Here is a 111818-nt window from a genome sequence, read left to right on the forward strand (position 1 = left end):
TACGACGAGTTCGGGGAACGAGCCGACGGGTTCTCGGCGGCGATGGCTGCCCGTGGCATCGAGAAGGGGGACCGGGTGGCCGTCTTGGACCCGAACACGCACTACCAGCTCGAAGCGGCCTACGGAACCATGCAGCTGGGCGCGGTCCACACGCCGCTGAACTACCGGCTCGTGCCGGACGATTTCGAATATATCCTCTCGGACGCCGAAGTCGACGCCGTTTACGCGGACTACGAGTACGCGGATAAAATCGAGCCGATTCGCGACGAGGTGCCCACTGATATCTTCGTCACCAACGACACGGATGCCGTCGACGGCGACTGGGAGTCCTTCGACGAAATCATCGAGGAGGCGGGAACCGACTACGAGCGGCCAGAGATGGACGAGGACGACCTCATCACCATCAACTACACCTCGGGAACCACCGGCGACCCGAAGGGTGTCTGTCGGACCCACCGGACCGAGACACTCCACGCCTACATCGTTGCGCTCCATCAGGAAATCTCGGACGACGATGTCTACCTCTGGACGCTCCCGATGTTCCACGTCAACGGCTGGGGGCACATCTTCTCGGTCACCGGGATGGGCGCGAAACACGTCTGCACCCGCGGTGTTGATGCCGAAGGCATCTTCGACGCCGTCAGGACTGAGGACGTGTCCTATCTCTGTGGCGCGCCGACGGTGCTGAACATCCTTGCGGACCGCTACGAGGACCACGACGGGGAGATCGAGACGACCGGTGCCAACGACGTGCGCATCGCGACGGCCGGCAGCGCGCCGCCGGAGGCCGTCATCCGAACCGTCGAGGACGACTTCGGCTGGTACCTGAAACACGTCTACGGCGCGACCGAAACCGGCCCGCTCGTCACGACCTCGGACGCTCGCCGCTTCTTCGAGGACGGCAGCGACGCCCGCTTCAGCGTCAAGAAGCGCCAGGGCATCGGCTACCTCGGGACCGATGTCCGGGTCGTCGACGAGGACGGCAACGACGTGCCACACGACGACGAGACGCTGGGGGAAGTCGTCGTCCGCGGCAATCAGGTGATGGACCGCTACTGGAACAAGCCCGAACAGACGGAGGAGGCCTTCTCCGACCGCGTCGAAGGGTACTACCACATGGGCGACCTGGCGACAGTCGACGAGGACGGCATGATCGCCATCCGCGACCGCAAGAAGGACATCATCATCTCCGGCGGCGAGAACATCTCCAGCATCGAACTGGAAGACACGCTTTACGAACACGACGCCGTCAGCGACGTCGCGGTCATCCCCGCGCCGAGCGACGAGTGGGGCGAGACGCCGAAGGCCTTCGTCGTCCCGAACTCCGGTGACCCCGACAACCCGGGCGTGACGGCCGAGGATCTCCGGAACTTCACCCGAGAGGAACTGGCAACCTACAAAGTCGTCCGCCGCGTCGAGTTCGTCGAGGAACTACCCACGACAGCGACCGGGAAAGTCCAGAAGTACGAACTCCGCGAACAGGAGTGGGAAGACGAGGACGAGATGGTCGGCCAGGGATAGAAACAGCCAACAGACGGAAAAACATCAGAAAGGTGTAATATTCTTCGGGACGAGATATAGTCCAGACTGACCATTAACGGCGTCGATATGTCACCTTCTGAGTACAGAGACGGTCTTTTAATTCGGCGTCCTGTAATGTGTGACTACTGGGCAAAGTTATGACTGATATCGCTGGGACGATGCGTATTCTCCACGTCGACGACGAGCCGGGATTCGCCGACATGACGGCGACGTTTCTCGAACGCGAGGACGACCGGCTGGACGTGCAGGCCGCGACGAGCGTCGCGGCGGGACTGGAAATCCTGACCGACACCGACATCGACTGCGTCGTCTCCGACTACGACATGCCTGACCGGAACGGGATCCAGTTCCTCGAAACCGTCCGCGAGGAGTACGGTTCGCTCCCCTTCATTCTCTACACCGGCAAAGGCTCCGAAGAGATCGCCAGCGATGCGATTTCGGCCGGTGTCACCGACTATCTACAGAAACAAAGCGGCACCGACCAGTACGCGGTGCTCGCGAACAGAATCACGAACGCTGTGGAGTCTCAGCGCGTCAAACGCGAGCGCAACCGCCAACTCGACGCCATCGAGACCGCACAGGAAGGAATCAGCATTCTCGACGAAGACGGGACGTTCATTTTCGTCAACGAAGCCTACGCCGACCTCTACGGCTACGAACCGGACGAGATGGTCGGTGAGCACTGGGAGCTACTGTATCAGGCGGAGGACATCCCGCGAATCTACGACGAGATCGTCCCGACTGTCGATGAAACTGGGTACTGGAGTGGGACGACGACCGGGCTCCGTGCCGACGGGAGCACGTTCACGGAAGACCACGTACTCGCGCGGACCGACCGCGGTGAACTGGTCTGTACTGTCCGGGATATCTCCGACCAGCGAGACGGCGAAGAGGAACTTTCCCGGATCAAACGTGCCATGGACGAGGCACCGGTCGGGATCACGATTACCAGCCCCGAACAAGATGATAACCCGATCACCTACGCCAACAGGCAGTTTCTGGAACTGACCGGCTACACGGAGTCGGAGGTGTACGGCCATAACTGCCGGTTCCTGCAGGGCGAGGAGACCGAATCCGAGCCGGTCGACGCGATGCGAGCGGCCATCGACGCAGACGAACCCGTGTCGGTCGAACTCCGGAACTACCGGAAGGACGGAACGATGTTCTGGAATCAGGTGACTATCGCCCCGGTCCGCGACGACGACGGAACAGTCGTCAACTACGTCGGATTCCAGCAGGACATTACTGAACGGAAGGAACACGAACACCGCCTCAGAGCTCTCAGTGAGTCTGTACAGAACCTCCTTCAGGCAGACACACGCGAGGAAGTCGCCGAGATCGGCGTCGACACGGCGTGCACTGTGCTCGGGCTCGAAGCGAACACGATCCACCTCTACGACGAGGGCGACCGGACCCTCGAACCGGTCGCCGCGTCCGACGCGATATACGACCTGCTAGACGATTTGCCGACCTTCACGCCCGGAGGCAGCATCGCGTGGCGTGTCTACGAGTCCGGCGACGCGCTCGCCGTCGATGGCGTCCATGCCGACCCCGACATCTACAACCCGGACACGCCGATCAAGAGCGAGCTATATCTCCCGCTCGGCGAGCACGGAATCCTGCTGGCCGGTTCGGAGACGGCCGCGGCGTTCGACCAGCGGGACGTCGTCCTCGGTGAGATCCTGGCCGGACACGTCACCAGCGCGCTCAAGCAGGTCGAAGGGACCGAACAGTTGCGCGACCACCAGCAGGAACTCGAACAGCACAACGACCGGCTCGAAGCGTTTACCAGCGTCGTCTCCCACGACCTGCGGAATCCGCTGACCGTCGCCGAGGGACGACTGGAACTAGCACGCGAGGAGTGCGAGAGCGAGCATCTGGCCGCTGTCGAGCGGGCACACGAGCGGATGGACACGCTGATAACGGACCTGCTCACGCTGGCACAGGACGGGGAGACGGTGACCGACCGCGAACCGGTCGCGCTCGCATCGCTCGTGGAAGATTGCTGGACGAACGTCGAGACAGCCGATGCCACGCTCGTCACCGACATCGACCGGACCGTCCTGGCAAACGAGAGCCGTCTGAAGCAGCTATTCGAGAACCTCGTTCGGAACGCGGTCGAGCACGCCGGGGCGGACGTAACCGTGACGGTCGGGGCGGTAGACGACGGGTTCTACGTCGCGGATGACGGCCCCGGCATCCCCGAAGCCGACCGCGACACCGTGTTCGAAGTCGGCTACTCGACGAGCACGGAGGGGACCGGGTTCGGGCTCAGTATCGCCCGGAAGGTCGCGGAGGCCCACGGCTGGGAAATCAACGTTCGCGATAGCGCGGACGGTGGTGCACGCTTCGAGGTTACCGGCGTCTCGTTTGACGAGGTGTAGCGACTGTCGAGGAGTCGTTTGCGGTTTTGCTGGCACTCACTGGGAGCCGGTCGTCGCCTCGCCACTGTTCGATGGTGAGCAGACGCGATCTATCTGGAGGAGATGTCTCTGCCCCGTTCGTCCGCAAAAACGTCGGCAAGTCGTGTTCCGTTAGTCTTCGAGCGCGTCGGCGATGCGGTCGAGCGAGCGTCGCATGTCGTGGACTTCGTCCCGGAGCTTTCGCATCTCACGGGCGAGTTCCTCGTTGTCGTTGCCGCCCGATTCCTCGTGCTGCCCTGGCGGGCCGCCGCCCATGCCGCCGGGGCCGCCCGGACCGGGCCGCCGGGGCCGCCGCCCATCATGCCGCCCATCATCTGCGCGAAGGGGTTGCCCCCGCCCATGCCGCCGGGGCCGCCGCCACCGCCCATCATCTCTTCCATGCGCTCCTCGCGGCTCATCTCTTCGCCGTCACCCTCGCCTTCTTCGCGCTCCTCGGCGCGCTGCTGTCGGATCTCCTCGACCCGCTCGCGGAAGGACTTCTCCTCGCCGCCGTCCTCGGTCGCGTCCGCCGATTCGTCAGCGTTTTCGGGTTCATCGTCTGCCATACGCCCGGTTTTGGTTGGCCCGCTGAAAAGGGTTGCCGTCCAGAGATAGCCCGAGTAGACAGCTGGTCAGCGGGGGCGCTGGTCCGGAGAATCGCGCTGTCTTCGGGGGGTTCGTCGCCCCGGTACAGTTAGCCGAACTCATATCAGCGATGGCGCTGCAACTCGCCTGAGACCTCGGAACAGTGAAACGGCGACTGCGGGCGCTTGACATGGATGGTGCCGGGCTCAGGCGAGCCGTCGGACCAGCACCGAGAGGCCGAGCCCACAGGCGAGCACCACGGCGAGGTTGAACGCCGCGTTGAACAGTGGCCGATACCTGTCAGTCACGAACGTGTCAATCGCCGACGACGCGGAGAAGTAGAACTGCAGTGTCGCGATGAGCGCCACGAGCGTGAGAATAGCGAACACCGCCCACTGCGCGTAGATAGCTATCGCCGGACCAGAGTCGCCGTCTGGCTCGTCGACAGTGTCGCCGGTCTCCGCGTCGATATCCTGTGCCACTGTGTCGGTGTTGGAGGTATCACTCATTGGTCTGTCTCCGTGCGATGAGGAGCGCGCTTGCGAGGACCGCAATCAGGCCGGCCAGCGCCGTGAAGCCGGGACCTTCTTCAGCCATCGTCTGCCGTGGTTCGTCCATCTCTCGTTCTTCGGGGCGGTCCCGTTCGAAGTCGCTGGACTGGAAGCCGACTTCCTGTCGTGTTTCGTTCTCCTGGAGGCGCTCCGTCGGATGCAGGTTCGCCGGGGAACTTTCGGTCCCGACGATGACGCCGTCGGAGAGCAGCATGCCGTCGAGCCAGTAGTTGTAGCCGTCAGGCACCGTCAGCTGGGTTCTGACGATCTCTGTTCGGCCGGGGCGAATCTGGCCGACCCGTACGGTCGACTCGTCGGCGATGACGTTCGAGTCGGCCTGCCGCGCCCGGAGCCGGAGCGAAAGGTCATCAGACGGGTCGTTGCCGGCGTTCGTGACGTACACTGAGACGTTCAGTGTCGTCCGGTTGTCCGAGACGCCGTCGATTCGGTAGGTGATGGAATCGAGCGGGACGCCGGCGTTCTCGAACCGCTGGAAGGTCACGCTACTCCGGGCGTACGCCGGCGTGAGCGCGTCGACGTTCTGGACCGATTGCTGACCGGTCTCGACGCGGTCACCGTCCTCGTAGACGATTGTGTCGATACGATAGCCGCCTGCCCGCTCGACCGTGATGTTCGACCGCACCGATACCTCTCGTTCCCCTTCTATGTCTCCGACTGACTGCCGCGTCGTCGTCGCGACGAGGCCGGTGTCCGCGTCGATGGCCCGCGTCTCGACGGTGACGTTCTCGGCGGGACCGCCGCGGTGCGAGAGCCGGGCGTCGATAGAGAGCGTCACTGTCTGGCCGTCGACCGACGCCGGTTCGATGGTCGTCTCGCGGAGGTCGAGATAGCTCTCGCGAACGTCGTCCTGTGGTTCGGAGAGCGCGCCGGGGACCGCTGTTGCACCGATGAGCATGGTCAGGACGACCACGACCACGCCACCGGTCAGGAGGGTTTCACGTCGCACACGAGGATGGGCAACAGCCGCCACTAAATGTCTTCTGCACGGACAAGTACGGATTACAGCGACGCCAGTCTCGCGTGTTACCTGAACGCACCGAGACTCGACTGGAGGTCGCGGTCCGTTCCGCCGTCTGTGAGTTCGTAGCCGACGAGCTGTCGGAGGTCGACGGCGTAGACGCTGCTGTTGTTCTCAAGCACAGCGACTCGCCCCTTCGTCCCCCGGACAGTCCCCGTCGCCAGGGTTTCGGCCATCGGACGGTCCGAAAGGGACAGGTCGTACTCGAAGTCGTAGGTCGCCAGCGGGTCGTAGCGCTCACAGAGCGACGCCCACCAGTCCGTGTCGACGGACTGGTCGAATCCCGATATCTTCGTGGGAACTCTGACCCGGTCTCCCAACTCGACGGCGATGTCGGCCTCGACCTGCCGGGCGATTCGGCCGTCGGCGACGGTCCGGAGGTGGGCGGCCCTGTCGGCCCCCTGCTCGCGGAGCCGCGTCTCCAGTCGCCAGGATCGGGTGACGCCGACCTTGACGACGTCCGGCGCAAACGCCGCCAGATACACCGCGTGTTCCTCGTCACACGTTTCGAGCGGCTTGTTGCAGTCCCCGGTACAGCGGGCACACGGCCAGATGTCCGTGTGTTCTGGACAGTACGGCGCGGGGTCGTTGTCGCATCGAAAATGCTGCTCCCCGTCCACCGCGCCGGCGCAGTGGCGCTCCCCGAGCGTATAGGAGAGTTCGGTTCCCGGGTCAAGTCGCTCAGTAGTGACGCTCCCGCCCTCGGCTAACAGGAGCGCGGCGTGTTCGTCGACCCGTGCGCGGTAGCCCACGACCTGCACGTCCGGCGGTTCGGTGCGGAGCCGCAAATGGCTGCCGGGACGACGTTTTTGTGTTTGTCTGTCATATCTCCCGACATGGCAGACCTACAGCTCCGTAGTCCGGCCTTCGACGACGGCGAGCGCATCCCCGAGGAACACGGCTACTCGGCGGCGAACACGAACCCCCCGCTGGAGGTCGAGAACGTCCCGTCGAACGCGTCGTCGCTCCTCCTCATCGTCGACGACCCGGACGCCGAGGAGCCGGCCGGGAAGGTGTGGGACCACTGGCTCATCTGGAACATCCCGCCGGATATCGACCGGATTCCAGAGGGATGGGCACCCGACGAGGCCACAGAGGGACAGAACGACTTCGGCGAGGTCGGCTGGGGCGGTCCGAGCCCGCCGGACCGGGAGCACACGTACCGGTTCCTGCTGTACGCGCTAGACACGACGCTCGACCTCTCCCCGGCAGCGGACAAGGACGACGTGTACGACGCGGCCAGCGGCCACGTCGTCGAAAAAGCGCAGCTGAACGGTACGTACCCGGCCTGACGCCGCGCTCAGAGTTCTTCGAGTAGTTCGCGGGTCGACTGCCGCACCGCGTCGTCGCTCGACTGTTCGGGCTCCCAGCCCAGTGCCGAGAGCTTGTCGACGGAGAGGCGCATTCGGGGCACGTCACCCGTCCAGCCGCGGTCACCGCCGGTGTACTCGTACTCGGGGTCGATGCCCATCTCGTCGGCGACGATGCTGGCGATGCGGTCGACTGACGTGGTGGTCCGCGTCCCGAGATTGAACACGTTGTGGTCCTTGTCGGCGTGTTCGACGGCGAACAGCATCGCGTCGATGCACTCGGAGATGTGCATGTAGGACTTCTCCTGGCGGCCGTCGCCGAGAATCGTCAGCGTCGACGAGTCTTCGGTGAGCTTCTCGATGAAATCGGGAATGACCGCGCCGCGCAGGCGCGGGCCGACGATGTTCGCAAACCGGAACACCCACGACTGGATGTCGTGGCTGTGGGCGTACGTCGAGACGAGCGACTCCTCGGCGAGTTTCGTCGCGCCGTAGACGCTGATCGGTTCGAGCGGCGCGTAATCCTCCGGGGTCGGCCGCGGCGCTTCGCCGTATACAGTGGACGACGACGTAAACACGAGGTTCTCGACACCGGTCTCCTGCATCCGTTCGAGGATGTTGTACGTGATGTCGCTGTTGTCCTCGAACTGTCGGCGGGGCGTGTCCGTGTCGACCAGTTTCGACGCCGCTAGATGGACGACGAGGTCAACATCGCTGGTGATAGCCTCGGCGACGGCGTCGGGGTCGGTGAGGTCACCATCGAGGTAGGTCGCGCCCTCGTGGACCCACTCGGACTGCCCGTTCGCTTCGTTATCGACGACGACTACGTCGTTGTCCGGAACGAGGCGCTCGACCAGATGCGACCCGATAAAGCCCGCCCCGCCGGTGACGACTATTCGCTTCTCTGATACGTCCATAGGTGCGATGCTTCCCATGCGAGAAAAAACGTTGTGGTCGCGGCCGATTCCAGGGGAATCCGTACCCCAGTAACGGATGACAACGTCGTTTTATAGCTTCCCCTGTGAGAGTCGGCTATGACTCGATTCACTCGCCGCGGGCTGCTGGCGGCCACCGTCGGCACTGTCGGCGCGATGGCCGGCTGTGCCGGCGGTAGCTCGGAGTCGGAATCAGCCGGGACAACGGAGACGCCGACGCCCCTCCCGGGCCAACCGCTCTCAACGCCGGTTGCGGGCGACCCCGGGGCCGACGTGACCGTTGCGGTGTACGAGGACTACGCCTGTCCACATTGTGCGACCTACTCGGAATCCGTTTTCCCGCAACTCCGCGACGACTACCTCGCTGACGGAACCGTCCGCTACGAGCACCACGACTTCCCGATTCCGGTCGACGAGGAAGTCTCGTGGCAGGCCGCAAGCGCCGCGCGCGCCGTGCAGGACAACGTCGGCGCGGCGGCCTTCTTCACGTATTCCAAGCGCCTGTTCGCGAACCAGAACCAGCTGGGCCCGGACACCTACGCCGAACTGACGGAGGGACTGGACGTCGACGGCGAAACGGTTCGAGCGGCCGCGACGGGGAAACTGTACCGCCCGACAGTCTCCGGCGACCGCGATGCCGGTATCGACCGTGGCGTCCAGGGGACGCCGACCGTGTTCGTCAACGACGAGCGGGTCGAGTGGAGCGAAATCGCCTACGAGCCGGTCCGATCAGCCATCGAAGCGGCACGGAGCGACGGATGAAAGAGTCGCCGCAGGTGACGGTGCTTCGACTGGGCCACCGGCCCGGCCGGGACGAGCGGATGACGACCCACGTCGGTCTCACCGCACGCGCGCTCGGGGCTGACAAAGTCGTGCTGGCCAACGCCGCTCGCAATCAGGCCGACACGGTGATAGACATCACCGACCGCTTTGGCGGCCCCTTCGACGTGGCCTCGACAGAGAAACCGAAGCGGCTCATCCGTGATTTCGAGGGCCGCGTGGTCCACCTGACGATGTACGGCGAACCGGTGCAAGATATCGAGGGTGATGTCCGCGAGGCCCACGCCGAGGAACCGCTGCTGGTCGTCGTTGGCGCAGAGAAGGTCCCGTTCGAAGTGTACGAACACGCCGACTGGAACGTCGGCGTCACCAACCAGCCACACTCCGAGGTCGCTTCCCTGGCCGTCTTCCTCGACCGCCTCTTCGAGGGCCGGGAACTGGACCGCGAGTGGGAGAACCCCGAGAGAGTCGTCGTCCCGCAGGAAACCGGCAAACGAGTCGTCGACCCCGACGAGTAGCGATACCCACGCAGTTGTGCCGCGGGCCTTTTATCGCTCGACGCTAACTGTGGTGCAGATGTCGCGTCATAACGTGTTGCTCGTCGTCGCTGACAGTCTCCGCGCCCGGAACACCTCAGTCCTGGGCTATCGCCGGGAGACGACGCCTTTCCTCGACGCCTTCGCCGAGGAGGCGACGGTGTACACACAGGCTCGCAGCCCGAGCAACTGGACCGTTCCCAGCCACGTCAGTATGTTCACTGGCCACGAGGTCCACGAACACGGCGTCGACCACACCGCTAGACTCGACGCCGGCCACACGATCTTCGAGGAGCTTGCGGGAGCGGGCTATGACACGGGGTTGTTCTCCGACAATCCGTTCCTGACCGACCACGAATCGGGGCTCGACGAGGTGTTTCAAACGGCCATCGGCTCACCCGAGCAGTACGACTCGGCCTACGAGACGAACGGCTCGCTGGGCGACTGGCCCAACGGCTTCTGGTACGCCGACCGGACGCTTGAGTGGATCGACAGCCGGGAGAGCGAGTGGGCCGCCTGCATCAACCTGATGGACACCCACCGGCCGTACGAACCACTCGCCGAATACGACGAGTGGAGCGACGAGCGCTCCCGCGCACTCCAGGAGTCGATGGGTTTCAAGTGGCACTGGGAGTTCCTCTCGGGGAACCTGTCGCTCGGCTTTGCCAGCATTCTCGAACAGATATACGACGGCGCGGTCCGGCAGGCCGACGCCATCTTCGAGACACTGATCCGCGGACTGGACGAACAGGGCGTCCTCGACGACACGCTGGTCGTCTTCGCCGGTGACCACGGCGAGGGCTTCGGCGAGCCAACGGCAATCCTCGAGGAACCGCCGGCCGTCAGCCACCGCATCGGGACTCACGACAGTATGTATCACGTCCCACTCGTCGTCCGTGCCCCCGGCCAGCGGGAGGGACACCGCGTTACCGATCTGGCGACGCTCAGCCGGTTCCCCGACGCCGTCCGCGCGATGGCACTCGGCGACGGCAACGCGGACGGCCCGGCGTTCGCCTCGCCGAACGGGACCGTCGTCGCGTCCCAGGCCCCCATCGGCCCGGCGATGCGCGAGGAGGCCGAACGGATCTGTGGCGACGCCGCACCCTTTGCGAAGCACGCCCGACTGGTCTACCACGACCGGCCCGGCGACGAGGTCCGAAAGCGGGCGGCGTGGGGCGACAGTGCCCACGAATCCGTCATCAAGGGCTGTGGCGGCACGGTCGAGGACCGCGATATCGACGCCACTGTCGTCCGGAACCACTTCGACAGCGACCGGTACGCCGACGTGGATATCGCGACGCTACTCGATGGCTACACCGAGTTCGAGGACGCGTCCGACACACAGTTTGCCGGGGCGCTCGACGACCGGCTGGAGGCACTTGGTTACAAATGACAGCACCCCACACCGAACTAGTCCTCGTAGTCGCAGCCGACGAGAACAACGTCATCGGCCTGGACGGCGGCGTCCCCTGGCACTATCCCGAGGACGTGCGCCAGTACAAGGACCGCATCGCGGGTCACCCGGTCATCCTCGGCCGCCGGACGTTCGATTCGATGGACCCGCTAACTGACTGCTACACTGTCGTTCTGACGACCGATGATAGCCGGAGCGCCGACTCCGAGACGGTCGAGTACGCCACGACGCCGCAGATAGCCGTCGATGCCGCCGCCCGCGCTGGCGCAACCGAAGCGTTCGCTGGCGACGACTCAGCCGAACCGAGCGACTCGCCACCCGTCACCTACGTCATCGGTGGCGAGGCGGTGTACGACCTGTTTCTCCCGTTTGCCGGCCGGATTTTTCTCAGCCGCATCCACGAGCGAAACGAGGGGGACCGCTACTTCCCGGACCTGGGAGCGGAATGGACGGAATTGTCCCGGGAGTTCCACGACGGGTTCGACGTTATCGAATACGAACAGGCGTCGCCGCGACCGCTCGACGACCTCTGACTGTTCATCAGGGGAAAACCGACTAGAGTTGTCACTGTCTGGGAAATCACAGCTATTAAAGTAATACAAGTGACTAGTATATTGTAACAACTCGCGATGCTAGACAAAATCAAAAAATCCGTATCGGACGTACTCTCGGGTGGGAAACGGCAGTCGGACAGCGGACCACAGGCCGGAGCAGTGACGGAGAAACGAGTCAAGGCCAGTTCTGCCGGGGATAGCGGTACGGACGCGGCCGACGGACCTGAATCGAATCTCTACGAGTGCCCCTCCTGTGACTCCGTCTTCGTCGCTATCGACAAAGAGACCTGTTCCTCCTGCCGGACCTCGGTCGAGAAAATCGAATAGCGGGGTTGTCGAGGTCGTCGCAACGGGTTCCAGTGCTGGTGGTATTACAAAGGGACTGCTGTCCGTCGTTGTGGCCCGTTTGCGGGCACATCGGGAACTCCCCGACAGCATCATGGCCCCGGCCTCTGCGTCAGCGTTCGAGAGAGGACGACCCGATGGTTTTAACCACATGACTCCCGGATGTGCGGGTAATGGCTTTTGAGGAACTCTTGGAGGACCCCGTCATACAGAAGTACCTCCACGAGCTGGTCGGACCGAAAGGGATGCCGGTCGCCGCCGCGCCGCCGGACGGCGAAGTGACCGACGAGGAACTGGCCGAGGAGCTCGGGCTCGAACTGAACGACGTGCGCAGAGCGCTGTTTATCCTCTACGAGAACGACCTCGCGACCTATCGTCGGCTCCGCGACGAGGACTCCGGGTGGCTCACGTACCTCTGGACGTTCCAGTACGAGAAGATCCCCGAACAACTGCAAGAGGAGATGCACCGCCTGCTCGACGGCCTCGAAGAGCGCCGCGAGTACGAGCGGGAAAACGAGTTCTACCTCTGTGAACACTGCGGCATCCGCTTCGAGTTCGGCGAGGCGATGGAGTTCGGCTTCGAGTGCCCCGAATGTGGCAACCAGGTCGAGACGATGGAGAACACCCGTCTCGTCACCGCGATGGAGAACCGCATCGAGGAGCTCAGAGACGAACTGAACGCTGACGTGGACGTGGAAGCCTGATGGTCGTCCTCGGTACAAAAGTGTACGTCGCCGGCGACGCCCGGGACCGTACGCTCGACGGCCTGCGCTCGATGGTCGGCAACGAACTCGGTGACCTCGACGTGGCGTACGACATCGGCCTCCGGGACGACGAGTTCCCGTCAGTGACCGTCGACGGCCCCGACGAGACGGTCGCGAAGAACCTGCTGCGCGAGGAGTTCGGCGAGATGGTCGCCGACCACGAGGACGGCGAGACGTACGTCGGAACGCTCGATAGCTGGGACGAGGACGGCTTCGTCCTCGATGTCGGCTTCGGGCAGACGGTCCGAATTCCGGCCGATCAGCTCGGTCTCGGGCAGGGGACGCCCAGCCAGATCCGGAAGCGGTTCGGACTGGTCCAGCACCTTCCGCTCCGGTTCGTCGCCGGCGACCCAGCACGCCTCGCGGAGGTCGAACAGGACCGACTCTACGAGTGGACCCGTGGCGACAACGGTCGTATCAACGCGAACAGCGTCACGCGCTCCGAGGCGCGTGCAACAGTTAACCGTGCCGGCCACGCACAGGACATCGTCACTGTCGAACGCATCGGCCTGTTAGAACAGAGCATCATCTGCAACCCGGACACCGACCCGCCGGGGCTGCTCGCCGACATCGGGCAGTACATGCCGTCGGAGCTGCTGGCAATCGTGCCCTGACTTTCGAGCTATGAAACGCCGCCATCTCCTGTTGGTCGCCGTTCTCGCACTGGTCGCCCTTTCGGGGTGTAGCGGCTTCTTCGGCTCCGAAGAGGTCGACCCGGAGCGGCTGAACGAGAACGCGAGCTACGACTGGAATACCTCGGCAGACGGAACAATCGTCATCGAGGAATCGAGATACACCGCCGTCTACGCCGTGGAGAACGAGACCTCATTTGACGTGTACACCGTCGACGGCCTCGGGCGCGAGCGAAGCGTTCCCATCAGTGCGCTTCGGTTCCGGTACGCGAACGGGACGGTCGTTAGCGCCGCAAACTCCTCGCTGAGCGCTTCGGAGAGTCGCCAGCGAACGACAGTCAATCTCTCCGGGAACGTCTCCGGAAAGGTGGGCTACTCGGTCGCTCGGACCGGCAAGCGCTTCGCTTCCCCCACGCTCGTCGAGGACGGCTCGTACACGGTCGTGCTCCCGCCCAACACTGGGGCCGGGATTCCGTTCCTCTCGCGAATCAGCCCGGGAGGCTACGAGTCGGAGACCGTCGACGGCCAGCAGGTCATCCGCTGGGACGAGGTGACCTCTGACCAGATCGTCGTCCGATACTACCTCGACCGCGACCTGTGGCTGTTCGGCGGCCTGTCGGCCATCGCCATCGTCATCGGCGTCGTGGGGACGCTGTACTACTATCGGCAGTTGCAGGAAGTGATTCGCCGACGCAAGGAGGCCGGTATCGACCTCGAAGAAGAGGACGGTGACGACGACCCGCGGGACCGTGGTCCGCCGCCAGGGATGCGTTGAGGCCGGATCGAAAGCGAGATCCGACGCGTTTCGCAGGCGCTAACCGGGTCACTTTTTCGCGTCGGGCGTACACACACGGCTATGAGCAACGGGTGGTTCGCCGGGCTGGACCCGGACGACGACGCGGCCGCTGTCGAACAGATAGAGGCCGGGCGAGCCGACACGCCGGAGGACTGGCCACAGCAGGCCGTCGAGGCAGGGTTCGCAGACGACGAAGCGGCCTACTACGACCGCCTGCACGAGGTGACGATGGCGGCCACCAGTGCGGCGGTCGCCGAACGAGAGGGCGCTGACGACCAGCAGCTCGTCCACGCGGTCCGGGCGATGGCCGACTGCGAGCGCACGGCAAACGAACTCGCCGAACGGGTCGCCGAGTGGGGCGGGAGCCGGCACGGTGATAGCGGGAGCGGCGTCGAGTACGCTCGCTCGCTGGCCGACCGAGACGACGAGGACGAGGGAGACACTGCCCTCCGGGCGCTCGCCGAGCAGACGGCCGAGCTGGCCGACGAGGCGGACTCGCTCCGAGCGTACATCGAGCGGACCGCGCCCGCTGTCGCGCCGAACCTCTCGATGCTGGCCGGGCCGGTGCTTGCGGCCCGCCTGATTTCACTGGCCGGCGGCCTCGAAGCGCTGGCGAAGAAACCGAGCGGGACGGTACAGGTCCTCGGCGCGGAAGACGCGCTGTTCGCACACCTCAAAGGGAACGCGCCGTCCCCGAAACACGGCGTCATCTTCACCCACGAGTACGTGCGCGGGACCCGTCGTGCGGACCGCGGGTCTGCCGCGCGGGCGCTGGCCGGGAAGCTCTCAATCGCCGCTCGCGTCGACCACTACAGCGGCGACCGTCGGCCGGACCTGCAGGCGGAACTCGACGGGCGTATCGAGCGGATTCAGGCCCGGGCCGAGGAGGGCGACGAATGACGCTCCCGACTGGCGTCGAGCGCCACGACTTCGACGGCGAGACGAGCCTCGCCACGCAGGGTCAGCCGGTGTACGGCGAGCGGACCGACGGCGACTGGCGGCGGTGGGACCCGCACCGCTCGAAGCTCGGCGCGATGCTCGAACAGGGGATGGACACCGGTCTGGAGGGCGGTGAGACCGTCCTGTACCTCGGTGCGGCGGCCGGGACGACCGTGAGTCACGTTGCCGATTTCGGCGGCCCGACCTACGCCGTCGAGTTCGCGCCCCGGCCCGTGCGGGAACTGCTGGACGCCGCGGAGAGCCGGCGGAATCTCTTCCCGCTGCTCAAGGACGCACGCAAGCCTGAGAGCTACGCCCACGTCGTCGAACCGGTCGACGTCGTCGTGCAGGACGTGGCGACCAGGGGGCAGGCTCGGGTGGCGACGCTCAACAAACAGTTCTTGACTGACGACGGGCGGCTCCTCGCGGCTATCAAGGCCAGAAGCGAAGACGTGACCGCCGACCCCGACGCCGTGTTCGACAGTGTGCGTACGGAACTCAGCGCTGAGTACGAACTGCTTGAGACGGCGCGTCTGGACCCGTTCCACGAGGACCACCTCGGTATCGTTGCCCGGCCGCGAGAGGACTAGTTGGGATTGGTACTGCCCGCGATAATCGTCCGAGACGGAATCCAGTTGTGCGGGCTGAGCGGGCGGGGACGGAAGGCTTTACCGGGTCGATTCCGATGTTCTGAGTAATGGACGCGACGGGATCTGCCGAGCATTTTACCCGGATGGGGACGCTCGGCATCGAGGAAGAGTTCTACGTCGTCGACGAGTTCGGTCGCCCGACGTCTGGCACGGACGAACTCGTCTACGAGACGGAGCCGCCTGCGGTTCTCGACGGCCGGCTCGACCACGAACTGTTCAAGTGCGTTATCGAGACGCAGACGCCGCGTATCGACGACCCGGCCGACGCTGGTGAGCATCTTCGGTCAGTCCGGGATGCGCTGGTCGACCACGCCGAAGCGAACGGGTTCGGTATCGCCGCTGCTGGACTGCACCCGCTGGCGAAGTGGCGCGAACTCGAACACGCCGAGAAGCCCCGGTACAAGTCCCAGCTAGACCGAATCCAGTACCCACAGCACCGCAACACGACCGCAGGCCTGCACGTCCACGTCGGCGTCGACGACGCCGACAAGGCCGTCTGGGTGGCGAACGAACTCCGCTGGCATCTCCCGCTGATGCTTGCACTGTCGGCGAACTCGCCGTACTGGAACGGCTTCGACACCGGGCTGCAGTCCGCCCGCGGGAAGATATTCGAGGGCCTGCCCAACACCGGGATGCCGACAGCGTTCGACGACTACGACGCCTTCGAGACCTACGAACGGCGGATGCTCGAAACTGGTAGTATCGACGACCGCGGCGAACTCTGGTTCGACGTGCGACCGCATTCGGGCCACGGCACCGTCGAGGTACGTGCTCCGGACGGGCAAGCCGACCCGGACCGGGTGCTGGCCTTCGTCGAGTACGTCCGCGAACTCGTCGTCGATCTCGCCGAGCGCTACGAAGACGGGGAGTCCGGCCGGCGACTCCGCCGGGAGTTCCTCGACGAGAACAAGTGGCGTGCAATCCGCCACGGCCAGTCCGCAGAACTGATATCGCGTGACATCTCGACGACACGCTCGGTCGAGGAACTGGTCGAGATGGAGAGCGACCGGCTGGGTATCGACGGACTGTGGGAGCTGTACGACCGCGAAAGCGGGGCCGAGCGACAGCGCCGGCTTCGTGCGGAGGAGGGGGTCATGGCGCTCGCTGACTCGCTTCGCCTGTCCTGATCTGGGCTGTCGTCCGCGGCCGGACTTGCCTGCTCGATACTGCGGAGCGACAGGAGAGTCTGAGCCAAGGGTTTTTATCCAGCTGTAGCTTTTGTCCTCACAGAGACAACGCATGTCTGCAGACGACAACGATCACGACGACCTCGAGGACACAGGCGATGTCCGTGAACGAATCGAACAGGAGGCGGACCGCGCGGTCGAGCAGTTCGACGAAGGGATCGTCGACCTGCTGGCGTGGGTGCTCGACACGGAGACGCGGGCGCGGATCTACGTCCACCTAAGACAGCATCCCGAGAGCACCAGCGAGGAGATAGCCGAGGGGACCGGTCTGTATCCGAGCACGGTCCGCGAGGCTCTGGCGGCGCTCACCGAGGAGGAAGTCGTGACCCGCCAGAAGCGTGAGAGCGACGGCGCGGGCAACAACCCCTACGAGTACAGCGCTATTCCGCCGAGCGACCTCGTCAACACCATCGTCGGTGACATCCAGTCGGAACTGAACACGGTGTTCAACCTCGACGATCATATCGGCGGCGAGACGACGCTGGAACCCGACGACGAGCCGGTAACGATTTCGGTCGAGGATGCGAACGACGGCACGAACGACGCCGACGCCAGCGAGGACACTGTCGACGAAGGAAACGGGTCCGAGGGCGGCGACGACGACGCCGACGTGTAGTCAAAACGGGTTCCTGCAAGCCGTTTCGCGAGTCGATATTACTAAACCTACCCGCGCCGTTGCCCGGGATATGAATGTCGCGCTGGGGGGAACGTTCGACCCGATTCACGACGGACACCGCGCGCTGTTCGAACGCGCATTCGAACTCGGGGACGTGACAGTTGGCCTCACCAGCGACGACCTCGCGCCGAAGACGCGCCACGACCAGCGCCACGTTCGGCCGTTCAGCGAACGGAAATCTGCACTCGCCGACGAACTCGCGACGCTCGCCGCCGACCAGGGCCGCGAATGGGCGGTCCGGGAACTCACCGAGCCGACCGGTATCGCCACGGAGCCGCAGTTCGACACGCTCGTCGTCTCGCCCGAGACGGAGACCGGCGGCCGCCGCATCAACGAGATCCGCGAGGAGCGGGGCCACGACCCGCTCGAAATCGAAGTCGTCCCGCACGTCCGCGCCGAGGACGGCGACATCATCTCTTCGACCCGGATCGTCGAGGGCGAAATCGACGAACACGGGAACCTCACGCCGAACCGCACCGGCCGTCAGAACATTTCGTAGCTACCAGCCCGGCGCTTCCAGCCCGGCCGTCTCCAGCAAGTCCTTCCAGCGCTGTTGAATCGTCAACCGGGAGACGTCCGTCGCCTCTGCGACGGCTGACTGAGACCGCTCCTCACCAGCGACCAGCGCGGCGACGTACACGCTGGCAGCCATTGTCGCCTGTTTCGACCGGTCTTCGTCCGGAACTGTCGAGAGAAACAGGTCGACCGCGTGGGACCGCGCCTCAGTCCCGAGGTCGAGCCTATCCGACGCGGCTTCGATGTCGGAGAGCCACTCGTCGTGCTCGATTCGGTCGCTGGCGCGGTACATACGAGTTCGTTGTTCCCCATCCTACCTAAACCTTCGTCGCCCGCAAGCGAAGGGTTCTTGATGCCAACGCGGATACCGACTGGTGCGCGCGGGTTGCCGAGCCAGGCCAAAGGCGTAGCGCTTAGGACGCTATCCCGTAGGGGTCCGCCGGTTCGAATCCGGTCCCGCGCATTCTTGCTGCGAGCAAACCGCGAGCAGCAGAATCGCCAGCGGATTCGAACCACGGAACGAGCGAACGAAGAGAGCGACGTTCAGGCGGTTCGAATCCGGTCCCGCGCAGTCATACTACAAACTCAAGCGATAGCATCCACCGCCTCTACCGACTGATTCTCACACCGCAGGAATCACAACTGCCGCTTATGAGGAGTGTCCGCGTCGTTCCAAACGAGGGACTGACGATGTCGGTGTATGACCCACTCCGTGACCCGTCTGCTCGCCCCGCGGGATCGACTCGGTTTGAGTATGCGGTCGACGATGCGGACAATCCGACCGAGCTCACCGTCTTCAGCGATCAGGACGATGAGCTCCCCACCCACTGGATTTCGGTCGACATCGAGCACGCCGTCGCGCTTGACGAGATGCGGTGAGCGAGGAGTGGGCTCGCTCAGGGTCGTGTCTGTTTGTTTTTGACGACAGAAGGGACAGCGAACGCTCTGGAAGCGTTGTGTCCGAAGTAAGTTTGCGTGGGTGCAGTCCCAAGGGAATGCACCTGCACTCTGAGAGTGCGTGGGACCGGATTCGAACCGGAGCAAGAAATGCTCGCTCACAGCAGTTCGCTGTGCGTTCCTTGCAGGGTTCGAATCCGCTCTGTTCGATTAGCAGAGCGCTCACGATTTGTTCGCGCTCAAAGAAATGCGTGGGACCGGATTCGAACCGGCGGACCCCTACGGGACAGCGCCCTCAACGCTGCGCCGTTGGCCTGGCTTGGCTACCCACGCGCGCTCTTGCTGAGTGCATTCAATCGTTCCCGGTGGGATAATAAAAGCGCTTTCGTTTGGACCCGCCCCGGGAGGGTGTGTCACTCGCGCGAACCGGACGTTTGAAATATCACGAAACCGCTACGGGGGGCATGGCCAAATACTCGACCGGCAGTAGTGGCGATAGCGCCGGCGGGAGCTGTGAGCTCTGCGGTAGCGACGGCGGCGACCTCCAGACCGCGAACGTCGCTGGTGCGACCCTCCAGGTGTGTGACAGCTGTGCGCGTGACCACGGGGAAAACGAGCGAACGACGGGCAGTGACAGCTCGCGCGACGAGCAGAACCGGAAACGCAAAGCCGCGCAGAACGCGGCGAAGATGCAAGACGCACAGCAGGCCGATGCCTCCCACTGGGAGGACGGCGCTGATTACGACGACGACCAGCTCCCGTATCTGGTCAGCAAGTACGGCGAGCGCGTGACGGAGGCGCGTCAGGGCGAGGGCCTCCAGACAGGTGAGTTGGCCGAGGAGCTCGATCTTGACGAAGCGGACATCCTCGCTGTCGAGCAGGGGCGCGCGACGCAGGCGAACGTCGGTGGGTCGACGATCAAGGCGCTCGAACAGTACCTCGACATCGACCTCGTCGAGTCCAACTGACCCCGAATATTTTCGTGACTCCGCTGTAACGGTCGGTATGGATCTCTCCGCTGCACAGCGAGCCATCCGTGACACCGTTCGAGAGTTCGCGGTCGAGGACATCCGTCCGAAAGCCGCCGATGCCGACCGCGAGCAGTCCTTTCCCGAAGAGTGCTGGGACGGGCTCGCGGATATCGACATCACTGGGCTGACGACACCGGCCGAATACGGCGGCTTCGACGCCGACAAGCCGACGTACGCGCTGGTCAACGAGGAACTCGCGTACGGGTCGCTCGCGGTCGCGACGGCGCTGTCGGTCCACTGTCTCGCGACCTCGTGTATCGCACAGTTCGGCTCCAAAGCAGTGCAGGACGACTGGCTCCCCGACATGGCCGACGGCCGCCCGGTCGGCGCGTTCGCGCTCTCGGAGCCACAGGCCGGGTCGAATCCGCGGGAGATGTCGACCACCGCCCGGCGCGACGGCGACGAGTACGTCATCGACGGCGAGAAGCAGTGGATTACCAACGGCAAGCGGTCGGGCGTCGTCATCGTCTTCGCGAAGACCGACCCCGACGACCCGGACTCGATAACGCAGTTTCTGGTGCCGAAAGACACCGACGGGCTCACCGTCGGCGAGAAAGAGGACAAACTCGGCCTCCGCGCGAGCGACACGACTCCGCTCCAGTTCGACGGCGTCCGCGTGCCCGAGCGCTACCAACTGACCGAGGAGGGCAAGGGACTGGCCGCGGCGCTGTCGATTCTGACGACCGGTCGGGTCGCCATCGCCGCGCAGGCCGTCGGACTCGCACAGTCCGCGCTCGACGAGGCCCTCGACTACGCGCAGGAGCGCGAGCAGTTCGACCAGCCGATCAGCGAGTTCCAGACGATTCAGCACAAGCTCGCGGACATGGCGACGAACGTGCAGGCGGCGCGGCTGTTGACGTGGGACGCCGCAAAGCAACTGGAACGCGGCGAGCGAGCGAGAGCGGCGGCGAGCATGGCGAAGTACTTCGCGAGCGAGACGGCGGTGGACGTAGCCAACGAGGCGATTCAGATCCACGGCGGCTACGGCTACACGACGGACTACCCCGTCGAGCGCTTCTACCGCGATGCGAAGGTGACGACCATCTATGAGGGGACCAGCGAAATCCAGCAGAACATTATCGCACAGGACTTGCTGGAGTAGGCTCGACGGGGCGAAGCGGTTTTGCGGGCGTCGGCCCTATCGCTTGGTGTGACACACGACGCCGTCATCTACGACCTCGACGGGACGCTCGTCAGGCTGGCCGTCGACTGGGCTACGGTGACCAGCGACGTCGCGACGGTCCTGCGGGAACGAAACGTCGACCCCGAGAACCGCGACCTCTGGGAGATGCTGACGCTGTCATCCGAGACCGGCCACCGTGACGCCGTCGAGGCGGCGATCACCGACCACGAGCGGACCGGGGCGCACGAGTCGGAGCGACTGACCCTCGCCGACGGCCTCCCACACAGCGTCCCCGTCGGCGTGTGCTCGCTCAACGCCGAGGAGGCGTGTCGGGCCGCGCTGGATGTCCATGGCCTCGACAGTCACGTTGGGCCGGTCGTCGGCCGTGACACCGTCGAGTCACCGAAACCTGACCCGGAGGGTCTGCTGGCGATTGCCGAAGAAATCGGGGTCGACCCCGGCGCGGCCGTGTTCGTCGGCGATTCAGAGAGCGACGCGACGGCCGCCCGGCGGGCCGGGATGGCATTCGAGTGGGCGAGCGAGTTCGATCAAGCCCGGTATCGCGCGTAGAGGTAGACGCAGACGGCCGTCAGGAACCAGATGAGCGCGCCGACGCGGACCGCGAACATCGCCCGCGCGGTCCAGGTCTGGAGCGTGACCGCGGTCGACGCGAGCACAACGAGTGGCGAGCCGACCAATATCGTCGTCACGAACGTGACCTGCATCACCCACCCGAAGTCCACGCCGTCCGGGTCCGTCTTCTCGACTGTTGGCACGACCTGTGGTACAGCTAGGTGCGGCAAGCACCTTGCGGTTTCCTGTGCGAACTGCGCAACCCGAACAGGTAAGGCGCAGGCGCGCCCCCGCTCGGATATGCCAACTGTCCGGGATCTGCAGGCGATGGCTGGTGAGGAGCCGATCACGATGCTGACAGCGTACGACGCCGTGACCGCGAGCATCGTTGACGACACCGGCGTGGACGTCATTCTCGTCGGCGACAGCATGGGGAACGCCGTCCTCGGCCACGACGACACGCTCCCGGTCACGCTCGACGAGATGGCCTCACGGGTCGGCGCGGTCGCACGCGGTGCGGACGACGCGCTGGTCGTCGCCGATATGCCGTTTCTCTCCTTCGGCGCGGACGAGAGTGAGAGCATCCAGAACTGCGGGCGGATGCTGAAAGAAGAGGGCGCAAACGCGGTCAAGCTCGAATCAGGGCCACATACGGTCGAACTGACCGAGCGGCTGACGGAGCTGGGCATCCCGACGATGGCCCACCTCGGACTCACGCCCCAGAGCGTGAACCAGACCGGCTACACCAGACAGGCGACCGGCCGCGAGGAGGCAGAGGAGATCCTCGACCTCGCGCGGGAACACGAGGCCGCCGGCGCGTTCGCGCTGGTGCTCGAACACATCCCGGCCAACCTCGCCGCCCAGGTCACCGAGGCCGTCGACATCCCGACTATCGGCATCGGAGCCGGCGGCGACTGTGACGGGCAAGTGCTCGTGTTCACCGATGTGGTCGGCCTCTCCGAGTCCAGCCCGCCTTTCGCCGAGCAGTTCGGCGACGTTCGCGGCGAAGTCGCCGACGCTGTCGACGAGTACATCGACGCCGTCGAATCCGGCGAGTTCCCGGCTGAGTCCCACAGCCACACCGAGGGCGAACTCGACGACCTATACTGACGCTTTTCACGCCTACTCAGCAGTCCGCTAGTCGGCCGAAGCCGTCTGATTCTCCATCCAGGCGTCGTAGGCGGACTGATTCTTGACGACGACGGTGGCGTTCATCTTGCTGTGGCCGGACCCGCACATCTCAGCGCAGTACAGCCGGTACTCGCCGGGTTCGGTCGCGTGCGTTCGGGCCGTTATCGTCCGGCTGGGGAAGACGTCCTGTTTGACGCCTAGTTGCGGGATGTAGATGGCGTGGATCACGTCCGTCGTCCGCAGCCTGAACGTGACGTTCCTGTCCGCTGGAAGGACCAGCCGTTCCTCCGTCGTGACGTTCGCTTCGGCGTAGGAGAACTCCCATCCCCACTGGTAGGCAAGCACGTCTATCTCCGTATCCTCCGCGAAGGCGTCGCCTCCGCCGGCGGATGCCTCGGCCGCTGCAGGCGTGATGTAGGGGTTAGCCATCACCACGAACGCCGAGATCCCGACAAAGACAAGTATTGCGCCCGTCGCGGCCGTCCAGGTCACCTCTAGCGCCGGGTCGTCGACCGTCGGTTGCGGGTCGTCGTTGTTCCGGAACCGGTAGATCACGTACACGAGCGTGAGTTCGACGAACAACGTCAACGGCAGAGCGACGTACAGGAGCTGTTCGTTGAGGTCGTCGATAGCCGCCCTGTTGACCGACTGCGCTGTGGCCGGGGCAGCAAGTAGCGAGAGCCCGACCACGACAAGGCCCGCCTGAATCACGCGTCGTCGGAGACGCATTGTCACACTGTACCAATCGCCGTGTCAAATAACTTGCCCAAGGTGATGACAGCTGACCGGTGACCCGTACTGGTGTCGGGTTCCCAGCGTAGTTTTATGAATGTGGGCGTGTCAATTATTGGTAACGTGTAGCATGACGAGACGAGCAATCGTTCCGGGACGGCACGTTACACACAGATGCTAAACAGGGCTATCGTTGAGGGAACTGCCCTGGCCGTGCTGGCGCTGTCGGTGCTTCTTCTGTGGCTCCGGGAGCGGCAGAAAGCACGACCGGAGAGCGACGGCGGCTACACGACCCGAGAGGAGATCGAATTCGAAATCGGTCGACTCCAGTCTGAAGTGTCCCGCTGGCTGACGACGACGGACCACCGGGACATCGGTCTGCTCTACATCGCTTTCGGCACCGCCGCCGGTCTGTGGGGTGGCGTCGACGCGATGATGCTCCGGACGGAACTGCTGACGCCGCCGGCGGACATCTGGACGCCGGAGACGTACAACGCGCTGTTTACAACGCACGGGCTGACGATGCTGATATTCTTCGTCCTGCCCGTGTTCTTCGGCATCGGGAACTACGTCCTGCCGCTCCTCATCGGAGCCGACGACATGGCGTTCCCGCGGGTCAACGCTATCGGGTTCTGGCTCCTGCCGCCGGCACTCATTATGGTCCGGATGGGACTCATGATCCAGGTCCTCGGCCAGGTTCTGAATCTGGTGCTCCCGGCGAACGCTATCCGGTTTTTCCTCACGATGCGCGAAGTGAGCATCGGCTGGACACTGTACGCACCACTGTCCGTGCAACAGCCCAATCCGCAGATAGACCTGCTGTTGCTCGGGTTGCACCTGAGCGGCATCGCCACGACGGTCGGTGCTATCAACTTCATCACCACAATCGTCTACGAACGTGGCGAGGGCGTCACCTGGGCGAACCTCGACATCTTCTCGTGGAACATGCTCGTCACGAGCGGGATTGCACTGTTCGCGTTCCCGCTGCTGGGGAGCGCGCTCGTGATGCTCCTGCTAGACCGGAACCTCGCGACGACGTTCTTTGCGACGGAAGGCGGTGGTGCTATCCTCTGGCAACACCTGTTCTGGTTCTGGGGCCACCCGGAGGTGTACATCCTCTTCCTCCCGGCGACGGGGCTGATGAGCCTTATCTTGCCGAAGTTCGTCGGCCGGAAACTCTTCGGCTACCAGTTCATCGTCTACTCGACGCTGGGGCTGGGCGTCCTCTCCTTCGGCGTCTGGGCGCATCATATGTTCACGACGAGCGCGGACCCGCGGGTCAAGCTGTCGTTCATGGCGGTTTCCATCGCTATCGCCGTTCCGAGCGCGATCAAGGTGTTCAACTGGATCACGACGATGTGGGAAGGGAACATCCGCCTGACTGCGCCGTTTATCCTCTGTGCTGGCGGGATAGGGACGTTCATCATCGGTGGCGTCACCGGCGTGTTCCTCGCAGTTATCCCGATCGACATCCTCTATCACGGCACCTACTACGTCGTCGGCCACTTCCATCTCATCGTCGTCGGCATCATCCCGTTCCTGATGATCGCCGCGAGCTACTACTGGTACCCGCTCATCACTGGTCGGTGGTACGACACGCGGATGGCGAGATTCCAGGCGCTGCTGATCGTCTTCGGCTCGTTCGTGACGTTCATGACGTTGCTGGTCATCGGCGGGCTTGGGCTGCCGCGACGACAGGCCATCTACCCACCGGAGTACCAGTTCGCCCAGCAAATCGCGACCGTGGGCGGCTACATCATCGGCCTGAGCGCCCTGCTGTGGCTGTACAACATGCTCGTCTCTTACTGGCGGGGGACGCCCGTGTCGACGACGGACCCGTGGGGCCTGAAGGCGACGAGCCAGTTCACCCGCGAGTGGCAGTGGTTCGAACAGCACATGATGAACAAGTACGATATGGAGCCGACCGAGCCCGAGACGACACGGCGCTCCTACGCCCCTGAAGCCGAGCCGACCGGACTGGCCGGCGGCGTCGGTACCGTCGCCGAGACCGTCTCACGAAACGCCTGGATGGCCGCGGCTGGCGGGTTTGTCGGCACAGTCCTGATGAGCGGTGGGCTCATCACAGCGATACTCATCGGCGTCCTCGACCCGGTTTCCTTCAGTGAAATCGCCGAACTGGTCGGGCTGCCCGCGAGCCCGGCTATCGGGGCCGTGCTCTTCCTCGTCGGTGGGACCGTCACCTGGCCGCTCCTGTTCCTTGCGTTCTCCGACTACCTCCCCGGTCGCTTGCTGTTCGAGACCGGGCTGGTGTTCGCAACGCTGATATCCAGCGGGTTTGCTATCGCGTTCTACACCGGGCAGAGCGGGCTCGCGTTTGTCGGGTACCTCACCTTCGTACTCGTCTCTCACTGGGCCTACGGCATCGGGCTAACCGTGACCTTCCAGTACCTCAAGTCGGACGAGACGCTTCGGACCCGGACCGACGGGGGCGGCTGACAGATGAGCGACGGCGCTGATTCGTTCGTCTTTCAGTATCTCGCGCCCTTCGTCGGCGTCTTGCTCATCGCGGTCGGTATCGCCGGAGCCGTGCCCGGCGGCTACGCGATTATCGAGCCGGACCTGGAGAACTGCGGGAACCCGACAATCGGCGTGGAAGGGCCGGAGGAGACGGCCGAGCGGTTCGGCGGCGACGAGCTGGGGCCGCGGCTCCCGCAGTTGGCCTTCGAGGACCTCTCCGCGGACGAACAGACGGCGTTCCTGACCGCCGTAGACGACCCGGTCGGTGAGGAGCAGGTCGTGGGTGACGTGCCCAACGCCGACGCCTTCCGCCGCGGGGCTCTCGTCACCTACGAGGGCGAGCAGTACTACGTGACCCTCGTCGCCGAGAACACCTGCTTTGCGGCCGCGCCGCTACAGTTCCCGCTGGGGGTGTTCGCCATCGCGCTCGGGTTCCTCGGCGTCCTGGCCCCGCCGCTGTACCGGCGGCTGGTGCGGTTGGAACAGCGGGCCGGCCGGTCAGAGTAGCGGTCCCTCGCTCGGTGTTCGCTCAGAGCGCAGCGCCGACGTACAGCACGACGACGAGGAACACCCACACGAGGTCGACGAAGTGCCAGTACAGCGACGTGGTCCGGATGGCGGTGTCGCGTTCGGGTGCGTAATGGCCCCGGAGCGCACGAGCGAAGGCGATAGCGAGCAGGAGCACGCCGAGCGCGACGTGGAGGCCGTGGAGGCCGGTCAGGCCGTAGAACGCGCTTCCGAACGCGCCGGAGCCGATGCTGAATCCATCGACGGCGACGAACTCGTAGTACTCGTACACCTGTCCGGCGAGGAAGACGACGCCGAGCGCGAGCGTCACCCCGAGCAGGCCCAGGAACCGCCGCCGGTTCCCGCCTTCGAGCGCCTCGTGCCCGTAGTGGAGCGTCACGCTGCTGGCGAGCAGTAGCACCGTATTGATGACCACCAGCGAGCCAAGCAACGGTGGGAGGTGGGCTGGCGGCCACGACCCGGTCCGGATGAAGGCGTAGTAGACGAAGCCCGCCGAGAACGTCGCCACGTCTGAGACGAGAAACAGAATCATCGTCGTGGCGTACAGGTCGGAATCGCTGTCCCTGCGGTTCCGGACGTAATCGGCGATGAACGCCTCGTTGGCCCATCCGGCGAGTCCGGCCAGCAAGCCAACCGCACCAGCGCCGCCGAGTACAACTGGGACCACGGACGGGACCAGGTCGAGCCCGACAAACACCAATCCGACGCCCAGGTACAGCGACGCAGCACCGATTGCAGCTATTAGGGGCCACCGACTCCGGTGTTCGTGGCCATCGTCGGTGGCGTGTTCAGTTGCTGTCTCCGTCGAGCCAGCCATGTGAACGCGTAGCAGTGGGTCCGGTAAAACGGTACCCCCGCGATCTGTGTGTCGGTTGCGGGACCCACCCGAATCTTTATCAGACCGTCAACCGACAGCGAGAATGTGGTTTACGAGACGGGCAACCAAACGGTAGACGACGCTGTCGCACGCGTGCTGGACGGCGAACGCCTCGACCGACGGGACGGACTGGCTCTCATCGCACAGTCGGTCGACGACCTGGCGGCCGGGGCCGACTACGTGCGCACGCAACTGGGTGACGACACCGTCGACGCGTGTTCGATCGTAAACGCCAAAGCCGGGAACTGCGCGGAGGACTGTGGCTTCTGTGCCCAGTCAATCCACTTCGACACCGGCATCGACAACTACGGCTTTCTCGGCCCCGAGAAGATACTGGAGGCCGCAAAGCGCGCCGAACGCGACGGCGCACAGCGGTTCGGTATCGTCGTCGCCGAGAAGGGCGTCTCGAAGGAGAACCGCCCCGAGGAGTGGGAGGAAGTCCTCGAAGCCATCCGCCTCGTCCGCGACGAGACGGACGTGGAGGTCGACGCGAGCCTCGGCATTCTGACCGAGGAGGAGGCCGCGATTCTGGCTGATGAAGGACTCAACCACTACAATCACAATATCGAGACCTCTCCCCGGTATTTCCCGGAGGTCGTCCAGACCCACACGTTCGAGAAGCGGGTCGAGACGCTCCGGGTCGCCAAGGACGCCGGGATGGACCTCTGTGCCGGTGTCATCCTGGGGATGGGCGAATCCCCGACCGATAGAGTCGACGCGGCGATGGCCCTGCAGGACATCGGCATCTCCTCGCTCCCGGTCAACATCCTGAATCCGGTCGCTGGGACCCCCATGGCCGAACAGGGGCTGCCCGATATCACGACCGAGGAGGTCGTCAAGACCATCGCGGTGTACCGCCTGCTCCACCCCGAGTCCCGGGTGCGCCTCACCGGCGGACGCGAGGTCAATCTCGACACAGATGGACAGGTGGCCGCGCTGGAGGCCGGTGCTGACGGCATCCTCACTGGTGATTATCTCACTACCGAGGGACAGACGGCGGCCGACGACCTCGAAATCATGGAAGAGGCCGGACTGGAACCCAACACGGAGGCCAACGAGTTCGACCCTGAGGCGGTCAAAGAACGCGCGGCTGACGAGACAGAAACCGAGACGGCGGCAGGGACAGCACAGACGAAATCAGAACTCAAATCCGACGACTGACAATGGACGACATACGCTTTGCAGTGCTCGGAACCGGTGGTATCGGACGGCGGACGCTCGAAGTCTCACAGCACAAGGACGGCCTCACCGCGGTCGCGGCCTGTGACCGCAACGGCGTGGCTCTCGACCACGATGGCCTCGACGTAGACGAACTGCTGGCGGCGACGGAAGGCAATATCGCGAGTGGGCCGGCGGAACACGCATCCGACTCGACCCCCGCGGCACCCACGGACGACTACGCCTCGGACGGCGGGGCGGCCGCAGTCGAGGGTGGCGGCGTCAAACAACATGGCGATCAGTCCGGTATCGTCGCCAGCGAACAGGGCGAACCCACGGAGACACCTATCGACGACATCATCGCCGAGAGCGACGCTATCGACGCCGTGCTGTTGGCGCTCCCGAACCTCGAACACGACTTCATCCCGCGCGTGGCTGAGCGCTTCGCCGAGGCCGACTACGAGGGCGTCATGATCGACGTGCTCAAACGCTCCCGAGTCATCGGCATGCTCGACGACCGCGAGGACCTGCTGAAAGAGTCCGGCATCACGTTCGTCTGCGGGGCCGGCGCGACCCCCGGCTTCCTCACCGGCGCGGCGGCACTCGCCGCCCAGTCCTTCGTCGAAGTCGAGGAGGTCGAGATCTGGTGGGGCGTCGGCCTCAAGTCCGGCTACGAGGACAACCGGGGGACGGTCCGGGAAGACATCGCCCATCTCGACGGCTACGACATCGAGACGGCCAGGGAGATGAGCGAAGCCGAAATCGAGGCACTCATCGACGAGCACGACGGCGTGCTGGAGTTCCACGACATGGAACACGCCGACGACGTGCTGCTGGAGCGGGCCGGCATCTGTGACGCCGAGGACGTCCACGTCGGCGGCGTCCTCGACGTTCGCTCCGACGAGAAACCGACCACCACGACGGTCAGCGTGACTGGCACGACATTCGACGGGGAGACGGGGACGAACACCTTCGAACTGGACGACGTGACCAGCATGGAGGCCAACGTTAACGGCCCGGCGCTTGGCTACCTGAAAGCCGGCGTCCGGAACAACCGCGCCGGGCACTACGGCGTGTTCGGCCCCGCCGATCTGATGCCCGGCTTCTGAGACCGCCTGATTCTGCTTTTCATGACTCACGGCTTCGACTTGAACGACCGACTCGAACAGCGTGACGCACAGAACCTCCGCCGGCATCTGGAAGTCGCCGAGTCCGTCTCGGCTCGGACCCGCTTTGCCGACGACCCGAAAGGCGAACCACCGGAGTTCGGCGACGAAGCCGTCGTCTTCGCCTCGAACAACTACCTCGGACTGGCCGACGACAGCCGGGTCCAGCGAGCGGCGGAACTGGGCGCACGGACCGTCGGCACCGGCGCGGGGGCTTCGCGGCTGGTCACCGGCGACACGCAGGTCCACCGGGCGCTGGAACGCGACCTCGCAGCCTCGAAAGGAACCGAGCGAGCGCTGGTGTTCTCGTCTGGCTACGCGGCCAATATTGGAACAATCGACGCGCTGTCACCAGACATTGTCTTTTCAGACGAGCTGAACCACGCCTCGATTATCGACGGCTGTCGCGTCGGAGCCAGCGAAACAGTGGTGTACGACCACTGCGACCCCGACGATTTGCGGGCGAAAATGGGCGCGCGAGCGGCCGATGTCGGCGGAGACGAACAGTGGCTCGTCGTCACAGACTCCGTGTTCTCGATGGACGGAGACATCGCGCCGCTATCGGCCATCTGTGACGCCGTCGACGAGTACGGCGCGTGGCTGATGGTCGACGAGGCGCACGCGACCGGGCTGTTCGGCGACACCGGCGGCGGTGTCGTCCAGCGCGAGGGGCTGAGCGACCGCGTCGATGTGCAGTTGGGTACGCTCTCGAAGGCATTGGCGAGCCAGGGCGGCTATATCGCTGGCGACGAGGTGCTTATCGAGTATCTGCTGAACGCCGCGCGGTCGTTCGTCTTCTCGACGGGGCTATCCCCACCGAACGCCGCGGCGGCCCGCGAAGCGCTGCGAATCGCTCGCGAGACCGACCGCGCGGCGGAACTCTGGGACACTGTGGCCACGCTCCGGGACGGACTGGAGACGATGGGCTACGAGGTGCTCGGCGAGACGCATATCCTCCCGGTCGTCGTCGGTGACCGCGGGGACGCGCTGGAACTGGCCGATAGACTGCGCGACCACGGTATCGTCGCCCCTGCGATCCGACCGCCGACGGTACCCGAAGGGACCGCTCGTATCCGGGTCGCGCCGATGGCGACACACACCGCCGACGACATCGCGCAGTGTCTCGACGCCTTCCGAACCGCGGGCAAAGAGGTGGGCGTGCTATGAGCGATACGAGCGAGGATTCGGGCCCTGACCGCGGGACCGGCCACATCGCCGAGGACGGTGTGTTCGTCGTCGGCACCGACACCGGCGTCGGCAAGACGGTCGTGACCGCCGGGCTGACGGGCTGGCTGCGGGAGCAGGGGACCGAAGCAGTCGCCGTCAAACCCTGCCAGACCGGGCATCCGCCCGATGACGACGCGGCGTTCGTCCAGTCCGTCTGCGGTACGACCGAGGCCGCGGTCTGTCTGAAGCGGTTGTCGCCACCGCTGGCACCGGACGTAGCTGCGAAGGAATCAAACGACGACGTCACGCTTTCCTACGAGTCGATTCGGGACGGGGTCGCCGATGTCGTGGCAGGAAGCGAGACGGCTGTCGTCGAGGGTATCGGCGGCCTGCGCGTCCCACTCGCGGACGGACGGGAGGTCATCGACCTCGTTTCGGATGTCGGGCTTCCCGCGCTGGTCGTCGCCCGTTCGGGGCTCGGAACGCTCAATCACACGGCGCTGACGGTTCAGGCGCTCCGTCAGAGAGGCGTGCCGGTCGTCGGTGTCGTTCTCAACGAGTACGAAGGCGCGACGACCGCAGAGCGGACGAATCCGTCGGTCATCGAACGGATGACCGGGTGCTCCGTCTGGCCCGTTCCGCCGCTGGACGTCGAGTCGTCAGACAGCGTGATTTCGGGGATCAGCACAGATCTCCCGCGGTCGGTGGTACGGCCAGCTATCGACCAGTAGCTGTCCATACGTGGCCGAGCAAAGGGGATAGAACGGGGGCAAAACCCCGTCGTGTGACACTACGGAGCCGGTAAGGCTCCATCTGATACTTGACTACCAACCACTAAAATAGTAAGGCACGTTTCATGTGGAGGTTTCGCCCTAGCGCGGGGCCATGTTCCGTTAGGAACGGACTAACGCCCAGCCGAAACGACGGTACTACAGATCGATTGACAGCAGCGCCTCGATATCGACACCGTCGTCCAGTAGCGACTGCATACGGTCGACTGTTGCCTCGTTGCGTGTCTGGCCGGTCCGGAGCACCTCCTCGACCCTGTCTATCGTCGTCCGCGTGTCCGATTGGACTGACAGCACTGGGACGTTTTTCTCGGCCGCCTGTCCGATGACCGCACTGGGGGGCTGGAACCCACCCGTGAGGAGTAGCGCCTTGATACCGGACGCTTCGAGAGCAGCGGTCTGGACCTCCGAGCGGTCGCCGCCGGTGACGACGACGGCATCGCGCGTCCGCCGGAAGCGTTCGAGTGCGCTGCTCCCGCTCATCGCGCCGACGCTGAACCGCTCGACGTGGACGTCGGTGTTGGCATCGCCAGTGAGGATGTCCGCGCCGAGGTTCCGGGCGAGGTCGGCAACGGTGACGCCGGCGAGCGAGCGGTCACGCGGCAGAATGCCGTGGACTGGAATCCCCTCGCCTTCGAGGAACGGAACCACGTCGTCGGCGAGTTCGTCCACCGTCGCGTCGGTGACGCCGTTGAACAGGACGCCGTCGAGTCGATCACCGATCGCCCGGGCCGCGGACAAAATCTCGTCCGTATCACTGGGCGTGTCGTAGCCGGTGACTAACAGCACGCGGGCGTCGAGCAGTTCCGCGATATCGATGTCCGTGAGGTCGACGATACTGCCGGTCGTCAGGTCGCTACTCCCCTCGACGAGGAGCAGGTCGGTCCCGTCAGAACACGTCTCGATGCCCTCTTGCAGTCGCTTGCGGAGGTCATCCGGGTCCTCACGCCCGCGGATGGCTTCCTGGATGAACGTCGGCGAGTAGACGATGGGTTCCATGTCGTGGAGGTCGGTCTCCAGATCGAGCAGTTCGCGGGCGAGCATCGGGTCCTCGTCCCGCGTCTTGCCGACCGCGCTCCGCAGGCGCGTCCCCTTGGGCTTCATGTAGCCGACGTCGTAGCCCGCGTCGTGGGCACGCGTCGCTAGCGCGAGCGTGATAGCCGTCTTGCCGATACCTTCCTCCAGTGACGTGACGAGTAGCGTGTTCGTGTCGGTCATAGTTTCTCCTGGTCGAGGGTGAGTCGCAGGTCGACCGCCTGCACCCCGTCGGGCGTCGCGACGAGGGGGTTGATGTCCAGTTCGACGATAGCGGGGAAGTCAGTGACGAGCTGCGAGAGCCGCTGGATGGTTTCGACCAGCGTCGCTTCGTCGACGGGGTCGCGGCCTCTCGCACCGCGCAACAGCGGTGCGGAGTCGATGTCGTCGAGCATCCCTTTCGCCTCGGTCTCGCTGACGGGGGCGACACTGACAGTGTTGTCTTCGAGCACCTCGACGAAAATCCCGCCGAGGCCGAACAACAGCAGCGGCCCGAACTGCGGGTCGCGGTTCATCCCGAGGATCGTCTCGACGCCGTTGTCGAGGTCGACCATCTCCTGTACCTGAACGCCGAGAATTGTCGCATCCTCCTGATAGTTGCGCGCTCTGACGACGAGGTCCTCGTAGGTGTCCCGGACGTCTTCGACGGGGACACCGACCTCGACACCGCCGATGTCTGACTTGTGCAGGATGTCCGGGCTGACGATTTTCATCACCACGTCGTCGCCGATTTCCTCGGCGATAGCCTCCGCTTCGACGGGCGAGGAGACGACATCGCCCTGCGGTGTCGGAATCCCGTACGCGTCGAGCAGTTCCATCGCTTCCACGCCGAGCCGGTTCGACCCGCGCCGGGCACCGGATTCGAGTATCTCGCGGGCCCGCTCGCGGTCCACGTCGAACGTCGTCGGCTCCTCGTACTCGGTCGTCCTGATCTCCCGATAGCGTCTGAGAGCGTCCAGACTCCCGACGGCGCGGGCCGGATCGAAGTAGTTCGGCACGCCGGCTTCGCTCAGGACGTTCGCACCGGCGTCGACGGACTTCCCACCCATCAGCGTCGCCGCGACGGGTTTTTCGAACCGCTCTTGCTGTTCGACGACGCGTTCCGAGAGTTCCTCGAAGGAAAGCACTGCGGTCGGACAGGCGACGACGACGGCCATCGAAACGTTGTCGTCCGCAAGGACTGTTTCGAGGGCTGTCTCGAAGCGCTCGGCGGGAGCATCGCCGATAATGTCGACCGGGTTGTAGATGTTGGCCTCATCAGGCATCTCTTCGCGGAGTCGGGAGAACGTCTCGTCGCCGAACTGCGCGAGTTGCAGGTCCGAGTCGCCGACGGCGTCGGTCGTCATCACGCCGGGACCGCCGGCGTTCGTGACGATAGCGATTTCGTCCCCATCTGGAAGCGGCTGTCCGGCGAGAATCTGCGCGTAGTCGAACAGTTCCTGCACGGATTCGACGCGGAGCGTCCCGGCCTTGTCGAGGCCCGCTTCGTAGGCCCGCTCCGACCCGGCCATCGCACCGGTGTGGGAGGCCGCCGCGCTCGCACCCGCGTCCGTGCGGCCTGACTTGACGAGGACAATCGGCGTGTCCTGTGTCACTTCACGGGCTGTCTGTACGAACGACGACCCGTCGTTGATGTCCTCCAGATAGCCCAGAATGACGTCGGTATCGGGGTCGTCGCCCCACTCGGCGACGAAATCGCTCTCGTCTAGCACCGCTTTGTTCCCGAGTGAGACGATGTCTTTGAAGCCGACATCGCGCTCGGCGGCCCAGTCCAGCACGGCGGTGATGAACGCGCCCGACTGGCTCATAAAGGAGATGTCGCCATCGCTGGCCATCTCATTGCCGAAGGTGGCATTGAGCCCAACAGGGGTCGACATTACGCCGAGGCTGTTCGGGCCGACCAGATTCAGGTCGTATTTGCGGGCCGCCTCGCGGAGCCGCTGCTCGCGTTCGGCCCCATCACTGCCGGTCTCACCGAAGCCAGCGGTGATGACGACCACGTTTTCGATACCCGCTTCCCCGGCGTTCTCGATAACGTCGACCGCCACCGTCGGCGGCACGACGACGACAGCCACGTCGACCGACCCGGGGTCTTCCAGGCCGGCGAGGTTGTCGTAACACGGCAATCCAAGCACTGTCTCTTTGTTCGGGTTTACGGCCACGACCTCCCCTGCAAACGAATCGAGCAGGTTCGTGGTGACCGCGTGACCGACGGACCCCTCCGAATCGGTCGCCCCGACCACTGCGACACGTTCCGGCGCAAACAACGTCGATAATCGTCCCATGCCTCTACCTGGTGGTTACAGGGGGGCCCGAATATAGGTGTGGGGAACTCCCAGCGAGCGGGAATCTAGACGATTCATTACCGCGATTTCGGTGTGACGGTGTTTTTGTTCGTCACCCCCGTAGCGGCGTCCGATGACTGACGCAGCGCTCTTAGCACCGTTCGACGACGAAGTGGTCCGTGGAGTCGCAAGAGCAAACAGCGTCGACGAGGAACAGTTGCGAACCGCGCTCGCTGACCACCAGCAAACGATGCGTGACAATCCCGGTGTCGAGGACCTCGTTTACGAGTGGCGAAAGCGGTTCGACGACGCAGTGCTACGCCGCACGCCCGAGACGTTCTTTATGTCGGTCAGAGAAACTGTCTGGGAAGAGTACGGCGCACATCTCGGTCTGGACGACTACCTCCTCGCCGCAGTCGTCGCGGTCCATCAGGAGCAAGTCCTCCGTGAAACAGCGGTCGACAGCAGCGGTATCGACGAGGACGCCGTTGCACTCGTCGTTTCCCGGCCGTTGTCGGAGTAGTCCTATCCCTTTTGTTTCAAGCGCAGAGTGCTGACTCGAGCGAGGGTTGGTATCAGCGGATAATATTTCTGTTCAGGTAACCAGCCATTCTATCTTAGAACATATTTTTTGGGTTCCCGAAAACATATTTTCACAAAACAATCTTTAAGTGGCTTCCCCCTGTACAATAAGATGACTATGGCAACACAAGAGCATGTCCGACGCGAGTTCGGGGAAGTCGAAGAGAACGAACTCCGCCTCGACAAGGAGAAGTCCGAGCAGGTAATCAACGCGCTGAATCAGGACTTGGCGGACACGTACACGCTGTACCATCAGGTCAAGAAGCACCACTGGAACGTCGAGGGTGCAGAGTTCCGCGACCTCCACCTGTTCCTCGGCGACGCCGCCGGCAACGCCGAAGAGGCAGCCGACGAACTCGCGGAGCGGGCTCAGGCCCTCGGTGGCACGCCCGTCGCTGGCGGCAAGGCACAGGAAGAGCACGCGTCGGTAGAACCGGAAGGGCAGGACGTGTACGACATCCGGACGTCGCTCGAAAACGACCTCGAGATGTACGGCGACATCATCGAGTCGCTCCGTGATCACATCGACCTCGCGGAGAACCTCGGTGACCACGCGACGGCGCAGATCCTCCGGGAAATCATCGTGCAGACCGAGGAAGACGCACACCACATCGAGCACTACCTCGAAGACGACACGCTCGTCTTGGACTAACGTCGGCCCACCGCCTTCTGCCGAATTTTCTGTTACTGGTAGCGTCGCTACCCAGTTCAGATCGTGGAGAGACCCGCCTGTGAAGAAAGTAACTCAGGAGTCAGAGGAAAGAGAAACGCGGCGCGGACGAACGGACTACCGTCGAAGGTCGACGGTGACGTCGGTCGAAATCCAACCGTCTCGGTTCCCGTCTTCGGTAAACACGGTTCTGTCAGCACCGCTGTCCAGTGCTGCAACGTCCGGGCGGTCCTCGGAGGTCTCGACATCGTCCGTCTGTGATGGCATTACCTGAGTTAGGCACCCCTAAAGCTAAAAGGATTTTGGTTGGCCTAATCATCTGTGGCTGCCAGCCCCCACACCGGGGGCAGAGACGACACGAAACCGGCCGGCCACACGGCGCGGCCTTTAGTACCCGAGGCGACAAGAGAGAGGTATGACCTCGGACGACGACCTTTCCGCCCTGATTACGGACCTCGTTACGACGCTGCAGGAGCTAGAGACGGAGGTCGAGCCTACGACCGACAGCGGCCTGCCGCGGCCGCCGACACCGAGCGAACTCCTCCGGTTCACCAGCGACGTGACCATTCCTGCGGTCATTCTGGTGTTGAAGACCAACATCGAGGCGCTGAAGATACTCCGTCGAGCCCTCCGGATGGCCGAAGGGCGGCCGACATCGACCGGGTCCGCCTCGGATGAGGTGCGACAGCGTGCGAGTGATCTGAGTCGGGCCACGCTCTCTCGCCTCGACGGTGCGTTGACCGACCTCCAGCAGGCTGTCGAAGGGACACCGGAAGATGAAGAGGCCCGCGAGCTTATTCAGGAAGCCCAACAATTGCGTGGCCAGATCCAGGATAGATTAGCCAATGAACCAGGGGTGAGCGAGGAGGTCGACTCCGACCAGGTTACTGACGTCCCAGTGGACGTAGACGCCGAACTACGGTCGATAAAGGACGATATCGAAGGTCCAGACAGGGACGACACCGGTCCCGAAGACGGAGAGGGGAGCGACGAGGAGTAAAGAACTTCAGCGTAGTGTGAGATTTTCACCCCTGAAAACATAATGATTTATTATGTCACAGAGCTAGGTGCGAATACCGATGTCCAGCTCTACTGCTCCGGGCGGTCGTCGGGCGACCCTGTTCGTCCGGTCTGACCTCCCAGCGCTGTCACAGAAACGCTGTACCGCTATCGAACGTGAGCTACAGGAGCTGGTGTGCCGTGGCGTACTCGACGACGTCGACACAGTCGAGTGGGAGAAGCGCGTGCCGCTGCAGGGCTCCGGTAACGGACCTGAGCGGGACCTGTACAACGAGTTTGCGGAGTGGGCCCGCGAGGCTGGTGTCTGCCTCGCGCCGTTTTTCGACACCCGGCTCTGTTACAGTTCGACGGCGGGCGAGAAGCGCCGCGAACTCATCATGCCGGCCGTCTGCCTCGCAGTCTACGAGAGCGGTGACCTCGTACAGGTTGCCCCCTTCGCCGACAGAGGCCGAACTGAGTCCGTCGAAGAATGTATCGCCGAGCTGGCTGAGACGGGGGCCCTTCCCGACACCTATTCGACAACGATTTCGACCGTATAGCGCACTCACGTTCTGTTCGCGGCTTCTACGTCGTCTTCGGCGGCGCCGACGGGTACAGCATGCTCAGCGACGCAACTGTCCTCGTCTCGTCGAACGAGGGGGCACTCCTCTCTGACCACGTCAGCAACACTATCGAGGAACAGGGGACGATTTCGCCGACGACAGACGGTCGTATTATCCGACAGGGTGAGGAGAGCTGATCAGACCGGGTCCCAGCGGTAGCCGTCCCAGTCCTGACTCTCGGGCACTTTGATGCCCGCGTCGGGGTCGCGGAGTTCCTCGACGTAGACGGGTTCGACCGTGTCACCTGTTTCGACCTCGTCCGTGGTCACCTGCCCGAGCGCGCGGACGAACTCGTCGCTCGCATCGGAGACGTCCGTTATGTCGAACTCAACGATAGCCAGCGTGTTTGGCTCGCGGACGCCCGGCGGCGTCGCCGTCGAGTGGGTCCAAGTGACCACTTCGCCGGTCCGGTCCGCGAGGTCGAACGTCGCGTCCTGTGGTTCGCCACACTCCGGACACAGCGGATGGGTGGGGAACGAGACGTGACCGTTTGCGCACATGCCTGCTTCCAGCGTCATTCTGCGGCCTCCATGATGGTGGTGATGACACAGTTGCCAAAGCCGCCGACGTTACACGCCAGTGCGGTGTCGGCGTCGACCTGTCGCGGCCCGGCCTCGCCGACGAGCTGTTCGTAGATTTCGACGCCCTGCGCGACACCGCTTGCCCCCAGCGGATGGCCCTTGGACTTGAGCCCCCCGGAGGTGTTGATCGGCAGGTCGCCGTCCTTTGCAGTGGCACCGTCCATCGCCAGCTCCCAGGCCGTCCCTTGCTCGGCGACGCCGATACCCTCTAGCTGGAGGAACTCCAGAATGGTGAACATGTCGTGTAGTTCCGCCACATCGAGGTCCTCGGGACCGAGGCCGGCCATCTCGTAGGCCTCCTTGCTCGACTCGACGACCCCGCCCATGACCGTCGGGTCGTCGCGCTCGTGGACGACGTGGGTGTCGGTCGCCCCACCGATGCCGGAGACGAGGGCGTACTCGTCGGTTATCTCTTTGGCGCGCTCCTCTGTGGTGAACATGAGCGCGGCGCTGCCGTCCGTGATCGGACAGAAGTCATACAGACGCAGCGGGTCCGCGATGATGGGTGACTCGAGCGCTTTCTCCATCGTGATCTCCGTCTGGAACTGCGCCTTGGGGTTGTCCACGCCGTTTCGATGGTTCTTGACCGCGACCCGGGCGAGCGACTCCCGAGGGGCGTCGAACCGCTCCAGATAGTGCCGGGCGGTCATCCCGGCAAAGGACGGGAGCGTCACGCCGTGCTTGTACTCGTCGGGGTGGGTAATCGAGGCGATGATGTCGGTCGCCTGGCCCGTCGTCTTGTGAGTCATTTTCTCCCCGCCGACTAACAGCGTCATATCGCTGGCCCCGCTGGCGACGGACTGCCAGGCCTCGTAGATGCCTGCTCCGCCCGATGAAGAGGTCTGGTCGACCCGTTCGCTGTAGGCCGGAAGCACTCCCAGGTCGTGGGCCAGCAGATTCATGATTCCCGTCTGCCCTTCGAACTCGCCACTGGCCATGTTCGAGACGTACAGGTGCTCTACGTCGTCGGGCGCAACGCCGGCGTCCGTGAGGCATTCCTCGCCCGCCTGCGAGAGCAACTCGCGGATCCAGGCGTCGCGTTGCCCGAATTTCGTCATTGACGCGCCGATTACTGCGACTCCCATACCTGTGCCGTCACAGGGGTCTCGTGTATGTATTACGGTCCGACCTATAGATCGAGTGGAATGTTCAGGCAGTCGTCGTGACGACCGACAGCCCTTCGGCGGGTTGGTCACCGGCCAGTGAGACGAGCAGGCGCCAGCCGTCCGGGGTTCGCTCGGCTTCGGCCATCTGTGGCGTGATACTCGTCCGGCGCAGCAGTTCGACGGCAATCGGCAACACTGGGCAGCGGAGGTCCGACAGCGTCGGGCGATAGTTCTGTAATGTAATATATCTGGAACAGCGGCCGGGACCGACCGCGGCGGGTTCGATTGCTGTCTCGTCGACCAGCCCCGCTGTTTCGAGGTCGGCGACGGCGTCCCGGACCGGCTCAGGCCCGCTTGGCTTCCTCGGTAACTGGCCGGCGGCTTCGCGGAGGGTGTCCGCCTGTACTTCCGGGTCGAGATTGTCGGCGATCGCCGTGGCCATACTTTCGAGCATCGCCAGACAGAGGCGCTCGCGGTTCTCTGTCTCCTCGGCCGCTTCGAGGTAGCTGTCGATGACTGCCTGCTCGACGGAGCGATGACGGCCCGACAGCACCTCGAACAGCGACCCGGCGACCGTGTGACAGTACTCCGGGAGCGACGACGGGCCAGTCCTGACGGCGTCAGTCCCCCACGGCGCTTCACAGACGATGAGGCCGTGGACGGTGACACGGGGGTCGTAGCGGCGGAGGGCACTCCGGTAGGCGGTCGCGACGCTGGCCGCTTCGGCAGCCGTCTCGCGGTCCGGGAACTGCATTCCCGACACCGGGAACGGCGGCGTTCCTGTCCGGGCGCTGACGACGCGATACGGCCCGACAGCCACGCTGAGTTCCGAGAGCCTGTCACGGATGTCCGCGAGTGTTCGTCCGACCATGGTGCCCTACAGCTCTCCGGCGACGATATCGGCGACACGCTGACGGTCGAACAGGTTCCGGTCCACGTCGTACACCTGCGACGCGGCCCGTTCCGTGAGGACCAGGCTCGTTATCGGCCCCTGGTACAGCGGGCCACCGCGATACACGTTCCCGTTCTGTACCGCCGTCAGTTCGCTTCCGCTCTGGTCCGATTTGAGGAAGCTGACGACCGTGTCCTCGAACTCCGAGCGCGTTTTGTTCTCCTGTCCGCGCAGGAGCAGGTACTCCGGATCGATGTCGAGCAGGGTCTCGAAGTCGACCTTGCTGCGGTCTGCGTGGAAGTCCCTGACATCGGTCTTCGCGAAGGCATCGCGTACCCCGAGGTCTCGCCACTGTTTGAAGCTGGTCCCGGCCTCGATGAGGTACGGTGAGAAGCTGGTGGGCTCGTCGCTGCCGGCCCATACGATAGCTACCTCGGGCCGTTCGGACTCCGAGTCCGGCACGAGGTCTTCCAGGCTCGTCTGGAATTCTTCGTGGAGAGTCCGGAACGCCTCGAACCGGTCGGTCCGCTGGAACGCCTGGGACAGTTTCTCGAAAGCTTCGTACAGCGTGTAGTAGGTGTAGTCGTGCCACTCGTAGCCGGTCGAGAAGATGCTGTTCCCGAAGAAGGGACCGACCTGGGTTTCGATTTCGTCGATATCCGACTGTTCCCAGGACCCGCGGCTCTGCAAGAAGTTCGGGTCCATGACGTGGATGTCGGCGTCTATCTCGTAGAACTGCTCTTTCCCGACACCGCTGTCCCCCCACAGCTTCTGGATCGAACTCCCGTCGACGCTGACGCCCGGGATCTCGTCGTAGTACTGAGTGTGGTATCGGGAGGGGAGCCAGACGCCCTCTGGTGCGTCGAGGCCGAGCGCGATCCCCATGTCGGCCCAGCTCCCGTTGTTCGCGACCCAGCCCTCCGGAACTGCCTCGAACGTGACCTCGCCCACCGGTTCCATCGCGACGGAGTAGCCCGACTCCGTCGGTTCCGTGGTCGCTGTCGCGGTCGTCGTACCGGAATCCGTCGCGTCATCAGTCGCGCCGTCACCACCGCTCCCGGCCTCGGACTGACCCGAGCAGCCGGCGACGGCACCTGCCAGGCCGACACCGGTCGCAACGATGTACTCTCGTCGGTTCATATCTTTTTAGGCTTGCCTAAATGGTTTAAATCTTCCCATATTTAGGTAGCCCAAAAACGCCATGAATCGACAAACAGCACCATAGCCCCCGACAGTGAGAATCCACACAAAGTATATCCGTGTGTGCTAACCACACACGAAATATGCAGGAGGCCTGGCTCCAACTACAATGTCCGGCGTGTTCAGTTGCCTGGGAAGAGCAAGTGTCCGACCTCCCGGCTCCGGAGACACAGTTCGTCTGTGACGACTGCGGGGCCGAACGGGCGCTGTCGGAGTTCATGCGGACCACCCGCGACCTCGAAGTGCTGCAGGAGTTTACGGACTCTTAGTATCGCGCTCGCGCCGCCGCCTTCCACTCCTCGCCCCGCTTGACGTCGTTCGGGGGGCGGCGCTTGCCCACGCTCGCCAGCCGTCCGGCCAGCGTCCACTCGTCCACGTACTCGACGGTCGAGCGCTGCGATGACGCTTTAGCAGCGCGCCGGCGGTCGGTCAGGTGAGCGCTGATCACAGCGGCGATAGCCGCTGCTTCTGCCTGTGACGCGTCCGCCGGTATCGACAGCGACAGGTCCTCGGGGCCCTCGATATCGGTAAGCGGCGGCGTCTCCGCGTCCGACTGCGGTGTGTTGCGAGTCGCCATATTACAGCGGGATATTGCCGTGGTCTTTCGGCGGCGTGTCCTCGCGCTTGCGCTGCAGGAGGTCGAGGTCCTGAATGAGGCGCTTGCGCGTCTCTTTCGGTTCGATGACGTCGTCAAGATAGCCCCGTTTCGCCGGCCCGTACGGATTGGCAAACTCGTCGCGGAACTCGTCCATCAGTTCCTGACGCTTGGCATCCGGGTCGCCGGCGTCCGCGATCTCGTTCCGGTAGAGGATGTTGACCGCGCCCCGTGGACCGAGGACCGCCATCTCCGACCCCGGCCAGGCGTAGTTCACGTCGCTGCCGAGGAACTTCGAGGACATGACGATGTACGCACCGCCGTAGGCCTTCCGCACGACGACCGACAGCAGGGGCACCGTCGCCTCTGCGTAGGCGTAGATTAGCTTCGCGCCCCGCCGGATGATGCCGTTGTGCTCCTGGTCGGTGCCGGGCATGAACCCGGGCACGTCGACGAGCGTGAGGATGGGGATATTAAACGAGTCACAGAAGCGGACGAAACGGGCCGCTTTCTCCGCCGCGTCGATGTCGAGTGTCCCCGCGCTCACGCGTGGCTGATTGGCGACGACGCCGACCGACTGGCCGTCCATCCGCGAGAAGCCCACGACGACGTTGCGCGCCCAGTTGCCGTGAACCTCGAAGAAGGAGTCCTCGTCGACGATGGCGTCGATGACTTTCGTCATGTCGTAGGGCTTGCGCGGGGCCGACGGGACGATATCAGTCACGCCGGGAATTTCCCGGTCGGGGTCGTCCCACGGCTTGACCCGCGGCGGGTCCTCCATGTTGTTCGCCGGCAGGTACGACAGGAGGCGGCGGATGTTTTCGAGCGCTTCCTCCTCTGACGGGTACGAGAAGTGAGCGACGCCGGACTTGGTAGAGTGAGAGCCCGCACCGCCGAGTTCCTCCTTCGACACCTGTTCGCCGGTCACCGTCTCGATGACGTCCGGCCCGGTGATGAACATGTGGCTGGTGTCCTGCACCATGAAGGTAAAGTCAGTCAGTGCCGGACTGTAGGTGGCTCCACCGGCACACGGCCCCATGATGGCTGAAATCTGCGGGATGAGCCCACTAGCCTTGGTGTTACGCTCGAAAATCTTGGCGAAACCCACCAGCGAGTCGACACCTTCCTGAATGCGCGCGCCGCCGGAGTCGTTGAGGCCGATGACCGGGACGCCGTTTTCGATGGCCCGGTCCATCACCTTACAGATCTTGTCGGCGACGACCTCGCCGACCGAGCCGCCGAGGACGGTGAAGTCGTGGGCGAACAGGAACACCTTCCGACCGTCGACCTCGCCGTAGCCGGTGACGACCGCGTCGCCGGCGAAGCGCTTCTCCTCCATGCCGAAGTTCGTCGACCGGTGCTCGACGAACGGATCGACTTCGTTGAACGTGCCGTCGTCGACGAGAAAGTCGATACGCTCGCGGGCGGTCATCTTGCCCTTCTCGTGCTGGGATTCGATACGGGCCTCGCCACCGCCGAGCTCGGCCTCGGCTCGTTTCTGTCGCAACTCCTCGACCGCGTCGTCGGGCGCGGTCTCGTCTTCTGGTTCTTCCTGCTGACTCATGCTACCACTCCATCCCGCCGTTGACGCCAAGTACCTGTCCAGTCATATAACTCGATTCTTCGCTCGCGACGAACCTGACGATGCCGGCGATGTCTTCGACGCGTGCGAACCGGTCGAGCGGAATCTCCCGCAAAATCTTCTCTTGAACGCGTTCGGGCACCTCCTCTAACATATCGGTCTTGACAAAGCCCGGCGCGACGCAGTTCGCGGTCGAGCCCGTGTGTGCTAGTTCGAGCGCTAGGGTCCGCGTAAAGCCGAACAGTCCGGACTTCGTCGTCGCGTAGTTGGCCTGTCCGATGTTTCCCTGCTGGCCGACGACGCTAGAGATATTTATCAGTCGGCCGTGCTCGGCGTCGCGGATGTCGTCGTAGAACGCCTTCGTCCCGTTGAACACGCCGCCCAGGTTGACGTCGATAACCGTCTCCCAGTCTTCACGGGTCATGTTCTCGAATTTCTTGTCGATGGTGATACCAGCGTTGTTGACGAGCACGTCCGTGGGACCGAACTCGTCGGCCACCCTCTCACGCATCGCCCGGACTTCATCGAGTTTCGCCACGTCGGCCTGCGCCGCGATAGCATTGCCACCGCTTTCGCGGATATCCTCGACGACGGCACGGGCTTCCGCTTCCGAGGACCGGTAATTTACGACGACGTTGGCCCCGTGAGCACCGAGGTCTTTGGCGATTCCGCGGCCGATACCGCGCGAGGACCCGGTGACGACACAGGTCTGATTATCCAGGTTCATTTGTGGTTGATCGGAGCCCTGTTGCTTCGTACGCTCATCACCTAATCTGGCAAAGCACAGCCAGATAATAGTTCTCCTAATACAACATTAAACGTCAGATTTAGAATATAATGATGTTCCGATTTCGGGATACATGATGTCTGGAAAACAGATCTACGAGGGCAGCAAAGTGAGAACGCCAAATCTTTTAGGATGGCCTAAAGAGGTAGGGCCAGTACATGACAGCCGACATCTGCGTGATGGTGCCGACGATTCGAAACCACGAATGCATGCGTTCGTACTTCCAGAACGCCCGGAACCACGGGTTCGACCTGGACCGACTGTTCGTCGTGCTCATCACCGAGGACTTCTGTGACACCGACGCGATGGAACAGATGCTCGACGAAGAAGGCGTCGACGGGGCCGTCTACGACGGGACTGCTCGCGAAACCTGGTTTGAGAACCACGGCGCGAGCGAGTATTCGCACCTTATCCCCGAAGCGAGCCACGCGCAGACGTCGTTTGGCCTCCTCTACATGTGGGCCAACGACTACGAGTACGGTGTGTTTATCGACGATGACACGCTGCCACACGAGGACGCAGACTTCTTCGGGACCCACATGTCGAACCTGTCCTTCGAGGGCGAGATAGAGACGGTCAGCTCCGACGAGCAGTGGGTCAACGTGCTCTACCAGAACGAGGACGAGCACGGTCTCTACCCGCGCGGCTACCCCTACGCCGCGATGGACGAGGAAGTTTCGACGGAAGCGACGCAGGTCGACGATGTGGTCGCCTCTCAAGGCCTCTGGACGAACGTACCGGACCTCGACGCCGTTCGTATCCTGATGGACGGCGACCTCCAGGGACAGGCCCAGACCCGGACGAGCGAGGCGGACTTCGGCGAGGACTTCGTCGCCGCCAAGGGCCAGTACCTCACCGTCTGCTCGATGAACCTCGCGTTCCGCCGGGAAGTGATTCCGGCGTTCTACCAGCTCCCGATGGACGACAACGAGTGGGACGTGGGCCGCTTCGACGACATCTGGTCGGGCGTGTTCCTCAAGCGGGCCTGTGACGTGCTCGGCAAGCAGATCTACAACGGCGACCCCCTCTGTGAGCACAACAAAGCGCCCCGCTCGACGTTCTCGGACCTGACCAACGAGGTCCACGGGCTCGAACTCAACGAGCACGTCTGGGAGATCGTTGACGAGGCCGGCGCGGACGCCGACTCCTACGCCGAAGTGTTCGACGCAATCGGGACAGCGATGGCCGACGGCGATTTCAGCGACTGGGAAAACGGTGCCTTCCTTAACTACTGCGGGGAGTTCATGCTCGACTGGCTGGAATGTCTCGACGAACTGGACGCCGCCGCGACGGAACAGGTCCCCGCGACCGCCGACGACTAGAAAGGCCTAAGTTGTTTAGGCAACCCTAAATCAAACAATGAGTGATTCTAACGATCTGACTGGACGTAACGCGACGCAGTCTCGACGGCGCTTCCTCGCTCTCGGCGGCGCGACTGCCGCAACAGCGCTTGCCGGCTGTTCCGGCATTCTCGGTGGTGGCGATGGCGGTGAGGGTGGAAGCAACGGTGGAACTGATACCGGCGTCGGGCAGATTTCCCTTTCGGACTTCCGTGGGTCCGGCCCACTGGTGGAACAGCGGGACGCTCCCGGCGGCACCTCCATCGAGGAGTTGCCGGACCTCAGCGGCGAACTGACGCTGTATCTCGGCGGTGGCGAGGGTGGACTGTATCTCGACCTCATCAACCTGCTCGAACAGCTGTATCCGGACTTCACGGCGAACCACCGGCTCGAAGCCTCCAGCGACCTCGCGAACACGATTATCGAGGAAAACGAGGCCGGCGCGAGTCCCGCCGACGTGTTCATGTCCATCGACGCCGGTTCGCTCGGTGCCGTGGCCAACGCCGGTGCGACCGCGAGTCTCCCCGAAGAGGCCCTTTCGACGGTCCCCGAAGCCTACCAGGACAGCGAGGGCCGCTGGGTTGGCATCGCCGGTCGCGCCCGGGCGATCCCGTACAACACGAACCAGATCTCCGAATCCGACATCCCATCGACAGTTCAGGAGTTCCCCGAGACGGCTGCGCTGGAAAACAGCATGGGCTGGGCACCGAGCTACGGCGCGTTCCAGTCCTTTGTCACCGCGATGCGGCTCATCCGCGGCGACGACGAGACGATGTCGTGGCTCCAGGCGATGCAGGACCACGGTATCACTACCTACGACGACGAGTTCCGCGTTTCCAACGCCTGCGCCGACGGTGAACTCACCGCCGGCTTCGCCAACCACTACTACACGCTTCGGGTCCAGTCCGCCCGCGACGACTCGCCCATCGGCCTCGCGTTCACCGAGGGCGACGCCGGCGCGCTCGTCAACGTCTCGGGGCTGGAAATCATCGACGGAACCGACAACGCGGACCTGGCGTCGAACTTCGTCCGGCACGTTCTCTCGGCGGAGGCCCAGGAGTTCTTCGCCACCCGGACGTTCGCGTATCCGATGATTCCGGGCGTCGCACCGGTCGGCGACCTGCCGCGCATCGACGACCTGAACCCACCGGACATCAACCTGACCGAACTGGCCGACGTGGCCGGAACCGTGGACTTACTTCGGGACGCTGGCGTCCTCTAATATGGGCACAAAAGACCGGTACGAGCGGCTTCGGGAGCAGGCGACGACGTCGGAACGAGACTCGTCGCCGCACACGCTGCTCGCAGTGGTCTCGCTGGCGATCTCGCTGCTGTTACTGGCACCGCTGGTTTGGATCTTTCTCAGGGCAGGTGAAATCGAGTTCGCGCGTGCGGTCGAATTGCTGACAAGCGACACGACCGTCTCGGTGACGCTGAACACGCTGGCGCTGGTGACTGGTGTCACTGTCGCATCGATTCTCATCGGCGTCCCGCTGGCGATTCTCACCGCCCAGACCGATCTGCCGTTCAAACGGTTCTGGACGATCACGTCCGCGTTGCCACTGGTCGTTCCGAGCTACATCGGGGCCTTCGCGTTCGTCTCTGCCTTTGGCCCCCGTGGCGTCCTCGCGGACCTGCTCTCGCCGCTCGGTATCGAGCAAATCCCGACGATATACGGCCTGCACGGCGCGATACTCGTCCTGACACTGTTTACCTACCCGTACGTATTCCTGACTACGCGCGCGTCGCTGCTGTCGTTCGACGGGACCGTCGTCGAGGCCGCCCGAACGCTGAATCACACTCGCTGGGAGGCGTTCCGCCGCGTCACGCTACCACAGATCGCACCGGGCATCGCCGCCGGCGCGCTGCTGGTGGCACTGTACGCGCTTTCTGACTTCGGAACGCCGGCGATTATGCAGTACGACGTGTTCACGCGGATGATCTACAACGAGTTCGGCGCGCGCCGACTGGACTACGCCTCCGTGCTCTCGATGCTGTTGCTCGTGATGGCGCTCGGCATCCTCGCCGTCGAATCCCGGCTCAGCGCGGGCCGGGACGGTGCCTACGTCAGCAGCGGTTCGCGCCGGCCCGGTCTCATCAGGCTCGGGTACTGGAAGGCCCCGGCACTGCTGTTTTGCGGTGCCATCGCGTCCCTGTGTCTGGTGCTTCCCATCGGTATCCTGCTCCAGTGGCTCCTCCGTTCCGGCACGGGCTACAGCGGCGGTGGCTTCGCGTTCGAGGCGTCCTATGCCTGGAACTCGGTCGGTCTGGCCGCCGCCGCGGCCGCTATCTGCGTCGTGGCGGCGCTCCCGATTGCGTACCTCGCCGCGCGGGGCACGTCGGGTATTTCGTCACTTCCCGAGCGGGCCACGTACGTCGGCTACGCGGTCCCCGGTGTCGTTCTCGGCCTCGCGCTGGTGTACCTTGGGCTCCGGTACGTCCCCTTCCTGTACCAGAGCGTCATCCTGCTGGTGTTCGCCTACGTGATTCGGTTCCTCCCGCAGGCCGTCGGGACAACCGAATCCTCGATTCTCCAAGTCGATCCGCAGTACATCGAGGCGGCGCGGTCGCTGGGCTACCACCCGCTCTCGGCGTTCCGGAAGGTCGTCTTGCCGCTCGTCGCGCCGGGTATCGCCGCCGGGGCCGCGCTGGTGTTCCTGACGACCATGAAGGAATTGCCGGCAACGCTGATGTTACGCCCGACGGGCTTCGAAACCTTCGTCACGTACATCTGGCTCGTCCAGGGTGCCGGCTACTACGGACAGGCGGCGGTCCCGGCCCTCGTGCTCGTTGGCCTTTCCGGACTCTCCATGCTGGTCATTCTTCGACGGGAGGACACAAGCTAATGTCTCGACAAACACGCACACAGCAAACATCGGACTTCGACGACGTGGACGCAGCGGTGGCAAACCCGAACCGGACCGTGCTGGAACTGGACGATGTCTCCAAAGACTACGGTCACGAAGTCGCCGTTGAGAACCTCTCGCTCGACGTGAAAGACGGCGAACTACTGACACTGCTGGGACCGTCCGGCTGCGGGAAGACGACGACGCTCCGGATGATTGCCGGGCTGGAACGCCCCTCTGACGGACAGATATCAATCGCCGACGAAGTCATCGCCGACGGCTCCTCGTTCCGCAAGCCCGAGGAGCGCAACGTCGGTATCGTCTTCCAGGACTACGCCCTGTTCCCGCATCTCACCGTCGCCGAGAACATCGCGTTCGGCCTGACCGAGATGGAGGAAGACGCTGTCGGAGAGCGGGTCGACGAACTGCTCGAACTGGTCGACCTGTCGGCCCATCACGACAAGATGCCGAGCCAGCTTTCCGGCGGCCAGCAGCAACGCGTCGCGCTCGCGCGCTCGCTGGCCCCGGAGCCTGACGTCCTCCTGCTCGACGAGCCGTTCTCGAACCTGGACGTGCGCCTGCGCGTCGAGATGCGCGAGGAGGTCCGCAAGATCCTCAAGCGGGCCGGCGTCACCGCCATCTCCGTGACCCACGACCAGGAGGAGGCGCTGTCGATCAGCGACCGCGTCGCCATCATGAACGACGGGACCATCGCTCAGATCGGCGACCCCGCTGAAGTGTTCGAGAACCCCGAGAGCCGCTTCGTCGCGAGCTTCCTCGGCCAGGCGAGTTTCCTCTCGGCCCGGGTGACTAACGACCAAATCGAGACAGGGCTGGGCTCGTTCGACGTGGACCTGCTGAACGGGCCAGTTGCGGCGTACAACGGCGCAATGGTGGACGTGCTCGTCCGGCCCGACGACCTGCAGGCGATGCCGACGAACGAGTCCAAAGCCGACGGCTACGTCGTCCATCGCCAGTACAACGGCCCCTCGTTCGTCTACCGGGTCGAGCTCCACAGCGGCGACGTCGTCCACTGCATGCACAACCACGTCGAGACGTTCGAACCGGGCCAGCCCGTCGAGGTCGACTTGGTCGCGGACCACGACCTGGCCTGGTACCCGACGGAATGAATCGACTGCGCCGGCCGGGGGTACAGGCGGGGCTGGTGGCGCTGCTGGGCGGGATCACCGTTTTCACGCTTGCCCACGTCGTTTTTCCGCACCACACCACCAACCATGACGAGGGCGTCTACCTCCAGCAGGCCGCGATGTTGCTGGAGGGGCAACTGTTCATTTACCCCCCGGTCGAGGAGTCGTTCCGGCCGTGGTTTTTCGTCGCCGACGGCGAGCGGCTGTATCCGAAATACGCGCCGGTTCCGGCGGCGATGTTCGCCGTCGGGAAACTACTCGGCGGCTACCGCATTGCGCTCGGCCTGATTTCGACCGGCGTGCTGGCGCTGACCTACCACACCGTCCGTGAGGCATTCGACGCTCGAACCGGCGTGGTAGCGACCGTCCTCATGCTCGGATCGCCGCTGTTCCTCGTCGAGGCGTCGGTGTTCCTCTCGTACGTGCCGACGACGCTCTGGAACCTCGGCTTCGCCGCGGCGTATCTCCACGCCGACCGGACGGGGAGCCGGAAGACGGCGGCGTGTGCTGGGCTCGCGATCGGCATCGCCTTTTTCGCACGGCCGTACACGGCGGTGTTGTTTGCGACGCCGTTCATCGCCCACGCGCTGTGGTCGCTCCGGACGCGCGACCCGGCGCGGTTCACGCGACTGTCGCTGACTGCCATCGGCGGGCTCACCGGCGTTGCCGCGACGCTTGCATACAACCGCGTCGTCACCGGCTCCGCGCTGTTGTTCCCCTACGAGGTGTTCGCCCCGCAGGACGGCCCGGGCTTCGGCTACCGAGAGATTCTGGGCTACTCGCGCGAGTTCACGCCAGCGATGTCGCTGGACGCGAACGCCGAACTCCTCTGGAAGCTCGTCACCCAGTGGGTCGTCGCCGGGCCGCTGGGAACGCTCGCTGCAGCCGTCGGACTCGGGGCTGCCGTGCGCCGCGGGATAGATGGTCGACAGGCGGCGCTGGCCGGCGTCCTCCTGACGGTCCCGCTCGGCAACGGCTACTTCTGGGGCACCGTGAACATGCTCGGGGACCTCTCGGACCCGACCGACGGTCTGGTCGCCTTCCTGGGGCCGTTCTACCACGTCGACATGCTCGTCCCGCTGACGGCCTTCGGTGCCGTCGGGGTCGTTGCGGTCGCTCGATGGACGAGCCGACTCGTCACCGACCAAGTCAGCGCCGACCGCGTCCGTCCGGTTCTGCTCACGATAGCGCTCTGTAGTGCGGCGCTGGGCGGCGGCGCAGCCGTCACAGCGGCGGCCGACCCGGTCTCGGACAACTACGCGGTGACCCAGCAGCTAGAGCAGGCCTACGAACCATTCGAGCAGCGTGACCTCGACAATAGCCTCGTCCTGCTTCCCACGCCCTATGGCGACTGGCTCAACCACCCGTTCCAGTCGGTTCGCAACGACCCCGGCTTCGACGGCGACACCGTCTACGCGATGCAACACCGCCAGTTCGAGGTGCTCGACGCCTATCCCGAGCGGGACTACTACCGCTACGTGTTCCGCGGCGAGTGGGTCCCGTATCTGGGGCTGCCCGTCGAGCCGCGACTCCAGCCGGTGTCGGTCGCGGAGGGCGAGACGGTCCAAACGGACGTGTCGGCGTCGGTTCCGGAGCAGGCCGCGCTGGTCTCGATCCGGCTCGCAAGCGAGGGTGAGAACGACTACGCGACAGTTACCGGAACGGACCGGCTGGATCTGCAGCTCTCGACCGACCGGAATCGGACGCGGCTCACCGGCGACGGAATCGACGACCAGGTCAGCGTCCCGACGCCGGAAGACGGGACGGTCACGCTGATTATGTTCGTCGACTACGGCACCGGCGCGGGGTTCGAGTACCGCGCGGAACTCCCGGTCGAGCAGACAGACGAGAGCGTCCGGGCGCTGACGCCGCGGCTCGAAGTCTGTCGGGACCAGCGCCGCTGCGGCGGCGAAGCGGCCTACGTCCCGGGCACGCATCGCGATGGCATCAGCATGAACGCGACCACGACAAGCGAGAATACGTGAGACTCACCGATGACTGACTACGAACTCACCAGACGCGACGCACTGAAAGCACTCGGCGCGGCGGGTGTCACCGTCGCCGGCGGCGCGGCGGCGCTCGCCTGGGACAGGTCGACAAGCGACGATGCTGACGAGTCAGCCGAGGCCGACGCCGCCAGTTCCGAATCGAGCTTCGGGGACCACGAACGCGAGACGTACCGTGCCGTCGCCGCTATCGTCTATCCGAGCGAGGTGACGGGCGTCGCTGGATTCGTCGACAGCTACGTCGCCGGACGGGTCGAGGCAGACCCCGAACGAGCCGAAGCCATGGCGGCAGCGGTTTCGGCTCTGGACACGTACACCCGAGAGTGGGAAGGCACCGACTTCGTGGCGGTCGATGCTGCGACGAAAGAAGATACGCTTCGGGGAATGGGGGTCAAGGCCTCTGATCCGGACCCACATGGCGACCCGAGGCACCGCGTCCGCTACTACCTCGTCAACGACCTCCTGTTCGCGCTGTACAGTTCGCCGACCGGCGGTAAGCTCGTCGGCATCGAGAATCCACAGGGCCACCCCGGTGGAACGGGTAGCTATCAGCAGCCACCGAACGACCGATAAGCCGGGTCCCGTCGTCGACTGCTTCGGCGGTGTTACCGGAACCGTTCTTCGAGCGCAACGCGGACGATAGATTTCGCGATGGCGGCCCCGCCGGAGAACGGGTCGAGCTTCGTCTCGCCTTTCCGCTCGTCGTACGCGATGGGGCGCTCACACACGTCGTAGCCACGCATCAGCGGCCGCATGAGCAGTTCGGCCGAGAGTCCGGTGTTCTCGGTCCAGACGATCTTCTGGAGGACCTCGCGGCGGTACGCGCGCATTCCAGTCGTCGTGTCGTGGACGCGCTTGCCCATGAGCACGCTCGCGAGTAGCGCGAACAGTTCGTTCCCCAGTTTGTTCATCGCCGGCATCTGTTCGGCCCCGTAGTACAGTCGGTCACCGCTGACGACGTCGGCCCCGTCGTTTATTTCCGCGAGGAAATCGGGCAGGCGTTCCATCGGATACGTGTCGTCGCAGTCCGTCGTGACGACGACCGGCCGGTCCGGTGTCAGCACGGCTTCGCGGACTGCCACGCCGTACCCCTGCGGTTCCTGTTGGATGACTGTAGCGCCGTGCTCGCGGGCGATCTCCGGTGTCCGGTCGCTGGACCCGTCGACACAGACGACTTCGGCGCGCCCGTCAGTCACTGCAGCGATGTCATCGAGCACGGTGCCGATTGCTTCTTCCTCGTTGTACGTGCCCATAACGACCGCGAGGTCGTCGAAGGTGTAGCCGGCCGGTTCGTCGCTCCGTGAACCCTGAATAGCCATTGCTCATCCGTCAGAACCCACGGTTCTTGAATGTTTAGGTTTGCCAAAATCAGCGGTCGGCGAGATACGTTTCTATCGGGGTTGCATCCGTCCAGAGGTGCGCAAACAGGTCCCGTGCCCACGAAATAGCGCTGTCCGTTTCGGAGACGATTTTCGCCGACGGCCAGGCTCCGTCGAGTTCTGGGAGCGTCAGGATCATCCAGTCGTCGGCGACGGCAAGTGCGTACGGGACCTCCGTGACACGAACGGTCGTCTCCTCGTATCGATTCATATCGAGCGAGACGGACTCCTTGCCGAGTATCTCGTCGATGACAGCACAGCTTACCACCAGTCTCGAGTCGGGGCTATCTGGCATCGCTTCCTCGTACTCTGGGTGGTAGACGGGCGAGACCACGTCGCAGTTCTGGACGCTCTCGACGCGGGTGACGACTTCGCGGACCGGGCGGTTGATATCGGTCTGCGTGCCACGGATGACGGTGTATTCGTCGAGTTCCGGGAGGCGACACCGGAACGGCTGTGGCAGAACTGATGTATCGTGGGACTCCCAGTACTGCGGGGCCACGGCGAAGAGTTCCTCGAGGCGTTGCTGGCGGTGAATCGTATCCGCGACGAGGCGGCCGGTGCCGGTGAGTCGCCAGCCGTCATCCATCGAGGTGACCAGACCGCGGCCTTCGAGGTTCGAGAGCGCATCGTATATCGCGGACTCGCTCGCAGTGACCGCTGACAGCAGTTCGTTGGTGGCCTTGGCTCCGGGACACAGCGAGCCGATGATGTCCGTCCGGACGGACGACGTTCGGACGTACTGAATAACTGATTCTACGCCCATACTGTCCCCATATACTGTAGCTCATATTTTTCGTACATATCAGTTTCCATTTGTAATGGAATACTCTCCGGAAGCTGTACTATTCTCCCGGGCATTGGATATTATTGCAGCCAATGTGTCCATCTTTTTTACCGCTCGTGATACAGACACTGTTGCTGTCCACGTACGACCACGTCCCCGCTGAACGCGATGGAGCACGTTGGTCTTGTGGAATTGCCACGTTCGGGCCCGGCGATATCGTGCCTCTGACATACTTCGCCAGCCCGAAGGGTCATGCAATCACCGTGGGTTGCCCGCCCACGGTGCTCATTGTCTCCGCTGTCGTCTCGTCCAGCCGCATCTGTTTACTTCGGACTCCGTCCGTCGGTTCCGTATCGACCGTCTGTAGTCAGGCGGTCACCGTGAGAAACAGCTACAGCCGACAGTGTCAGTTCTCGGGCGGTTCGTCCGTTCCGATCCGGATCTCGTACGCCTCCATATCCTCGAACGCAGCGACTTGTCCACCGACTTCTACCGGCCCCTCGGCCGTCTCGACGACCAGCGTCGCGACCTCGCGGTTCGAACTGAACGACGCCTGGTCCACTTTGCCCTCGACGACCCGGTGGTCGCCCGTTTCCACGTCCCGCCCCTCGATAGTCGCGTAGAACTCCCCGTCCAATGTCATCAAGTCAGAGATACAGCGCCTGATCGTCCCGTAGCGGCGCGGGAACGGCAGCCCGTCCCCGTCGCTGGCAATCGTTTCGGCCGTTGTCCACAGCACCGTGTTGAGGAACCCGGACACCAGAAACCCGAGTTCCGACCGATTGAATATGACGCCGTATCTGTCTGTGTCGCCGCGGACGCTCTCGCGGGTGGCGTACATCGAGTAGTTCCCATCGGCGACGGCGACGACCGGTGTCGTGATACCGCGGCGGGCCTTCACCGTGGTCGCGATGGACTCGTAATCGAACCGCGCTGGGTCGGGAGCGTCCACACCCGGTGAAATGAGAATTTCAATAGCGATGCCGGACTGCTTCCGGGCCGCGAGTCTGTCTTCGAACCGCTCTAGCAGGGCCGGGGTCAGCGACAGCGTCAGTTCGTACTCGGCCGTCTCGATGATGTCTTCGAGGTACCGGAGTATCGTCGGCCGGGATTTGACGAGCGAGACGGCTTCCGGCTCCCGTGCGGGGGCCGTGTAGCGCGAAGACAGGTCGTCGACGAGGTCATCAAGCGAGTCTTGAATCCCCTCGAAGGCTTCCCGAGGATCGATAGCCAGGACCTTCATCGGCCGGGACTCCTTGAGTTCGACGAGCCCGACGTCGCTGAGGCTCCGGACCGTATCGTACACCCGCGGCTGTGGAATGTCCGTGTTCTCCGAGATCTCCGACGCTGTCAGCTCACCGTGTTGCAACACGGCCAGGTAGGCTGAAATCTCGTACTCGCCGAGATTGAACCGCGCAATTACCTGTTCGAGCGATGCTTCCAAGTCGTCACTAGACATAGTGGAGCGTTTGCGAGTCGAGTACTAAGAACTTCGGCACTCTATTCAGCAGCCAGTTTCAGAACCAGTCATGTGACTCTGTGCTACTGTTGGTTGTCCCGTCACAGCGGCTGCCTACTCCTGTGACTCCGATCGTTCGAGTCGACACGGCAAAAAAACTGCGTGCTGTCGCTGGGTTATTAGTAGGCGCTGGAAATCTGGGAGACGACGTCCGCGGGCGCAGCACCGGAGTTCAGCGATGAGATAGCGGATTCGAGCGAGGACTTGACTGCCGGCGGTGCGGCCAGACCGTGCGCGACGGACGGCGGCTGGGCCTCGCTGTTCTGGAAGTCCTCTATCTGGTCCTTGGAGAAGTCGTTGAACGGGTCGGTGTTGACGTCGGTCCGCGGCGGAATCGACCCCTTCTTCGGGTTGAAGATCTCCTGTGCCTCCGTCGTCCCGACGAACTGGCACCACAGCGTGGTCGCTTCCGGGGACGGGTTGTTGACCGGATACGGGAACGAGTCCATGTTGAGGGCATAGTAGCCGTCGGTTCCCGGGAATGTCACATGGTCCCACTCCTCGCCGTACGTCAGGTCGTTCGTGAGGTACGTTCCGGCCGCCCAGTCACCCTGGTGGAGGAACGCCGCTTCGCCGTTGATGACCTGATTGTTGGCCTCGGTCCAGGAAATCGAACCAGCGTCGCTCGGGATGTAGTCGAGATAGGACTGCGTCGTCTCGACTGCCGACTCGAGCGCGTCGCTGTTGGCGTCGACCTCACCGTCGACGAAGATAGCGCTGTAGGTCTCGGCGTCCGTTTCGCCGAGGAGGACAGTCGCGAACAGCTGGAAGCTGGACCACGGCGACCCGGTCTGGTGTGCCATTCCGGTGTAGCCGGCATCGTTGACCGTCGCCATCGCGTCGACGAGGTCAGACGGCGTTTCGAGGGAGGCCGGATCGACCCCGGCGTCCTCGACGACCTCGACGTTGTAGAAGAGGTTGTTGATCCGGTGGATGTTGAGCGGCACCGTCACGTAGTTCCCAGCGGGCTGGGCCGCGTCCTTGACGCCCTGAAGGTAGGCGTCCTCCATGCTGTTCTCTGACCACACGGAGTCGCCGATATCCTTCAGCAGGTTCGCATCGGTGAAGGGGAGCAGATTGTTTCCGGGCCAGGCTTGCCACGTACTCGGGTGGTTGCCGTTCTGGACCCGTGTCCGGATGTTCGCCTGCAGGTTCTCACCCGCACCGCCGGCGATGAGGTTCTCGTCGAACGGGACGTCCGGGTGTTGCTCCTTGAACGCATCCATTACGGACTGAATCGCTTCCAGTCCGTCGCCCTCGCCCCACCAGTGGGCGACTTCAAGTGTGCTGTACTGTGTCCCGCTGTCAGTACTGCCGCCGTCGCTGCTGCCGTCACCACTGCTGCCGTCACTACCATCACCGCTGCTGCCATCGCCGCTGCTGCCGTCACCGCCGTCACTCCCACCGCAGCCAGCCAGCGAGGCCGCACCTGCTGCACCAGCAATCCGAAGAGCGTTACGCCGCGTCAACCGTCTGTTTGAATTGTCATCAGCCATGGTTGCACCAATACCTCATAATTCCTTATTGAAGATTCGCACTTAATACTTCTGTATAGCGAAAATCAGCATTTGACATTCGGGTCGGTCCCGATAAATCATCTATATCCCACGATTCTTCGGGTTTGAGTGGAGAAAGAAATTAATCGAATGCGAGTAAATACCTCACAATCTTACATCTACTATCTTACATATACCGACATATCCCCGTCTAAATGGGGGGTGTTCAGGCCAAACTGCCGTGAAAAAGCTCGGGCGCGGTCCGGCCCGAGGGTTACAGCGAATCGAACTCGACGACTGCCTTTATCTGGTCGTCCCCATCCTCGAAGGCCGCCTCGACGTGTTCCGGGTCGGTAACCGTCGTGACCAGATCATCGAGCAGCCACTCCGGAAGGTCCTGTAGGGTCTCGACGGCGTCCTCGAAGTGCGAGACGTGTGAGTTGACCGTGCCGATGAGACACTTGTTGTGCAGGACGATCTCGTTGTGTAGCGAACCACCGTCGACTTCGAACTCCCACGGCTCCGGGATGCCGAGCAACACGCCGACTCCGTTCTGGTCGAGCGCCTTGACCGTCTGGAACGCGTGCGGGGCGAACCCGGTCGCCTCGTAGATATAGTCCATCGCCTCGTAGGCCTCCGGGAGTTCGTCCACCGGCGTTTCGCGGGAATCGACGTACGTGCTGCCGATCTCGTCGATGATGTCGACCGTCGGGTCGGGTCGGTCACGCCGACCGACACAGTAGGTCCGGTCGTACTCCTGGTCGAGCATCCACAGCGTCAGCAGGCCGAGCGAGCCGTTGCCCAGCACGCAGGCGGATTCCGGTCGCCAGTCGAACGGTTCCCGCGTCGCGTAGGCGTGCTCGTTGGCCTTCTCGGTGATCGAGAGCGGCTCGACGAGGAAGCCGTGCTCCGCGACTGACTCGGGGACCGGGACGAGGAAATCCGCCGGCGAGGTGAAGTACTCCGCCATGAAGCCGTGGTCACCGACGATGCCGCGTTCCGTGTACTCGCCGTCCGGAGCCATATCAGGCTCACCTCGGCGGAAGTAGTCGTTCGTCTCACCGTTCGGTTTCCGTCGGACGGTCGGCGCGACGACCTGCCCCGCCTCGAGCCCCGTGCCATTGGGCTCTTCGACGACGCCGACCGCCTCGTGTCCGAGAACCATGTGGTCCGCCCCGTCGGGGAACCCGCCGTGGGACCCGTTCAGGACTTCGTGGTCTGTGCCGTCAACACCAACGCGGAGCGTCCGGACGAGTGCCTCGCCCGGGTCAGGCGACGGTCGCTCCCGCTCTAAGAGCTGTGGGCCGTCGTCGTCCCGCGTAACACCAATCACTTTCATGCCAGGCAGAGAGTGAGAACACTGGGGATTAAGTCTTTCTTCAGGGTTCTGCCTCACCGACACTGACGGCCGTGCCAGTCTCGCTGGAGCGGTAGATTCCGTCCATCACACGCTGGACGCGAAGCGCCTGTTCAACGGTGTTCGTCGACGGCGGCGTCCCGTCTCTGACTGCGGAGACGAACCGCGCCTGTTCCCGGTGCTGTGGGTCCGACCGTTGCGTCTCGATGTCGGTCGTCCGGTGGTGCATCCGGCCGGTGTCGGCGGTTTCGAACAGCGTCAGCGACTGGTCCGCGAGGTCGAGTTTCGCGCCCGCCCCGGTCCCGCGGACGTAGTACTCCTGGCTGTCCGGCCGGTTCGTCGCCCACGCGACCTCCAGAGAGATCGTTGTCCCGTCGTCACAGCGGATGAAGGCGCTCGCCGAATCGTCGACGCTGAACTCGGCCGCACCGTGATCCTCGCCCCACATCTCGACGTACGCGTACTCCTCGTCGACGCCGAACTGAGCGCGGGTGTCGCCCGACACCTCGACGACCTCGGGATGGTCGGCGACGTGCAGCGCCAGGTCGATAGCGTGCGCGCCGATATCGATGAGCGACCCGCCGCCAGCCACGTCGCTGCGCGTGAACCACGACCCCCGGCCGGGGACGCCGCGACGCCTGATGTAGTTCGCTTCGATGTGAGACACCTCGCCAATATCGCCCGCATCGCGGTAGCCCACAAGCGTCTGGACCGGGTCGGCGAACCGGTTGTGGAAGCCGACCATGCAGAACCCGTCGGCCGCGTCGGCGGCCGCGGCGATCCGCTCGGCGCTTTCGAGCGTGTGGGCCAGCGGCTTCTCGACGAGCACGTCTAGCCCTGCCTCAAGGGCTGCGACGACGTACTGTTCGTGAAACTTGTTCGGCGTCGTCACCAGCACGGCATCTACCGTCTCGAACATCGCCGCGGCTTCCTCGTACACCGCCGCGTCGTACGTCTCGGCGAACCGGCGGCGCGCGTCGGCATCGACATCGACGCCCGCCGCTATCGAGACCGGCTGGTCGAGCTGTCGGAGGTTGGTACAGTGGATGGCCGCGATGTTCCCCAGTCCGATGATGCCTATCCGAACGGTCTCAGTCATGTCTCTCGAAGTCTGCACCCGGTGTCGGGTTAATACAACTGCTTTTCACGCTCTTCGCGTTCCTCTTCCTGTTCCTGCTTTGCCTTCTCACGGCGTCGACCGCGCCGATACTGGATGATGCCGGGGACGATTTTGTTCTTCAGGTCTAGGATGAACGACACGATACCGTACGCCCAGAAGAAAAACAGCACGAGCATCCCGCTCCAGTACAGCATCGCGAGGTGGCTGCTCATATCAGTCGTCTGATTCTACTTCGCTACTGGATGCAGTGCCTTCGGCCTCGTACGGGATGAGGTCGTGGACGATCGCGTCGCCGGTGGCCGAGTCGAACAGGTGGACGTTCCGTCGGTCGATGACGACCCCGATCTCGTCGTCCTCTTCGAGGTCCGAGTCGGGATCGATGCTCATCAGCAACTGGTCGTTCGTCGCCAGTTCCTGAGACATCGACGTTTCGCCGTCGCCCAGCAGCAGGTAGGCGAATATCTCGTCACCCATCGGTTCGAGAATGTCGGTCGTCGCCGTAATCATTCCCGACGGGTCGGGGACCTCTGACTTGAATTCGCCCGGGTAGATGTCCTCCGGGCGGATGCCGAGTGTCACGTCGTCACCGACTCCGACGCCTTCGATGGACGAGGGATTGAATTCGAGGGAGAAGTTCGGCGTCTCAAGTGTGGTCTCGGTGACTGTCCCCTCGACGAAGTTCATCGACGGCGAGCCGATGAACCCGGCGACAAAGAGGTTGTCCGGCTCGTTGTAACAGGTCAGCGGCGGGTCGATCTGCTGGAGCTGCCCCGAATCGAGGACAGCGATCCGGTCGGATAGCGTCATCGCCTCCTCCTGGTCGTGGGTCACGTAGATGATCGTCGTGTCCAGTTCCTTGTGCAGGCGCTGAAGCTCCGTCCGCATATGGACCTTGAGCTTCGCGTCGAGGTTCGCCAGCGGCTCATCCATCAGGAACACGTCGGGCTCACGCACGATAGCGCGGGCGATGGCGACGCGCTGACGCTGTCCACCGGACATCTCTTCGGGCATCCGGTTGAGCATTCCCTCTAGCTGGACGATGTCCGCGGCCCGCTCGACGCGGCGGTCAATCTCGTCTTGCGGGTAGTCCCGCAGCCGCAGCCCGAAGGAGATGTTGTCGTACACGTCCATGTGCGGGAACAGCGCGATGTTCTGGAACACCATCGCGATGCCGCGGTCCTTCGGCGGGAGGTTCGTCACCTCGCGGTCGCCGATATATATCTCGCCCTCGGTCGGGATGGTGAGCCCGGCGATGGTCTCCATCGTCGTCGACTTCCCGCAGCCCGAGGGGCCGACGAAACAGATGAACTCGCCGTGGTCGATGTCAAGGTTCATGTCGTCGACCGCGGTGACCACGTCACCCTGGTCGTCGTAGCGCTTCGTTACGTGTTCGAGTCGTACTCTTGCCATTGTGTTACTCCTTGAGTGCGCCTGAGGTCAGTCCGCTGACGATGCGTTCCTGTGCGACAATCACGAGAATGACGACGGGGAGGACCCCGACGATACTCGCCGCCGCCATGAGGTTGAACTGCGTGGTGTACTGGGTCTGGTAGCTGAGAATCCCGCCGACGATAGGCGACCACTTGGCCGCCTCCGGCGAGGTCGCCATGATCGAGCTGAAGAAGTACTCGTTGTAGACGGCGATGAACGTCAGCACGGCCGCCGTCGCCACGCCCGGCGCAGACAGCGGCATGATGACCCGGAACAGCGCGCCCAGTCGCGTCGTTCCTTCGACCCGTGCGGCGTCCTCCAGCCCGTCGGGAATCTGGCCGTAGAACGTCGTCAGGATGAAGATAGACAGCGGCATGAACAGCGCGCTGAACGGCAGCACCATCGATCCCGGGGTGTTCAGCATCCGTGGCGGGGTAAACAGCGGGATGGACGTGAACGGTATCGTGATCGGGGCGTTGCCGGCAAAGGCCTGGAACAGCGGGATGACGAACGCGGCCGGCGGGAAGTAGCTGATCGCCAGGATACCGAGCATCAGCAGTGCGCGGCCGGGGAACCGAAGTCGGCCGAACACGTAGCCGGCGAGGCTGGCGACGAACAGGACGATGACCGTCGTCGTGACCGCCAGCGCGAAGCTGTTCAGCATGTACAGGTGGAACGGCACCTGTTCGAAGACCGTGACGAACGCGCCCGGGTTGAAGCCCTTCGGAACCGGCAGCGGGAACGTCCCGCTGACGCCAAAGAGGTTTACTGTCGGGAGGAAACTGCCCGAGAGCAGGTTCCCTTCGGGGGTCACCGCCAGCACGATGAGCCAGTAGAAGGGGAACAGCGTCGTCACCAGGAAAAACACCATCGCCGCGTAGAACAGCGCCCGGTACACTTTTTCCGGGTCCTGGATGGCGCTCTGGGTCCAGCGCTGTAGCGGTCCGTCGCTCGACTGCTCCTGGGTGTCGGTTGGCGTTGCCATGTTAGATCGCGTCCTCCCCTTGCCAGACGATGAGTCCCATTACGACCGTCCCGATGATGGCGGCCGTCACGAACGCGATGGCCGCGGACGTCCCCTCACGGGTGGTGAACGTCGCGACGACCATACACGACAGCGACGGCACGACGGTACAGCTCGACACCGTGTCGATGATGCCGTACACCCGCATCGCCTGCACCGACCGGAACAGCACGGCAACGCCGATAGTCGGCAGGATGAGCGGGAACGTGATGAGCTTGAACTGCTGCCACTTCGTCGCGCCGGCGACCTTCGCCACGTCGTACAGGCCCCGGTCGATGCTCTGCAGCCCCGCCAGAATGAGCAGGGCCATGAACGCCGACGTCTTCCAGATGTCGGCGACGATGATGATAAACGTCGCACTTGCCGTGTCGTTCAGCGTGTTCGTCGGCGCGAGCAGCCCGAGGTCGGCAAGCGGTGGCGTCAGGAACCCGACGTTCGAATTGAACATCAGGAAGAATATCATCCCCTGAATAACGATAGGGACAGCCCACGGGATGATGATGGCCGCGCGAATCCACCGCCGCCCGTAGAAGTCCTGGTCGAGGATGAGTGCCTGTCCGAGGCCGATGAGCGTCTCGAACAGTACACTCACGACGGCGAAGATTATCGTGACGACCAGTGCGCTGTTCAGCAGTGCACTCGTGCCAAACCCTTCGGGAAGGAACGTCGTTCCGCCCGGCAGGTACCGGTTCTTCTCGCCGGTAAACAGCTCGACGTAGTTCCCAGCGCCGACGAAAGTCGTGCTCGAAAAGTCCGCCGAGAGCGCGAACAGCGACAGCTCGAAGGTGCGCAACAGCGGGTACAGCGCGACGATGCCCAGAAGGACGAACACGGGCACCAACAGCAGATACGCGTACTGCGTGTCGCTGAGGTTCTCCATCCAGCGCATCACGCTGACGAGTGCCCCCGAGCGTCTGGATTCACGGCCGGTTTCTGTACTCATTCGGTTACCTCCGTCCGTCGTTTGAATGTGTCATGGTAAATAATCACAGGGGTGGTTTTGTAACGGTTGCCCGTGGCTTCAGGACTGCTCGGTCTCTTGCAGTGCGGACTCTAGCGTCGCCATCGCGTCGGCCGAGGAGGCTTCCTGACCGACTGCGCGGTTCGCTTGCTGTGCGATCTTGCTAGACTGGTCGCTCCAGACAGCCGTCACCGGGCGCGGCATCGTGTTGTTACCAGCGACCTGCAGCGTGTCCATGTACCGGCCAACGACGGGCACGTTCTGGGCCTCGCTGGAGTTGAACAGTTCAGGCCGCGGCGGCAGCCACCCCTGGACGGACAGCAGCGTGAGCTGGAAGTCCGGCTCCATGGCGGCGCGAATGACCTGTGTCACGGCGTCTAAGTCCTCGCTGTTGGGGTTGACCGTCATGTGCCAGCCACCGAGGGCGGCCGTGGTACCGCCCGTACCGGGCTGTGCCGCATCGCTCTCGGAGACGGCGTACGGAATCGGCATCGCGCCGAGGTTCTCGCCGAGCGCCGGGTCCTCGGTCTCCTCCGGGTTGCGGCCGCCGAGCGCCAGCGAGTAGGGCCAGTTCCGGTGGAAGACGGCGTTGCCGTTGACGAACGGCGCGCGAGCGTCTTCCTCCTTCCAGCCGAGGATTTCGGTCGGGGTGAAGCCGCCGCCGTAGCCCTCGAACTGCCCGTCGAACTCCTCGTCGTGAACGAACTTCCGCATCATGTTGAGGGAGTTGATGACTTCGGTGTTGTTGACCGTGATCGGCCGCTCGCCGATTGGGCCAAAGAGGTTGTCGCGGCCGCCGAAGTACGCGCCGCCCCACGAGGACATGACCTCGTTGAACGTACAGCAGGAGGTTCCCTCGTAGATATCCCACTGGGTCGTAAAGCCGAAGTCAACGTCGGCGTTGTCGTAGGTGTCCGCGGCGATGTTCGACCACTCCTCCCACGTCATCGGCTCGGTCGCCCAGTTGTTGCTTTCGGGACTGTAGCCGGCTTCCTCGACGAGGTCCTTGCGGTACTGCATCGTCGGGAAGTCCGGGAACACCGGGACACCGAACAGGTCACCGTTGCTCGGATTCCGGGCCGTGTCCGTAAACGCCGAGAAGTAGTTGTCTGACACGTCCGAGAGGAGTTCCTCCGGCAGCGTCTGCGAGAGGTTCTGGAGCTGTCCCCGCTGGATGAAGATGTTCGTCCAGCCGTTGTCCATCAGGAACATATCCGGGTTCGTCTCGCCGGCCGAGAGCAGTCGGTTGTAGTTCGACCGGGCCGCACCGGTGTCCTGGTCGCGCGGAACGAACTCTATCTCGATGTCGTCCGACAGGCCGTTGTCGTGCAGTGCCTGCTTGATTGCGTCGCCGTTGTTCTGGACGGCCACCGGGTCGAAGCCCCACTGGACCGTCGTCGTCTCGCCGCTGCTACCGTCGTCAGTCGAGCCACCGTCACTCCCGTCGCCGCCATCGCCACCACCAACGAAGTCCGCACAGCCTGCCAGTCCACCGACAACACCTGCTGCTCCGGCGGCACGGACAAACCGTCGCCGGGAGACGCCTGTCGAGTTCCGCTCGCCGCTTGTGCCATTGTCCGACATATCTATTCTGAGCTATCCCGGACACACCTTAAAGGTTGTCCATAATTAACCACAGGTGTTGTTAATTGTCGGCCTCAGCCTGGCAATCGTGATATATTATTGACTATTCGACATCGTATAAATCTTTCAGTATATATACGCAGGGATAGGTCAAACAGCTGTTTGCCACATAGAGGAGCTCAAACGCGAAAACTGAGGGAGAGTTTACTGATCCCGAAAAAACGGCGTCTGTGTCACTCGTACGTGACGTCCGTAATTGTAATCTCGGTCGCTTCGATTTCCTCGATGACGGCCCCCCAGCCACCGACCTCGTACGTCCCGTCGTCGGTGACCAGCGTCGCACTGATTCGACCGGCCAGTTGTGCCAGTGGGACGGGGTCCTTCCGACCGATGCTACTCCCGGTGTAGTCGATGTCGGTAACGCGCCCTGTCAGCTCGACCGACTCCTTCGTTTCCGTGTCGTACCCCTCAATGACGGCCTCGATAGTCGCATCTTCGTTCAGCAGCGGTTCGATATCCCGGACGGCGTGGCGGAGGTCGACGTACGTCGTCGGGGTTTCCGGCGTCCGCTCGGTGTACAGTGTGTCCCAGATCTCCCAGAGACAGGTCAGGAAGAACCAGTGGAAGACGTAGGTGTGGGTCCGGTCCTTGACGAGCACGCCGTACTCGTTGACTGAGTCGTGGTGAGGCGCAAAACACGTCCAGGTCCGGTCGACCAGCACGAAAAACGGGGCCGGGATCTCCCGGTTCCGAGCCTCCGTACAGGTCCCCTCGATGTCGGAAAGCGGCGGTACTTCCTCGCCAGGACCCGTACAGATGCTGAGTTTGATGTTCACGCCGCGGTCGTGGGCGGCAATGAGTTCCTCACGAACCGCGTAGAACTGCTCCGGGTCCACACCGACCTGAATCTGGTTTTCGGCCGCTTCGATGAGCTCCCGGGCTCGGCTGACGACCGTTTCGAACCGCTTGACGATACTGACCTCGTGGTCTGATATCTCGGGCTGGTTCCAGCGTTCCTCGATCGTCTCTGCGGCGTCGAGGTACTTGCTCGACCGGGACCGCAGGTCCTCAAGCACTACGTCCGGATTGCGGGCGCGGGCGGTCAGGCTATCCTGCTGGAACGTCTCGATATACCCCTTCGTCTCCAGGTCCCGGAGCACGTCGTAGATCCGCGGGTCCGGAACGTCACAGGAGTCAGCGATGTCGGTCGCCGATGCGGTCCCCAACCCCAGCAACGCCACGTAGGCCTCCGCCTGATACGGGGAGAGACCGGCATCTTCGAGGACATCGGTTAGTTCGCTGTCGTCCATGTGTGTACAGGGAAACTGAGTACGCAGTTAACGTGCATGGTTATCTATCGAGGTCCACAGGTCAGTCCTTGCCCTCGACCGGCCACTGTGGCTGTTTCGGAGCCTCGATTCGGGCGCACTCTTCAGCAGTCAGGCCAATGTCGAGCGCCTCGACGTTTTCCTCTAGGTGGTCCATCGTCCGCGGGCCGATAATCGGCGCGTCGACGACGTCCTGATGGCAGAGCCACGCCAGGCTGACCTGTGCCGGTGTCGCGCCCTTCGCGTCGGCAATCGCCCGCACCTCGTCGAGGACCGCCCAGTTCTCGTCGCTGAACCGGTTTGCTGTGTACTCGTCCGTGCTTGCTCGGCCCTCGGAGAGGTCGTCGTCGCGTTCATACTTCCCGGCCAGGAAGCCGCCGGCCAGCGGCGACCACGGGATGACGCCGACCCCTTCCATCTCACACACCGGCAAGAGGTTCGCCTCCTCGTGGCGGTCGACGGCGTTGTACTCCGGCTGCATCGAGACGAACCGCTCGTACCCCTCGATGTCAGCCGTGTACAGCGCCTTCTGGAACCGCCAGTTGGCCATCGTGCTCGCGCCGATATAGCGGACCAGCCCCTCGTCGACGAGATACGTCAGCGCGTCCAGCGTCTCCTCGATGGGCGTGTCGTCGTCCCACCGGTGGATCTGGTAGAGGTCGAGATAGTCGACGCCGAGGCGGTCCAGGGTGGCGTGACACTGGTCGATGATGTGTTTCTTCGAGAGCCCGCCCCCGTTCGGGCCGTCGTGCATATCGAAGTATACCTTCGAGGCTATGACCAGTTCGCCGCGGCGAGCGGAGTCGATTGCACTGCCCAGAATCCGCTCGCTCTCCCCGTTCGAGTAGGCGTTGGCAGTATCGAAGAAGTTGATACCGAGATCGAGCGCCCGTTCGAGTATCCGGCGGCTCTCAGCCTCGTCGTTCAGCATCCAGGGCTCCGCGCTCCCGAAGTTCATCGTTCCGAGACAGAGTTGGGACACGTCGAGCCCTGTCGACCCGAGCGTGGTGTATGTCACCGGCGAATCACTCATGCCACTTTGTACCACAGCTGTTGTTAAAGAATTTTGGGACTGCATACCGATGTCCGAACATGAGCCGGGAGTCCGCACCGAAGGAAACAGATCCGATGGACGCACTCAGAACGCTCAGCGACGAGTCGCACACCGGAGAGAACAGATGCTGGCCGTGTACTGTCCTGAATCTGGGGCTCATTGGAATCGGTGTCATGTTCCTTCGCGCACGCAACCGCCCGCGGGCGAGCCTGCTGGTCGCCGTTGTCGGCGTCGCGGTGGTCTACCTTCGGGGGTATCTGGTTCCGTACACGCCCGAATTTGCCCCGCGGCTGGTGGCAGCGTCACCGGTCCCGGACGAGTGGTTCCACGGAAAGCCATCGCACAGAGAGTCATCCCGACAAGATGTGACTCGCCAGGAAAGCGAATCGCTGGCCGACGACGTGGGGATGGACGGCGAGACCGTCCTCCGGGAGCTATCGGCGGCCGGCATTATCGAAGTCGAAGGGGAGCGGCTGTTTCTCGCGACGGCCATCGACTCGGCGTGGCACGAGCGAATGGACGAACTGGCCGACCAGTCGCTCGATTCGCTTTCGACGGCGCTGCAGGCATCGCTCCCGCGAGTCGACTACACAGAACCGTACGCCGACGACGCGGAGTGGGTCGCACTCGGCTCCGACCACAAGCAGCTCCTTCCTCGACCGGTCGTCGTCGCCGAGCTCGCGGCGTACGAGGTCCTCGGCGAGCGTCTCGACGACGAGCGGCTCAGAATCGCCGGTGCGGAGGCCTTCCGGATGTTTCTCGACAGGTGTCCGGTCTGTGGCGCCGAACTGGTCGAGTCGTCGTCGGTGTCGTGTTGTGGCGGCCATCTGGGACCACGGCAGGACCCCGACGAGACGCTCGTCTGTCCGACCTGCGAGCAGCGCCTCTACACCTTTGAAGTGAGCGACAACTGAAACGAGGTACAGGAACGGCCGAATCGGTGTCTGGTCCGGGATTCGAGACGCTAGCCGGGTTCTGTTCGGAGAGACGATGGACGGGAACGGCGGGAGAGTCCCGCCTGTACCGCTGGTGCGTGCGGTCCCGCGGACAACCATGCTCCGTGAGACGGTTGACGTCGGCCGGGTCGGAGTGGTGGGGAACATTGGTGACCCAACGGTGGTCCCACCTGGTCCCGGACGGCAGGGGGAGTGAAACCCAGCCGCTAGAAATATACAACTGATGTTGTAAATAAATTTTCGGTAAGTGAAGAACACTGCCTATTAAATCCTCGCACACGGAGATGGTGGTATGAAGAATATCGACGACCTCGTCGACAGCGCGTCCGACCTGGCACAGCGTGGCCTCTCTAAGGGCGAGATCGCTGACGAGCTCAACGTCTCCCGCGAGACGGCGAGTTGGCTTGTCGAACGCAGCGGCACCGGCACGGAACCGGAGACGAGCGACGACGGCGGTCCCCACGATATCCACGTCGACTGGTCCGCCGTCGGGCGGGACAGCAACCGGCTGTACCACGCGGGGGCGGCGATGGCGGACCTGCTCTCGAAGAAAGGCGACGACGTGGACCTCACCATCGGCATCGAGAAGGCCGGCGCACCGCTTGCGACGACTGTTGCCCGGGAACTGGAAACCGACCTCGGGACGTACGCCCCGACGAAACACCAGTGGGACGACGACGAGAGCGAGACCAGTGACGGTTCGTTCTCCCGGAACTTCGCGCAGATCCGGGACCGCGACTGCTACGTCGTCGACGACACTATCACGAGCGGCAAGACGATGGGCGAAACCATCGACGCGATCCACGAACAGGGCGGCAACCCCGTGGCCTGCGTCGTGCTGGCTGACAAGCGCGGCGTCGGCGACATCCGCGGCGTCCCGGTGTACTCCCTGCTGCAGGTCATCCGAGTCGGCAGCGACGGCGACTCGTAACAATCCTGACGGACTGACCGGAGCGCGTGTTACGTCGAGCGGCCGTCGAAGCACCTGAATCAGTGTGGCCGCGCGAGAGACTATCCTTTTATTCGTGCCGTGCGTAATCCGCGGCATGACTGTACTGTCGTTCGACGAACAGGGCGTAGATGTCGTCTACGAGGGGACGGAGTTCCGCCTCGAAAAGGCCCTCATCGAGGACGCCATCCAGAAGTCGTATCCCGACGTGACCGATCACGAAGTGCTGCAGATGGTCGAGCCGGAACCCGCGCTGTCGGGAGAACCCCAGCGTATCGCCGAGATCGTGAACTGAAGCGGGGATAGTTCCTTTCTGGGCAATAGATCCTTCGTGGGAGATAACCTCGATTAAGAACCCATACCCCGTTTTTAGGCGTTTATGGCCCCGAATATGCGCTAATTAAGCATCCGAGCAGTAGGCATTTAAGCCGTCAGCGCACACTGGGAGATAATGTCAGACCCACGTATCGCCGGGGCTAGCGTGACACATTTCGGGAAACACCCCGAGCGAACCGGCCGAGACCTGTTCGCCGAGGCCGGACTCGAAGCGCTATCGCAATCCGGAATCGACCCGGACGACGCTGAAGCCCTCTATTACGGCAACTTCATGGGAGAGCTCGCGGAACACCAGGGCCATCAGGGCCCGCTTATGGCCGAGGCCATTGGCCTGGACGTTCCGGCGACCCGCGTCGAAGCGGCCTGTGCATCAGCCGGTACGGCCGTTCGTGAAGCCGTCAAGACGATCCGGAACGGCGAAGCGGAGGTCGTCGTCGTCGGCGGCGCAGAGCGGATGACTAATATCGGGACGGCGGCGGCGACGGACGCGCTCGCTATCGCCGCCGACGACCTCTACGAGGTCCGCGCCGGGATGACCTTCCCCGGGGCGTACGCGCTGATGGCCCGGTCGTACTTCGACCAGTACGGCGGCTCCCACGAGGACCTCGCTCACATCGCCGTCAAGAACCACGAGCACGCGCTGGTCAACGAGCACGCCCAGATTCAGCAGGAAATCACGGTCGAGGACGCGATGGAGGCCCCGACGATTGCGGACCCGCTGGGCCTCTATGACTCCTGTCCGATTACTGACGGGGCCGCGGCTGCCGTCCTGACGACGGAGGCCTACGCTGAGGAACACGACCTGGACGCCCCAGTCGCCATCACCGGCACCGGACAGGGCGGCGACAATCTCGCACTGCAGGACCGCCCGCATCTGGCACAGACCCCCGCCGCCGACAAGGCCGCCGAAGAGGCCTATGGGGACGCCGGCGTCGGTCCAGACGACGTCGACTTCGCCGAGGTCCACGACTGTTTCACCATCGCGGAAGTGCTGGCAATCGAATCGCTGGGCTTCTACGAGCGCGGCGAGGGAATCGCTGCGGCGCGCAACGGCGAGACGACCCGTGACGGCGACCGCCCGATAAATCTCTCGGGCGGGCTGAAAGCCAAGGGCCACCCGGTCGGCGCGACCGGTGTCGCCCAGTTGGCGACCGTTGCCTGGCTCCTCGATGGGTCGCACCCGCGGGCCGACGCCGTCCCGGACAGCACCATCGGCGTCGCGCACAACGCGGGCGGTACAGTCGCATCTACGACCGTCCACGTCATGGAGGTGCAAGAATGACCGAATCCGCACGAGACGGCGAGTACGACGAGTGGCTCGACAGCATCGAATCGGACGACGGTTATTACCTCGAATGTTCGAACGGCCACGGCTGGCTGCCGCCCCGGCGGGTGTGCCCGCGCTGTCACGACCAGGAACTCTCGGCGGTCGATCTGCCAGAATCCGGCGAAATCGCGAGCCACACGACGATTACCGTCCCGACGCCGCAGTTCGAGGACGACGCGCCCTACGTCACCGCCATCGCCGACTTCGGACCGGTGTCGGTCACGGGACTCGTCCGTGACGTGGACCCGGACGACGTTGCCATCGGCGACGTGGTCGGTATCGACGTCGGCGAGCGCGTGACGACCGGCGACAGAGCCGTCGTGTTCCGGCCGCGCTAGAACTCAGTTCTCGACCGTTACCGACGTCACTCTGTCGCGGACCACGTCGACGAACTCACCGGGGTGTTCGACGTGGGGCAAGAGCAGCGAGTCACCGAACACGACGAGCATCGCGTCCGCCTGTTCGGCCAGGTCGCGACCCTCCGACAGCGGCGTGATGTCGGCGTCCTCGCCCCAGACCAGCGTCACGGGCACGTCGAGGCCGGCCAGCGTTTCACCGAGGTCGTCCTCCGGGTCGAGGAAGCCGGAGACGAACGACGCCGGTGCGAACCGCGCGCCGGGCTGGTGGCCGCTCTGCCACTCGTAGTCGACGACGTCCTCGGTGAGATTATCCATGTCGTAGTAGCCGTGGTCGGCGTGGAAGTGCCGGATGGAGGGTTTCGAGACGGTAAGGTTGTAGATGGCCTCGCCGATGACCGGCGCGCGGAGCAGCGAGCGGAGCCAGACGGTACGATTACCCATCGAACTGTCCGTCGGGCAGATGAGGACGAGTTCCTTGACGTCGACTTCCTGTGCCGCGCTGGCGGCGTAGGCCCCGGTCAGTGACGACGCGACGACGGTCGCATCGGTGGTGTTGTCCTCGATGAAATCGCGCACGAAGGCCGTGTACAGCGACGCCGAGTACAGCAGCGGCGGCCGGTCCGTGTGCCCGAAGCCCGGCAGATCCGGCGCGATGACGTGGTAGTCCTCGGCCAGCGTGTCGAACACCGTGTGGAACTCGTGATTGCTGGCAGCGGCGTTGATGCCGTGGCACAACACGAGGTCCGGGTCCGACGGGTCGCCGGCTTCAGTGTACGCGATATCGAATCCGCGCCAGCGGTACGTCCCCTGTTCCCCGTCGAGCATCGGTTCGAACGCGCCGGCCCGCGACTGCAGCACGCGGTTGGCAGCGGCTGTCGCGCCGACCGCACCAACGACCGCCCCGAGCGCCTTGCGGAGTCTCATACTGATATCTTGGGGCCCGGAGTGTGTTATACATGCTGGACGAGCATCAGGTGTCGATTGCCCGAGAGCTTTCTCAGTCCGGTGGGTGCCAGCCTCGTACTCAGGCCCCGTCGCGACGCTCGTCGAGACACGCACGGAGCGGCGCGAGGACCTCGTCGACGACGGTGTACGGGTCGGTGTTTCGCTCGATAACGGCATCGACGTACTGCTCGATGCCGCCGCGGCGGTCGAGTTCGTCGACCAGTAGTTCGTTGGCGTCCTCCCGAAGCAGGGTCCGAATCTCGGCGGCGAAGCGCTCCCGCGCCTGGCCCTCTCGGCGGCCGGTTCGGTCCAGGTAGTCCCCATGGTTGGCCAGCGCATCTAGGAAATCTTCGACGCCCTCGCCCCGATTGGCGACTGTCTCCACGATGGGGGGGTTCCACGTTTCCGACCCGTCGTCCTCGTCATCGGAGTCGTCGTCGGACGCGTCGCCGTGGTCACCGGCGAGTTCGGTCGGGCCGTGATGGCCGGAGTCCGGCCGTCCGCTCCGCCCCTGCAGCATCTCCCGGAGTTGCTGGACCGTCCGGTCGGCCCCATCGAGGTCGGCCTTGTTGACCACGAACACGTCCCCGATTTCGAGGATGCCGGCTTTGAGCATCTGCACGTCGTCGCCGCTGCCCGGCGGGACGAGCACGGCAACGGTGTCGGCGGTGCGGACGATGTCGACCTCGTTCTGGCCTGCGCCGACCGTCTCGACGATGATCTTGTCCTTGCCGAACGCGTCCAGCGCGGTCACGGCGTCGGTCGTCGCCGTCGACAGCCCACCGAGGGAGCCACGAGCGGACATCGACCGGAAGAACATGTCCATATCGCCGGCATTCGAGGCCATCCGTATCCGGTCGCCGAGCACCGCGCCGCCGGAGAACGGCGAGGACGGGTCGATAGCGATGACGCCGACGGTCTGGCCCTGCTCGCGGTAGGTCGCTGCGACCTTGTCGACCAGCGTGGACTTGCCCGCACCGGGGCTGCCCGTGACGCCGATAACGTCGGCTGTCCCGGTGTGCTGGTGGAGGTCGGAAATTATCTCTCGGTACCCCGACGAACGGTTCTCTATCAGTGTGATGACTCTGGCGAGGGCGCTGTGCTTGCCCGCAAGCAGGTCAGCGACGAGGTCGCTCATCGCTCGGGCGCGTTCTCGTGGATGTAGTCGATCATCTCCTCCATGGACGCGCCCGGGCCGAATATCTCGTCGACGCCCTGGCCGCGGAGTTCCTCCTGATCGTCATCCGGGACGATGCCGCCGACGAGGATGAGCCGGTCATCGAACGCGTCATACTCTCTTAGCCCGTCGAGAATCTTTGGGACCAGCGTGTTGTGCGCCCCCGAGAGAATGGAGATGCCGACAACATCTACGTCCTCCTGCACAGCGGCCTGCACGACTTCGTCGGGCGCTCGATGGAGCCCTGAGTAAATCACTTCAAAGCCAGCGTCACGGAGCGCCCGCGCGATGACGTGTGCGCCCCGGTCGTGCCCGTCGAGTCCGACTTTCGCCACCAGACACCTGATGGTCCGTTCCGTCTGCTCCTGCTCGACACTCATGCCAGTACGTACCGCGCGGTGTGTTTTCATTCTTGCCCTATTCATCATGACTTATGTCGATTACGAGCCCCCTCGGGGAATGAACTATGCTGCCGGGTCGAGTGCGGGCTCACAGACCAGAATAGGACCATTCCATAGAACGACAATTCTAAGTTCGCTGCTAGCGGCGTTTCCACCAGTGCGAACAGTCGCCGTCATCCCCGCGTACAACGAGTCGTCCACCATCGGGTCGGTGATCGACGGAACGAGCCGCTACGTCGACGAGGTGGTCGTCGTCGACGACGGGTCGTCGGACGACACCGCGGCCATCGCTCGCGAGCACGGCGCACACGTCGTCACACACGTCTTTAACACCGGCGTCGGCGGAGCCGTCAGGACGGGCTACCAGTACGCCATCCGCCACGACTACGACTTCGTCGTGCAGGTCGACGCCGACGGCCAGCACGACCCGGCGAAGATTCCGACCCTGCTTTCCCACGCCGAGGACGCGGACATGGTCATCGGCAGCCGCTACCTGAACGAGAGCATCGACGACTACCCGCTCATCAGGCGGCTGGGAATCACCTTCTTCACGACCGTCGTACGGAAGCTCGGCGGCATCGACATCACCGATGTGACGAGCGGCTTCCGCGTCTACCGCGTGTCGGCGCTACAGGACATCCTCCACCGCTCGGACAACCACTGGGCGGTCGAACAGACGCTCGACGCGGCCCAGCGCGGCCAGCGGATCGAAGAAGTATCGATAGAGATGCCGATCCGGGACGAGGGCGAGTCGCAGTTCAGCCTCGACACGCTCGTACTCTACCCGCTACGCATGACTGACACGGTGTTTCGCGTCCTCCTCTTTCGATAATCATGGTCTTTGGATTCGACTACTCACTGGTCAACCTCCTGTCGCTGGTCGTCGGCCTGGCCTTCCTCGCGAACGGGTACATCATCGTCAGAAGCGAACGCGAATCGCTGGAGCTGTTCGTGATGTCGCTGCTGCTCGGCGCGGGGCTCATCGTCGTCGCCATCGTCCCAAACGTGTTCGAGGTCGTGGCGCGGCTGCTGGGCCTGGAGTGGAAAGCCCGGGCCATCCTCGTCATCTCGAACCTGACGCTGTTCGTGGCGGTGACGTACCTGCTCAACCGCATCGGGCACATGTACGACCGGCTGTCGCGGCTGAACGAGGAGCTGAGCCTCCTCCGGAGCGAACTGGAGGAACACCAGCTACAAACCGAGGACAAGCAGGATGAGTAGCCGCGCGGTGCTGTCGATAGATTTCGAGCTGTTCACCCAGACGCCGGCGTACCGGAGCGCGTCGGGGACGACGGACCGCGACGGCGTCGGTCTCGACGGCGGCCGGTTTTTCAGGGAGATATTGGCGGAGTACGACGCGACTGCCACCGCGTTCGTGGTGTCATCAGTCGCCCAGTCCCACCCCGACGCCGTCCGGGCACTTGCGGATGCGGGACTGGAAGTCGCGTCGCACACGCACACCCACCAGTTGCTCTCGGACCTCGACAGCGACGGACGACGGGCGGAACTGGCCGAGTCGAAGGACGTGCTGGAGCGGGTCACCGGCGAGCAGGTCTCCGGGTTCCGCGCGCCCGCATTCGACATCACCGACGACCACTTCGATCTACTTTCCGACATCGGATACACGTACGACTCTAGCGTCGTCTCAAGCCGGTCGATTCCGGGGTGGTACGGCGGCGAGTACGACATCCACAGACCGGTTCCGGCGTCGGCGGTGCACCCGGACGCGCCGGACAGTATCACCGAGTTCCCGGCGAGCGTCATGCCGGGGCTGCAGTTGCCCCTCACCGGGACCTGGCTCCGGTTTTTCGGCCCGCGGTACACGATTCTGGGCATGAGGCTACTGGCCCGCCGGGGCATCACGCCGATGCTGTACGTCCACCCGTGGGAACTGGTGGACCTGCCGGCCGTAGAGGGGGTGCCGACGCGAGTGTACGTCAGGACCGGTGACTGGATGCGACGGGCCGTCGAGCGGATCTTACAGCAGGACTTCGAGTTCACGACCGTACAGGCGGTGCTGGCGGATGGCGAAACGGTCGCGACACGGCTACACAGGGGCGAGACGCCGTGACGAGCCGGGCTCGTGATCTGGGGATCACGGTCGCCCAGTACGGTCTCGCCGTCGTTGCGCTGGCATGGCTACTCACGCAGTTCGACATCGCCAGCGCTGTCGACCTGCTCGCCGGCGTCAAGATTCAGACGGTGCTCGCTATCGTCGCCGTCAGCACGCTCGGCATCTGTGGCCGGGTCTACTCGTGGTACGCGGTAATCACCCCGCTCGCACCGGTCCAGTTCCGGACCGCCGCCGGGACGACGCTCATCGTGAACTTCGTCAATCAGTTGCTCCCCTCGCGGCTCTCGGGACGGCTGGCCGCGCCGTTCGTCCTCCGGAGTCAGACCGGGATGGCTTACAGCGACGCCGCGGCCGCGTCAGCGCTTCACACCGGTATCTTCGCGCTATACTACGGCGTGGCGGCGACTGCAGGGCTCGTTCTGGCGATCCCACTGCTCCGGCTCGAACTTATTCTGCTGCTAGCGCTCGCGACGAGCCTGTACTTCGCGGCCGGCCTCGCCATCCTGTTTGGAGGCCTCAATCTCTCGTATCTGGACCGGCTCATCGGCTGGCTGTCCGGGGTCGTGGTCCGGATTCCACGCGTCGGCGGAGGGCTCGCGTCGCGGCTCGACGGCCTGCTGGAGTTTACCGACAGTTCGACCACGACGTTTCGGTCGCTCGCGAGCGAGCCGGCAGTGTGGCTCCGCTACGCGGTCGGCTGGGCCGTCGACCTCGTGCTCGCACCCGGTGTCCGCGTCGGCCTGCTGCTGGGGAGTTTCGGCGTCGCGTTCGAACCGCTGGTCGCGTTGCCGCTGTATCTCTTGGTCGCGTACACCGTGACGCTTCTGCCGCTGACGCCCGGCGGCATCGGCATCACCGAGGCCACGGCGACGGCGGTGTTCGTCGCGCTGGGTATCCCAGCGGAGGTCATCATCCCTATCATCTTCGTCGACCGGTTCCTCAGTATTTACCTGCCCTCGCTCGCGGGCTGGTATCCCTCCGTTCGGCTCGACGTCACGTCATTGACGACGGAGTAGTCGGCGGAAAACGGAGCGGGAAGTCGAGAAAACGGCTCAGAACGGCGGATGCCGGCTCGTGTCGCACTCGCCGTCCCGTTCCAGAATGAGGGTGTACTGGTTCGCCGCGAGTTCTTGCTCGTCGGCGAACTGGTCCGTGTGCGGGACGACACCGAGCCGCAGCAGGTCGGTGAACGACCCGGGGGTCGGTCGCTGGGGAACGAAGTTCGGCGGCCGCTCCTCGAACTCGGCGACGATTCTGTAGTTGTACTCCTCGTTCAGGAGATTCCGGAGGTAGGTCGCCTGTGCGTCGCCGTTCCGGTAGTAGGTGTCCTCCTTGAGATACAGCAGATCCCGATACCCGACCTGGATGTACCGCGGGCAGGCCATCGCCTCCTCCGCCTCCGAGTCCTGACCGGCGACGTGTCGGGCAGTCATCGAATGCGGGACGGCGGTGTCCTGGATGTGGACGCGGTAGGTCTCCACCACGTCGCCCTCGTCGCTGTTGTCTTCGAGCCAGGCCGTCGCCTCGTCTCGGGGCATGGATGCGAACTGTGCCGTCCCGATACCGGCGTAGACCGCCGTCGTCACCAGCAGAACGGCCAACACCGGGCGAGCGAGACTGGTCGAGCGCTCGCGGAGCTGCACCAGTCGGCCCCCGACGAGTAAGGCGATGAGCGGGAAGGTCGGCAGGAGGTGGTGTACGCGGAAGTCGTGCCACTGGGAGAACATCGCTATGTAGGCCACCAGTCCCGTCAGAACGAGGACGGTGCCGTGGAAGGCAGAGCCGCGGTCACGGATGGTTGCGACGGTCGCCACGACGCTCGCTGCGGCCGCGGCAAACAGCGGTAGCCCCAGCGCGCTGAAGTAGCCCCGGAGGAACCACCACCACATCGGGGCGTCGGGGCCCGTCGGATGGCTCATCCGCGAGGTCGAGCCGCCGAAGACCCGCTCGATGAACGGTTCGGCTCCCGCCACGAGCGCGGTTGGGAACCCGAGGACAATCATGGCGAACCCGAGCAGTGCGCCACTCAGCAGGAGCTTCGGCCGGTACAGCGTCTCCGTCAGCGGCGCGTCAGCGGCATGGGCACGCAGCAGGAAGGCGACACCGATGAGGAGGACGACCGGCGCGGCCGTCAGTTTGAACGCGATTGCGACACCGCCGGCGGCGCTCGCCGCCAGAAACAGCGTTCCGTCGTCCGTCTGGACGTACCTGACCAGCAGGTACAGCGCGAGGAGGACGAACACCAGCGCCGGCATATCTTCGCCGGCCTCCTTCGAGATGGTGAGGAAGCCGAAGGTCAGCGAGAGCACGACGGCCGACAGCCGGCCGGCGTTGCGGCCCTCGAGTGCGACGCCGAGGCGGTAGGTGAGGTAGACGGCACAGATTGCAGCAACGACGTTGGTTAGCCGGATGAAGACCAGGCTCCAGGTCCAGATCCACTCTGGCGTGGCGGCCCAGACTTCGTAGTGGCCGAACTCCCAGCTAGGGAAGGCAATCGTGGTGAATGCGCCCAGGTCGCCGGTGATGGCGGCGACGAGCACGACGGGGAGGATAGCCAGCGCATAGAGGTACAGCGTCGCGCCGAAGGGGGCCCGGCCCCACTCGACGCCGGCCTTGAGCCCCTCGAAACTCGGTTCTTCGAGGACCGACCCGTAGACGACCATCGCGTCAAGGAGACGACTGTACTCGTCACGGGTCGCGAAGTTCGGGATGCGGTGCCAGAACCAGAACCCGACCATAACAGTCGACAGCAGGAGCACGTAGCGGAGATAGGGGTCGTCCCGGAAATCCGACCGTACCTGTTCGACAGCACGTCGGGACAGTGACCGCCAGCTACTCATCGTGTCACTGCTCCGGGGTGTGCGTTGAAAAGGCTACCCTTCTCAGAAGTAGTCGGCATCGAACTCCCGGCGGAGGATGTAGTGGTTCGCGTATCCGCGGACGTACTTCGCGAACAGCGAAAGATATCCCTCGTCGGCCTCTCGGCGGGCCGACGTAGCGACACAGGAGTCGGCGTCGTAGACGATTCGGCCGTACTCTTTCATCCGCAAGGAGAGCTCCGTGTCCTCCATGAACGGGATGTCCTCGTCGAAGCCGCCCGCGGCCTCGAACGCGTCGGCCCGGAAGCTACAGTTGAAGCCCGGTTGCTGGACGAAGCCCAGCGGCCAGGACACCCGATACCAGTAGTCCGACAGCAGTTTGAACAGCACGCGGTGTTTGAGGCTGTCTTCGAGCGGGCGTGCGGGGCCGCCGACCCCCACCACATCGTCGTCGGTGTAGTGCCTGAGATGCAGGCGGACCCAGTCCTCGGGGACGACCGTATCGGCGTCGGTAAACAGCAGTATCGGGGCTTTTGCGGCCGCTGCTCCGTGGTTTCGGGCGATTCCCGCCCCGCCCTCGTCGCACCGGACGACCGTATCGACGAAGGGCGTGTCACGGGCCACCTGTTCCGTACCGTCGTCGCCGCCGACCACGACGACCAGTTCGACGGGCTGTGACTCGAAGGGAGCCAGGCAGCGGGCCAGCGACTCCGCCTCGTTGTAGGCCGGGACGATGACTGCGGCGTCCATCTGAGAGGCAGGTACATCGTACAGACAGAAATAGCAAGCGATGCGACGGCCTGTCCCCGGTCTCAGGCAGTCACGAACGCCGCGCGAGGGCGGTTCCCGCGAGAACGGCGACGAGTGCAATTCCGGCGAGCGTCCCGAACAGCGCCGTCGCGTTCGCAAAGGCCAGAATCGACCCGGCCAGCCCGCCGCCGAGCGCGCCGACGCCGAACACGCCCAGATACGTGTAGCCGTACGAGAGTCCGCGCGTGCCGGCGGGCGTGTACTCCGCAACTGCGGCCTGATACATCGGCTGGACGACGAAGAGGGTGACCCCTAGCAGCGCACCAAGCACCGCTAACGGACCGAAGCCCATCGCCGACACCGGAACGAACAGCACTGCAAGGACGGCAAGCACCAGAAACGAGCCGGCGATACCGTACTCGACGGGAATTCGGTCGCTCAGTTTCCCGCCGGCGTACTGGCCGAAAACGCCGATGAGCAACAGTCCGGCGTAGAAGTAGTCCTGTGGCTTGAGCGTCTGGCCCGTCCCGGCCTCGATACCGAGCGCCGACAGGACGCTGGGAGGCAACAACGTCTCTATCGGGATGGGCTCGAAGCCCGGCAGGTCCCGCAGGAGTTCCGGGAGGAAGGTGAGGACGCCGCGGTAGTACAGCCCCGAGCACATGACGACGACGAACACGAGCAGGAAGCTCCCTGTCAGCAGGTGCTTGCTCTCCGTGAGGAACTCCCCGAGCGAGTCGATACCGCTGCTGGCCTTCGACCCGCCGTCGGTTGCAGTCGTCACGGCTGCCGTCTCGTCGAAACTCGCCCGCGAGGCGTAGACGGCGGCGAGCAACGCGGGAACGCCGAGGACGAGCGCGACCGTCCGCCACTCGGCGACCAGCAGGAGAATTGCGGCGACGAGTGGGCCGAGGCCGATACCGAGGTTCCCGGCGACACCGTGGTAGGCCAGCCCGGTTCCGCGCTGTTCGACGCCTTTGCTGATGAGCGAGAGCCCGGCCGGGTGGTAGACGCTGGCCGAGAGTCCCCAGAGGACGAGCGCCAGCGCGATGACGACCATGCTCGGAGCCAGTCCCAGCAGGATGTACGAGCCGCCCATCCCCAGCAGACAGCCGGTGATGAGTCGGCGGGAGCCGATACGGTCGACGACGATACCGCCCGGGAGCGCACCAGCCCCGAACAGGCCGTAGCCCAGCGTCACGATGACGCCGACGGTGGCCGTCGTCACGTCGAACTGGGCGATACCGAGGTTGATGAGGTCAAACTCGGTGAGCCAGATGACGACGAATATCGGGACCGCCATCTCGTAGGTGTGGACCAGCCCGTGTGCGAGCATGACCAGCGCGGTAATCGCTCGGTCGTTCGCGTTCACACTCTGGTTCGTGTCGGCCGCCGGCAAGTGTGTGACGGTTCCGCGCATCTGCGCGTGCGCCTTTTTCACCCCTCCCAAAACCAGGGGTGGGTTTTTATGTCCGAACAGTATAGGCGGCAAGTGTGAGCAAGATCAAGGTGTCACTTCCGGACCAGGTGGACTCGGACATCCAGCGACTCGTCGAACAGGGCGAGTTCCTCAACCGCGACCAGGCCGTCGAAGACCTCCTGAAGCGAGGGATTTCGGCCTACAACACTACGACGGAAGAGACCGAGACACTCGACGAAGAGATTTTCGACCAGACGGCATCCGAACAGCAGGACCCCGCGATGCAGGACGATTTCCTCTAGTCGCGGTTCTGTGAGAGTCGGCCGTCGTCCTCGGATGCCCGCCGTCCGGAGCCGTCGTTTTCCTGCCGACGTTGCTTCATTTTTGCGCCGGGTTTCGGACCTCTGTCGACTGACTCGTACGGCGTTTCCGCGATGCTCTCCGGGATGATGTACCACGCGAGGCCACCGCCAACGACGGTTCCGCCAACAAACATTCCGGCGACAACCAGCAGTTCCGCACCGCCGTACAACGTCACCAGCCCCATCGAGACGCCGATGAGAAGCGCGAACCCGACCTGCGTGTATCTGAGGAAGCGTTTCCGGTCGGCGTCCGTCATCGAGGGACCGACCATTAGCGGCCCCCGAAACCGGTGGCGCGCGTCGGTTCGGCCATCAGTAGAAGCCCCGCGCTACGTCTTCCTCGATGACGTCCTCGAACTCCGCGTCGAGTAGTTCCTCCGCTTCCTCGAACGTCTCCGTGAGTTCGGTCATCTGGTCGGGCCGGTCGTGGTGGTCGAACTCCATCGGGCCGTAGGCCGGGGAGTCCATCGCGTCCATCATGTCCTCAAGCAGCGCTTGCGGCGACGTGGGTGCGTCCGCGTGGGTTTCGAGTACCGTTTCGAGGTTCTTGGCCTTCTCCTTGGCGTCGTCCTCGTCTTCCGGTCCCTGCTGGACGCCGAAGATGCCCGACCCGTCGTTCGGAAACAGCGGGTCGATGTCGTCGTCGATACGGCGGGCCACCTGTGACCCGACGCCCTGTACCTCGAAGGGGTTCTTCGCGTAGGTCTTGAGCTGGTAGACACCGGCGTCGGGGTGACCGAAGTAGATGTCCTCGCCGATACCGTTCGCGCGGTCGCCCCCGACGGCACGCCAGTCCCCCGGATTGGCATTGCTCTCCATCACGTCTTCGAGAATGTCCTGCCAGTCGCGAACGCGCATTGTCAGTTTCCCGTTCGGCCTGGGCCAGAATGAACCCATCGGTCCTGACCGTCGCCGGGCGGAAGCAGGGAGGTCGTGGATACGGACTGGCCAGCGTGCCCACACGACTGTCGCTGCTGTCGGCGACCATACCGGGGATTGATTATCTTTCACGCAGATATCCATGATAACAGCGTTGGGTGTCGCGGTACGGGCGTAAGTTACGAGGGGCGACAAGTGGGTACAGCATCCGAGACCGGCCATGGCGGCGTCGACTGGCGGCAGCTGGCACTGGTAAGTCTCTGCCTCGTCGGGCTGATCGTCGCCGCGTTTCTGGCCCCGCCACCGATCACTGAGAGCGGGATCAGCAGCGGGGGCGGTGACGGGAGTCACGGCACCGAGCCAGTCACGCAGACGCCAGCCGATACGCGGGAACAACGCCGCGACGGTGGCGGGGGCGGCAGCGTCACCGACACCCAGACACCTGCAGGCACACGGGAACACCGTCGCGACGGAGGTGGGAGCGGCGGCGTCACGGGAGGAACAGAGCCGATTCCGATTCCCGGCGATACCGCCCCGCCCACTGCGGACGGCTGTGGCGTCCTCGTCGAGTCAGAGCCGAAAGCCGGGCATCCCCTCACCGTTCTGGTGTATCAGGACCTCGAACCGGCGGCCGCGACCCGTGTCTGGTTCAACGACCGATACGCCGGCCGGACTGACCAGAACGGCCAGGTGACCGCACAGGTTCCGTACCAGCGCGAGCTGAACGTAACGGTCGAATCGCCGGGAACAGAGCCCTGTCAGTTCTACCGTCGACCGTACGAGGAATCGGATACTGAAACAGCAAGCCTCCTCGTGGAAGGAGATGTGTTGTCGCTTGGCGGGACTACCTCGGTCTCAAACGGGGACGGGGACGCACGAAGTACCCTTGGCGCATTTGGGACGGTTCCTGGCGCATCTGGGATGGTCGATTCGACGGCCCCACGCCAGCAGACCGCGGCCGGCAACGACACCGGTCAGTACCGTGTCGGCGGGAGCGTCAACGTGACACTGCTCGGCGAGCCGTACCCCGGGTCGACCGTCCCGCTCGTCGCAACGGTCGACGGCGTGCCAGTCCGAAACGCGACCGTGACCCGCAACGGCGACATCGTCGGTCGAACTGACACCGCCGGCCGGTATCAACTGACAGTCCCCGACAGCGATACCGCCGCAGTAACGGTGTCCCGCGGCGAATTCGAGGGGTCCGCGCGCGTCGACGTGCTGAACTTACACGTCCGCGTCGTGCCTGCGAAGGCCCTCCCGGTACCAGGTGACAGGGCCGCTGTCAACGCTACGATAAACGGAGACCCGGTCGAGAACGCGACTGTCACGCTCGGCGACCAGCGCCGGGGAAAGACTGGCGCTAACGGCGCTGTTGCCGTCTCGCTCCCAGCAAACCCCTCGCTTCCCGTCACAGCGGCAACAGACAGACAGACAGCGAGAACGACGCTCTGGGGCGCGTACACCGGGACCATCGTGGTAAGTTCGATACTGCTGGTGGCAACCGTCGTGACCGTCGCTATCGCCGCAGTGATGTACTCCCCCAAGGTCGCACGCGGCGTCGGTATTCTCTGGACAATCTTCGATTCGCTGTTTGTCATCGGCGTGCTCTGGGAACGGGACGGGCTGGTCGTCGCGCTCGCAGTCGTGGGCGTCGCCGCGCTGTACCACTATCGGACGGCTGCTTTCTCGGGCGGACAGGCGGTCGCATACGCGGCCAAGAACGGCGGTGAAACGGCGGCTGGCTTCGTCGCCCGCGTCGTTCAGTGGACCCGGCGAACGGCACTCTGGCTCGTCGGCCGTATCGAAGCCACGCTGAACATGGGCCGCCGACTGGCCGCCCGTCTGGCGACGTGGCTCTCATCGCTTCCGCTAACGCTGTCAGGGCTGTGGCGTCGCTTCCAGCGGTGGCTCCGGTCGGCCGGGTATCGAGCCATCACTGTAGCCAGGGCTGAAACCACGCCGCGCAGGATTGTAACGCTCGGATTCTCGTGTGTCGTCGTGATACTGAGCTATGTTCGCTGGGGCACGGCCGGTGCCGTCGTGGCTGGGGCCGGGGTGGCACTGGGTGCGGTCGGTGTCTACATCGCTGGCCGGGTCGGCGATACGGACCGCCCGACTACGGCATCTAGCTCCGGACCGAGCGGGTCGGTCACTGACTCGTCGGGCGGCGGCGAATCGGCTCTCCCATCGATTCGCGACCTCTGGCGTGCGTTCGCCAAGCATGTCGTCCCCGGGCGCTGGCGGACGCGGACGCCCGGCGAGGTGTCCCGGGCCGCAATCGACAGCGGCCTCCCGAGGGCACCCGTCGAAGCACTGACAGAGGCGTTCCGGGACGTCGAATACGGCGGCCATTCGAGCGACAGCCGGCGCGAGCAGGCCCGTAGCGCGTACGATGCGCTGGTGGGTGCGAGCGACGAGCAGGAGGACGAAGGGTGAATCGCCGTCGCGTCGGGCTGGGAATCGCCGTGTTGTGTGGCCTGCTACTCGTGGCTGCCGGCGCGGTCCTCGGGCTGACAGGGACGCCAGAGCCGGCGGATTCCGGGCCGAGTGCGGCGGGTGTCCTCGTCCTCTTCGTCTGCGTGCTCGTGGCCTCCTGGAAGCTCTTCCGGACGCCCGACGACCCCTCGGTATCACCGTCGCCGTGGACTGCTGACGACAAGTTCACCGAGGGGTTTCTGGAGACGACACCGACAGACGACGCTGTCTCCGGAACCGAACTCGCGGAACGCGTCGAAGCGGCGGCTGCACAGGCCCGCGACGACGGGTCGGTCGCCGAGAGCGTCGGCCCCGTTCGGGAACCACTTCGGGCGGCGCTCACGGAGGCACTGGTCCAGGGCGGCCACGACCCCGACTCGGTGAAAGCACAGTTAGCCGCGGGGACCTGGACGGACGACCCGGTTGCCGCCGCAGTACTGGACGAATCCGTCACGCCACCGGACCGACCGTTTCGCACGCGCCTGTGGGCCTGGCTGTTTCCCGAAAAAGCCGTCCGGAAGCGGTGCGCACGGGCGATGACGGCAGTCAGCGTCGCGGCCGACGACGCGTTGCCGACAGTGGTCGGCCAGCAGGCGCCGCGTCCGGTGCCAGTCGTCGCCCCAGCGGTCGCCGACCTGCAGCGGGCGGCTGACGGGAGCCTCCAGCGGGCCGTCGACGGGTCGATTCCCGAGCGGGAAGCCGTCGGGACCAGCGCAGACGGCGCGTCTGACGGTGCCCACGTCGACGGAGCCGCCACCGAGGGCGCAACTGCCGCGGACCGCCCGGCTGACTCCGAGTCTGAAGCTGGCGGGACAACGCCGGTTGACGAGGACGGAACGGATACCACAGCGACCGACGGGGCCGACTGGGGCGATGTGACGGAGGTGCAGGACTGATGGGCCGACGAGCCATGCGGTGGCGCGGCGCAATCGTCGCCGCACTGACACTCGCCGGAGCGGGCATCTGGGAGGGGAGCGGGACACTCCTGCTGGCCGCCACACTCCCGCTCTCGTATCTGGCCTACGGAATCCTGTCGACTGCTGCTGTCCCGGCAGCACTCGTCGTGTCACGGGCTGTCGACCCGACGCCAGTGCCGCCGGGGCACCCGGTTGCAGTCCAGTTGACGGTGACAAACAGCGGCCAGCAGACGCTGTCGGACATCCGGGTCGTCGACGGCGTTCCGACTGACCTCACAGTGCTGGACGGGACGCCACGCGGCGGCGAGACGCTTGCGGCCGGCGAATCAGTCACGCTCGAGTACATGCTCATCGCCCGCCGAGGCGAACACGACTTCGGCGAGCCGCGGCTCCGCGTCCGGGGTACGAGAGCCGGCGAGGTCGCGACTGCGAGACAACAGGCGGAGGGCGATGACAGGCTGGTGTGTCAGCTTGACGCCCAGGCACCGCCGCTGTCCGACCAGGGGACCGACCGCGTGGGCCAACTCACAACCGACGACCCCGGCGATGGCTTCACCTTCCACTCGACGCGGGAGTATCAGCGCGGGGACCCGGCCGGCCGCATCGACTGGCGCGGGTACGCGAAGCGGGGAGCGCTGTCGACGGTCAACTACGAGCAGTGGGTGTCGACGACGGTCGTGTTCGTCGTCGACGCCCGCTCGCCGGCGCGGGTGACCGCCGGCCCCGGTCGCCCGACGGCAGTCGAACTCGGCGCGTACGCGACGACGCACGCAGTGACCTCGCTGCTGGATGCCGGTCACGAAGTCGGGCTGGCAATCGTCGGCATCGACGGCGACGGTCCAGCGGGACTGACGTGGCTCCAGCCGGGCGACGGACCCAACCAGCGGTCGCTGGCTGTCGAACGGCTACGGGCCGCTGCTGATGCTGCCGAGAGCGACCCGGCTGGTGGTCCAGAAGACGAGGGCGACACACAGCGGCAGTTCCGGAAAGTGATGGAGGTCGCCGGACCGCGCTGCCAGCTGGTGCTCGTGTCGCCGTTGCTCGACGATGCGCCGGTCGCCGCGATGGAGTCCTGGGCGGCGTTCGATTGCCAGCGAACCATGCTCTCGACGGACGTAACCGCGGCGAGCACCGTCAGCGGACAGTACGAGCACGTCCGCCGTCGGACCCGTCTGGCGCGGTGTCAGGCGTCTGGGGCCCGGACAATCGACTGGCGGCGTGGGACACCGCTGCCGCTCATCCTCGATTACGCCTTCTCCGTTGCAGCGCACCAGCCGCGTGGCAGTGTGCAGCCGGGAGGCGGAGCGTAAATGATCGGCGGGCCGCGACTCGATACACCATCGGCCGTCGGCGACGAGGGGCGGCCGCGGGCGACCAGCCTAACTATCGTCGCGCTTATCGTCGCTGCGTTCGCCCTGGCGACAGGGGTTCTGTCCGGCGACCCGCGACTGTTCAGCGGTATCGCACTCCTCGCCGGCATTGCCGTGGCGGGGTTGACGCTACTGGACCGGGACGGACTGGGACCGACGGTCATTGGCCACCTCTGTTTCCTGCCGGCAGCGACTGGCGTCGTTGCCTCGGTCGGGCAGGTGTCAGTCGCCCCGCTCCTCGCGCTCGGTGTCGCCGTCGCAATGGTCGGCGTCGCGACCGCCTGGACCGACGTGCTCGACAGAGAGACCGTTGCGGCAGCGACAGTGAGCAGCGTCGTTTCGTATCTGTTCGCCGTGGTGGGCCTCGTCGTGGGTACGGTCGTCGTCGCGCTCGCGTGGCTTTGCTGGAAGGTGGTAAGCGCTGTCGCCGGTGGAGCGTCGCCGATAGCCACCACGGTCTGCCTCGGTGTACTCGGCGTCGCCGCGTCGGGCTGCCTGTATTTTGCTGTGACACAGCTCCCGCTCTTGCAGTTGACAGCTCGGAGCCGCCGCGACGCGATGGCGAACAGACTGAAACGGGGTACCCAGTCGCTCAAACTGGTCGCACTCGGTTCGGCAGCGCTCAGTGTAGTCGTCCCGCTGGCGCTTCTGGTAACGCCGTTTGGCCAGCTTGTGGCGTCCCCCCCGTTCAGTCTCGGTATCCGGCTGCTGTCGTCGTGGGTCGTTCTCGCGCCGCTTCTGGCAGTCACAGCCGGCGCGTTGCTTGCTGGTAGCGGTGCGATTGTCATCCGAAAGTTCACGACTGAGTTCGACGCCGCTTCGGTGCGGACTGTCGGGGCCGCCATCGCGGCCGCTGGCTACGTCGTGTTGCTAGCCCCGTTCCTCCTGCGAATCGGTATCTTCGGGTTCGCCTCGCTCCCGGCGGTGTTCTTCGGTGCCCTCCTGCTCCCACTGGTGGTGTATCTGCTTCTCGTTCTCGTCATCGGGGGACTCACGTTTGGCCTGTTGCCGGCGCGTGCCGGCCCCGCGGCACTGACCGCTTCGGGACTCATCTGTGCGAGCACCGGTGCGGCACAGGCCGACCTGTCATCGTTACTGGTGTTTGCTGGCGTCGTCGGCGGCCTCGTTGTCTGGGACGTTGGCACGTTCGGCCTGGGGCTGACAGCGGAACTGGGGCATCGGCCGGAAACGCGCCGGCTGGAGCTGTATCACAGCGTGTTCGCCGTCGGCGTCGGCCTTCTCGGTATCGCCGCCGTCGGTCTCGTCGATACAGCGCGTCACGCCGTCGGTGCCGCCATCGGATCGCCGGAGACAATGGCACTCGCCGCGATCGGTGTGTTACTGCTGCTCGCCCCGCTTCGTGGCTGAGGGACTGCTTCGCTGCTGGCCCGTCCAGAATGTGTCAGTAGCCACTGTGGCTCGACAAACGAGGGCTAATGGTACACATTGATACTTCCCCAGTGTAACGCATGGGGCATGGCCGGGTTAACGGGGGATTTGAGCGTCGAGGCTGCGTCAAACCACTGCCTCGACATTGTGGAGCGAGTTGAGGAGGCTGTCGTCGTCGAACGCCGGGTGCTGTTCGAGACACTGGCTGGCGTCATCGCCAGAGGCCACGTTCTGGTTGAGGACGTGCCGGGAACGGGGAAAACAGTTCTGGCGCGGGTGTTGGCGGAGTCACTTGGACTCGAATTCAACCGGGTACAGTTCACGCCGGACCTGCTGCCGGCGGACGTGACCGGGTCGAACGTGTACAACGAACACGAGCGGGAGTTCGAGTTCGCACAGGGGCCGGTGTTCTCGAACGTCGTGCTCGCGGACGAGATCAACCGCGCGCCGCCGAAGACCCAATCTGCGCTGCTGGAATCAATGGAAGAGCGGCAGGTCAGTGTCGACGGGACGACGCATCCGCTCCCGACGCCGTTCGTCGTTATCGCGACCCAGAACCCCGTCGAGCAGGAAGGGACCTTCCAGCTTCCCGAGGCCCAGCGGGACCGCTTCAGCGTGAAGACGTCGATGAACTATCCCGATGTCGAGGGAGAAATGGGGCTGCTCGACCGGCGGGCCAACCGACAAACAATCGCGCCGTCAGTCGAGCCGGTAATGGGCCCAGAGACGGTGCGCGCCCTGCAGGAGTGTGCGGAAGACGTCCGCGTCGACACCAAGGTTCGTCGCTACATCGTCGATCTGGCGCGGGCGACACGCGAAGACGACCGGACAGAAATCGGCGTCTCGCCGCGGGGCGTCCAGCGTGTCTTCGAGGCAGTCCGAGCCAGCGCAGTCATCGCCGGTCGGCGGTATTCCACCCCGGACGACGTGAAGCGGCTGGCGAACGCGACGATGAGTCACCGACTGGTCCTGACGACGGAGGCGACTATCGAAGGGACGGAGAAGGCCGACGTGATTCAGGCCGCTCTGGACGCCGTCGACGTGCCCGCAGTCTCACCGAATGCGCCGGATACGGACGACACGCCCAAACAGACGACAACAGGCGGGTCCGAACGCGCTGACTCACCATCGGAGGCGACACCAGACGGCGATTCTCGCGGGCAGCGCCCCGAACGGAGTGCTGGTGAAGCAGCTGAGAACGAAGCTACGCAACTGGACGGAGATGACGGTCAGCCCACCGACTCGTCAGGTGACAGTCGGGACCGGAGTGATGATGACAGCGGACACGGACAGTGAGCGCAGGCGGGTAGCCGAACGGCTTTACTCCACGGAACAGCCAGACGTGGTATGGAAAGCGAACGCAACGTCCTCGGCGGGGAGCTGGCCCCCTGCTCGATGGACCCGGAGACCGGATTCATGCGCGACGGCTACTGCTACCCGCTCCAGCGCGACCCGGGTCGGCACGAAATCTGTGCCGTGATGACGGCCGAGTTTCTAGAGTACAGCAAGGCCCAGGGCAACGACCTCGTGACGCCGCGGCCGGAGCTGAATTTTCCGGGTCTCGACCCCGGTGACAACTGGTGTGTCTGCGTCCCGCGCTGGATAGAGGCCCACGAGGCCGGGTGCGCACCGCCGGTGAACCTCGACGCGACGAGCGAGGACGTACTCGAAGACGTGTCGCTGGAGACGCTGCAGGAGTTCGCTGCCGATGGTGACTCGAATGCTGATACGACGACTGAATGAGCCGCGGCGCGAACGACTTTTGAGGGGGCGTCCCGTCGCTTGGGTCGTGCAACAGGGGAGGGCCAAACGATGAGCGTCGACCGCGTTCGTGGCGTCGTCGTCGACATCGAGGAGCCGAAGACGGTGAACACCCAGTACGGCGAGAGCGACCTCTGTGAGGTGACTATCCGGCCGGACCGCGGGGCCGGCGAGCCGACGACGGTGACGCTCTGGGGGAAGTGGACCGAGAACGCCGCGGTCATCGAGACGGGGATGGAGATCGCCGTCTACAACCCCGACGAGCGGGAGTACCGGGGCGAGCAGCAGTACTCCGTCGGCGGCGACGCCACCCTCGTCGTCCAGCCGGATTTCCTCGTCGACGTGACCGACATCCGGGCGTGGGTGCAGTGCCCGCGGATGTACTACCTCCGGAAACTCGACGGCGCAGAGCACGCCTACCCGCTGGTGAAAGGGACCGTCGTCCACGAGGTCTTTGGCGACTTACTTCGGGGCCGGGACCTCGATACCGCTATCGAGGAACAGGTCGACGCCGCCGGCCTCGACATCGGACTGCTCGGCCGGGAGGCCGACGAGGTGGCCGGGGACGTGCGCGACCACGCGTCGGCCATCCAGGGGTGGCTCCAGCAGGGGACGCTTACTGAAACTGATGAGTGGCGCTCCGAGATGACGCTCATCTCCGAGCGGTTCGGGATGAAAGGGCGGGCCGACGCCGTCCGGCGGGGGATGCCCGTCGAACTCAAGACCGGCAAGAACACCAAGCGGGAGCCCCGCTTCCAGGACAAGATTCAGGCGACAGCGTACGCGCTGATGCTGGGCGAACGCGCTGCCGGCGCGGGCAGCGCCGTCGACGCCGCGCCGGACACAGGCACGCTTCTCTACACGAAAAACGCCGCCGTCGACCGCAACGAGGAGAGCGGCGACCTCTCGCCGGCCAAGGAGTTCTCCATCGGGAGCGGCCTGCTGAACTACGTCGTCCGGACCCGCAACGCGATTGCGGCGATGGAGTACGACTCGGGCGTGCCGACGGGCTACGAGGCAAACGCGAAGTGCGAGTACTGCTTCGAGCAGGACACCTGCATGGCCGTCTCCGGCCGTCTCGATCAGGAATCCAAGGCCGGCACGGTCGGCCGAGCGGTCCCGGAGGAGGAACTGGAGTACTTCGAGGAGTTCTACACGGCAGTCGAGGCCGAGCGCCGTGCTGTCCACCGGGAGTACGCGAAGCTCTGGGAGCAGACGCCCGAAGAGCGGGCCGACAACGACCGGGCGCTCATCGGCCTGGAACCGACCGGTCGCCGGGAACTCGACGGCGGCCGCTGGGAACTCCGGGCAACCGGGACGGGGGCCGTCTCGAAGATCCGCGAAGGTAATCTCGTGCTCGCCAGCGACGGCGACCCGGTGACCGGCAACGCCGAACTGGCCCGCGTGGAACGTCTCGGCGAAGAAATCGTCGTCACGGCCGACGAGCCGCTTGACCTCCGCCGACTCGACGTATACCCTTCCGAACTGACGACCGACCGACTCCAGAACGCGCTCCACGACGCCGTGCTCCTCCAGTCGCCCGAGCAGAAGGACGTGCTGTTCGGGCGGCGCGAGCCGGAGTTCAATCCGGTCACGGAGACGTTCATCGACAACAACGACGCCCAGAACGAGGCCGTCCAGCTAGCGGTCGGTGCCGAGGACTTCGCGCTCGTCCACGGCCCGCCGGGGACGGGCAAGACATACACGCTGGCGCGGATGGTGCGGGCCCTCGTTGCTCGCGGTGACCGAGTGCTGCTCTCGGCGTTCACCAACCGCGCCGTCGACAATCTGCTGGAAGCACTGGAGGACCAGGGCTACACCGACATCGTCCGCGTCGGCACGGAGAGCGGCGTCCGCGATGACATGCAGAAGTACCGCCTGGAGACCAGCGGCGACCCCGGCGAGTGTGCGAGTCGGCTCCAGAGTGCGCAGGTCGTCGCGGCGACGACGGCCACCTGCGGCGGGAGCACGCTCCAGACCCAGGAGTTCGACGTCGCGGTCGTCGACGAGGCCGGCCAGCTGACCGAACCGGGGACGCTCGCGGCGACGACGCTCGCCGACCGATTCGTGCTCGTCGGCGACCACCAGCAGCTCCCGCCAGTGGTCCAGTCCGAGGACGAGACGCTGTCGACCTCGCTGTTCGAGCGGCTCATCGACGCCCACCCGGAAGCCGGCGTAATGTTGGACCGGCAGTACCGGATGGCCCAGCACATTCAGGCCTTCGCTTCGCGGGAGTTCTACGACGGGCAGTTGCGGCCCGCGACAGGCGAGGTGGCCGCCCAGCGGCTCGACGACCTCGGCGGCGTCTCAATGGCTGACTTGCCAGAGATACTTCAGGACCGCGTGGCGTTCGTCGCCCCCGACGGAAGCCAGGTCGGCAACACCAACCCGGCTGAGGCCGACCGCATCGCCGAAATCGTCGCGTCGTACCGATCCGCAGGAGTTCCGGCCAACGATATCGGTGTCATCGCGCCGTACCGCGCCCAGGTCGCGGAGATTTCCAAGCGCCTGCCGGACGTGACCGTCGACACGGTCGACCGGTTCCAGGGGTCGAGCAAGGAGGTTATCGTCATCTCCTTCGTCGCCACGGGCACGCTCGACAGCCCCATCTTCGAGGATTACCGGCGCATCAACGTCGCGCTCACGCGAGCGAAGAAGGCGCTCGTCCTCGTCGGCGACGGCGACGCACTGGCGACCGACGAGGTGTACGGCCGAATGGTCGAGTGGGCGCGGGGCTGACTACGTGTCCGCGTCGCTGGCCCTGTCGCCCGTCCGCAGCCCTGCGACGTGTGCGGTGAGGCGCTCCCGAAGCGTGTCTCTGAGTTCTTTTGCGATGTCCTCGTCGATGTCGTACACCCGGGCGATACCACCGAGCAGGCTCGACGAACTCGCCGTGTCGGCCCCCACAGTCGCCAGGTCGCGACGGCGCTGGAACGGGGACCGCGTGACGAACACCGTCTGAAGCCGGTAGTACGGGACGATTCGCGTCGTCCGCCGCCAGAACCCGCTCCGGGTCGCCAGCACGGACTCGTCCAGGTCGTACCCACGGTGTCGCCAGCGAAGGTGGGCTGCCGGCACAACTGTGAGGAAGAGGAGGGCGGCGACCCACCAGTAGCCCGTCTCCAGCACCAGCGAGTCCACGGCGTAGGCGACTGCAGTGAGCCCGGCCGCGGCCAGTGAAAAGCGCGCGAGATACCGTCTGCGGGCGCGCTTCGGCGACCGGTCGAAGTCGAGGTCACCGAACGGCTCTATGTCACGGGCCAGTTCGTACACCTCCTCGCGAGGTGCGAGTGGAACGGCGACGCCCTGACTGGACTGCTGGTTGCCACCGCTGTAGCCGGCCGTCTCGACGGCCAGCGTCGCGTAGCCGAACCGCCGCATCAGGACGTTCTCGCGGATGGTGACCGTCTGGACCTTCTCCAGCGGGATGTTGCCGCTGTAGCGGCGCAACAGCCCCCGCTCGTACCGGAGGTCGCCGTCAGCCTGCGTGAGCTGGAAGCCGTAGTACTCGATGACGGTCAGCGCCACGCTGACGACCAGTGCGAGTAGGAGGAACTGGACGACGGAGAGTACGGCAAAGACGGCGAGCCGCGTGGTTTCCGGTGAGCCGGTCAGCCAGCGAACTACCGGCCCGCTCAGCGATGCGCCAGCAAGGGTCGCATTGAACCGCAGAACCGCCCAGACGACGTCCATCCCAAGCGGGAGTGACGCCAGCGTCAGGACCGGCGCGGCCGGCCGAACGGAGACGAGCGCGTACGTCAGGAGTTCGCGCTGGTCGAACGCGAACAGCAGCGACCCGTCCGGCTCGTCGCGTTCCGCCGTGTCCGATTCGGAAACCGGTTCCCCGAGGTCATTCCTCGCCTGAGTGTCGCCAGCGTGTGTCGGTTTGGGGCCGGTCACGCCGGGCAGATCGGCGTGGGCCGACCGGCCAGGTGTCGCAGCTTCGGACACCGCGTCGGCGGTGGCTGTCTCTGCCGCGGCGGCCTGGTCCCGGTCGTGGGTCCGCACGTAGTTCCGCAGGCGTTTGACCTCGGCCTCGTCGACTGCGTCCAGCGTGGCCTCCGTCGCGCTGCCACCGGCCGTCTCGAAGCGGACGATTGCGAGTCCGAGCAGGCGGTTAAGGATGTTCTGCTCGACGTCTAAGTTCTGGACGCGGCCCAGCGGAATCTGGCGGGACTGCCTGGCGAAGACGCCGGATTCGACAGTAAGCGTGTCGCCGTCGAGTTCGTACTGAAAACGGAAATAGCGCGCCAGCGCGTAGCCGCTAAACGTCAGCGCGCCGAGCAGGCCGAGTAACGGAACCGCAAACGCTGGCAGTCCGAGCATTCCGGTTCCCAGTGACCCGCCAAAAAAGCCGAAGAAGCCGCCTTGCAGCGCTGCTCGGGTGACTCGCAGGACCGCACTTCGCGGGTGGAGCCGGTTCATACCGCGTCCGTGGCCTCGCTCTCGTTTGCGAGGTCACGGAGCTGCTCGCGCAGTTCAGTGGCTCGTTCGGGCCGCAGGCCTGGAATCGTGATGTCCGCGCCGCGGGTCCCGGCAGTGTAGACGACGACACTCGCCAGCCCGATAGCTCGCTCTACTGGGCCGCGCGTGGTGTCGACGTGCTGTACACGAACGTACGGGACCGACGTGTCGGTCCGGGTGACGACACCGCGAAGGAGAAAGAGCGCATCGTCCTGTAGGTCAAAACGCCAAATCCGGTGGGCAGCGATGGCATGGGCAACACCCAGAAGCACCAGCACAACCCAGCCGCCGACGACCACCGTCTGTGGCAGTGAAACCGCGAACCGGTCGACAAGATACGCGATGACGCCGAGCACCGACGCCTGGATAACTGTCGACAGAACCCACAGCAGTCTCACTCGCGGGTGAAGCGACTCCATGTCCGAATCGAGGGGCCGGCCGCGGATTAACGGTTTGGCTCAGGGGCGAAATTGGAAGAGTTCCGGTCCACACACGGACCAAACTATGGGCGGAATCGTCCGAGACTTCGAAAAATCTCCTTGTATAGCCCCGACGCCGGACAAAGCGTATGTCACGAAGCCGACGGACGTTTCTGACGACGCTCGCCGCTGCAAGTGTCACGCTCCCGCTCGCTGGCTGTGCCGGCGGCGACGAGCGATCCGGAGACGAGGGGACGGATACAATGAACGACGGGGCGACTGGTTCGATGGAGGATGAAGGGATGACTGACTCCATGACGGGCGGCGAAGCGAGCGGCTCGATGGAGCAGGTGAACGAAACGGAGTCGATGGGACCCGGCGCAATGACCGAGTCGATGACGGAGTCCACGGCTGGCGAGTCGATGGGTGACGACGTGACGAACGACACCATGGCCGAAAACGAGACGGCGTCGTGAGTCGCGCGGTGACGACCGCAACAGACTCCGCCGGCCTACACGCGCTCGTTGACCTGGTCGGCCTCAGTCGTCGGTCGCAACGGCGCTGTCTTCGGCGTCTCCATCTTCAATCTCGCTCAGCACCCGCTGGTGGAACTCCTGTAAGACGGCGGACTCGTCCTCGGCGAGGACCACGTCGCTGGCCATCAGCGTCGCGAGGCCGAAGGCGCGCGGTGACGGCGAGTCAACGCGAGTCCGGACCACGCCCACGTCGCCGTCCTGCATCGCACGCAGGACGGTTTCGATACCGTCGACGTTGAGCTTGTCCTCCAGAATCTCGCGGTAGGTCTCCTCGACGACGGCGAAGTCCCCGAGGTCCTCGGCGAACCCGAGCAGCATCTCCGAGGAGACCTGCTGTTCGCTCGCGGACTTCTCGTAGCCCTTGTAGCGTTTGAGTATCATCAGCGACCGTGTGGCGTTGATACGGAAGTACCGCTGGAGCAGGTCTGTCCCGTCGAGGCTAGCCCGAAGGTCCTCGCGGGCCGTGTCCGGGTCTAGGTCGCCCACGATTCGGGCGATATCGACTTTGCGGTTCAGCGGCATCGAGAGGGTAAAGCCGTTGTCGGCGACGGCGACCTGCACGTTCGCGCTGGCCGCCTGGGCGATGTGGTAGGCCAGCAGCCGCGAGAAGCCGTCGTTGAACCGTCGGCCGTAGTTCGAGTGGACGTGGTAGTGACGCTCGTACTCGTCGTGGTCCAGTGTCTCCTCGATGACGAGCCGGTCGGTCGTAGACACACTGTCCGAGCCGGCATAGGCTACCTGCTCGCGGAACATCCTCGCGATGGCCCGCACGCTGTTCTCGTCGATGGGGAACCCCCGGAGCCAGTTGCGGACCTCCGACATCCCGCCATCGGCCAGCCGGTCCAGTAGTTGGCCCTGGAAATCGAGTATCTCGCGGCCGAGGTCGTAGGAGAGGGGGAGCCGCTCGGAGAACCACGACGGGACCGTCGGGCGGGCGGCGGTCCGGTCGACGTACACCTTCGACCCGCGGCGGTAGCGGTACTCGAAGTTGTCACCGCCCAGCACGAACACGTCGCCTTTCTCCAGCGTGTCCAGATACGACTCGTCCAGTTGGCCGACCCAGCTGTCGTCGCTCCGGGTGAGCACGTCACACGTAAAGGAGTCCGGAATCGTCCCGATGTTGGTCATGTAGATGACCCGCGCGAGCCGACCCCGTTTGCCGATGAGGTGCTCACCCACGTCGTACTCCTCGTAGTGGTGCTCCCCGTCGGGCGCGTCGTTCGTGTCCCGCCAGATCTTGGCGTAGACGTTCTTGTCTTCCATCCCCGGGTAGTCGGCGGTCATGTACCGCATCAGCTGCTCCCAGTTCTCGTCGTCGTAGTCCCGGTACGGGTAGGCCCGACGGAGGACGTTCTTAAACGTCGCCTCGGGACGGACGTCGTTGATAGCCATGCCGTAGACGTGCTGCGTGGCCACGTCCTGTGCGTTCTCAGGGATGAACACGCGGTCGACGAAGCCCCGCTCGGCCTTTTCGAGCATCACCGCACACTCCACGAGTTCGTCGCGGTCCAGCGCGATGACGCGGCCCTCCACTGTTTCGCCCAACTGGTGGCCCGCGCGGCCGATACGCTGGAGCAACGCGGCCACGGATTTTGGCGAGCCGACCTGCACGACGAGGTCGATATGAGGCATGTCGATGCCCAGTTCCAGGCTCGTCGAGGTCGTCACCACGTCCAGCGTCCCGGCTTTCAGCGATTCCTCGATGTCCCGGCGCTTCTCCTTCGAGAGCGAGCCGTGGTGGCAGCCGGAGTTGGACTCATCGTAGTCGTCGAACTTCTCGCGGAGGTTGTGCAGGACCCGTTCGGCCCCCGAGCGCGTGTTCGTAAACACGAGCGTGTTGGTGTGGGACTGGACGTGGTCGTGGAGCTGGGTGTAGAACCGCTCGGTGACGATGTCCCGCGGCGTGTTGATGAGGTCGTCGGCCGGACAGGACAGCTCCATGTCGAAATCGCGGGCGAAGCGCGTGTCCACAATCTCGTAGTCCCGAGGGTCGCCGCCGGGTTCTGCGCGGCCGACCAGAAACTCCGCGACGGTGTCCAGCGGCTCGACGGTGGCCGAACAGCCGATTCGCGTGGGCGATTCCTCGACCATCTCCTCTAGCCGCTCCAGCGACACGGAGAGGTGGGTCCCGCGCTTGTTCTCGGCGAGGCTGTGGATCTCGTCGACGATGACGTACTCGATGGTTTCGAGCTTCTTCTTGAACTTCGGCGAGTTCAGCAGGATGGCCAGCGTCTCCGGCGTCGTATTGAGGATATGCGGCGTCGTTTCGAGCATCGCCTGGCGCTCGCTGTCGCTGGTGTCGCCGTGACGGATGGCGTGTCGGATTTCCACGTCTTCGCCGCGCTCCTCAAGCTTGGCCGTGATGCCGTTGAGGGGCTGTCCGAGGTTGCGGTGGATGTCGTTGGCCAGCGACTTCAGCGGCGAGACATAGAGGCAGTAGACGGAGTTCTCAAGCTCGTCTTCGCGGGCCTTCCCGAACAGTTCGTTGATGATACCGGTAAAGGATGCGAGGGTCTTGCCGCTCCCCGTGGGCGCGCAGATCAGTGCATTCTCGCGCTCGTGGATGAGTGGGATGGCCTCTTTCTGTGGCGGGGTGAAGAAGCCGCCGTTGCCGGGGACGAACTCGCCGAACTGTTCGACCCACCACTCCTGAACGACGGGCGCGAGGCGGGAAAGCACCTCGGCGTCGTCGATGTCGACCGCCTCCGGGTCGAAAGTCGGGTCCGTCGCTGCGAGACGCTCGCGTCCTCCCATTGTCGGCTCTTACCGACCAGTAGGACCGCCGCGGCAAGTGGGTTCCGCCCTATCGACGGGGAAAACGCCTAAGCGACCACCGTGTCTGGCCTGGGGCATGGCCGAATCCTTCGACGTACTGACGCCGCTGGTGACGCCGTTCGACGCCGACGGCGACCTCGATGTGGATGGCCTGAAATCACTGGTCCGGCACGTCGCCACGACCGGCGTCGACGGCATCGTCCCCTGCGGGACGACCGGCGAGTTCGAGACGCTCTCACCCGGGGAGTACCGGACCGTCGTCCGAACCACGACAGAGACAGTGCCCGAGGACTGCCGCGTCATCGTCGGGACAGCCGCCACCGACGTTGCGACCGTCCACGAGCGGATGGCGTTCGCCGCCGAGCAGGGCGCGGACAGCACACTGGTCGTGCCGTCGTACTACGGCGGCCAGGCCAGCGGGGCGGGCAACGAGGCGTTCTTCGACGCGGTTCTGGCCGACGCGCCGCTACCGGTCTACCTCTACAACATCCCCGGGGCCGTCGGACAGGAGCTATCCGTCGAGACGGTCGCCGCGCTCGCCCAGTCAGACGCCGTGGCGGGACTGAAGGACTCCTCTGGCGACCTCCCGTACGTCACCGCAGTCCTCAACCGGACGCCGGAGGCGTTCACCGTCTATCAGGGCCACGACGGCCTGTTCGTCCCGTCGCTCGTGCTGGGCGGCGACGGCGGCGTCAGCGCGCTCTCCCATCTGCTGCACAGCGAGCTAGAACGATCGGGAACCGCCGTCGCCAACGGCGACGTGGCGGAAGCCAGAACGGTCCAGCGGAAGATCCTCTCACCACTCTCAGAAGCGTGTGCCGAGTTCGGTTTCGCGCCCACCGTGAAGGCGTTGCTTGCCGACCGCGGCATCATCGACCACGCGACGGTGCGGCCGCCCCGGGATTCACTCTCGCCGGACGCAGTAGCGTCCGTGACCGGGCTGTTGTAGTGGCAATCAGAACGCGCTGTCCTGTATATCGAGTCCCGCTGTCGCGGACGGGTGTGTCGTTGTCCATCGATAGCGAGCTCTGAGACTCAAATGGCCCTGTGAGGTTCCACGAGATTCATTACGCTGGGCGGCAGTGAACGGAATATATGTCGTTGCTGCCCTCCCGCGGTCCCGACACGAGCACCTCACAGGACGGGGAGCTACAGGTCGTCGGGGTCGACGAAGACGTCTCAGATGTCCTCGATGCCCTCTCCTCGGAAACGGCCAGAGAGATCCTCAACACCGTCTACGACGAGCCGGGAACACCCTCTGAACTGGCCGACCGGCTCGATATGTCGATACAGAAGGTCTCCTATCACCTGGAAAAGCTGGAAGACGAAGAGCTGATCACCGTCGCAGGGGTCCAGTACTCGGAAAAAGGCCAAGAGATGAAGGTGTACGAGCCCCCGGAGGACCCGCTGGTGTTGTTCGTCGGGACGCAGGAGCGCAAGCAGTCGCTCCGGTCGCTCGTTCGCCGGGTCCTGCCTGTCATCGGGGTTCTCACCGCGGCTAGCGTCATGCTGCAACTCCTGCTCGGGCAGTTCCCGATCCAGCTCGGGAGTTCCGGGGCCGGCGGCGACGCGGGAACCACCGGTGACGGTGCCCAGGGCGGGGACGCCGAGAGTCTCGAGGCGGCGAACGAAACGGCCGCGACGGCCGAACCCACGTCAGCCCCGACGGAGACAGACGACAGCGGGTTCCAGATAGCCGAGGCGACGGAGACGCCGGAAGCCACGCCGGCCCCGGAAAGCACTCCGGTGCCAGAAGCCGACACCCCGGTCGAAGCGATGACCGAGGAAGCGCGTAAACTGACGACCGACGCCGCGGCCAGTGGTGGCATCGACCTCGAACCCGGCGTGGCCTTCTTCCTCGGTGGGCTGCTGGTCCTGACGCTGTACGTCTCGTTCTGGGCGTACAAGAACTACCGCTGAGCCGGCTTAGCGGTCCAGTAGATTCAGTCCGAATCGATCCGTTCGGCGACCAGCACGCCAGCCTGCTCGGTGACCATCTCGACGGCCGTCAGCGCGTAGCCGGCGTCGGTGAAGGCGTCAGCCAGGACACCGACCGTCGCCGGGTCGTCGACTTCGGGGCTGTAAAACGGCGCATCGGGGTCGTCGTCGCCGAACAGCATCACGTCTCCGAGGACGATTCGTCGCGGCCCCAGATCGGCGATGGTGTCGATGGCGTCGCGCTTCTCGTCATCGCCGAGGTGATGCATCGCGAAGTTCGACGTGACGATGTCCACCGGGCCGTCGACGTTCGGAGCGCGGAAACGGCCATCGCCGAAGCTCACGTTCTCGACGCCTCGCTCGTCGGCTTTCTCCCGTGCTTTCTCCAGCATCCCGTCGCTGATGTCGCGGCCGATAACCTCGCCCGCGTCGGGCGCGAGTGCGAACGCAATCGCTCCGGTCCCCGTGCCGAGGTCGAGGACTACGTCGTCGCTTTCGGGGGCCGCGTGCTCGACAGCGAAGTCGACACAGGCGCGATACGCCGCCGAATCCTGGTCCTCGTCGTACGCGTCGGCGTGTTCGGAGAAGCGCTCGGCGTGTTCGTCGAGTGATTTCTTCATACTCGCTTCTCGTCGTGCTCGCACAAGTGTCTCCCGCTCCGTTTCGCGGTTTTGTCGCGGCTCGGGTTCACTTAAAACGCGTTTTGAGCCACAGGTGGGCTTTTGCTATCCCCGTCCAAAGCATGAACTGCGCCGTCGACGGGTGACCTGCCCCCGAGCCGCCCTGACCCCGTCCCCGCCGACGGCCACCGCCCTCACTCCGCTGACGCTCCCTGGTAGTCTCCCCGCCCCCACACGCCAACGCCTTTGTCCGTTCGCTCGCTGTCGTCCGGTATGCGTCTCACGTTTCTCGGCACCGGAAGCGCCATGCCCACCGGCTCTCGAATGCAGTCCGGCTATCTGCTGGAACGCGACGGAAAACGGCTGCTCGTCGACTGTGGCAGCGGCGTGTTGCACTCGCTGGCCCGAACAGACGCGGGCTACGAAGGCGTCGACACCGTGTTACTGACCCACCACCATCTAGACCACGTTTCCGACCTCGACGTGCTGATGAAGGCCCGCTGGCTGGCCGGCGAAACAGAGCTCACGATAGCGGGTCCGCCGGGCACGTCCGACCTGGTTCGGGACCTCCTCGAAACACACGACTACATGCAGGACCGACTGGACCTGACGCTCAGGGACCTCGATGGCGGACCGTTCGAACTGGCTGGGTTCAGCGGCGACACCTGCGAGACGCGCCACTCGATGCAGTGTTTCGCCTACCGACTCTCAGTCGATGACGGACCGGCGATAACGCTTGGCGCAGACTCAGAGGCGTTCACGGACCTCGTCGAGTTCGCCGAAGGGTCGGCAGTGCTCGTCCACGACTGCTCGTTCCCGGATGACGTGGACGTGTCGAACCACCCGACGCCGACGACGCTCGGAGCGACGCTCCGCGATGCCGACGCCGAGGTCGGGCGTGTGTATCTCACCCACTTGTATCCACACACGGAGGGACGACACGAGGAGATGCTGGAGTCGATAGCGGACAGCTACGACGGCGACGTGCAGTTCGCCGAAGACGGCCTGACGATAACCGTCGACAGGACCTAAACGCGTTCGAGCGTGACGCGGAACTCGGCTCCACCGGCGTCGCTTTCTGCCACGCTGACCCTGCCGCCGTAGGACTCGGTCAGCGCCCGAACGAACCCGAGGCCGAAGCCGGTCCCCGAACTCTTCTGCCCCTTCACACCCATTTCGAAAATATTCTCGCGCAGGTTTGGCGAGACACCCGCCCCATCGTCGGCGAAACAGACAGTGACCTCGTCAGGGGTGGCTTCCGCCGGAGCCACTCGCATGTGTACCTCGCCCTCGTTGTGGACCGCCGCGTTGGACATGATGTTCGTGAACACCGAGTCGAGCAGGTCGCCGCCGTACACCTGATACTCGAACGCTGACGGCTCGAAATCGACAGTCAGTGACCCGTAGTTGGCTCTGACATCCCGGACTGTGTCCCCGAGAACCGTCGCGAGGTCCTGTGGCTCCGGGTTGTCCTGCGATTCTAGCGTCGAGACGAGGTCGCCGACGCGCTGGATGAGGTCGGCGGCGCTCTCGGCCGCGCGCTGTATCTTGCCGGCGTACTCCTCGGTCTGGCCGTCGACCTGTCCCGCGACGACATCGGCGAACCCAGCGATGACCTGAAGGTCGTTACCCAGGTCGTGGCGGAGAAGCCGGTCGTACATCTCGATCATCTCCTTTCGCCGTTCCAGGTCCCGGTGTGCCCGTTCTAGCCGTTCACGGGAACGGATGTTGGAGATGGCCGTCGCGGCGTGGGTCGCGAGAATCTCCATCGGTCTGACGTACTCGTCCCCGAACTCCTCGACGGTTTGTGACCGTGTGACCAACACCGCTGTCACCTCGTCACCCATCCGGGCCGGGACAGCCAGCGCACCCGTCACGTCCGAGTCGGCCGTGACAGCGGCGTCAGCGCCCTGTTCGACGAGCGTCTCGCCGGCCTCCTGCGCCCGTCGAGCCAGGTCACTGGGTGGCTCACCCTGAACGAGATTCGGGTTCGTGCTGTGGACGACCCGGAGGTCGTCGTCACGAACTTCGACGAACGTAGAGTAGGAGAACTCGAACAGCAGCGACATCGCTTCGAGCGTGAGGGAAACGACCTCGTCGACGGATTCACACCGATTGAGCGCCTGCCCGTACTTGTTCAGGTCGGCGACCTGTCTGGCAAAGTCCTGTTGTTCTTCGAACGACATATCACCCACTCCTCGCAGACATTGGAACTACGTAGCAATAGTGAGCGGGGCAAAAAACGGTTTCGGGAGACTCACCGGCGGAATGAAAGACGGCAGACACGTATCGTGGGTACGCGGTCTCAATCGAGTCGGTACCGAAGTAGCGCGGCGATGCCACCGAGGTTCGAGAGCTGCTGGCCGGGCGCGAACTCCGCGGAGAAGACGGTCACGTCGCCGCCTTTCTGCTCTGTCGTCTCGATGATCTGGTCGACGTCGATGTCCCAGTCGCCCTCGCCGGCCCGCTCCAGTCGGAGCCGCTCGTCGAGCACGAGCAGCGTCTCGATAGCGCCGTAGTCGGCCGCCTTGGCGACTTCCTCCGGGCCGTAGGCCACCTCCGAACCCGACCCGATGCGCTCCATCAGTTCGTCGATGTAATCCGCCTCCTCGGCGATGCGGGTCTGCTGTTGCACGTCCTCGACAGCGCCGCGTTTGAGTACTTCGTGGACGCCTCGGTCGCTGACAGCAGACGTGTCTACGACGGTAATCTGCTCGGCGATATCGGGAATCTCGTCCTGAAAGTGGTCTAGCGCGTCCTGTTTGGTGAAGCCGGGACCCGCGAGGATGTAGGCGTCCACGTCCTGGCGTTTGAGGACTGACGCCAGTTCGTCGAACAGTTCCTTGCGCGGGCGGGCATACTCGCCCTTGCCAGTCGTCGAGGTGATGGTCGCCCGCTCCTCTGTGCCGTACTGGGCGACGGTGTGGACGTGGGCCTCACCCTCTTCGACGGTCGCGATCGCCACATCGGGGTTCTCCGTGGCTTCGACGGCCTCCTCCAGGCGGTCGGCCTGGTCCGGTTTGAGATGCTTTTCGATGGTGAGTTCGGTGTGTTCCTCGACGTTGAGCGTGTGGTGAAAACCCAGTTGGTCCTCCCGAGAGCAGTCGACGATTTCGCCGCCGACCCGGAGGCGGTTGGCGAACTTCGCGAACTCCACGTCGGTGACCTCGATCTGAATCCACATCGGCTCTCGCTCGCCGCCTTTGTCCCGGAGGTTGTCGTCGTTGCGCTGGATGCGACGGGTCGTGTCGCCGGAGACGAGGTCCCCCGGCTCGATGACGTACGAGAGATGCCAGAGGTCGTCCAGCGTCTCGGGGACCACCTCGATGCGCTCTGCCCCTTCGGCGGTGGTCTCCTGACTCTGTATTTGCATACTGAAGCGTCCGCTTCAGGGACACAAGTGTTCTGCCATTCGACGCGCTGGGACAGGAAAACCGTGACCGAACTAATCAGGCGACCGAGCCTGCAGCGGGCGTCGCGGGTTCAGAGGCGATTTCCGGCATCTCCCTGACAGCGGTCCCGATAGCGTAGGCCCCGGCCACGTAAGCGTAGAACACTACGAAGGGTGTCAGGACGGAACCCACGACGGTGGCGCTCAGGACGCTGACGACGACGCCGGCGAGGAGGCTGATACCGAACGCGACGACCCAGCCAGTAGCGTAGGTGCGGCTGAACAGGAGCGGGCGGAGGTCACTCGGCGAGAACGCCGCGGCGACGCTGTCGGTCCGAACGGAGGCGACGACGGCGGCCGGAACAATGTACACTGCGGCCAGGGAAATCGCGAGCATTCCGAGCGCGGCGACTGTGAGGAGCAATCCCGTGATTACGCCACTGAAGACGGTCTCGCTGGGTCCGAAGGTGGCAACAGTGAGAAACAGTGCTGTCCCTGTGATCACCGTCGGGACCAGCGAGTAAACGAATCCGATAGCGAACGCCTTCAGCCCGTCTATGCCCAGGTCGCCCCATTCGTCGAACTCCGGCGGCGTCGTCTCCCCGTTCATCACGGCCCGGAGTGACCGGACGACGTACCCGAACACGAAGAACAGCGGAACGACGAGGAAACTCAGGAACAGCAACGCACCCCCGATAGCGATGGTTTTCACTGCGCTGTCGCCGTCCCGCGGATACGATATGGCTTCTTTGAACATGATGACGCTCCGTGACAGTAGCCTGGCTGGCGTGGCCGCTGCCACGTCAGTCACGACGATGTGTCACATTGAATTATAATACGTCTTACAAGTACATATAGCAGTAGGTGTTACGTGCTGTCAGTTCGCGTCGGGAGAGTCTCCGTGTCTCACCGCTGGTCTGTGTCGCCCTCGGCAGCCGCCTGCAGGCGTCCAAAGGCCTCCCACGACGGGTCCGCCCCGGGGTGCGATTGTCGGGTGCCGTCGACGTAGAGCCCTGAACCGTTGGTCACTTCGCCGACGACGGCGGCTGGCGTCCCGCGGTCCCTGAGCGCGTCGACGACGCTATCAGCGTCTGCAGGGTTGACGGCAGCCAGAAGCGTCCCGCAACTACTGACGTGCCAGGGGTCGATGTCGAGCGCGTCACAGAGCGCGCCGACGCCTTCGGCGACCGGCATCGCCTCGCTATCCACGTCGAATCGTTCCGACGCACCGTCGGCCATTTCGATGAACGCACCGGTGATACCGCCCTCTGTCGCGTCGTGCATCGCCGTCACGTTGCCGGCGTTTGTCGCGGCCATCGCGTCCTCGACGAGCGCGGTGTCGGCCAGTCGCTCCTGTGCGATGGCGGTTCGGTCGGGCGACAGTCCGATCTGTTCCGGAAAGAGATTGGCGAACAGGCCAGTGACTTCGGCCCCGGGGCCGGTGCCGACGACCAGTTTGTCGCCCGCCCGAGCGCCGTCCGGCCGGACGATGTCGTCGTGGGACCCGACGCCGAGCACCGTCGCACCACCGACCCAGGAGTAGTCGACGCCGGCGTAGCGGGCGGTGTGGCCGGTGACGACGCTCACGCCGACTTCCTCGGCCCGCCCGGCAAAGCCGTGCCACATCGCCGCCAGTTCGTCGTCGCTCATCGCCGGTGGGAGGGTGAACGTTACGGAGAGATGCGACGGCGCGATACCGGAAACGGCAACGTCGGCCAGGACCACGTCAAGCGCGAACCGACCGGCCCGCTCGAACCCCAAATCGGGGAGGACCGACAATGGGTCGGTGGCCGTGACGAGGGCGTCGCCGCCGACGTCGATGACGCCGAAATCGATACCGTGGGTCGGCCCCAGCGTCACGTCCTCTCGGTCCGCGCCCAGTTCCGGGTAGATGACGGTATCGAACAGTTCGCGGTCGATTTTTCCGAGATCACTCATGCAGCCAGCTACCTCCGGCGCGGTGTTCTCTCTGCCCCGGCATCGTCACTCCTCGGTCATCCGACTGCCGCCGGGCGGCAGGAACTCCTGTATCTGGTCCGGGCTGGCGACCTTGCGGACGAACGTCTCGTCGGCGAACCGCTCCTTGAACTCGCGGTAGAGGCGCTTGGCGATATCGTTCTGGGCGTACTGGCCCGGTTCAACGGTGATGCTCGTCGCGGCCTGTCCCTCGATAGCCGCCGGCGGGCCACCGATGACCCGCGTCTCGTCGTCGCAGGTGATACCGACGGCGACGCCGGCCGGCGTGCCCTCGAAGTACGTCCGGTCGCCGCGGACGGCGAAGCCGCCCTTCTCCAGATACTCGCCGCTTTCCGGCGTTTTCGACACCTGGTCGGGGTCGACCATGTACACGTCGCCGGCGAACTTCCCGTCTTTCCAGACCGAGGAGTACGAGACCGCGAACTGGGCGGCCTGGTCCAGTGACGACTGCGGGAACTCAACCTCCTTGGACGGCTCACTGGGACCGGTGGCCTTGAGCACCGTGACCGGGCCGCCGTGGGCCTGCGCGTGGAAGAACTTGTCACCGCCCTCCAGATACTTCTGGACGAGTTCTTCGTTGTCGTCGGCGTCGCGGCCGCCGATGACGAGGAAGCCGTCCGAGGTGTGGAACCAGCGGAACTGCTCGTACCAGCGCTCGGTCGACCGGGTCGGAATGGACTGCATCGAGAGCCAGTCCGTCGGTTCGTCCTCGGCCTCGTCGTTATCGGCTTCGTCCTCGCCGTCGTCGGCCTCCCACTCCTCGCGCCGCTCTTTGACCGCTTCGAGGTCCTCGCGGGTGTTCTCGATGGCAGCGAGCGCGCCCTCCTTCTTCTCCTCGATGCGTTTGGCCTCCTTGTACAGTTCGTCGGCGTTCTTCTCGACGCCGGTGAAGGCGTCCACTGTGACCCGCGTCCCGTCGATGTCGAGGGTCACCGTCCCCTCGCTCCCGTCAAGCGAGACAACTGCTTCGGCGGCCGCGATGCCGCGGTCGGCCCCCTCGTCAAACTTCGCCTCGATGTCGTCCCAGGACACGTCGTCCTGGCGGGCGGCCTGCACCGTCGAGAGCACGTCGTCGACGAGGTCGTAGTTGGCGTACAGCAGCTCGGCCTTCTCCCGTTCGACCTCGGCGTCGGCTTCGAAGTCCTCGATAGCCTGCTCCTGTTGCTGGATGATGCGCTGCTGTTTCTCTATCTCGGCCTCGAAGTCCGGGCGCTGTGTCTCGCCGCCCTCGACTTCCTCCTCCCGCTGGAAATTGAAGAAGTAGTCGTCCAGCGCGGGGTTGAACTCCGTGAAAGATTCGCTGTAGAGTTCTTCGTACTCCGCCAGCGGAATCGGCGTCACGTCGATGCGCCGGCGGTCCGGGTCATCGCCGGATTCCCCGTTGCCTGCACCGTCACCGTCGTCGAGCGTTTCGTAGTACACCCGCGGGTCGACATCTCCCTCACGCAGGCGCGTCCCCATCTCGTCGATGAGTTCGTACAGCCGCTCGAAATCGGACTCATCGAGGTCGTCGACGGCGACGTTGTAGTCGATGCCGGCGCGGGTACACAGTTCCTCGCCGTAGAGGCCGCCGAAGTTCAGTTGCGTCGCCAGCGTCCGCACGAGGTCAGCGTCGGATTCCTTGATGCGAGCGACAAACCCGTCGTAATCGACAGTCATCGGGTTGAACCGCGCCGACGGGAATTCGTAGGGCGTCCCGGGTGCGACGGTTCGGGATTTGAGCCTGACCGTTTCAAGACAGTCGATGACCTCGCCGTATTCGTCCAGCACGGCGACGTTCCCGTCGCCGAACAGCTCCGCGACGATAGTCGTCGACGCGTCCTCGCGGTCGAACTCCAGTTCGATGATGCGGTCGAACTCGAACTGCTCGACGCGGACGAGGTCAGCGCCCGACAGCCGGTTCCGGAGCATCATCGCGAAGTCCGGCGGGCGGCCCGGTGCGTCGGGGACGTGACTCTGGTCGGCAGCGTGGGCGCGCTTGACGTCGCCGACTTCGATGAGGAACTCGACGCGCCCGCGGTCGAAGTCCCGGAGCTTCAGTCTGACGAGGTCGTCCTCGGGGTAGAGGTACGCCTTGTCGAGCTTCGCGCCCTCGTAGCCGGCGAGTTCGCCCTCCAGGGCGGCGAGGTCGACGCTCGTCAGTTCCCGCTTGTGGTCCATGTCGGTGGCTGTCGGCGGGCACCCAAAGGCGTTCCGTTACCCGCTGTCGGCGATTGCCTCGCCCGTCTCCAGTCCGTTCCGTAACGCCGCGTGGAGTCGCCCCTCGCCGGCCACCCAGTCGCCGGCGAAGTACAGGTCGTGCTCGGCGGCACACGCCAGCAGATCGTGGTCGACCTTGCCCTCGGGCTGGGAGTAGCGCCAGTGCTGATGGTCGGTCCAGTCGGGGTCGGCAAGCCGGTCGTCGTCCAGCAGTCGAGCCGTCCGCGTCGCGATGTCGTCGACGAGCGTATCGGGGTGTTCGTCGTAGTTCGCAATCGACCACGGTTCGTTCATCTGCACCAGCAGCAGGGACTCGCCGTCGGGGACGTGGCCGTCCTTGCACTCCTCGCGGCCGACCCAGCCGATGTCGTGGTCCTTGTCGCTGTTGACCGCGGCATACCACGGCACGTCGATTTCGAAGGGATAGTGCAGCACCCCCGCGATGACCGTTCGATAGGGGACCGAAGCGATTTCCTGCCGAAGCGCCCGGCAGTCGTCGTGATCCCACCGCGACTGTCCCAGCAAATCTGCTGTCTGGGGGGCCGGCGGTGTCAGCAGCGCGGCGTCGAAGTGCCCCAGGTCCGCTCCGTCGTCGTCCTCGAGCCGCCAGCCGTCGCGCTGCCGCTCCAGTCGTTCGACCCGGACGCCGTTCTCTACTTCGGCGTCGGTCTCGTCGAACAGTCGCTTTGCAAGCTGTGTAATGCCCGCCTCGTACGTCCATTTGTGTTCGTCAGCGTCCCGTCCAGCGTCGATTTCCCCGGTCCTGTCGAACGCGTGCACCGGTTCCTCGATATCGACGAGTCCCTCGGTCGAGAGCGCCTCCGTGACCAGTTCCGTCACGCGCCCGTCGTCCGCCTTGAGATAGTTCGCCCCGTACTCGTACGTGCAGTCGCCGTGCCGCCGGGTCGCGGCGCGCCCGCAGACGCCGCGGCTCTTCTCGAACACTGTTACGTCGACTTCCGCGTCGTGGAGCGCGTACGTTGCCGCCGCACCGGCACCACCGGCACCGACGACTGCGAGGTTACGAGCCATACGTGCCAGTCGGACGGTGTGAGTAAAAATCCACCACACAACCAGTTCGGACCGCCCGCCAGTGGTCCGGTTCAGCGGTCCCGCTGGCGTCGGAGACCCCGACGCGTCCAGCCGACCACGGCGAGTATCGCGACACCGACGCCCACTTGGCGGAGTGAGAACCCGGGGCCCTGTGCCGCGGTCGTTGCCCTGTCATCGCTGTCAGTGGCCGGAATGGATTGGTTTTCGACTGTGAGTGGGCCCGCCGTCTCGCCGTTGACCCGAACGGTTCCGTTGACCGCCTCGAACTCTGTCTCGACGACCGTCTCCTCACCGGGCTCAAGCGCCACTTCGTTCGTTGCCACCGGTTCGCCGTCGACCGTCACGGTCAGTGTCTCGTTGACTGGTCGCGGACGGGCGTTCTTTACTGTCGTTCGCACGGTCGTATTGAACCCGGCCCGAACCCAGTCAGCCGACAGTGAGGCCTCCCTGATCTGCAAATCGGCGTTCCCCTGACCTTCGGGAGTGGGTTCCCCATCGGTACCCACTTCGGTCCCGAATCCAGCGGATTCGTTTCCGTCGCCGGTCGTGTTGCCGGCAGGCGCGCCCCCGCCTGCTGTTCCGTTCCGCGCGGTTGCGTTCGTCCCATCGGTCGACGTCCCGTTTTCATTGCCATCCAACCCCGTGATCTCGTCATAGATTCCACCGTCAGACTGGGAGTCATCGTCGTTGTCCGAGCCGTCAGAGTCCTCGGAGCCGCTATTGTCGGAGTTGCCTGAGTCGTTCGAACCGTCTCCACTGGAGTCGGTATCGTCGTCGGAGTTGCCACCTGAGTCGTCAGTGTCGGCAGCGCCGACATCGCTATCCGCCTCAGTTTCCTCCTGTGTACCGTTCTCAGTTCTTTCACTGTCCGTCGGTGCCTCGGTCTCCTCACTGTCCGTTGGTTCTTCAGTTTCCTCACTGTCCGTTGGTTCCTCGGTCTCTTCACTGTCCGTTGGTTCTTCAGTTTCCTCACTGTCCGTTGGTTCTTCGGTCTCCTCACTGTCCGTTGGTTCTTCAGTTTCCTCACGGTCAGTGGGTTCCTCGGTCTCTTCACTGTCCGTTGGTTCTTCAGTTTCCTCACGGTCAGTGGGTTCCTCGGTCTCTTCACTGTCCGTTGGTTCTTCAGTTTCCTCACTGTCCGTTGGTTCTTCGGTCTCCTCACTGTCCGTTGGTTGCTCAGTCTCTCCATCGTCCGTCGGTTCCTCGGTCTCCTCACTGTCATTCGGCTCTTCAGTCTGGGTCTGTGTCTCGGTATGTTCTCTTTCTGTGGGGTTCTCGGTTTGCGTCGGCTCCTCCGTTTCTTCGTTTTCGGTCGATTCCTCCGTTTCCTCGCTCTCAGTCGGTGTCTCCGGGCTCTCCGTAGGTTCCTCCGTCTGGTCGGTCGGGTCTTCGGTTTCTTCGGAGTCTGTCTGTGGCTGTTCCGTCGGCGTCTGTTGGGCCTCCGCAGTCTGCTCGCCGTCGGTCGGTGCGTCCGTTTCGTTTACCTGCCCGAGCAGTCTCTCAGAGTCGGATTCGATAATAGATTCGACGGCGGCTCCGGGTGTGCTCACTGCGGCGTCCGATACACCGTTCTGGGGGCCGGCGCCGGAGGCACCCACGCTGCCGACAGCGAATACGGACGCGAGCGCAGCGGTGCCGAAAACGATAGTGACAGCAGCAAAGAGTTGTTTGACCTCGCTCATACAGGGAGGTACGCGAGTAAAGGATTAGTTACCCAGCAGCCAAACCCTCGGTAAGGTCGTCCTTCGTACACAGAACCGGTAGTGTGGCCGGAAAATCCGCCGTCCGTACGACCTCTACACCCTACGATGGACTCGGACGAGACCGCCGATTAACGCCAGCACAAGTGTGACTAACTGGACAGTAAATCCGGGCCCGGAGGCCGAGACCGTCTCGGAGGCTGGCTCCGCACCGCCGCCGCTTTCACCAGTCTCGGCAGTCCCGGACCCGCCCGTACTCGGGGCCGAGTTCGAGCCAACGCGGAGGTCACCGGCACTGACGCCGTTGACCGCGACTGCGCCGTCGACAGCTTCGAACTCCATCGTCACGGTAGTTTGTTCGCCGGCGTCGAGTCGAACGGTCCGAGAAGCGACCGGGTCGCCGTCGACAGTGACCGTCAGCGTCTGTTCGACGGTTTCGTCGGTCGGGTTCTCGACGGTCGCTCGCGCTGATGTGTTGAAGCCGGCCCGGACCCAGTCAGCCATCAGGGATGCATCGGCAACAGTGAGTTCTGCGGGCGTCGGCGTCGATGCATTCGTATTCGAGGAGCTGGCTGTCGTCGTCGGGGTGGACGTATTAGCGACCGGGGAGACGACAGCGATGGTCGAGAGGTTGGACGATGACGCCTGGATAGACGTATTCGTCGCGTTGGCGCTACTGGGTAGCTGACTCCAGGACCCGTTGTGGTACTGGAACACCCGGACGGCGTCCATCGATCCGTTGGTCGGCAGCGCCGATTCGTTGAGCCGCAGGGTGTACCTCACCCGGCTGATGGCAGACGCATTTGCGCCGGAAGTGACGGTCACGTACCCACGCACACCGTCTGCCTGAACTTCGGTCATGTTGTTCGGCGTGGCCTGCGGGCCGAGCATCGTCGCGTTGAACCCATCACTGTCGTTGGTCACGTCGAGCGAGAGTGCAGAGAGGGTGAACGCCGGCGCG

General features: G+C 64.4%; 111 protein-coding genes, 2 tRNA genes and 1 pseudogene (2 of these 114 cut by a window edge). 61 read left to right on the top strand and 53 right to left on the bottom strand.

Going from position 1 to position 111818, the window contains the following annotated elements:
- A protein-coding gene (locus SG26_RS15400; protein WP_050038044.1) for a long-chain-fatty-acid--CoA ligase crosses the window boundary here: on the top strand, positions 1–1521 show its 3' portion. 99 nt of this gene lie to the left of the window's left edge; the window shows 1521 of its 1620 coding nt (coding positions 100–1620); its start codon lies beyond the left edge, outside the window; it ends in the stop codon at positions 1519–1521.
- Positions 1522–1679: 158 nt separating this feature from the next.
- Positions 1680–3926 carry a PAS domain-containing protein gene (locus SG26_RS15405; protein WP_050038045.1) on the top strand — a complete coding sequence of 749 codons (2247 nt, stop codon included), beginning with the start codon at positions 1680–1682 and terminating at the stop codon, positions 3924–3926.
- Between the two features lie 150 nt (positions 3927–4076).
- Here SG26_RS15405 and SG26_RS15410 read toward each other — a convergent pair.
- From SG26_RS15410 to SG26_RS15425, 4 genes and pseudogenes are all read right to left on the bottom strand, one after another.
- Positions 4077–4510: pseudogene (locus tag SG26_RS15410) on the bottom strand (hypothetical protein).
- 225 nt (positions 4511–4735) lie between these two features.
- Complete coding sequence (locus SG26_RS15415; RefSeq protein ID WP_050038046.1) at positions 4736–5038, bottom strand: hypothetical protein; 303 nt, start codon at positions 5036–5038, stop codon at positions 4736–4738.
- On the bottom strand, positions 5031–6047 hold the full coding sequence (locus tag SG26_RS15420; RefSeq protein WP_050038047.1) for a PGF-CTERM sorting domain-containing protein: 1017 nt from the start codon (positions 6045–6047) through the stop codon (positions 5031–5033). Before SG26_RS15420 ends, SG26_RS15415 begins: the two co-directional genes overlap by 8 nt.
- 77 nt (positions 6048–6124) lie before the next feature.
- Positions 6125–6907: a DUF2797 domain-containing protein gene (locus SG26_RS15425; protein WP_079980831.1), complete on the bottom strand. Its 783-nt coding sequence runs from the start codon at positions 6905–6907 to the stop codon at positions 6125–6127.
- 48 nt (positions 6908–6955) lie between these two features.
- On the opposite strand from SG26_RS15425, the gene SG26_RS15430 reads away from it, so the two are divergent.
- Complete coding sequence (locus SG26_RS15430; protein WP_050038049.1) at positions 6956–7411, top strand: YbhB/YbcL family Raf kinase inhibitor-like protein; 456 nt, start codon at positions 6956–6958, stop codon at positions 7409–7411.
- An 8-nt stretch (positions 7412–7419) separates the two neighbouring features.
- Here SG26_RS15430 and SG26_RS15435 read toward each other — a convergent pair whose 3' ends face one another.
- Complete coding sequence (locus SG26_RS15435) at positions 7420–8346, bottom strand: NAD-dependent epimerase/dehydratase family protein (RefSeq protein ID WP_050038050.1); 927 nt, start codon at positions 8344–8346, stop codon at positions 7420–7422.
- A gap of 117 nt (positions 8347–8463) precedes the next feature.
- Here SG26_RS15435 and SG26_RS15440 point away from each other — a divergent pair, with 117 nt between their 5' ends.
- The 13 genes from SG26_RS15440 (at position 8464) to SG26_RS15500 (ending at position 18136) form a co-directional block, all read left to right on the top strand.
- On the top strand, positions 8464–9126 hold the full coding sequence (locus SG26_RS15440; RefSeq protein ID WP_050038051.1) for a thioredoxin domain-containing protein: 663 nt from the start codon (positions 8464–8466) through the stop codon (positions 9124–9126).
- The gene (locus tag SG26_RS15445; RefSeq protein ID WP_050007209.1) at positions 9123–9662 is read left to right on the top strand and encodes a tRNA (cytidine(56)-2'-O)-methyltransferase; all 540 of its coding nucleotides are present in this window, start codon (positions 9123–9125) and stop codon (positions 9660–9662) included. Before SG26_RS15440 ends, SG26_RS15445 begins: the two co-directional genes overlap by 4 nt.
- 58 nt (positions 9663–9720) lie before the next feature.
- Positions 9721–11073, top strand: a complete 1353-nt coding sequence (locus tag SG26_RS15450) for a sulfatase (protein ID WP_050038052.1) — start codon at positions 9721–9723, stop codon at positions 11071–11073.
- Positions 11070–11627 carry a dihydrofolate reductase gene (locus SG26_RS15455; protein ID WP_050007210.1) on the top strand — a complete coding sequence of 186 codons (558 nt, stop codon included), beginning with the start codon at positions 11070–11072 and terminating at the stop codon, positions 11625–11627. The genes SG26_RS15450 and SG26_RS15455 overlap by 4 nt, the downstream gene beginning before the upstream one ends.
- A gap of 96 nt (positions 11628–11723) precedes the next feature.
- A complete protein-coding gene (locus SG26_RS15460) occupies positions 11724–11975 on the top strand; it encodes a hypothetical protein (RefSeq protein ID WP_014040333.1) in 252 nt (83 codons plus the stop codon).
- 191 nt (positions 11976–12166) lie between these two features.
- The gene (gene tfe / locus SG26_RS15465; RefSeq protein ID WP_004592762.1) at positions 12167–12697 is read left to right on the top strand and encodes a transcription factor E; all 531 of its coding nucleotides are present in this window, start codon (positions 12167–12169) and stop codon (positions 12695–12697) included.
- Positions 12697–13371: a DUF2110 family protein gene (locus SG26_RS15470; protein WP_014040334.1), complete on the top strand. Its 675-nt coding sequence runs from the start codon at positions 12697–12699 to the stop codon at positions 13369–13371. Before tfe ends, SG26_RS15470 begins: the two co-directional genes overlap by 1 nt.
- A gap of 10 nt (positions 13372–13381) precedes the next feature.
- Complete coding sequence (locus SG26_RS15475) at positions 13382–14164, top strand: DUF5803 family protein (RefSeq protein ID WP_014040335.1); 783 nt, start codon at positions 13382–13384, stop codon at positions 14162–14164.
- Positions 14165–14245: 81 nt separating this feature from the next.
- Entirely contained in the window at positions 14246–15085 is an 840-nt protein-coding gene (locus SG26_RS15480; RefSeq protein WP_050038053.1) for an NOP5/NOP56 family protein, read from the top strand.
- Positions 15082–15714 (top strand): fibrillarin-like rRNA/tRNA 2'-O-methyltransferase, encoded by a 633-nt coding sequence (locus SG26_RS15485; protein WP_008309199.1) that lies wholly within the window; start codon positions 15082–15084, stop codon positions 15712–15714. The genes SG26_RS15480 and SG26_RS15485 overlap by 4 nt, the downstream gene beginning before the upstream one ends.
- Positions 15715–15821: 107 nt before the next feature.
- Complete coding sequence (locus tag SG26_RS15490; protein WP_050038054.1) at positions 15822–16901, top strand: glutamate--cysteine ligase; 1080 nt, start codon at positions 15822–15824, stop codon at positions 16899–16901.
- A 112-nt stretch (positions 16902–17013) separates the two neighbouring features.
- Positions 17014–17577 (top strand): winged helix-turn-helix domain-containing protein, encoded by a 564-nt coding sequence (locus SG26_RS15495; RefSeq protein ID WP_050038055.1) that lies wholly within the window; start codon positions 17014–17016, stop codon positions 17575–17577.
- Positions 17578–17647: 70 nt separating this feature from the next.
- Positions 17648–18136 (top strand): phosphopantetheine adenylyltransferase, encoded by a 489-nt coding sequence (locus SG26_RS15500; RefSeq protein ID WP_014040340.1) that lies wholly within the window; start codon positions 17648–17650, stop codon positions 18134–18136.
- On the opposite strand, the gene SG26_RS15505 is transcribed toward SG26_RS15500, so the two are convergent.
- Complete coding sequence (locus tag SG26_RS15505) at positions 18137–18445, bottom strand: cyclin (protein ID WP_050038056.1); 309 nt, start codon at positions 18443–18445, stop codon at positions 18137–18139.
- Between the two features lie 86 nt (positions 18446–18531).
- Here SG26_RS15505 and SG26_RS15510 point away from each other — a divergent pair.
- Both SG26_RS15510 and SG26_RS15515 read left to right on the top strand, forming a co-directional pair.
- A tRNA-Leu gene (locus SG26_RS15510) sits at positions 18532–18616 on the top strand.
- Between the two features lie 188 nt (positions 18617–18804).
- Complete coding sequence (locus SG26_RS15515) at positions 18805–19032, top strand: hypothetical protein (protein WP_014040342.1); 228 nt, start codon at positions 18805–18807, stop codon at positions 19030–19032.
- A 266-nt stretch (positions 19033–19298) separates the two neighbouring features.
- Here the strand turns inward: SG26_RS15515 and SG26_RS15520 are convergent.
- Positions 19299–19383: transfer RNA gene (locus SG26_RS15520), tRNA-Leu, on the bottom strand.
- A 131-nt stretch (positions 19384–19514) separates the two neighbouring features.
- Between SG26_RS15520 and SG26_RS15525 the strand changes: the two genes are divergently transcribed.
- From SG26_RS15525 to SG26_RS15535, 3 genes are read left to right on the top strand one after another with little or no spacing between them, the layout of a single operon-like run.
- Entirely contained in the window at positions 19515–20018 is a 504-nt protein-coding gene (locus SG26_RS15525) for a multiprotein-bridging factor 1 family protein (RefSeq protein ID WP_014040343.1), read from the top strand.
- Between the two features lie 37 nt (positions 20019–20055).
- A complete protein-coding gene (locus SG26_RS15530) occupies positions 20056–21183 on the top strand; it encodes an acyl-CoA dehydrogenase family protein (RefSeq protein WP_014040344.1) in 1128 nt (375 codons plus the stop codon).
- A gap of 48 nt (positions 21184–21231) precedes the next feature.
- Complete coding sequence (locus SG26_RS15535; protein ID WP_050038057.1) at positions 21232–21774, top strand: HAD family hydrolase; 543 nt, start codon at positions 21232–21234, stop codon at positions 21772–21774.
- On the opposite strand, the gene SG26_RS15540 is transcribed toward SG26_RS15535, so the two are convergent.
- Positions 21753–21980: a DUF5822 domain-containing protein gene (locus tag SG26_RS15540; RefSeq protein ID WP_005534398.1), complete on the bottom strand. Its 228-nt coding sequence runs from the start codon at positions 21978–21980 to the stop codon at positions 21753–21755. The genes SG26_RS15535 and SG26_RS15540 overlap by 22 nt on opposite strands.
- A gap of 97 nt (positions 21981–22077) precedes the next feature.
- Here SG26_RS15540 and panB point away from each other — a divergent pair, with 97 nt between their 5' ends.
- Positions 22078–22887, top strand: coding sequence for a 3-methyl-2-oxobutanoate hydroxymethyltransferase (gene panB / locus SG26_RS15545; protein ID WP_050038058.1), 810 nt, complete (start codon positions 22078–22080; stop codon positions 22885–22887).
- Positions 22888–22914: 27 nt separating this feature from the next.
- Here the strand turns inward: panB and coxB are convergent, their stop codons facing one another.
- Complete coding sequence (gene coxB / locus SG26_RS15550) at positions 22915–23637, bottom strand: cytochrome c oxidase subunit II (protein ID WP_014040347.1); 723 nt, start codon at positions 23635–23637, stop codon at positions 22915–22917.
- Between the two features lie 177 nt (positions 23638–23814).
- Here coxB and SG26_RS15555 point away from each other — a divergent pair, with 177 nt between their 5' ends.
- Both SG26_RS15555 and SG26_RS15560 read left to right on the top strand, forming a co-directional pair.
- The gene (locus tag SG26_RS15555) at positions 23815–26097 is read left to right on the top strand and encodes a DUF6789 family protein (RefSeq protein ID WP_050038059.1); all 2283 of its coding nucleotides are present in this window, start codon (positions 23815–23817) and stop codon (positions 26095–26097) included.
- Between the two features lie 3 nt (positions 26098–26100).
- On the top strand, positions 26101–26625 hold the full coding sequence (locus SG26_RS15560) for a hypothetical protein (protein ID WP_050038060.1): 525 nt from the start codon (positions 26101–26103) through the stop codon (positions 26623–26625).
- A 22-nt stretch (positions 26626–26647) separates the two neighbouring features.
- Here SG26_RS15560 and SG26_RS15565 read toward each other — a convergent pair whose 3' ends face one another.
- On the bottom strand, positions 26648–27463 hold the full coding sequence (locus SG26_RS15565; protein WP_050038061.1) for a heme-copper oxidase subunit III: 816 nt from the start codon (positions 27461–27463) through the stop codon (positions 26648–26650).
- Positions 27464–27568: 105 nt separating this feature from the next.
- On the opposite strand from SG26_RS15565, the gene bioB reads away from it, so the two are divergent.
- The 4 genes from bioB to bioD are packed head-to-tail and all read left to right on the top strand — an operon-like array spanning position 27569 to position 31745.
- Positions 27569–28684: a biotin synthase BioB gene (gene bioB / locus SG26_RS15570; RefSeq protein WP_050038062.1), complete on the top strand. Its 1116-nt coding sequence runs from the start codon at positions 27569–27571 to the stop codon at positions 28682–28684.
- 2 nt (positions 28685–28686) lie between these two features.
- Positions 28687–29790, top strand: coding sequence for a transcriptional regulator (locus SG26_RS15575; RefSeq protein WP_050038063.1), 1104 nt, complete (start codon positions 28687–28689; stop codon positions 29788–29790).
- Between the two features lie 21 nt (positions 29791–29811).
- Positions 29812–31014, top strand: a complete 1203-nt coding sequence (locus SG26_RS15580) for an 8-amino-7-oxononanoate synthase (protein ID WP_050038064.1) — start codon at positions 29812–29814, stop codon at positions 31012–31014.
- On the top strand, positions 31011–31745 hold the full coding sequence (gene bioD / locus SG26_RS15585; RefSeq protein ID WP_050038065.1) for a dethiobiotin synthase: 735 nt from the start codon (positions 31011–31013) through the stop codon (positions 31743–31745). The genes SG26_RS15580 and bioD overlap by 4 nt, the downstream gene beginning before the upstream one ends.
- Before the next feature lie 198 nt (positions 31746–31943).
- Here bioD and SG26_RS15590 read toward each other — a convergent pair whose 3' ends face one another.
- Both SG26_RS15590 and acs read right to left on the bottom strand, forming a co-directional pair.
- A complete protein-coding gene (locus SG26_RS15590; protein ID WP_014040355.1) occupies positions 31944–33020 on the bottom strand; it encodes a phosphotransacetylase family protein in 1077 nt (358 codons plus the stop codon).
- Positions 33017–35122, bottom strand: coding sequence for an acetate--CoA ligase alpha subunit (acs, locus tag SG26_RS15595; RefSeq protein WP_050038066.1), 2106 nt, complete (start codon positions 35120–35122; stop codon positions 33017–33019). Before acs ends, SG26_RS15590 begins: the two co-directional genes overlap by 4 nt.
- Positions 35123–35255: 133 nt before the next feature.
- Here acs and SG26_RS15600 point away from each other — a divergent pair, with 133 nt between their 5' ends.
- Both SG26_RS15600 and dpsA read left to right on the top strand, forming a co-directional pair.
- A complete protein-coding gene (locus SG26_RS15600; protein ID WP_050038067.1) occupies positions 35256–35645 on the top strand; it encodes a hypothetical protein in 390 nt (129 codons plus the stop codon).
- A gap of 177 nt (positions 35646–35822) precedes the next feature.
- Positions 35823–36356 (top strand): DNA starvation/stationary phase protection protein DpsA, encoded by a 534-nt coding sequence (dpsA, locus tag SG26_RS15605; protein ID WP_008309164.1) that lies wholly within the window; start codon positions 35823–35825, stop codon positions 36354–36356.
- A 135-nt stretch (positions 36357–36491) separates the two neighbouring features.
- On the opposite strand, the gene SG26_RS21695 is transcribed toward dpsA, so the two are convergent.
- Positions 36492–36641, bottom strand: a complete 150-nt coding sequence (locus SG26_RS21695) for a hypothetical protein (protein ID WP_004961340.1) — start codon at positions 36639–36641, stop codon at positions 36492–36494.
- Between the two features lie 148 nt (positions 36642–36789).
- On the opposite strand from SG26_RS21695, the gene SG26_RS15610 reads away from it, so the two are divergent.
- The 3 genes from SG26_RS15610 (at position 36790) to SG26_RS21185 (ending at position 38133) form a co-directional block, all read left to right on the top strand.
- Positions 36790–37374 (top strand): hypothetical protein, encoded by a 585-nt coding sequence (locus SG26_RS15610; protein ID WP_050038068.1) that lies wholly within the window; start codon positions 36790–36792, stop codon positions 37372–37374.
- A 79-nt stretch (positions 37375–37453) separates the two neighbouring features.
- A complete protein-coding gene (locus SG26_RS15615) occupies positions 37454–37933 on the top strand; it encodes an HTH domain-containing protein (RefSeq protein WP_050038069.1) in 480 nt (159 codons plus the stop codon).
- A gap of 59 nt (positions 37934–37992) precedes the next feature.
- Positions 37993–38133, top strand: coding sequence for a hypothetical protein (locus SG26_RS21185; RefSeq protein WP_225306758.1), 141 nt, complete (start codon positions 37993–37995; stop codon positions 38131–38133).
- On the opposite strand, the gene SG26_RS15620 is transcribed toward SG26_RS21185, so the two are convergent.
- The 4 genes from SG26_RS15620 to SG26_RS15635 form a co-directional block, all read right to left on the bottom strand.
- Positions 38134–38514, bottom strand: a complete 381-nt coding sequence (locus SG26_RS15620; protein ID WP_050038070.1) for a Zn-ribbon domain-containing OB-fold protein — start codon at positions 38512–38514, stop codon at positions 38134–38136. It abuts the gene before it with no gap.
- A complete protein-coding gene (locus SG26_RS15625) occupies positions 38511–39662 on the bottom strand; it encodes a 3-ketoacyl-CoA thiolase (RefSeq protein ID WP_014040363.1) in 1152 nt (383 codons plus the stop codon). Before SG26_RS15625 ends, SG26_RS15620 begins: the two co-directional genes overlap by 4 nt.
- 64 nt (positions 39663–39726) lie before the next feature.
- Positions 39727–40554 carry a hypothetical protein gene (locus SG26_RS15630; RefSeq protein WP_014040364.1) on the bottom strand — a complete coding sequence of 276 codons (828 nt, stop codon included), beginning with the start codon at positions 40552–40554 and terminating at the stop codon, positions 39727–39729.
- A 6-nt stretch (positions 40555–40560) separates the two neighbouring features.
- Positions 40561–41715 carry an ABC transporter substrate-binding protein gene (locus SG26_RS15635; protein ID WP_050038071.1) on the bottom strand — a complete coding sequence of 385 codons (1155 nt, stop codon included), beginning with the start codon at positions 41713–41715 and terminating at the stop codon, positions 40561–40563.
- Between the two features lie 143 nt (positions 41716–41858).
- Here SG26_RS15635 and SG26_RS15640 point away from each other — a divergent pair, with 143 nt between their 5' ends.
- Positions 41859–42044 (top strand): hypothetical protein, encoded by a 186-nt coding sequence (locus SG26_RS15640; RefSeq protein ID WP_008309156.1) that lies wholly within the window; start codon positions 41859–41861, stop codon positions 42042–42044.
- Here SG26_RS15640 and SG26_RS15645 read toward each other — a convergent pair.
- The 3 genes from SG26_RS15645 to SG26_RS15655 are packed head-to-tail and all read right to left on the bottom strand — an operon-like array spanning position 42041 to position 44679.
- Entirely contained in the window at positions 42041–42352 is a 312-nt protein-coding gene (locus SG26_RS15645; RefSeq protein ID WP_050038072.1) for a hypothetical protein, read from the bottom strand. The genes SG26_RS15640 and SG26_RS15645 overlap by 4 nt on opposite strands.
- 1 nt (position 42353) lies before the next feature.
- Complete coding sequence (locus tag SG26_RS15650) at positions 42354–43934, bottom strand: acyl-CoA carboxylase subunit beta (protein ID WP_050038073.1); 1581 nt, start codon at positions 43932–43934, stop codon at positions 42354–42356.
- Position 43935: 1 nt separating this feature from the next.
- Complete coding sequence (locus SG26_RS15655) at positions 43936–44679, bottom strand: beta-ketoacyl-ACP reductase (protein ID WP_014040367.1); 744 nt, start codon at positions 44677–44679, stop codon at positions 43936–43938.
- Positions 44680–44897: 218 nt separating this feature from the next.
- On the opposite strand from SG26_RS15655, the gene SG26_RS15660 reads away from it, so the two are divergent.
- From SG26_RS15660 to SG26_RS15685, 6 genes are read left to right on the top strand one after another with little or no spacing between them, the layout of a single operon-like run.
- Positions 44898–46061 carry a hypothetical protein gene (locus SG26_RS15660; RefSeq protein WP_014040368.1) on the top strand — a complete coding sequence of 388 codons (1164 nt, stop codon included), beginning with the start codon at positions 44898–44900 and terminating at the stop codon, positions 46059–46061.
- Between the two features lie 37 nt (positions 46062–46098).
- The gene (locus tag SG26_RS15665) at positions 46099–47301 is read left to right on the top strand and encodes an extracellular solute-binding protein (RefSeq protein ID WP_225308105.1); all 1203 of its coding nucleotides are present in this window, start codon (positions 46099–46101) and stop codon (positions 47299–47301) included.
- Between the two features lies 1 nt (position 47302).
- Positions 47303–48925 (top strand): iron ABC transporter permease, encoded by a 1623-nt coding sequence (locus tag SG26_RS15670; protein WP_014040370.1) that lies wholly within the window; start codon positions 47303–47305, stop codon positions 48923–48925.
- Positions 48925–50055, top strand: a complete 1131-nt coding sequence (locus SG26_RS15675) for an ABC transporter ATP-binding protein (RefSeq protein ID WP_050007216.1) — start codon at positions 48925–48927, stop codon at positions 50053–50055. The genes SG26_RS15670 and SG26_RS15675 overlap by 1 nt, the downstream gene beginning before the upstream one ends.
- On the top strand, positions 50052–52058 hold the full coding sequence (locus tag SG26_RS15680) for a glycosyltransferase family 39 protein (protein ID WP_023843262.1): 2007 nt from the start codon (positions 50052–50054) through the stop codon (positions 52056–52058). The genes SG26_RS15675 and SG26_RS15680 overlap by 4 nt, the downstream gene beginning before the upstream one ends.
- A 9-nt stretch (positions 52059–52067) precedes the next feature.
- A complete protein-coding gene (locus SG26_RS15685; protein WP_014040373.1) occupies positions 52068–52652 on the top strand; it encodes a gluconate 2-dehydrogenase subunit 3 family protein in 585 nt (194 codons plus the stop codon).
- Positions 52653–52684: 32 nt separating this feature from the next.
- Here SG26_RS15685 and SG26_RS15690 read toward each other — a convergent pair whose 3' ends face one another.
- From SG26_RS15690 to SG26_RS15750, 13 genes are all read right to left on the bottom strand, one after another.
- Entirely contained in the window at positions 52685–53398 is a 714-nt protein-coding gene (locus SG26_RS15690; protein ID WP_050038074.1) for a dolichyl-phosphate hexose transferase, read from the bottom strand.
- Between the two features lie 49 nt (positions 53399–53447).
- Positions 53448–54224: a winged helix-turn-helix domain-containing protein gene (locus SG26_RS15695; RefSeq protein ID WP_014040375.1), complete on the bottom strand. Its 777-nt coding sequence runs from the start codon at positions 54222–54224 to the stop codon at positions 53448–53450.
- 427 nt (positions 54225–54651) lie between these two features.
- Complete coding sequence (gene trmB, locus SG26_RS15700) at positions 54652–55704, bottom strand: HTH-type sugar sensing transcriptional regulator TrmB (protein WP_014040376.1); 1053 nt, start codon at positions 55702–55704, stop codon at positions 54652–54654.
- A 179-nt stretch (positions 55705–55883) separates the two neighbouring features.
- The gene (locus SG26_RS15705) at positions 55884–57260 is read right to left on the bottom strand and encodes an ABC transporter substrate-binding protein (protein WP_050038075.1); all 1377 of its coding nucleotides are present in this window, start codon (positions 57258–57260) and stop codon (positions 55884–55886) included.
- A gap of 274 nt (positions 57261–57534) precedes the next feature.
- Positions 57535–58599: a glucose 1-dehydrogenase gene (locus SG26_RS15710; RefSeq protein ID WP_050038076.1), complete on the bottom strand. Its 1065-nt coding sequence runs from the start codon at positions 58597–58599 to the stop codon at positions 57535–57537.
- Positions 58600–58639: 40 nt separating this feature from the next.
- Complete coding sequence (locus SG26_RS15715; RefSeq protein ID WP_050038077.1) at positions 58640–59716, bottom strand: Gfo/Idh/MocA family protein; 1077 nt, start codon at positions 59714–59716, stop codon at positions 58640–58642.
- 29 nt (positions 59717–59745) lie between these two features.
- Complete coding sequence (locus tag SG26_RS15720; protein WP_014040380.1) at positions 59746–59949, bottom strand: hypothetical protein; 204 nt, start codon at positions 59947–59949, stop codon at positions 59746–59748.
- Between the two features lies 1 nt (position 59950).
- Entirely contained in the window at positions 59951–61147 is a 1197-nt protein-coding gene (locus SG26_RS15725; protein WP_014040381.1) for an ABC transporter ATP-binding protein, read from the bottom strand.
- Positions 61148–61151: 4 nt separating this feature from the next.
- Positions 61152–62153: a carbohydrate ABC transporter permease gene (locus SG26_RS15730; RefSeq protein ID WP_050038078.1), complete on the bottom strand. Its 1002-nt coding sequence runs from the start codon at positions 62151–62153 to the stop codon at positions 61152–61154.
- A 1-nt stretch (position 62154) separates the two neighbouring features.
- Entirely contained in the window at positions 62155–63135 is a 981-nt protein-coding gene (locus tag SG26_RS15735; RefSeq protein ID WP_014040383.1) for a carbohydrate ABC transporter permease, read from the bottom strand.
- A gap of 78 nt (positions 63136–63213) precedes the next feature.
- Positions 63214–64737: an extracellular solute-binding protein gene (locus SG26_RS15740; protein WP_050007220.1), complete on the bottom strand. Its 1524-nt coding sequence runs from the start codon at positions 64735–64737 to the stop codon at positions 63214–63216.
- A 233-nt stretch (positions 64738–64970) separates the two neighbouring features.
- On the bottom strand, positions 64971–66047 hold the full coding sequence (locus SG26_RS15745) for a TrmB family transcriptional regulator (protein ID WP_014040385.1): 1077 nt from the start codon (positions 66045–66047) through the stop codon (positions 64971–64973).
- Positions 66048–66108: 61 nt separating this feature from the next.
- Positions 66109–67098 carry an aldo/keto reductase gene (locus SG26_RS15750; protein WP_050038079.1) on the bottom strand — a complete coding sequence of 330 codons (990 nt, stop codon included), beginning with the start codon at positions 67096–67098 and terminating at the stop codon, positions 66109–66111.
- A 59-nt stretch (positions 67099–67157) separates the two neighbouring features.
- On the opposite strand from SG26_RS15750, the gene SG26_RS15755 reads away from it, so the two are divergent.
- The 5 genes from SG26_RS15755 (at position 67158) to SG26_RS15775 (ending at position 71025) form a co-directional block, all read left to right on the top strand.
- Positions 67158–68033, top strand: a complete 876-nt coding sequence (locus SG26_RS15755; RefSeq protein WP_050038080.1) for a hypothetical protein — start codon at positions 67158–67160, stop codon at positions 68031–68033.
- 334 nt (positions 68034–68367) lie between these two features.
- Complete coding sequence (gene gfcR, locus SG26_RS15760) at positions 68368–69006, top strand: transcriptional regulator GfcR (protein ID WP_014040388.1); 639 nt, start codon at positions 68368–68370, stop codon at positions 69004–69006.
- A 115-nt stretch (positions 69007–69121) separates the two neighbouring features.
- On the top strand, positions 69122–69319 hold the full coding sequence (locus tag SG26_RS15765; RefSeq protein WP_008309112.1) for a DUF5800 family protein: 198 nt from the start codon (positions 69122–69124) through the stop codon (positions 69317–69319).
- Positions 69320–69475: 156 nt separating this feature from the next.
- Complete coding sequence (locus SG26_RS15770) at positions 69476–70642, top strand: thiolase domain-containing protein (protein WP_050038081.1); 1167 nt, start codon at positions 69476–69478, stop codon at positions 70640–70642.
- On the top strand, positions 70639–71025 hold the full coding sequence (locus SG26_RS15775; RefSeq protein WP_014040390.1) for a Zn-ribbon domain-containing OB-fold protein: 387 nt from the start codon (positions 70639–70641) through the stop codon (positions 71023–71025). The genes SG26_RS15770 and SG26_RS15775 overlap by 4 nt, the downstream gene beginning before the upstream one ends.
- A gap of 3 nt (positions 71026–71028) precedes the next feature.
- Here the strand turns inward: SG26_RS15775 and SG26_RS15780 are convergent, their stop codons facing one another.
- The 3 genes from SG26_RS15780 to SG26_RS15790 all read right to left on the bottom strand — a co-directional run bounded on the left by SG26_RS15780 (position 71029) and on the right by SG26_RS15790 (position 73548).
- Positions 71029–71970 (bottom strand): alpha/beta fold hydrolase, encoded by a 942-nt coding sequence (locus SG26_RS15780; protein WP_014040391.1) that lies wholly within the window; start codon positions 71968–71970, stop codon positions 71029–71031.
- A gap of 100 nt (positions 71971–72070) precedes the next feature.
- Entirely contained in the window at positions 72071–73129 is a 1059-nt protein-coding gene (gene meaB / locus SG26_RS15785) for a methylmalonyl Co-A mutase-associated GTPase MeaB (RefSeq protein WP_014040392.1), read from the bottom strand.
- Entirely contained in the window at positions 73126–73548 is a 423-nt protein-coding gene (locus SG26_RS15790; protein WP_004961266.1) for a cobalamin B12-binding domain-containing protein, read from the bottom strand. The genes meaB and SG26_RS15790 overlap by 4 nt, the downstream gene beginning before the upstream one ends.
- A gap of 178 nt (positions 73549–73726) precedes the next feature.
- On the opposite strand from SG26_RS15790, the gene SG26_RS15795 reads away from it, so the two are divergent.
- The 4 genes from SG26_RS15795 to SG26_RS15810 are packed head-to-tail and all read left to right on the top strand — an operon-like array spanning position 73727 to position 76659.
- The gene (locus tag SG26_RS15795; protein ID WP_050038082.1) at positions 73727–74401 is read left to right on the top strand and encodes a glycosyltransferase family 2 protein; all 675 of its coding nucleotides are present in this window, start codon (positions 73727–73729) and stop codon (positions 74399–74401) included.
- Positions 74402–74403: 2 nt separating this feature from the next.
- A complete protein-coding gene (locus tag SG26_RS15800; protein ID WP_050038083.1) occupies positions 74404–74790 on the top strand; it encodes a DUF2304 domain-containing protein in 387 nt (128 codons plus the stop codon).
- On the top strand, positions 74783–75640 hold the full coding sequence (locus SG26_RS15805; RefSeq protein ID WP_050038084.1) for a polysaccharide deacetylase family protein: 858 nt from the start codon (positions 74783–74785) through the stop codon (positions 75638–75640). The genes SG26_RS15800 and SG26_RS15805 overlap by 8 nt, the downstream gene beginning before the upstream one ends.
- A complete protein-coding gene (locus tag SG26_RS15810) occupies positions 75637–76659 on the top strand; it encodes a lysylphosphatidylglycerol synthase transmembrane domain-containing protein (RefSeq protein ID WP_050038085.1) in 1023 nt (340 codons plus the stop codon). The genes SG26_RS15805 and SG26_RS15810 overlap by 4 nt, the downstream gene beginning before the upstream one ends.
- Positions 76660–76695: 36 nt before the next feature.
- On the opposite strand, the gene SG26_RS15815 is transcribed toward SG26_RS15810, so the two are convergent.
- The 3 genes from SG26_RS15815 to SG26_RS15825 form a co-directional block, all read right to left on the bottom strand.
- A complete protein-coding gene (locus SG26_RS15815) occupies positions 76696–78483 on the bottom strand; it encodes a glycosyltransferase family 39 protein (RefSeq protein ID WP_050038086.1) in 1788 nt (595 codons plus the stop codon).
- A 42-nt stretch (positions 78484–78525) separates the two neighbouring features.
- Positions 78526–79212 (bottom strand): glycosyltransferase, encoded by a 687-nt coding sequence (locus SG26_RS15820; protein ID WP_050038087.1) that lies wholly within the window; start codon positions 79210–79212, stop codon positions 78526–78528.
- 70 nt (positions 79213–79282) lie between these two features.
- Positions 79283–80632 (bottom strand): MFS transporter, encoded by a 1350-nt coding sequence (locus tag SG26_RS15825; RefSeq protein ID WP_050038088.1) that lies wholly within the window; start codon positions 80630–80632, stop codon positions 79283–79285.
- Positions 80633–80706: 74 nt separating this feature from the next.
- Here SG26_RS15825 and SG26_RS15830 point away from each other — a divergent pair, with 74 nt between their 5' ends.
- Positions 80707–80934, top strand: coding sequence for a ribbon-helix-helix domain-containing protein (locus SG26_RS15830; RefSeq protein ID WP_004518043.1), 228 nt, complete (start codon positions 80707–80709; stop codon positions 80932–80934).
- On the opposite strand, the gene SG26_RS15835 is transcribed toward SG26_RS15830, so the two are convergent.
- On the bottom strand, positions 80931–81266 hold the full coding sequence (locus tag SG26_RS15835) for a hypothetical protein (RefSeq protein WP_050038089.1): 336 nt from the start codon (positions 81264–81266) through the stop codon (positions 80931–80933). The two genes, SG26_RS15830 and SG26_RS15835, sit on opposite strands and share 4 nt — an antisense overlap.
- Before the next feature lie 40 nt (positions 81267–81306).
- Complete coding sequence (locus SG26_RS15840; RefSeq protein ID WP_014040403.1) at positions 81307–81852, bottom strand: hypothetical protein; 546 nt, start codon at positions 81850–81852, stop codon at positions 81307–81309.
- 216 nt (positions 81853–82068) lie between these two features.
- Here SG26_RS15840 and SG26_RS15845 point away from each other — a divergent pair, with 216 nt between their 5' ends.
- From SG26_RS15845 to SG26_RS15875, 7 genes are all read left to right on the top strand, one after another.
- Positions 82069–84309, top strand: a complete 2241-nt coding sequence (locus SG26_RS15845; RefSeq protein ID WP_050038090.1) for a DUF4129 domain-containing protein — start codon at positions 82069–82071, stop codon at positions 84307–84309.
- Complete coding sequence (locus tag SG26_RS15850) at positions 84306–85244, top strand: hypothetical protein (RefSeq protein WP_014040405.1); 939 nt, start codon at positions 84306–84308, stop codon at positions 85242–85244. The genes SG26_RS15845 and SG26_RS15850 overlap by 4 nt, the downstream gene beginning before the upstream one ends.
- Positions 85244–86575 carry a DUF58 domain-containing protein gene (locus SG26_RS15855; RefSeq protein WP_050038091.1) on the top strand — a complete coding sequence of 444 codons (1332 nt, stop codon included), beginning with the start codon at positions 85244–85246 and terminating at the stop codon, positions 86573–86575. Before SG26_RS15850 ends, SG26_RS15855 begins: the two co-directional genes overlap by 1 nt.
- The gene (locus SG26_RS15860; protein ID WP_050038092.1) at positions 86576–88003 is read left to right on the top strand and encodes a hypothetical protein; all 1428 of its coding nucleotides are present in this window, start codon (positions 86576–86578) and stop codon (positions 88001–88003) included.
- Between the two features lie 108 nt (positions 88004–88111).
- Positions 88112–89320, top strand: a complete 1209-nt coding sequence (locus SG26_RS15865; RefSeq protein ID WP_050038093.1) for a MoxR family ATPase — start codon at positions 88112–88114, stop codon at positions 89318–89320.
- Positions 89321–89371: 51 nt separating this feature from the next.
- The gene (locus SG26_RS15870) at positions 89372–89767 is read left to right on the top strand and encodes a DUF2237 family protein (RefSeq protein WP_050038094.1); all 396 of its coding nucleotides are present in this window, start codon (positions 89372–89374) and stop codon (positions 89765–89767) included.
- A gap of 69 nt (positions 89768–89836) precedes the next feature.
- Complete coding sequence (locus tag SG26_RS15875; protein WP_050038095.1) at positions 89837–92524, top strand: AAA domain-containing protein; 2688 nt, start codon at positions 89837–89839, stop codon at positions 92522–92524.
- On the opposite strand, the gene SG26_RS15880 is transcribed toward SG26_RS15875, so the two are convergent.
- Positions 92525–94210, bottom strand: a complete 1686-nt coding sequence (locus SG26_RS15880; protein WP_050038096.1) for a PH domain-containing protein — start codon at positions 94208–94210, stop codon at positions 92525–92527.
- Positions 94207–94668, bottom strand: a complete 462-nt coding sequence (locus SG26_RS15885; protein WP_004961231.1) for a PH domain-containing protein — start codon at positions 94666–94668, stop codon at positions 94207–94209. The genes SG26_RS15880 and SG26_RS15885 overlap by 4 nt, the downstream gene beginning before the upstream one ends.
- A gap of 149 nt (positions 94669–94817) precedes the next feature.
- Here SG26_RS15885 and SG26_RS15890 point away from each other — a divergent pair, with 149 nt between their 5' ends.
- Positions 94818–95144 (top strand): hypothetical protein, encoded by a 327-nt coding sequence (locus SG26_RS15890; RefSeq protein WP_014040412.1) that lies wholly within the window; start codon positions 94818–94820, stop codon positions 95142–95144.
- Positions 95145–95207: 63 nt separating this feature from the next.
- Here SG26_RS15890 and SG26_RS15895 read toward each other — a convergent pair whose 3' ends face one another.
- Complete coding sequence (locus SG26_RS15895; RefSeq protein ID WP_050038097.1) at positions 95208–97958, bottom strand: ATP-dependent helicase; 2751 nt, start codon at positions 97956–97958, stop codon at positions 95208–95210.
- A 97-nt stretch (positions 97959–98055) separates the two neighbouring features.
- Between SG26_RS15895 and SG26_RS15900 the strand changes: the two genes are divergently transcribed.
- Positions 98056–98928, top strand: coding sequence for a dihydrodipicolinate synthase family protein (locus SG26_RS15900; protein ID WP_050038098.1), 873 nt, complete (start codon positions 98056–98058; stop codon positions 98926–98928).
- Positions 98929–99074: 146 nt separating this feature from the next.
- Complete coding sequence (locus SG26_RS15905) at positions 99075–99899, top strand: winged helix-turn-helix domain-containing protein (protein ID WP_050038099.1); 825 nt, start codon at positions 99075–99077, stop codon at positions 99897–99899.
- 23 nt (positions 99900–99922) lie between these two features.
- Here SG26_RS15905 and SG26_RS15910 read toward each other — a convergent pair whose 3' ends face one another.
- Positions 99923–100537 carry a class I SAM-dependent methyltransferase gene (locus SG26_RS15910; protein ID WP_050038100.1) on the bottom strand — a complete coding sequence of 205 codons (615 nt, stop codon included), beginning with the start codon at positions 100535–100537 and terminating at the stop codon, positions 99923–99925.
- Positions 100538–100810: 273 nt separating this feature from the next.
- Here SG26_RS15910 and SG26_RS15915 point away from each other — a divergent pair, with 273 nt between their 5' ends.
- Positions 100811–101569 (top strand): MBL fold metallo-hydrolase, encoded by a 759-nt coding sequence (locus SG26_RS15915; RefSeq protein WP_023843268.1) that lies wholly within the window; start codon positions 100811–100813, stop codon positions 101567–101569.
- Here the strand turns inward: SG26_RS15915 and SG26_RS15920 are convergent.
- From SG26_RS15920 to SG26_RS15955, 8 genes are all read right to left on the bottom strand, one after another.
- Complete coding sequence (locus SG26_RS15920; RefSeq protein ID WP_050038298.1) at positions 101566–102723, bottom strand: ATP-binding protein; 1158 nt, start codon at positions 102721–102723, stop codon at positions 101566–101568. The two genes, SG26_RS15915 and SG26_RS15920, sit on opposite strands and share 4 nt — an antisense overlap.
- A 119-nt stretch (positions 102724–102842) precedes the next feature.
- Positions 102843–103910, bottom strand: coding sequence for an mRNA surveillance protein pelota (locus SG26_RS15925; protein ID WP_050038101.1), 1068 nt, complete (start codon positions 103908–103910; stop codon positions 102843–102845).
- Positions 103911–103986: 76 nt separating this feature from the next.
- Positions 103987–104685: a DUF4013 domain-containing protein gene (locus tag SG26_RS15930; protein WP_050038102.1), complete on the bottom strand. Its 699-nt coding sequence runs from the start codon at positions 104683–104685 to the stop codon at positions 103987–103989.
- A gap of 149 nt (positions 104686–104834) precedes the next feature.
- The gene (locus SG26_RS15935; protein WP_050038103.1) at positions 104835–105866 is read right to left on the bottom strand and encodes an AIR synthase family protein; all 1032 of its coding nucleotides are present in this window, start codon (positions 105864–105866) and stop codon (positions 104835–104837) included.
- 45 nt (positions 105867–105911) lie between these two features.
- Positions 105912–108065: a ribosome rescue protein RqcH gene (gene rqcH, locus SG26_RS15940; RefSeq protein WP_014040424.1), complete on the bottom strand. Its 2154-nt coding sequence runs from the start codon at positions 108063–108065 to the stop codon at positions 105912–105914.
- A 36-nt stretch (positions 108066–108101) separates the two neighbouring features.
- Positions 108102–109136 carry an NAD(P)/FAD-dependent oxidoreductase gene (locus tag SG26_RS15945; RefSeq protein ID WP_050038104.1) on the bottom strand — a complete coding sequence of 345 codons (1035 nt, stop codon included), beginning with the start codon at positions 109134–109136 and terminating at the stop codon, positions 108102–108104.
- 71 nt (positions 109137–109207) lie between these two features.
- Entirely contained in the window at positions 109208–110839 is a 1632-nt protein-coding gene (locus SG26_RS15950; protein WP_050038105.1) for a hypothetical protein, read from the bottom strand.
- Between the two features lie 114 nt (positions 110840–110953).
- On the bottom strand, positions 110954–111818 hold the 3' end of the coding sequence (locus tag SG26_RS15955; protein ID WP_228841564.1) for a CARDB domain-containing protein. It continues 3197 nt past the right edge of the window; 865 of the gene's 4062 nt are visible here — the last part of the coding sequence; the start codon falls outside the window, past its right edge — the gene reads right to left on this strand; its stop codon occupies positions 110954–110956.

It is taken from the genome of Haloarcula sp. CBA1115 (assembly GCF_000827835.1).
Taxonomy (GTDB): domain Archaea; phylum Halobacteriota; class Halobacteria; order Halobacteriales; family Haloarculaceae; genus Haloarcula; species Haloarcula hispanica.

Bases quoted from the DNA above. Each gene is read 5' to 3' on its own strand.
- bioD (WP_050038065.1), top strand. From the start codon at position 31,011: ATGAGCGATACGAGCGAGGATTCGGGCCCTGACCGCGGGACCGGCCAC.
- SG26_RS15480 (WP_050038053.1), top strand. From the start codon at position 14,246: ATGAGCAACGGGTGGTTCGCCGGGCTGGACCCGGACGACGACGCGGCC.
- SG26_RS15755 (WP_050038080.1), top strand. From the start codon at position 67,158: ATGAGCCGGGAGTCCGCACCGAAGGAAACAGATCCGATGGACGCACTC.
- SG26_RS15855 (WP_050038091.1), top strand. From the start codon at position 85,244: ATGGGCCGACGAGCCATGCGGTGGCGCGGCGCAATCGTCGCCGCACTG.
- SG26_RS15610 (WP_050038068.1), top strand. From the start codon at position 36,790: ATGACCTCGGACGACGACCTTTCCGCCCTGATTACGGACCTCGTTACG.
- SG26_RS15470 (WP_014040334.1), top strand. From the start codon at position 12,697: ATGGTCGTCCTCGGTACAAAAGTGTACGTCGCCGGCGACGCCCGGGAC.
- SG26_RS21185 (WP_225306758.1), top strand. From the start codon at position 37,993: ATGCTCAGCGACGCAACTGTCCTCGTCTCGTCGAACGAGGGGGCACTC.
- SG26_RS15935 (WP_050038103.1), bottom strand. From the start codon at position 105,866: ATGAGTGATCTCGGAAAAATCGACCGCGAACTGTTCGATACCGTCATC.
- SG26_RS15655 (WP_014040367.1), bottom strand. From the start codon at position 44,679: ATGAACCTGGATAATCAGACCTGTGTCGTCACCGGGTCCTCGCGCGGT.
- SG26_RS15635 (WP_050038071.1), bottom strand. From the start codon at position 41,715: ATGAACCGACGAGAGTACATCGTTGCGACCGGTGTCGGCCTGGCAGGT.
- SG26_RS15895 (WP_050038097.1), bottom strand. From the start codon at position 97,958: ATGGGAGGACGCGAGCGTCTCGCAGCGACGGACCCGACTTTCGACCCG.
- SG26_RS15500 (WP_014040340.1), top strand. From the start codon at position 17,648: ATGAATGTCGCGCTGGGGGGAACGTTCGACCCGATTCACGACGGACAC.
- SG26_RS15815 (WP_050038086.1), bottom strand. From the start codon at position 78,483: ATGAGTAGCTGGCGGTCACTGTCCCGACGTGCTGTCGAACAGGTACGG.
- SG26_RS15905 (WP_050038099.1), top strand. From the start codon at position 99,075: ATGTCGTTGCTGCCCTCCCGCGGTCCCGACACGAGCACCTCACAGGAC.
- SG26_RS15560 (WP_050038060.1), top strand. From the start codon at position 26,101: ATGAGCGACGGCGCTGATTCGTTCGTCTTTCAGTATCTCGCGCCCTTC.
- SG26_RS15790 (WP_004961266.1), bottom strand. From the start codon at position 73,548: ATGAGTGTCGAGCAGGAGCAGACGGAACGGACCATCAGGTGTCTGGTG.
- SG26_RS15590 (WP_014040355.1), bottom strand. From the start codon at position 33,020: ATGACCGACACGAACACGCTACTCGTCACGTCACTGGAGGAAGGTATC.
- SG26_RS15945 (WP_050038104.1), bottom strand. From the start codon at position 109,136: ATGGCTCGTAACCTCGCAGTCGTCGGTGCCGGTGGTGCCGGTGCGGCG.
- trmB (WP_014040376.1), bottom strand. From the start codon at position 55,704: ATGTCTAGTGACGACTTGGAAGCATCGCTCGAACAGGTAATTGCGCGG.
- SG26_RS15915 (WP_023843268.1), top strand. From the start codon at position 100,811: ATGCGTCTCACGTTTCTCGGCACCGGAAGCGCCATGCCCACCGGCTCT.
- SG26_RS15765 (WP_008309112.1), top strand. From the start codon at position 69,122: ATGACTGTACTGTCGTTCGACGAACAGGGCGTAGATGTCGTCTACGAG.
- SG26_RS15930 (WP_050038102.1), bottom strand. From the start codon at position 104,685: ATGTTCAAAGAAGCCATATCGTATCCGCGGGACGGCGACAGCGCAGTG.
- SG26_RS15875 (WP_050038095.1), top strand. From the start codon at position 89,837: ATGAGCGTCGACCGCGTTCGTGGCGTCGTCGTCGACATCGAGGAGCCG.
- SG26_RS15840 (WP_014040403.1), bottom strand. From the start codon at position 81,852: ATGCGCGTTCGCGACTGGCAGGACATTCTCGAAGACGTGATGGAGAGC.
- SG26_RS15640 (WP_008309156.1), top strand. From the start codon at position 41,859: ATGCAGGAGGCCTGGCTCCAACTACAATGTCCGGCGTGTTCAGTTGCC.
- SG26_RS15620 (WP_050038070.1), bottom strand. From the start codon at position 38,514: ATGACGCTGGAAGCAGGCATGTGCGCAAACGGTCACGTCTCGTTCCCC.
- SG26_RS15435 (WP_050038050.1), bottom strand. From the start codon at position 8,346: ATGGACGTATCAGAGAAGCGAATAGTCGTCACCGGCGGGGCGGGCTTT.
- SG26_RS15525 (WP_014040343.1), top strand. From the start codon at position 19,515: ATGGCCAAATACTCGACCGGCAGTAGTGGCGATAGCGCCGGCGGGAGC.
- SG26_RS15835 (WP_050038089.1), bottom strand. From the start codon at position 81,266: ATGGTCGGTCCCTCGATGACGGACGCCGACCGGAAACGCTTCCTCAGA.
- SG26_RS15625 (WP_014040363.1), bottom strand. From the start codon at position 39,662: ATGGGAGTCGCAGTAATCGGCGCGTCAATGACGAAATTCGGGCAACGC.
- panB (WP_050038058.1), top strand. From the start codon at position 22,078: ATGCCAACTGTCCGGGATCTGCAGGCGATGGCTGGTGAGGAGCCGATC.
- SG26_RS15780 (WP_014040391.1), bottom strand. From the start codon at position 71,970: ATGAGACTCCGCAAGGCGCTCGGGGCGGTCGTTGGTGCGGTCGGCGCG.
- SG26_RS15900 (WP_050038098.1), top strand. From the start codon at position 98,056: ATGGCCGAATCCTTCGACGTACTGACGCCGCTGGTGACGCCGTTCGAC.
- SG26_RS15860 (WP_050038092.1), top strand. From the start codon at position 86,576: ATGATCGGCGGGCCGCGACTCGATACACCATCGGCCGTCGGCGACGAG.
- gfcR (WP_014040388.1), top strand. From the start codon at position 68,368: ATGAAGAATATCGACGACCTCGTCGACAGCGCGTCCGACCTGGCACAG.
- SG26_RS15710 (WP_050038076.1), bottom strand. From the start codon at position 58,599: ATGAAAGTGATTGGTGTTACGCGGGACGACGACGGCCCACAGCTCTTA.
- SG26_RS15885 (WP_004961231.1), bottom strand. From the start codon at position 94,668: ATGGAGTCGCTTCACCCGCGAGTGAGACTGCTGTGGGTTCTGTCGACA.
- SG26_RS15715 (WP_050038077.1), bottom strand. From the start codon at position 59,716: ATGACTGAGACCGTTCGGATAGGCATCATCGGACTGGGGAACATCGCG.
- rqcH (WP_014040424.1), bottom strand. From the start codon at position 108,065: ATGGACCACAAGCGGGAACTGACGAGCGTCGACCTCGCCGCCCTGGAG.
- SG26_RS15695 (WP_014040375.1), bottom strand. From the start codon at position 54,224: ATGGGCGTAGAATCAGTTATTCAGTACGTCCGAACGTCGTCCGTCCGG.
- SG26_RS15925 (WP_050038101.1), bottom strand. From the start codon at position 103,910: ATGCAAATACAGAGTCAGGAGACCACCGCCGAAGGGGCAGAGCGCATC.
- SG26_RS15675 (WP_050007216.1), top strand. From the start codon at position 48,925: ATGTCTCGACAAACACGCACACAGCAAACATCGGACTTCGACGACGTG.
- SG26_RS15800 (WP_050038083.1), top strand. From the start codon at position 74,404: ATGGTCTTTGGATTCGACTACTCACTGGTCAACCTCCTGTCGCTGGTC.
- SG26_RS15445 (WP_050007209.1), top strand. From the start codon at position 9,123: ATGAAAGAGTCGCCGCAGGTGACGGTGCTTCGACTGGGCCACCGGCCC.
- SG26_RS15665 (WP_225308105.1), top strand. From the start codon at position 46,099: ATGAGTGATTCTAACGATCTGACTGGACGTAACGCGACGCAGTCTCGA.
- SG26_RS15705 (WP_050038075.1), bottom strand. From the start codon at position 57,260: ATGGCTGATGACAATTCAAACAGACGGTTGACGCGGCGTAACGCTCTT.
- SG26_RS15825 (WP_050038088.1), bottom strand. From the start codon at position 80,632: ATGCGCGGAACCGTCACACACTTGCCGGCGGCCGACACGAACCAGAGT.
- SG26_RS15575 (WP_050038063.1), top strand. From the start codon at position 28,687: ATGGACGACATACGCTTTGCAGTGCTCGGAACCGGTGGTATCGGACGG.
- meaB (WP_014040392.1), bottom strand. From the start codon at position 73,129: ATGAGCGACCTCGTCGCTGACCTGCTTGCGGGCAAGCACAGCGCCCTC.
- SG26_RS15600 (WP_050038067.1), top strand. From the start codon at position 35,256: ATGACTGACGCAGCGCTCTTAGCACCGTTCGACGACGAAGTGGTCCGT.
- SG26_RS15685 (WP_014040373.1), top strand. From the start codon at position 52,068: ATGACTGACTACGAACTCACCAGACGCGACGCACTGAAAGCACTCGGC.
- SG26_RS15690 (WP_050038074.1), bottom strand. From the start codon at position 53,398: ATGGCTATTCAGGGTTCACGGAGCGACGAACCGGCCGGCTACACCTTC.
- SG26_RS15725 (WP_014040381.1), bottom strand. From the start codon at position 61,147: ATGGCAAGAGTACGACTCGAACACGTAACGAAGCGCTACGACGACCAG.
- SG26_RS15415 (WP_050038046.1), bottom strand. From the start codon at position 5,038: ATGAGTGATACCTCCAACACCGACACAGTGGCACAGGATATCGACGCG.
- SG26_RS15740 (WP_050007220.1), bottom strand. From the start codon at position 64,737: ATGTCGGACAATGGCACAAGCGGCGAGCGGAACTCGACAGGCGTCTCC.
- SG26_RS15645 (WP_050038072.1), bottom strand. From the start codon at position 42,352: ATGGCGACTCGCAACACACCGCAGTCGGACGCGGAGACGCCGCCGCTT.
- SG26_RS15455 (WP_050007210.1), top strand. From the start codon at position 11,070: ATGACAGCACCCCACACCGAACTAGTCCTCGTAGTCGCAGCCGACGAG.
- SG26_RS15805 (WP_050038084.1), top strand. From the start codon at position 74,783: ATGAGTAGCCGCGCGGTGCTGTCGATAGATTTCGAGCTGTTCACCCAG.
- dpsA (WP_008309164.1), top strand. From the start codon at position 35,823: ATGGCAACACAAGAGCATGTCCGACGCGAGTTCGGGGAAGTCGAAGAG.
- SG26_RS15505 (WP_050038056.1), bottom strand. From the start codon at position 18,445: ATGTACCGCGCCAGCGACCGAATCGAGCACGACGAGTGGCTCTCCGAC.
- SG26_RS15870 (WP_050038094.1), top strand. From the start codon at position 89,372: ATGGAAAGCGAACGCAACGTCCTCGGCGGGGAGCTGGCCCCCTGCTCG.
- SG26_RS15555 (WP_050038059.1), top strand. From the start codon at position 23,815: ATGCTAAACAGGGCTATCGTTGAGGGAACTGCCCTGGCCGTGCTGGCG.
- SG26_RS15910 (WP_050038100.1), bottom strand. From the start codon at position 100,537: ATGAAGAAATCACTCGACGAACACGCCGAGCGCTTCTCCGAACACGCC.
- SG26_RS15720 (WP_014040380.1), bottom strand. From the start codon at position 59,949: ATGAGCAGCCACCTCGCGATGCTGTACTGGAGCGGGATGCTCGTGCTG.
- SG26_RS15680 (WP_023843262.1), top strand. From the start codon at position 50,052: ATGAATCGACTGCGCCGGCCGGGGGTACAGGCGGGGCTGGTGGCGCTG.
- SG26_RS15880 (WP_050038096.1), bottom strand. From the start codon at position 94,210: ATGAACCGGCTCCACCCGCGAAGTGCGGTCCTGCGAGTCACCCGAGCA.
- SG26_RS15890 (WP_014040412.1), top strand. From the start codon at position 94,818: ATGTCACGAAGCCGACGGACGTTTCTGACGACGCTCGCCGCTGCAAGT.
- SG26_RS15650 (WP_050038073.1), bottom strand. From the start codon at position 43,934: ATGAGTCAGCAGGAAGAACCAGAAGACGAGACCGCGCCCGACGACGCG.
- tfe (WP_004592762.1), top strand. From the start codon at position 12,167: ATGGCTTTTGAGGAACTCTTGGAGGACCCCGTCATACAGAAGTACCTC.
- SG26_RS15430 (WP_050038049.1), top strand. From the start codon at position 6,956: ATGGCAGACCTACAGCTCCGTAGTCCGGCCTTCGACGACGGCGAGCGC.
- SG26_RS15820 (WP_050038087.1), bottom strand. From the start codon at position 79,212: ATGGACGCCGCAGTCATCGTCCCGGCCTACAACGAGGCGGAGTCGCTG.
- SG26_RS15745 (WP_014040385.1), bottom strand. From the start codon at position 66,047: ATGGACGACAGCGAACTAACCGATGTCCTCGAAGATGCCGGTCTCTCC.
- SG26_RS15485 (WP_008309199.1), top strand. From the start codon at position 15,082: ATGACGCTCCCGACTGGCGTCGAGCGCCACGACTTCGACGGCGAGACG.
- SG26_RS15660 (WP_014040368.1), top strand. From the start codon at position 44,898: ATGACAGCCGACATCTGCGTGATGGTGCCGACGATTCGAAACCACGAA.
- SG26_RS15770 (WP_050038081.1), top strand. From the start codon at position 69,476: ATGTCAGACCCACGTATCGCCGGGGCTAGCGTGACACATTTCGGGAAA.
- acs (WP_050038066.1), bottom strand. From the start codon at position 35,122: ATGGGACGATTATCGACGTTGTTTGCGCCGGAACGTGTCGCAGTGGTC.
- SG26_RS15565 (WP_050038061.1), bottom strand. From the start codon at position 27,463: ATGGCTGGCTCGACGGAGACAGCAACTGAACACGCCACCGACGATGGC.
- SG26_RS15405 (WP_050038045.1), top strand. From the start codon at position 1,680: ATGACTGATATCGCTGGGACGATGCGTATTCTCCACGTCGACGACGAG.
- SG26_RS15495 (WP_050038055.1), top strand. From the start codon at position 17,014: ATGTCTGCAGACGACAACGATCACGACGACCTCGAGGACACAGGCGAT.
- SG26_RS15630 (WP_014040364.1), bottom strand. From the start codon at position 40,554: ATGGTCGGACGAACACTCGCGGACATCCGTGACAGGCTCTCGGAACTC.
- SG26_RS15950 (WP_050038105.1), bottom strand. From the start codon at position 110,839: ATGAGCGAGGTCAAACAACTCTTTGCTGCTGTCACTATCGTTTTCGGC.
- coxB (WP_014040347.1), bottom strand. From the start codon at position 23,637: ATGCGTCTCCGACGACGCGTGATTCAGGCGGGCCTTGTCGTGGTCGGG.
- SG26_RS15530 (WP_014040344.1), top strand. From the start codon at position 20,056: ATGGATCTCTCCGCTGCACAGCGAGCCATCCGTGACACCGTTCGAGAG.
- SG26_RS15450 (WP_050038052.1), top strand. From the start codon at position 9,721: ATGTCGCGTCATAACGTGTTGCTCGTCGTCGCTGACAGTCTCCGCGCC.
- SG26_RS15750 (WP_050038079.1), bottom strand. From the start codon at position 67,098: ATGAGTGATTCGCCGGTGACATACACCACGCTCGGGTCGACAGGGCTC.
- SG26_RS15460 (WP_014040333.1), top strand. From the start codon at position 11,724: ATGCTAGACAAAATCAAAAAATCCGTATCGGACGTACTCTCGGGTGGG.
- SG26_RS15615 (WP_050038069.1), top strand. From the start codon at position 37,454: ATGTCCAGCTCTACTGCTCCGGGCGGTCGTCGGGCGACCCTGTTCGTC.
- SG26_RS15865 (WP_050038093.1), top strand. From the start codon at position 88,112: ATGGCCGGGTTAACGGGGGATTTGAGCGTCGAGGCTGCGTCAAACCAC.
- SG26_RS15440 (WP_050038051.1), top strand. From the start codon at position 8,464: ATGACTCGATTCACTCGCCGCGGGCTGCTGGCGGCCACCGTCGGCACT.
- SG26_RS15735 (WP_014040383.1), bottom strand. From the start codon at position 63,135: ATGAGTACAGAAACCGGCCGTGAATCCAGACGCTCGGGGGCACTCGTC.
- SG26_RS15475 (WP_014040335.1), top strand. From the start codon at position 13,382: ATGAAACGCCGCCATCTCCTGTTGGTCGCCGTTCTCGCACTGGTCGCC.
- SG26_RS15670 (WP_014040370.1), top strand. From the start codon at position 47,303: ATGGGCACAAAAGACCGGTACGAGCGGCTTCGGGAGCAGGCGACGACG.
- SG26_RS15920 (WP_050038298.1), bottom strand. From the start codon at position 102,723: ATGTCGTTCGAAGAACAACAGGACTTTGCCAGACAGGTCGCCGACCTG.
- SG26_RS15730 (WP_050038078.1), bottom strand. From the start codon at position 62,153: ATGGCAACGCCAACCGACACCCAGGAGCAGTCGAGCGACGGACCGCTA.
- SG26_RS15490 (WP_050038054.1), top strand. From the start codon at position 15,822: ATGGACGCGACGGGATCTGCCGAGCATTTTACCCGGATGGGGACGCTC.
- SG26_RS21695 (WP_004961340.1), bottom strand. From the start codon at position 36,641: ATGCCATCACAGACGGACGATGTCGAGACCTCCGAGGACCGCCCGGAC.
- SG26_RS15775 (WP_014040390.1), top strand. From the start codon at position 70,639: ATGACCGAATCCGCACGAGACGGCGAGTACGACGAGTGGCTCGACAGC.
- SG26_RS15515 (WP_014040342.1), top strand. From the start codon at position 18,805: ATGAGGAGTGTCCGCGTCGTTCCAAACGAGGGACTGACGATGTCGGTG.
- SG26_RS15580 (WP_050038064.1), top strand. From the start codon at position 29,812: ATGACTCACGGCTTCGACTTGAACGACCGACTCGAACAGCGTGACGCA.